91 protein-coding genes (1 of these 91 running past the window's edge) are annotated in these 115343 nt (G+C 52.8%); 51 read left to right on the plus strand and 40 right to left on the minus strand.

Features of this window, described 5'->3' with window-relative positions:
* Positions 1 to 1598 precede the first annotated feature (1598 nt).
* The 10 genes from Q31b_RS28720 (at position 1599) to Q31b_RS26240 (ending at position 14303) form a co-directional block, all read left to right on the plus strand.
* Entirely contained in the window at positions 1599 to 1862 is a 264-nt protein-coding gene (locus Q31b_RS28720; protein WP_197172412.1) for a hypothetical protein, read from the plus strand.
* 133 nt (positions 1863 to 1995) lie between these two features.
* On the plus strand, positions 1996 to 2481 hold the full coding sequence (locus tag Q31b_RS28725) for an FAD-dependent oxidoreductase (RefSeq protein ID WP_197172416.1): 486 nt from the start codon (positions 1996 to 1998) through the stop codon (positions 2479 to 2481).
* Between the two features lie 88 nt (positions 2482 to 2569).
* Positions 2570 to 4474, plus strand: a complete 1905-nt coding sequence (locus Q31b_RS26205; RefSeq protein WP_197172419.1) for a sulfatase-like hydrolase/transferase — start codon at positions 2570 to 2572, stop codon at positions 4472 to 4474.
* Positions 4475 to 4538: 64 nt separating this feature from the next.
* On the plus strand, positions 4539 to 4988 hold the full coding sequence (locus tag Q31b_RS26210) for a hypothetical protein (RefSeq protein ID WP_146602640.1): 450 nt from the start codon (positions 4539 to 4541) through the stop codon (positions 4986 to 4988).
* Positions 4989 to 5215: 227 nt separating this feature from the next.
* Positions 5216 to 6763, plus strand: coding sequence for a sulfatase-like hydrolase/transferase (locus tag Q31b_RS26215; protein WP_146602641.1), 1548 nt, complete (start codon positions 5216 to 5218; stop codon positions 6761 to 6763).
* 257 nt (positions 6764 to 7020) lie between these two features.
* The gene (locus tag Q31b_RS26220; protein WP_146602715.1) at positions 7021 to 8448 is read left to right on the plus strand and encodes a sulfatase family protein; all 1428 of its coding nucleotides are present in this window, start codon (positions 7021 to 7023) and stop codon (positions 8446 to 8448) included.
* A gap of 6 nt (positions 8449 to 8454) precedes the next feature.
* Positions 8455 to 10047, plus strand: a complete 1593-nt coding sequence (locus Q31b_RS26225; RefSeq protein WP_146602642.1) for a hypothetical protein — start codon at positions 8455 to 8457, stop codon at positions 10045 to 10047.
* 126 nt (positions 10048 to 10173) lie between these two features.
* Positions 10174 to 11679, plus strand: a complete 1506-nt coding sequence (locus tag Q31b_RS26230) for an alpha-L-fucosidase (RefSeq protein ID WP_146602643.1) — start codon at positions 10174 to 10176, stop codon at positions 11677 to 11679.
* A 141-nt stretch (positions 11680 to 11820) separates the two neighbouring features.
* Complete coding sequence (locus Q31b_RS26235) at positions 11821 to 12675, plus strand: alpha/beta hydrolase (protein WP_146602644.1); 855 nt, start codon at positions 11821 to 11823, stop codon at positions 12673 to 12675.
* Between the two features lie 71 nt (positions 12676 to 12746).
* Positions 12747 to 14303, plus strand: a complete 1557-nt coding sequence (locus Q31b_RS26240) for a sulfatase family protein (RefSeq protein ID WP_231617870.1) — start codon at positions 12747 to 12749, stop codon at positions 14301 to 14303.
* A gap of 493 nt (positions 14304 to 14796) precedes the next feature.
* On the opposite strand, the gene Q31b_RS26245 is transcribed toward Q31b_RS26240, so the two are convergent.
* The gene (locus Q31b_RS26245; RefSeq protein WP_146602646.1) at positions 14797 to 15012 is read right to left on the minus strand and encodes a hypothetical protein; all 216 of its coding nucleotides are present in this window, start codon (positions 15010 to 15012) and stop codon (positions 14797 to 14799) included.
* Between the two features lie 63 nt (positions 15013 to 15075).
* Positions 15076 to 16314 (minus strand): DUF1559 domain-containing protein, encoded by a 1239-nt coding sequence (locus tag Q31b_RS26250; RefSeq protein WP_146602647.1) that lies wholly within the window; start codon positions 16312 to 16314, stop codon positions 15076 to 15078.
* A 331-nt stretch (positions 16315 to 16645) separates the two neighbouring features.
* On the opposite strand from Q31b_RS26250, the gene Q31b_RS26255 reads away from it, so the two are divergent.
* The 4 genes from Q31b_RS26255 to Q31b_RS26270 all read left to right on the plus strand — a co-directional run bounded on the left by Q31b_RS26255 (position 16646) and on the right by Q31b_RS26270 (position 21394).
* Positions 16646 to 17179, plus strand: a complete 534-nt coding sequence (locus Q31b_RS26255) for a sigma-70 family RNA polymerase sigma factor (protein ID WP_146602648.1) — start codon at positions 16646 to 16648, stop codon at positions 17177 to 17179.
* A gap of 431 nt (positions 17180 to 17610) precedes the next feature.
* On the plus strand, positions 17611 to 18456 hold the full coding sequence (locus Q31b_RS26260) for a DUF2202 domain-containing protein (RefSeq protein ID WP_146602649.1): 846 nt from the start codon (positions 17611 to 17613) through the stop codon (positions 18454 to 18456).
* A gap of 206 nt (positions 18457 to 18662) precedes the next feature.
* Positions 18663 to 20045 (plus strand): sensor histidine kinase, encoded by a 1383-nt coding sequence (locus Q31b_RS26265; protein ID WP_146602650.1) that lies wholly within the window; start codon positions 18663 to 18665, stop codon positions 20043 to 20045.
* Positions 20042 to 21394, plus strand: coding sequence for a sigma-54-dependent transcriptional regulator (locus Q31b_RS26270; protein WP_146602651.1), 1353 nt, complete (start codon positions 20042 to 20044; stop codon positions 21392 to 21394). Before Q31b_RS26265 ends, Q31b_RS26270 begins: the two co-directional genes overlap by 4 nt.
* Positions 21395 to 21492: 98 nt before the next feature.
* Here the strand turns inward: Q31b_RS26270 and Q31b_RS26275 are convergent, their stop codons facing one another.
* The 11 genes from Q31b_RS26275 to ftsH form a co-directional block, all read right to left on the minus strand.
* A complete protein-coding gene (locus Q31b_RS26275; protein ID WP_146602652.1) occupies positions 21493 to 22716 on the minus strand; it encodes an MlaD family protein in 1224 nt (407 codons plus the stop codon).
* A 118-nt stretch (positions 22717 to 22834) separates the two neighbouring features.
* On the minus strand, positions 22835 to 23659 hold the full coding sequence (locus Q31b_RS26280; RefSeq protein WP_197172422.1) for an ABC transporter ATP-binding protein: 825 nt from the start codon (positions 23657 to 23659) through the stop codon (positions 22835 to 22837).
* Positions 23656 to 24468: an MlaE family ABC transporter permease gene (locus Q31b_RS26285; RefSeq protein ID WP_146602653.1), complete on the minus strand. Its 813-nt coding sequence runs from the start codon at positions 24466 to 24468 to the stop codon at positions 23656 to 23658. The genes Q31b_RS26280 and Q31b_RS26285 overlap by 4 nt, the downstream gene beginning before the upstream one ends.
* Before the next feature lie 297 nt (positions 24469 to 24765).
* Positions 24766 to 25752: an HTTM domain-containing protein gene (locus Q31b_RS26290; RefSeq protein ID WP_146602654.1), complete on the minus strand. Its 987-nt coding sequence runs from the start codon at positions 25750 to 25752 to the stop codon at positions 24766 to 24768.
* Positions 25749 to 26432 (minus strand): hypothetical protein, encoded by a 684-nt coding sequence (locus Q31b_RS26295; RefSeq protein WP_146602655.1) that lies wholly within the window; start codon positions 26430 to 26432, stop codon positions 25749 to 25751. Before Q31b_RS26295 ends, Q31b_RS26290 begins: the two co-directional genes overlap by 4 nt.
* 541 nt (positions 26433 to 26973) lie before the next feature.
* On the minus strand, positions 26974 to 27534 hold the full coding sequence (gene frr, locus Q31b_RS26300; protein ID WP_146602656.1) for a ribosome recycling factor: 561 nt from the start codon (positions 27532 to 27534) through the stop codon (positions 26974 to 26976).
* A gap of 134 nt (positions 27535 to 27668) precedes the next feature.
* Positions 27669 to 28421, minus strand: coding sequence for a UMP kinase (pyrH, locus tag Q31b_RS26305; RefSeq protein WP_146602657.1), 753 nt, complete (start codon positions 28419 to 28421; stop codon positions 27669 to 27671).
* 329 nt (positions 28422 to 28750) lie between these two features.
* Positions 28751 to 29140: a hypothetical protein gene (locus Q31b_RS26310; RefSeq protein ID WP_146602658.1), complete on the minus strand. Its 390-nt coding sequence runs from the start codon at positions 29138 to 29140 to the stop codon at positions 28751 to 28753.
* A 93-nt stretch (positions 29141 to 29233) separates the two neighbouring features.
* Complete coding sequence (locus tag Q31b_RS26315; RefSeq protein ID WP_146602659.1) at positions 29234 to 32008, minus strand: serine/threonine protein kinase; 2775 nt, start codon at positions 32006 to 32008, stop codon at positions 29234 to 29236.
* A gap of 42 nt (positions 32009 to 32050) precedes the next feature.
* A complete protein-coding gene (gene rsgA / locus Q31b_RS26320) occupies positions 32051 to 33307 on the minus strand; it encodes a ribosome small subunit-dependent GTPase A (protein ID WP_231617872.1) in 1257 nt (418 codons plus the stop codon).
* Positions 33307 to 35376, minus strand: coding sequence for an ATP-dependent zinc metalloprotease FtsH (gene ftsH, locus Q31b_RS26325; RefSeq protein WP_146602660.1), 2070 nt, complete (start codon positions 35374 to 35376; stop codon positions 33307 to 33309). Before ftsH ends, rsgA begins: the two co-directional genes overlap by 1 nt.
* Before the next feature lie 555 nt (positions 35377 to 35931).
* Between ftsH and hemL the strand changes: the two genes are divergently transcribed.
* A complete protein-coding gene (gene hemL / locus Q31b_RS26330; RefSeq protein ID WP_146602661.1) occupies positions 35932 to 37275 on the plus strand; it encodes a glutamate-1-semialdehyde 2,1-aminomutase in 1344 nt (447 codons plus the stop codon).
* 334 nt (positions 37276 to 37609) lie between these two features.
* Positions 37610 to 37789: a hypothetical protein gene (locus Q31b_RS26335; RefSeq protein ID WP_146602662.1), complete on the plus strand. Its 180-nt coding sequence runs from the start codon at positions 37610 to 37612 to the stop codon at positions 37787 to 37789.
* Here the strand turns inward: Q31b_RS26335 and Q31b_RS26340 are convergent.
* A complete protein-coding gene (locus tag Q31b_RS26340; protein ID WP_231617873.1) occupies positions 37786 to 38739 on the minus strand; it encodes a putative 2-dehydropantoate 2-reductase in 954 nt (317 codons plus the stop codon). The genes Q31b_RS26335 and Q31b_RS26340 overlap by 4 nt on opposite strands.
* Before the next feature lie 61 nt (positions 38740 to 38800).
* Positions 38801 to 39901, minus strand: coding sequence for an anti-sigma factor family protein (locus tag Q31b_RS26345; RefSeq protein WP_146602663.1), 1101 nt, complete (start codon positions 39899 to 39901; stop codon positions 38801 to 38803).
* An 802-nt stretch (positions 39902 to 40703) separates the two neighbouring features.
* Between Q31b_RS26345 and Q31b_RS26350 the strand changes: the two genes are divergently transcribed.
* From Q31b_RS26350 to ribD, 3 genes are all read left to right on the plus strand, one after another.
* Positions 40704 to 41372, plus strand: a complete 669-nt coding sequence (locus tag Q31b_RS26350; RefSeq protein WP_146602664.1) for a glycine zipper domain-containing protein — start codon at positions 40704 to 40706, stop codon at positions 41370 to 41372.
* 271 nt (positions 41373 to 41643) lie between these two features.
* Complete coding sequence (locus Q31b_RS26355) at positions 41644 to 43833, plus strand: tetratricopeptide repeat protein (protein WP_146602665.1); 2190 nt, start codon at positions 41644 to 41646, stop codon at positions 43831 to 43833.
* Between the two features lie 7 nt (positions 43834 to 43840).
* Complete coding sequence (ribD, locus tag Q31b_RS26360; RefSeq protein ID WP_231617874.1) at positions 43841 to 44989, plus strand: bifunctional diaminohydroxyphosphoribosylaminopyrimidine deaminase/5-amino-6-(5-phosphoribosylamino)uracil reductase RibD; 1149 nt, start codon at positions 43841 to 43843, stop codon at positions 44987 to 44989.
* Positions 44990 to 45156: 167 nt separating this feature from the next.
* On the opposite strand, the gene Q31b_RS26365 is transcribed toward ribD, so the two are convergent.
* Complete coding sequence (locus tag Q31b_RS26365; RefSeq protein ID WP_197172426.1) at positions 45157 to 47823, minus strand: M1 family aminopeptidase; 2667 nt, start codon at positions 47821 to 47823, stop codon at positions 45157 to 45159.
* A 438-nt stretch (positions 47824 to 48261) separates the two neighbouring features.
* Here Q31b_RS26365 and Q31b_RS26370 point away from each other — a divergent pair, with 438 nt between their 5' ends.
* The 12 genes from Q31b_RS26370 (at position 48262) to Q31b_RS26425 (ending at position 56855) form a co-directional block, all read left to right on the plus strand.
* Complete coding sequence (locus tag Q31b_RS26370) at positions 48262 to 49086, plus strand: DeoR/GlpR family DNA-binding transcription regulator (RefSeq protein WP_146602720.1); 825 nt, start codon at positions 48262 to 48264, stop codon at positions 49084 to 49086.
* A gap of 15 nt (positions 49087 to 49101) precedes the next feature.
* Entirely contained in the window at positions 49102 to 49848 is a 747-nt protein-coding gene (gene pduL, locus Q31b_RS26375) for a phosphate propanoyltransferase (protein ID WP_146602667.1), read from the plus strand.
* 66 nt (positions 49849 to 49914) lie between these two features.
* Positions 49915 to 50220, plus strand: coding sequence for a BMC domain-containing protein (locus tag Q31b_RS26380; protein ID WP_146602668.1), 306 nt, complete (start codon positions 49915 to 49917; stop codon positions 50218 to 50220).
* Between the two features lie 26 nt (positions 50221 to 50246).
* Positions 50247 to 50588, plus strand: a complete 342-nt coding sequence (locus Q31b_RS26385) for a BMC domain-containing protein (RefSeq protein ID WP_449289936.1) — start codon at positions 50247 to 50249, stop codon at positions 50586 to 50588.
* 65 nt (positions 50589 to 50653) lie between these two features.
* On the plus strand, positions 50654 to 51838 hold the full coding sequence (locus Q31b_RS26390) for an acetate/propionate family kinase (RefSeq protein ID WP_146602669.1): 1185 nt from the start codon (positions 50654 to 50656) through the stop codon (positions 51836 to 51838).
* A gap of 37 nt (positions 51839 to 51875) precedes the next feature.
* Positions 51876 to 52187, plus strand: coding sequence for a EutN/CcmL family microcompartment protein (locus Q31b_RS26395; RefSeq protein WP_146602670.1), 312 nt, complete (start codon positions 51876 to 51878; stop codon positions 52185 to 52187).
* A gap of 2 nt (positions 52188 to 52189) precedes the next feature.
* On the plus strand, positions 52190 to 53698 hold the full coding sequence (locus Q31b_RS26400) for an aldehyde dehydrogenase family protein (RefSeq protein ID WP_146602671.1): 1509 nt from the start codon (positions 52190 to 52192) through the stop codon (positions 53696 to 53698).
* Between the two features lie 3 nt (positions 53699 to 53701).
* Positions 53702 to 53959: a EutN/CcmL family microcompartment protein gene (locus Q31b_RS26405; protein WP_146602672.1), complete on the plus strand. Its 258-nt coding sequence runs from the start codon at positions 53702 to 53704 to the stop codon at positions 53957 to 53959.
* Entirely contained in the window at positions 53959 to 54615 is a 657-nt protein-coding gene (locus tag Q31b_RS26410; protein WP_146602673.1) for a hypothetical protein, read from the plus strand. Before Q31b_RS26405 ends, Q31b_RS26410 begins: the two co-directional genes overlap by 1 nt.
* 41 nt (positions 54616 to 54656) lie before the next feature.
* Positions 54657 to 54938 (plus strand): EutN/CcmL family microcompartment protein, encoded by a 282-nt coding sequence (locus Q31b_RS26415; RefSeq protein WP_146602674.1) that lies wholly within the window; start codon positions 54657 to 54659, stop codon positions 54936 to 54938.
* Positions 54939 to 54996: 58 nt separating this feature from the next.
* Entirely contained in the window at positions 54997 to 55866 is an 870-nt protein-coding gene (locus tag Q31b_RS26420; protein ID WP_146602675.1) for a class II aldolase/adducin family protein, read from the plus strand.
* Positions 55867 to 55913: 47 nt separating this feature from the next.
* Positions 55914 to 56855, plus strand: a complete 942-nt coding sequence (locus Q31b_RS26425; RefSeq protein WP_146602676.1) for a lactate/malate dehydrogenase family protein — start codon at positions 55914 to 55916, stop codon at positions 56853 to 56855.
* Here the strand turns inward: Q31b_RS26425 and Q31b_RS26430 are convergent.
* Positions 56852 to 57322, minus strand: a complete 471-nt coding sequence (locus tag Q31b_RS26430) for a hypothetical protein (protein WP_146602677.1) — start codon at positions 57320 to 57322, stop codon at positions 56852 to 56854. The two genes, Q31b_RS26425 and Q31b_RS26430, sit on opposite strands and share 4 nt — an antisense overlap.
* A gap of 252 nt (positions 57323 to 57574) precedes the next feature.
* Between Q31b_RS26430 and Q31b_RS26435 the strand changes: the two genes are divergently transcribed.
* On the plus strand, positions 57575 to 59833 hold the full coding sequence (locus Q31b_RS26435) for a serine/threonine protein kinase (protein ID WP_146602678.1): 2259 nt from the start codon (positions 57575 to 57577) through the stop codon (positions 59831 to 59833).
* A 17-nt stretch (positions 59834 to 59850) separates the two neighbouring features.
* On the opposite strand, the gene Q31b_RS26440 is transcribed toward Q31b_RS26435, so the two are convergent.
* The 4 genes from Q31b_RS26440 to Q31b_RS26455 form a co-directional block, all read right to left on the minus strand.
* A complete protein-coding gene (locus Q31b_RS26440; RefSeq protein WP_146602679.1) occupies positions 59851 to 61599 on the minus strand; it encodes a fatty acid CoA ligase family protein in 1749 nt (582 codons plus the stop codon).
* Complete coding sequence (locus Q31b_RS26445) at positions 61596 to 62552, minus strand: ATP-grasp domain-containing protein (protein ID WP_146602680.1); 957 nt, start codon at positions 62550 to 62552, stop codon at positions 61596 to 61598. The genes Q31b_RS26440 and Q31b_RS26445 overlap by 4 nt, the downstream gene beginning before the upstream one ends.
* Positions 62553 to 63539, minus strand: a complete 987-nt coding sequence (gene mch / locus Q31b_RS26450; RefSeq protein ID WP_231617875.1) for a methenyltetrahydromethanopterin cyclohydrolase — start codon at positions 63537 to 63539, stop codon at positions 62553 to 62555. It abuts the gene before it with no gap.
* A gap of 75 nt (positions 63540 to 63614) precedes the next feature.
* Entirely contained in the window at positions 63615 to 64988 is a 1374-nt protein-coding gene (locus tag Q31b_RS26455) for a POT family MFS transporter (protein WP_146602681.1), read from the minus strand.
* A 631-nt stretch (positions 64989 to 65619) separates the two neighbouring features.
* Here Q31b_RS26455 and Q31b_RS26460 point away from each other — a divergent pair.
* From Q31b_RS26460 to Q31b_RS26470, 3 genes are all read left to right on the plus strand, one after another.
* Positions 65620 to 66234 (plus strand): metallophosphoesterase family protein, encoded by a 615-nt coding sequence (locus Q31b_RS26460; protein ID WP_146602723.1) that lies wholly within the window; start codon positions 65620 to 65622, stop codon positions 66232 to 66234.
* Between the two features lie 331 nt (positions 66235 to 66565).
* Positions 66566 to 69310: a pyruvate dehydrogenase (acetyl-transferring), homodimeric type gene (gene aceE, locus Q31b_RS26465; protein WP_146602682.1), complete on the plus strand. Its 2745-nt coding sequence runs from the start codon at positions 66566 to 66568 to the stop codon at positions 69308 to 69310.
* Between the two features lie 126 nt (positions 69311 to 69436).
* Complete coding sequence (locus Q31b_RS26470) at positions 69437 to 70930, plus strand: 2-oxo acid dehydrogenase subunit E2 (RefSeq protein ID WP_146602683.1); 1494 nt, start codon at positions 69437 to 69439, stop codon at positions 70928 to 70930.
* A 96-nt stretch (positions 70931 to 71026) separates the two neighbouring features.
* Here Q31b_RS26470 and Q31b_RS26475 read toward each other — a convergent pair whose 3' ends face one another.
* The 8 genes from Q31b_RS26475 to Q31b_RS26510 form a co-directional block, all read right to left on the minus strand.
* On the minus strand, positions 71027 to 72160 hold the full coding sequence (locus Q31b_RS26475) for an ABC transporter permease (RefSeq protein ID WP_146602684.1): 1134 nt from the start codon (positions 72158 to 72160) through the stop codon (positions 71027 to 71029).
* A gap of 131 nt (positions 72161 to 72291) precedes the next feature.
* Positions 72292 to 73041: an ABC transporter ATP-binding protein gene (locus tag Q31b_RS26480; protein WP_146602685.1), complete on the minus strand. Its 750-nt coding sequence runs from the start codon at positions 73039 to 73041 to the stop codon at positions 72292 to 72294.
* On the minus strand, positions 73032 to 74600 hold the full coding sequence (locus tag Q31b_RS26485; RefSeq protein ID WP_146602686.1) for an efflux RND transporter periplasmic adaptor subunit: 1569 nt from the start codon (positions 74598 to 74600) through the stop codon (positions 73032 to 73034). Before Q31b_RS26485 ends, Q31b_RS26480 begins: the two co-directional genes overlap by 10 nt.
* 2 nt (positions 74601 to 74602) lie before the next feature.
* The gene (locus Q31b_RS26490) at positions 74603 to 75124 is read right to left on the minus strand and encodes a hypothetical protein (protein ID WP_146602687.1); all 522 of its coding nucleotides are present in this window, start codon (positions 75122 to 75124) and stop codon (positions 74603 to 74605) included.
* Between the two features lie 20 nt (positions 75125 to 75144).
* Complete coding sequence (locus tag Q31b_RS26495; RefSeq protein ID WP_146602688.1) at positions 75145 to 76299, minus strand: ABC transporter permease; 1155 nt, start codon at positions 76297 to 76299, stop codon at positions 75145 to 75147.
* 109 nt (positions 76300 to 76408) lie between these two features.
* Positions 76409 to 76831, minus strand: coding sequence for a hypothetical protein (locus tag Q31b_RS26500; RefSeq protein ID WP_146602689.1), 423 nt, complete (start codon positions 76829 to 76831; stop codon positions 76409 to 76411).
* A 175-nt stretch (positions 76832 to 77006) separates the two neighbouring features.
* Positions 77007 to 77870: an aminotransferase class IV gene (locus Q31b_RS26505; protein WP_146602690.1), complete on the minus strand. Its 864-nt coding sequence runs from the start codon at positions 77868 to 77870 to the stop codon at positions 77007 to 77009.
* A gap of 13 nt (positions 77871 to 77883) precedes the next feature.
* Entirely contained in the window at positions 77884 to 78915 is a 1032-nt protein-coding gene (locus Q31b_RS26510; protein WP_197172433.1) for an alpha/beta hydrolase, read from the minus strand.
* 167 nt (positions 78916 to 79082) lie between these two features.
* On the opposite strand from Q31b_RS26510, the gene Q31b_RS28730 reads away from it, so the two are divergent.
* Both Q31b_RS28730 and Q31b_RS26520 read left to right on the plus strand, forming a co-directional pair.
* Positions 79083 to 79796 (plus strand): hypothetical protein, encoded by a 714-nt coding sequence (locus Q31b_RS28730; RefSeq protein WP_197172437.1) that lies wholly within the window; start codon positions 79083 to 79085, stop codon positions 79794 to 79796.
* Between the two features lie 276 nt (positions 79797 to 80072).
* Positions 80073 to 81065: a transglutaminase-like domain-containing protein gene (locus Q31b_RS26520; protein WP_146602692.1), complete on the plus strand. Its 993-nt coding sequence runs from the start codon at positions 80073 to 80075 to the stop codon at positions 81063 to 81065.
* Position 81066: 1 nt separating this feature from the next.
* On the opposite strand, the gene Q31b_RS26525 is transcribed toward Q31b_RS26520, so the two are convergent.
* Both Q31b_RS26525 and Q31b_RS26530 read right to left on the minus strand, forming a co-directional pair.
* On the minus strand, positions 81067 to 81993 hold the full coding sequence (locus Q31b_RS26525; protein WP_146602693.1) for a sigma-70 family RNA polymerase sigma factor: 927 nt from the start codon (positions 81991 to 81993) through the stop codon (positions 81067 to 81069).
* Between the two features lie 250 nt (positions 81994 to 82243).
* The gene (locus Q31b_RS26530; protein WP_146602694.1) at positions 82244 to 83194 is read right to left on the minus strand and encodes a sensor histidine kinase; all 951 of its coding nucleotides are present in this window, start codon (positions 83192 to 83194) and stop codon (positions 82244 to 82246) included.
* Between the two features lie 474 nt (positions 83195 to 83668).
* Here Q31b_RS26530 and Q31b_RS26535 point away from each other — a divergent pair, with 474 nt between their 5' ends.
* From Q31b_RS26535 to Q31b_RS26570, 8 genes are all read left to right on the plus strand, one after another.
* Positions 83669 to 84112 (plus strand): hypothetical protein, encoded by a 444-nt coding sequence (locus tag Q31b_RS26535; RefSeq protein ID WP_146602695.1) that lies wholly within the window; start codon positions 83669 to 83671, stop codon positions 84110 to 84112.
* 34 nt (positions 84113 to 84146) lie between these two features.
* The gene (locus tag Q31b_RS26540; protein WP_146602696.1) at positions 84147 to 85202 is read left to right on the plus strand and encodes an ABC transporter ATP-binding protein; all 1056 of its coding nucleotides are present in this window, start codon (positions 84147 to 84149) and stop codon (positions 85200 to 85202) included.
* On the plus strand, positions 85199 to 87577 hold the full coding sequence (locus tag Q31b_RS26545; RefSeq protein ID WP_197172440.1) for an ABC transporter permease: 2379 nt from the start codon (positions 85199 to 85201) through the stop codon (positions 87575 to 87577). Before Q31b_RS26540 ends, Q31b_RS26545 begins: the two co-directional genes overlap by 4 nt.
* 206 nt (positions 87578 to 87783) lie before the next feature.
* A complete protein-coding gene (locus Q31b_RS26550; protein ID WP_146602698.1) occupies positions 87784 to 89763 on the plus strand; it encodes a fructose-bisphosphatase class III in 1980 nt (659 codons plus the stop codon).
* 147 nt (positions 89764 to 89910) lie between these two features.
* A complete protein-coding gene (locus tag Q31b_RS26555) occupies positions 89911 to 90579 on the plus strand; it encodes an NAD(P)H-hydrate epimerase (RefSeq protein ID WP_146602699.1) in 669 nt (222 codons plus the stop codon).
* Positions 90580 to 91027: 448 nt separating this feature from the next.
* Positions 91028 to 93490, plus strand: a complete 2463-nt coding sequence (locus Q31b_RS26560; RefSeq protein WP_146602700.1) for a diguanylate cyclase — start codon at positions 91028 to 91030, stop codon at positions 93488 to 93490.
* A gap of 442 nt (positions 93491 to 93932) precedes the next feature.
* The gene (locus Q31b_RS26565) at positions 93933 to 99965 is read left to right on the plus strand and encodes a dockerin type I domain-containing protein (protein WP_146602701.1); all 6033 of its coding nucleotides are present in this window, start codon (positions 93933 to 93935) and stop codon (positions 99963 to 99965) included.
* A gap of 302 nt (positions 99966 to 100267) precedes the next feature.
* Positions 100268 to 100768, plus strand: a complete 501-nt coding sequence (locus tag Q31b_RS26570; RefSeq protein WP_146602702.1) for a DUF1841 family protein — start codon at positions 100268 to 100270, stop codon at positions 100766 to 100768.
* A gap of 46 nt (positions 100769 to 100814) precedes the next feature.
* On the opposite strand, the gene Q31b_RS26575 is transcribed toward Q31b_RS26570, so the two are convergent.
* The 6 genes from Q31b_RS26575 to Q31b_RS26600 form a co-directional block, all read right to left on the minus strand.
* Complete coding sequence (locus Q31b_RS26575) at positions 100815 to 101936, minus strand: glycosyltransferase family 2 protein (RefSeq protein WP_231617876.1); 1122 nt, start codon at positions 101934 to 101936, stop codon at positions 100815 to 100817.
* Between the two features lie 5 nt (positions 101937 to 101941).
* Positions 101942 to 102748: a lysophospholipid acyltransferase family protein gene (locus Q31b_RS26580; protein ID WP_146602704.1), complete on the minus strand. Its 807-nt coding sequence runs from the start codon at positions 102746 to 102748 to the stop codon at positions 101942 to 101944.
* A gap of 10 nt (positions 102749 to 102758) precedes the next feature.
* Entirely contained in the window at positions 102759 to 104369 is a 1611-nt protein-coding gene (locus Q31b_RS26585; protein WP_146602724.1) for a phytoene desaturase family protein, read from the minus strand.
* A gap of 259 nt (positions 104370 to 104628) precedes the next feature.
* Positions 104629 to 105090, minus strand: a complete 462-nt coding sequence (locus Q31b_RS26590) for a hypothetical protein (protein WP_146602705.1) — start codon at positions 105088 to 105090, stop codon at positions 104629 to 104631.
* Entirely contained in the window at positions 105065 to 106330 is a 1266-nt protein-coding gene (locus tag Q31b_RS26595; protein ID WP_146602706.1) for an LL-diaminopimelate aminotransferase, read from the minus strand. Before Q31b_RS26595 ends, Q31b_RS26590 begins: the two co-directional genes overlap by 26 nt.
* Positions 106331 to 106591: 261 nt before the next feature.
* Entirely contained in the window at positions 106592 to 107458 is an 867-nt protein-coding gene (locus tag Q31b_RS26600; RefSeq protein ID WP_146602707.1) for a hypothetical protein, read from the minus strand.
* Positions 107459 to 107503: 45 nt separating this feature from the next.
* Here Q31b_RS26600 and Q31b_RS26605 point away from each other — a divergent pair, with 45 nt between their 5' ends.
* Positions 107504 to 108355, plus strand: coding sequence for a hypothetical protein (locus Q31b_RS26605; RefSeq protein ID WP_146602708.1), 852 nt, complete (start codon positions 107504 to 107506; stop codon positions 108353 to 108355).
* Here the strand turns inward: Q31b_RS26605 and Q31b_RS26610 are convergent.
* Complete coding sequence (locus Q31b_RS26610; RefSeq protein WP_146602709.1) at positions 108300 to 109109, minus strand: sirohydrochlorin chelatase; 810 nt, start codon at positions 109107 to 109109, stop codon at positions 108300 to 108302. The genes Q31b_RS26605 and Q31b_RS26610 overlap by 56 nt on opposite strands.
* A 255-nt stretch (positions 109110 to 109364) precedes the next feature.
* Entirely contained in the window at positions 109365 to 109745 is a 381-nt protein-coding gene (locus Q31b_RS26615) for a heavy-metal-associated domain-containing protein (RefSeq protein ID WP_146602710.1), read from the minus strand.
* A gap of 170 nt (positions 109746 to 109915) precedes the next feature.
* Here Q31b_RS26615 and Q31b_RS26620 point away from each other — a divergent pair, with 170 nt between their 5' ends.
* Entirely contained in the window at positions 109916 to 111937 is a 2022-nt protein-coding gene (locus Q31b_RS26620; RefSeq protein ID WP_197172446.1) for an NAD(+) synthase, read from the plus strand.
* Between the two features lie 35 nt (positions 111938 to 111972).
* Here the strand turns inward: Q31b_RS26620 and Q31b_RS26625 are convergent, their stop codons facing one another.
* Entirely contained in the window at positions 111973 to 112359 is a 387-nt protein-coding gene (locus Q31b_RS26625; RefSeq protein ID WP_146602712.1) for a hypothetical protein, read from the minus strand.
* Between the two features lie 362 nt (positions 112360 to 112721).
* Between Q31b_RS26625 and Q31b_RS26630 the strand changes: the two genes are divergently transcribed.
* From Q31b_RS26630 to Q31b_RS26645, 4 genes are all read left to right on the plus strand, one after another.
* Complete coding sequence (locus tag Q31b_RS26630) at positions 112722 to 112934, plus strand: hypothetical protein (RefSeq protein ID WP_146602713.1); 213 nt, start codon at positions 112722 to 112724, stop codon at positions 112932 to 112934.
* A 56-nt stretch (positions 112935 to 112990) separates the two neighbouring features.
* Positions 112991 to 113593 (plus strand): DUF2585 family protein, encoded by a 603-nt coding sequence (locus Q31b_RS26635; protein ID WP_231617877.1) that lies wholly within the window; start codon positions 112991 to 112993, stop codon positions 113591 to 113593.
* A 37-nt stretch (positions 113594 to 113630) separates the two neighbouring features.
* Entirely contained in the window at positions 113631 to 114500 is an 870-nt protein-coding gene (locus tag Q31b_RS26640; protein WP_146602714.1) for a kinase/pyrophosphorylase, read from the plus strand.
* 254 nt (positions 114501 to 114754) lie between these two features.
* Positions 114755 to 115343: part of a flagellin coding region (locus Q31b_RS26645; protein WP_390622357.1), annotated on the plus strand (this coding region is incomplete at its 3' end). Its footprint extends 166 nt past the window's final position; the window shows 589 of its 755 annotated nt.

A 115343-nucleotide genomic window follows, 5' to 3' on the forward strand; every position in this document is an offset into this window, starting at 1 on the left:
CAACGAGGCTAGCAATTTCGTCCGCCGAGGGACTGTTGGAGGCCGATTCCATGGCAATTTACCTAAAATGTGTTCTCTAAAACTCCCAGCCTTCCGGGCTGCACGTCTCCTATTGTAAATCCCATGTTAATTTGAGCCCAGGCCAATCTTCCCCACAAACCCGGTCATGCACCCTTGCTTTGTGAAGCCTTCGACTCGACATTTACGGGTTCGCATCTCGCATCTATTCTTGTGCATTTTCGTGTTTTTCGTGGCGATTCCCCATCCATTTTCTTTCTCCCCCAGCCCACTGAGTGACGTCGTGCTTGAAAGGGCCACGAAGCTGTACGTGAAAAAGTTTCTGATGACGAACGATTGTTGGCCACGAAAAACACGAGAAGACACAAAAAACTGGAATAGTGTTTTAGATCATTTTTAGCTTTGCTTTGTGAAGCCTTCGACTCGACATTTACTGGTTCGCATCTCGCATCCATTTTTGTGCATTTTCGTGTTTTTCGTGGCGATTCCTCATCCATTTTCTTTCTCCCCCAGCCCACTGAGTGACGTCGTGCTTGAAAGGGCCACGAAGCTGTACGTGAAAAAGTTTCTGATGACGAACGATTGTTGGCCACAAAAAACACGAGATGACACAAAAAACTGGAATCGTGTTTTAGATCATTTTTAGCTTTGCTTTGTGAAGCCTTCGACTCGACATTTACGGATTCGCATCTCACATCTATTCTTGTGCATTTTCGTGTTTTTCGTGGCGATTCCCCATCCATTTTCTTTCTCCCCCAGCCCACTGAGTGACGTCGTGCTTGAAAGGGCCACGAAGCTGTACGTGAAATAGTTTCTGATGACGATGGATGGATGCAGCATCCAAACGCTTGCGGCCCCAAATTTCCCTTTTGACATTATTGCTCGCCATCGCTGCGGTTGCTGTTTGGCTGGCTTGTTGGAAGATGGGTGTAGCAATCGAAAGCCTCAATCGTTAATTGCCGGGCATACGTACCGTTGCTCGTGAATTGCGAGTCGATGACCCTTTACGATTTGCTGTGGTCGCAAAGATTGACCAATGGTATGGCGAGAACAAATGCGAAGCGTATGTGCCAGTAGACCAGCCCTACCGGCTCTGTTTCGCCTTGGACGCGACCAGACCGTCATTGAAGAATCACGCCCCAAAGACTGGGAACCACGCCTGGGCAGCCGCGGAGGGATGCCATTCGGTCAAAGTAGACAGCACCCAACTGATCGTCCCCTCTTGTTATTCCGCCGCCGTTTCGACGTCCGTTCGGGACCGAACAAGGTTCTCGAACTATCCCAGTCGGGTGCAGGCATCCTGGTTTGGGCTGAGCCGGACGTGAGTGATGGACATTAGCCATACTTTACGCATTCGGCATGCATTTGCAGCGCTGACTGTGTATGCACAACGCCGAAATAGTACTTCGGTTCATAGTGACGAGGAAAAGTACGAATCATCAAATACAATTCGCGAACGGTGTCTACTGGGTTCGGAGAACGAGCGACAGCGATACCACGACTTCGGTGATGTATGTGTTTTAGTAAACCCAACCGTATGAGGACTCCATAGGATATGATGAATCCTTCTCGAGAGATCATTGAAAAACACCAACGCAAATCAGTCCAATCAAACGAACCGCCGCCGATTTATGGGTCGGGCAGGTGGCGCAGGATTGTTTATCCTGGCGGGGTCTCGATCATTCGCTGATGAGAATAATCGAGGCAGCGGCGAATTCGTATTCCTGGAAGCCGAGCAGTTTACTGAGCACGGTGGATGGGATTTGGATCAGCAGTCGATGGACAGATGGGATCGTCTTACCTGTTGGCGCATGGATTGGGGACTCCTGTCAAAGATGCGGTGACGGATGTCACGTTCCCTTCGGGCGGCACTTATCGGGTGTGGGTGCGCGCTCGTGACTGGGTCGCGCCCGGAACGCGCCTGACGCTCCGGGAAAATCCCAACTACTGATCAACGGAAAGCCGCTCGCCGAAACCTTGGGAACCAAAAACGCTGAATGGCATTGGCATGATGGCGATGTCGTGACGGTGGGGGATAAGGCAACGATTGCCTTGCATGACTTAACGGGTTTTGAAGGACGCTGCGAAGCGATCCTGTTTTGCAGGGACGTTGATTTTGAGCCTAGCAATGAAAGTGCGGCGCTGACTGCATTCCGCCGAAAGCTACTTGGTTTACCGGATTATCCTGATGATGGCGGGAACTTTGACCTCATTGTGGTCGGAGGCGGATTGGCCGGCACCTGTGCAGCACTCTCAGCGGCTCGTAACGGATTAACGGTGGCACTCGTACAAAATCGTCCCGTTCTGGGCGGAAATGGCAGCTCCGAAGTGCGTGTCTGGCCGGAAGGGAAAACTTGCGTGGACCCCTATCCACATGTCGGTAACATCGTGGAAGAGATTCTTCCGCAGCTCGGCAAGAAAGCATCTCGCACCAAACGCCCTCCGAATCGATTACAATCTTAGAGAGCAATAAGCAGCGTCCGGTTTGATGGCAGCGGATTGGTATGTCAGTTGAGACGGCTAATAAAACGATGCAGAACGAGTTAGGTTAATGATGAATAAATATGTATGCAGTATCTTGATCGCGAGTATGACATTGGGATTCAGTGGGCTGTATGCCGCTGAACCGTCGAAACCCAACATCATCTTTATCATGTGCGATGACCTGGGCTACGGCCAAATCGGCGCCTACGGCCAGAAGATGATCCAGACACCACGAATTGATCAGATGGCCCAGGAAGGCTTGTTACTAACGGACTACTATAGTGGCACGTCCGTCTGTGCCCCTTCGCGTGCGGCACTGATGACCGGGCACCATGTCGGGCATACCTTCATTCGTGGCAACCATGAAATCAGATCGGAAATCCCGCAAGAAAACGGGCAACTACCGATCCCTGATGCAACCATCACCGTCGCTGAAAAGATGAAAGAGGCGGGTTACGTCACCGCATTGGTGGGCAAGTGGGGATTGGGCTTTCCAGGCAGCGAGGGTGACCCCATGAAGCAGGGCTTTGATTTCTTTGCAGGATACAACTGCCAGCGTCACGCACACAACTATTACCCCGGCTGGGTATGGCGGAATAAGGAGGTGATCGAACTCGGCGCGAAAGGTACCGCAGAGGGCTACAGTCATTATTTTCTAACCCGCGAGGCACGGTCGTTCATTTCAGAAAATAGAGACAAACCGTTCTTTCTCTATCTGGCCTATACCATTCCGCACTCCCACCTCGAGATCCCAGCGGACGAACCATGTTACACGATGTACCAGGACAAAAACTGGCCACAGCCGCAGAAGATTCATGCCGGGATGATCTCGTTAATGGATAAAGATGTGGGCGGCATCATGGATCTGCTGAAAGAACTGGGAATTGATAAACGCACACTGGTGGTTTTCACCAGCGATAACGGGCCGCACCAAGAAGGAGGAGCGAAACCGAGCTTCTTTCAAGACAGTGGCCCGCTACGTGGCATCAAACGTGACATGTACGAGGGCGGCGTCCGCGTTCCCTTCGTGGCTTGGTGGCCAGGTGTGATTGAGCCTGGGCGACGCAGTGATCATATCGGCGCCCACTGGGATCTAATGCCGACCGCGTGCGAGCTTGCGAGTGTGCCTCCACCCCCGAACATCGATGGGATCAGCTATGTGCCGCTATTGAAGGGAAACGAAAATAGTCAACCCAAGCATCCGTATGTTTACTTCGAGCTTCATCGTCCTGATAAACGGGGCCTGCGTCGTGGCGACTGGGTAGCTTTGCAACCGGTGACTTCAAACGCAGATCCAGACATCGATCCCATTGAACTCTACAATCTCAAAGAAGATCTTGCGCAGAAGCAGAACCTAGCGAGTCAATACCCCGAGAAAGTTTCGGAGTTCAAAAAATGGATGATTGAAGCTCACACGCCATCGAAAGAATTTCCATTCAAAGCCGTCGTGCCGGGGGTGAAAAAGAACAAGGCGGGATCAGCGGCGAATACAATAAATAGCGAGACCGTTTTCTTCCATGATCGGAAACCGACTGGCAAACGACTCCCCAAACGAGGCTGGAAGGTTGTGACGGTCAGTAGTGAATCGGCTTTTAATGGCCGCACGGCGGCGACGACGATCGACGAGAACCCCGACACATGGTGGCACACGCAATTCAAACCGTCCACCGTTCCGCATCCCCACGAGTTGGTGATTGATCTCCAGCAAACCGCTCAAATCGATGGGTTAGGCTGTCGCGCCCGCAATGACGGCATCGGCACCGGTACTCTCTCTCAATTCGAGGTATATATTTCAAACGACTTGCAATCTTTCACCAAAGTGGCCGCAGTCGAGTTTGCCAGTCCGCCGGCACATTGCGTGGTTGCCTTCACACCCGTCAAGGCACGCTATGTGAAATTGAAAACTCTGGACAGCGGTAACGGAAGATTTGCCTGCGTCGCGGAAATCGATCTGTATGGATCGGAAAATTGATCGGGTACTCGTTATGAACCCTCCCCCTTCCTGAATGTCAATTCAATCCCTCCCAAAGAGCCGCATGCGAAACACATTTGTAATCTTTTGCCTAGCGATCGCTTCCACTTTGCATGCCGACGACGCATGGGTGATCGACAGCCAAAGAGATTGGCAGCAGGCAGTCGCCGATCAATCCAATCTCCAATTCGAAGATGGCTTTGCCACGCCAACGGCAAAGGAGGCAACGCTTCGAAGCACGATGAAATCCTTCGATGAAATGCGTTCTGCGAATTTGATCACGATCGACCAATCCTCTGCCTGGCTCAGCGGGAAGCCTGTGGGCCAGATCGGACCGAACAACGTCGCCGATGCGCCGGTGTTTCTGCGTAAGAGAGATAACGATTACTGGTTCTTCGGCCGTTACAAGCCCAGCGCAGACTCGGCCCCCGTTGCGCCCGCAGAATTGAACGGTTTCGATGTTCCGCTGATGACGAACCCGCATCCCTTCATGAAACCGCTTCCAGACATGTAGGCTCCTTTGGAGAAGGGAAAACAGGATGATGTGCCTATGTGTTGCGTAGGAAGAGCGCCGACGAGAACGCGAAGAGCCAAGGAGCTCTGGTCGGACTCGATCGTGTAACTTTAAACGTTCCCCCAAAATTGCCACAACGACAAACAAACTCTATTTCATTTCACACTGAATCAAAACACTGTATATTGAGTCCCTCCAACAATCCCCAACCAACGGATCGAAACACAATGAAATCCATCACACTATTCTTAGCGCTCACGTTCATCACGACCGCATCCGCTGCGGACCGTCCCAACATTCTGTTTATCATCGCCGACGATCAATCGCCCTTTGATCTGAAGGCCTATGAACCGAACTCAATCCTGAACACCCCCAATATCGACCGTCTCGCTGCCGAAGGAATGGTCTTTGATGCGGCGCATCAGATGGGTGCATGGTGCGGCGGTGTTTGTACTCCGTCAAGGCACATGGTCATGTCCGGTCGTACGCTTTGGCACATTCCCGACAAGACGACGCCGGGGCGGAGTCCTTTGTCGGCCGATCCCAAGTACGTGCCCACCGACTTGCCCAATCACACGATGGCAGCCGTCTTCAATCGCGCAGGCTACGACACGATGCGCACCTGCAAGAGAGGGAACAGCTACGCGGCAGCCAATAAGCAATTCACTGTCGTTCACGATGCGACCAAACGAGGCGGCACCGACGAAACCGGCAGCGCGTGGCACGCCGAGCAAGTGCTCGCGTATCTTGAAGATCGCCAAGGATCGACCGACAACAATCCATTCCTGATCTACTTCGGATTCTCTCATCCGCACGACACCCGCGACGGCAAACCCGAACTGCTCGAAAAATACGGCGCGGTGAACCACCGCGACAAGAATACTCTTCCCGCTGCGGATCCCAAACAACCGCCACTACCTGCAAACTACTTGCCAGTTCATCCGTTCAACAATACAGACATGAACGTACGAGATGAAGTAAGGGTTAGTGGCGTCTGGGATAAACGCGATGAGCGCACGATTCGCAATGAACTGGGACGTGAGTTTGCCTGTAGCGAGAACATCGACATTCAGATCGGGCGAGTGCTTGAGAAATTAGAGTCGATGGGCGAGCTCGACAACACCTACATCGTCTACACGTCCGACCACGGCATGGCGATCGGTCGCCACGGGCTGCAGGGCAAACAGAATCTTTACGAGCATACCTTCCGCGTCCCGCTGATTGTCAAAGGTCCAGGCATCAAGCCTGGTTCACGCGCGAAGGGTAACATCTACCTACTCGACGTCCTGGCGACGATCTGTGACCTCAGCGGTATCGAAGCTCCCGATACCTGCGAAGGTTCCAGTTTCAAACCGGTCCTCGAAGGCCAGACGGAAGCGGTCCGTGATGTGCTTTACGGAGCCTACTGCGGCGGCGACAAGCCTGGCATGCGCTGCGTCAAGAAGGGTGATTGGAAACTAATCAAGTACGAATCGACGAAGGACGGCGTGAAAATGACTCAGCTCTTCAATCTGGCTGAGAACCCGTACGAACTGTTGCCCGAGCACCACGTTTCCGATGTGATTGCGCTAACGAAAGCCACTCCGAAGCCCAACCAAACGAACCTCGCCACCGATCCAAGCTATAGCGAAAAACTAGCAGAGATGGAAGCACTGCTCTTGGCCCAAATGCGCAGCCACGACGATCCGTACCGCTTCTCAGACCAACCGGATGACGGGCGGAATAATCCCACCGGCTTTGACGACCCACGTGCGGCATCGACACTACCTCGCTAACAAAAATCTGAGAGTTCAAATCGATGAGGAAGCGATTCCAAGCCTGCTTGCCGCTGTTGATCCGTTTTCTTCTTCTGACTTCGACCGCTCGGTCAGAAACAAGTTCACCCAGGTTCGCCATTCTGTAATTGGGATTTATGAATCTCTCCCCCGGATTCTTCGGTGAAGCCACATTATCTAAGTAATACCAACAACGAAAGCCATTGAAAGCGTTAAGAATGACAAAACAAATTCAGACAATCATTTTGGGGGGGCTTATGGCACTTACCCTAACGACTGCTCAGGCGGAGAAGCCAAATATTGTGTTTGTTCTCTGCGATGACCTGGGGTACGGCGACATCCATTGCCTCAATCCCGAACGGGGAAAGATCCCCACACCGGGAGTGGATCGGCTCGCCAAAGAAGGCATGGTCTTCACCGATGCCCATTCCGGTTCATCCGTTTGCACGCCTACGCGTTACGGTCTGATGACCGGACGATACAGTTGGCGTACTCGTTTGCAAAGCGGTGTGGTTCAAGGCTTTGCGCCCTGTCTGATCGCGCCGGATCGTCCGACCGTGGCCAGCTTTCTGAAAGAGCAGGGATACCAGACTGCCATCATCGGGAAATGGCACCTCAATTTTCAGTATCAAGACCCTCAGTCCAGCGAGACGTTGACGAGGAAGGGAAACAGGGGGGGGCTACCTCCGGTTGGTAGCAAAATCCCGGACGGACCGCTCGCCCATGGCTTCGACTTCTACCATGGTTTTCATCACGCCGGTGACATGAAAGCCGTGATTGAGAACGACGAAGTGATTCTGCATGAGGACGAGATCAACATGCTGCCGCGTTTGACACGCGAAGCCGTTGGCTACATTGATGAGCGAGCCAAGACTCCCGGAACGCCGTTCTTTCTCTACGTACCCTTTGGTTCCCCTCACTCTCCGATCGTTCCGACGAAAGAATGGCAGGGGAGAAGCGGTCTCGGCAAATATGGTGACTTTGTGATGCAGACCGACGATGGGTTCGCTCAAATTCTGAGTGCACTTGATCGCAACGGTTTGACCGAGAACACGCTCGTTGTTTTCAGCACTGATAATGGATGCTCCAAAGCCGCGGGCATTCCGGCATTGCAAAAGCAAGGACATTTTCCCAGTGCGGATTTTCGTGGTTCAAAGGCGGACATTTGGGACGGCGGACATCATGTTCCATTTGTTGTCCGCTGGCCGGGCAAGGTCGCTGCTGGTTCCACTTGCGATCAAACACTTTGCCTGACGGATCTGTTTGCGACCTGCGCGGAATTGACCGAGCAGCCACTTCCGGCTGGGGCGGCGGAAGATAGCGTCAGCTTCCTGCCAGCGCTCAAGGGTGAGCCGATTGTTTCCACTCGCAGCGGAGTGATCCATCACTCTATAAGCGGGCACTTCGCCTATCGTATGGGAAAATGGAAGCTCTGTTTGGCCAAGGCTTCCGGTGGTTGGACGGCACCGAAAGAAAAGCATGCGCCGGAAGGCAGCCCTGTCGCCCAGCTCTACGACATGGAAGCGGATCCCGGTGAAACCAACAATCTCTATACGGCTCATCCCGAAGTGGCTCAGCGTCTACTCAAGCAAATGGAGATGGATATCGAACGCGGACGCAGTACTGCTGGCACCGATCTAAAAAATGACGTCGACAACATCATTCTATGGAAGAGTGGGAAATAAAAAGCCATGATAAAAAAACAATATGTCGTTCGACTCACGGGCATCCTTGTTTGTCTACAAATCGTGGTATTCACACTGCGTGCAGAAGGACTGCCGGAAGATCCTGGGAAGTCAAACTCGCAGAGAACAGGCCAGTGGTATCGAGCGGACCCGGCATCTCAGCCAGTCAATCTGCGGCGGAATGATCTGACCACCATCGTCGCCGCACGCGCTGCTTTGCAAGGATCGATATTCGAGGGAAAGGGGCTGACCGGCCAGCATGCAGTGGCAGGTTTCTATTCACCAGATGCGAAACTGACTTTCTATGTCAATGCACCAGAAACGGATGATTACAGCCTAAGCATTATTTTCGCCTCACCCGACGTCCAAACAATGGAATTCCAATGTGGTGATTCCTTGATAACAACGCCTTCGTTGGAGAAGAGTTGGAAAGATTCACCGAGGAATTGGCGGCAGCAAATTCCTGGATTGCTTCACCTTCAAAAGGGAGTGAATCAGGTCACGTTTCGGCTGCCAGAGTCGACCGTCAAACCATCGAATAAGAATTTGCAGTTGCAGACCCACCTTGATCAGGGACAGTTCATGCTCTATTCGATCGAGTTGGGAACTCCAGCGGCTCGTCAGGCACAGCTGGAGCGTGCCAAAGAAATTCGTGGTGATTCGACCTGGATGGTCGAGGGGAAATACGGACTCTTCGTCCATTTCTCAGCCAACATGCATGGCTGGACGGGTAGTACAACAAGATCCGAATGGTTTCAAGAGTCGGTCGAGATGTTTGATGTCCAGCATTTCGCCGATCAGGTCGAACGCACGGGTGCAGCATGGGTGAACTTCACGGTCACCCATCAAGGTTTCTACTGGCCAGGACCGAGCAATGCAGTCGATGCGGTGATGCCGGGACGCACGACAGAGCGTGATCTGCTGATGGAGATTATCGACGAACTTGACCAGCGCGGTATCGCGACGCTGTTCTATCTGCATAGTGGATATAACGGGGTGCGAGCGAGCGAATGGCGTGAAGCATTGGGTGCGGATTACGGGGCGGCCGATGTCTCTCGTTTCAACGACAATATGGTCGCCATTCTGCGTGAATGCAGCTTGCGTTACGGAAAAAAGGTCAAGGGATTCGGCTATATAGACGGATGTCTGATGCATGATTATCCCTTGGACCCGCACTGGGAAAGTTGGGCACGCGCCATCAAAGCGGGCAATCCGGATGCGGTCATTGGGTTCAGTTCAAATCAGGGACCGTCGGTTAGCCCATTCAGTGACCTCTCCACCCGAGACGGCGGAGCGACGCTCGCTGAGGCGAATCCAGATCAGATGGGGCCAGGTAAACAATATGGTGATGTCGACCCGGCTTGGTGGTGCTTCGTCGATACATGGTATCCACGCAAACCGATGAACGGGAAATGGACCGGAGGGCCACGGAAACCGACGCAAGCTTATGTGGACTATTTCAAGCAGATGGCAGAAAAGGGAGTTCCTGTCACCATCAACCTCGCCATGACGGCTGATGTTACCGACGACCACCCAATCTTTCATCCGAAATGTATGGCGGTGATGGAAGAAGTTCGTAAAGCGGTCCGTGGTAAATGATTCGTCACAAGATTTAGTTTTAGGGTAGTGGACCCTAATTCTTAGTCGTGACCTAAAAAGAAAAAGTGCCGAAAAAGCCACGTGGGATTAAATTAACAAATTGATAATCAAAATTGGAGTGAATTCGTGCATCTAAGAATCATTGGTTTCGTGGCGGGATTGTTTTTCGCTGTGAGTTGTTCCTTTGCGGACGAGTCGATCAAAATCCCGGCGGACTATGCACCGAGCGAATCGCCTTCGGGGCAACAGACCTATGCCAATCTTCCGATCAATCCGGCGGGGATCAACGTCGTGTCGGGTAACCTCGGCAACGATGGGTCCCACTTCCGCAATGAATTCAGGAACCACATGAACCTGTGGATGACGGCAAAAGGACCTGGTCCTCATTCGATCGAGTGGAAACTGCAAGTTCCTGAGGATGGAGATTATGAAGTCAGCGCCTTGGTGTCGGGGAAGGGAGCTCGTTTGGCATGGACGTGCAATGGAGAAAAACAGGATTCCGCAGCGTTAAATGCCATCATGTCTCAGGGCTGGGATCGGGTCAACCTTGGAACACTTCGCTTAAAAGCCGGCGAAAATTCACTTCGATTGATGGTTGAGAATGCCAATGGGTTTAAGTTCGACGCACTCGAATTGGTTCAACCTGTGGTCAAAGCCGACCTGCTCAAAGAAGCGTTGGCGATGCGGCAGAAACCCGATTGGTTCAAGAATGCCGGCTATGGATTAATGTTTCAGTGGACGAACCGGGCGACGCCGCCCAAGGGATCGATCAAGCCGTGGGAAGAAAAGGTCAATGACTTCGACCTCGAAGGCTTCGTTGATATGGTTGAGGAAACAGGCGCAGCGTACGTGCTTTGGTCGATCACTTGGGGACAACAATACATCTCGGCTCCAATCCAATCGTTGGATGCGATCATCGCGGGACGTACGACGAAGCGGGATTTGCTCGGCGAAATGGCGGACGCCCTGCAAGCGCGGGGCATCAAGCTAATCTTCTACTATCATTACGGCTATGACTGCAATCACAGCATCGATGCCGATTGGATGAAAGCCTCGGGTGGTTACGAAGCGGACAAAACCGAGCTTTATCAGAATTGGATGTCGATCGTATCGGAGATCGGTGACCGTTACGGAGAGAAGCTCCACGGGTGGTGGTTTGATGGCGGCCAGCGCTATTACAACTGCCACTTCGACAACACGCCGGGCGATCAGGGAATTCTATCGGCACCGTTCAAGGAACTGACTCAAGCAGCCAAGAAAGGTAATCCTGAGCGAGTCGTCGCCTATAACTCCTGGGTCAAACCCCGCTTGACGGAATACCAGGACTACTATGCAGGTGAAGGGGCGCATGTATCGGGAAGCTTGGACGAGGGAACTTTTCCTTCTGGCCCCCAACAAGGATTGTTAGCCCATGGTTGTTTTATTTTCGAGAAGAGATGGGGGCACATTGAGCCGGATACCATCATTACAAAACCCAAATTCACCTTGCCAAAACTGACGGCGATGATCAAGAACGCACAAAAAGAGCAATTCCCGCTGTCGATCAATCTAGAGATGTATGAGGACGGTTCGGTCTCTCCGGATTCCGTTGCTTTGCTAAAGCAACTCAAAGACGCAGTCCGTAGACCGTGACGAAAGACGGGATGTACTATCGCCGCGGAATTGAAGTCTATTTAACAACGCATGGGATGAAACGATTTCTGTGGAATGGTATCCGAATATAGAGTACAGAACAAAGAGTAAATCTGGGCGAAAAGACAATAGGAAAATGGGATGAAACGATTGCTGATGCTGTTCATCTGTGCTGCGTTGCAGGTTGCGACGAACGCAGATGAATTGAGACCAGACCGCGAGCTTCTTTACAAAACGGTTGACGAGGTTGGTCTGAAATTACATGTGTTTGAACCTGCGGATCTAAAGCCGTCGGATCAACGATCTGCAATCGTTTTCTTTTTCGGAGGCGGCTGGAGCGGCGGTGACCCCAAACAGTTTTATCAGCATGCTCGTGAGCTGGCCGACCAAGGGATGGTAGCCTTTTCCGCAGAGTACCGTGTGAAGAGCCGGAATCAGACCTCGCCGTTTGAATGTGTGAAGGACGGAAAGTCAGCGATCCGTTGGGTGCGAGAACATGCCGCCGAATTGGGTGTTGACCCAAACCGTATTGTAGCGTCAGGCGGTTCGGCTGGCGGCCATGTGGCAATCTGTACCGGTGTGATTGAAGGCTGCGAGGAAGCGGGCGAAAATCTTGAAGTCCATTCGCGTCCCAACCTGATGATCGCATTCAATCCGGTGCTCGATACCACCGCGAAAGGCTTTGGCGTTCAGAGGTTCAAACCCGAACAGCAAACCGATTTATCGCCCTGCCATCATGTCCACAAAGGCATCGCCCCGACGATCTTGTTCCACGGAACGAAAGACACCACGGTGCCGTTTGAAAATGCGGAACGGTTCGCTAAGCTGATGAACGACGCGGGCAACGTGTGTGTGCTTGTACCCTTCGAGGGAAAATCCCACGGTTTTTTCAATGGGGCGTTCTTCCGCGCAAGCAATGGAGACGACGACTATGACCTGACCATGAAACACAGCCGCGAATTTCTGACCAAGCACGGTTTTCTTGGCGAGAAATGAAAGAAGGCTTGTTGACCAAATTCTTCCCCCCTAACACGCAGATTTTTATCACGAGAGAAACGAACATGAAGATGAAATACCTCCTCCTTGCCGTATGCTTTTGCTCATTCCTATCGGCGGTAGCCAGGGCACAATCCGCCCGACCCAACGTGATCGTGATCTTCACGGATGACCAAGGCTATGGCGATGTCAGTGCATTGAATCCTGACGCAAAATTCGAGACGCCAAACATGGATCGTCTCGCCAGGGAAGGGATCATCTTCAGTAACGGGCATAGCGCCGATTCGGTCTGCACGCCAAGTCGCTATAGCTTACTGACCGGTCGCTATCCGTGGCGAACGACTCGCAAGCAGGGCGTGCTGGGGGCGGAAGCGAAATGCATGATTGTGGATGGCCGCGCCACGTTGGCGACGTTGTTTAAGGAGAACGGTTACCATACGGGGATGGTCGGCAAGTGGCATCTGGGTATGGATTTTCCAGGCACGGAAAAGGACCGGGACTGGTCAAAGCCGATCCAGGACATGCCGCTCGATAAAGGCTTTGACTATTTCTACGGCGTTCCCGCGTCGCTCAACTATGGAGTCCTGGCCTGGTTTGAGGGGCGATATGCCAAGGTGCCGCCGACGGTTTATACGAATAAGAAGAAAAATCCTCGGCATATGGATTACCGAATCATGCCTCCTTACGAAACAGAGCCGGGCATCTCGAACGATCCAACCCGTACCGTGAAACGGAACTTCGAGGTTGCACCGGACTTCATTGACAACCAATGCTTGACCCGCTTCACCGATAAAGCGATTGAGTGGATGGGCGGAAAGGTGGCCGACGCAAAAGATGGTAAACCATTCTTTCTCTATCTGCCGTTCACTTCACCGCACTATCCCGTTTGCCCGCTGCCCGAATTTCACGGTAAAGGCGATGCAGGTGCGTACGGTGAATTCGTGATCGAAACGGACTATCATATCGGTCGAGTTCTTGAGTTCTTGAAGACATCGGGGATCGATGAAAACACGCTCGTCGTATTCTCCAGCGACAACGGTCCGGAAAAATCGTGGACACAGCGTCTCAAAGACTTTGGTCACGACAGTCGTGGCGGTTTACGTGAGGGGAAACGTTCCGTCTATGAGGGTGGTCAACGGGTGCCGTTCATCGTGCGTTGGCCTGCGGGGATCAAACAACCAGGGCGGCGCTGGGAGAAAGTCGTCTGCCAAACCGATCTGCTGGCAACATTTGCCGAGTTGCTCGGTGCGAACCTTCCGGACAACGCGGGTGAAGACAGCCATAGTTTCGCTCCCGTCCTGCTAGACCCTAATGCGGACTACCAGCGAGTCCCTTTTGTTAGCCACGACAGCAGCGACTTCCGGTATGCGATCACGGAGGGAAATTGGAAGCTCATCCTACCATCTGGCAGAAAGTCTGCCGAGTTGTATGACTTGGCGTCCGATCGCGCCGAAACGACGAACGTGGCGTCTAGCCATCCCGAAAAGGTTCAGGAACTGACGAAAAAGATGAACGTTCTCATCGCCTCCGGCCGGAGCACCATCGGTGCTGCCCAACCGAACGACACGGGCTACTGGAAGGACCTGACCTGGATGACGCAACAGGAATACGACGAGCTTGCGAATTGAACGATTGCAGTAAGACGTCATGCATTTCGTTGCCTTCGCGAAGAACGTTGTTGTTCCTCGCTTTAGACAAAAGGCTCTTCAACTTTCATGAGCGTCCATTCGCGGGCAACCCACTAACAGAATGCTGGACAAAGAGCTTTGTCCGCCAATCACGCGAATGGACGTGAATGAAAGCTCAGGTTATTTGGTGTGCCCGTGTAGCAACTCAAAACCGCTAATCGACGCTTAGGAACGCTAATCAAGCATCGGTGGTCTGCTTCGAATGGTTTGATCAGCGTCGATTAGCGTGCATTAGCGGTTCGTCTTTGCCGCCGACATTCAAGAGGGGGACGAATACGAATCAGTGTCCCTACGCCATCGGCAACCGACTTTCGTCCCTAACCGAACGGGCCCCACCACCAGACGCGAACAGGGACATCCGAAAATCGGGGCGAAACTTCGGAAAATGGACCCTCGCGTCCGGCTGCGTTTGCATCGGATGAAACACTTCTAGCTATTCATCCTTGTCCATTCTCCGCTGCATCTCCTCCTCATCTGCTTTCGCTTGCAAATCTGCCATCTTCCTTTCGTAGTCAGCGATTTCGTCCTTAGTGACCTCAGGAACGCTATTCCCTGAATTTCCACAGCCAACCGTTGAGGCGAAAGAAAACAACAAACAGCCAAGAAGGATAGACAACAAGCTAGAGCGATTAACGAGTTTCATGATCATGAAAAGAGTACTCAAAAAGGGAGTCGATGAATTAACGGAAGGGTTGATTGAAATGCGAAACACCTAAAAGTTTTCGTCAATGACTTCTCTGGAAGCCCGAGTACCGAGAGCTCCCCAAAGCCCATAGGGGCTCTTGGAACCGGGAGCATAGAGGCCGGTACCACCTGCGGAGACCATTCGAGCGTTTCGATTACCCGCTTGGATCGAGTCCGTGATAAACTTCACAGCACCGTCGCCCATCAAAACGTGGGCACCGCCTTGGTGCCTACTCGTAGCTGTGCCTAAAGTGCTGCTCGTGCCGCTGATTCCACAGGTTTCCGAATTCGGTGGCAATACCGTGTAGAAGCAACCAAAGTTTGGCAGATAATCTGCCCAGCGGAAACCGCGGCCTTGAACGTCCTCATAAAGCCCATCTCCGTAGCTATACGAATCCTCCCAGAATAGCGGGCGTTGCGGATCGGTGTCGTCCAAACAGTAAGACGGATTGTTTCGGACGCTGTAGGCATTACCCTTTTTACGCGCGATTGTTCGTGTGTCACGGTCACCCAAGTCCGTCGCGATTTCACCCGCCGCGATCGTGTTAGAGAGACCATCTTTCACGCCTCGAAACCTCGTCACGTTATGGGGCTGGAACATCCCACGGTCCTTGGCGCCGGACGCTTCGGCAAAATCTGTCGTTTCACTGTAGGGATTTGTCCCACCACTTCGAACATAAAGAGCTCCGTCGCGTCCATTAAAAGAGGAATCGCCCAAGCAGGCTACATAATTGGTGCGTCCCAACGCTGGCAAACCAACGCCGGGGTCACTCGGACAGCGCAGTGTTTGGACATTGGTGAACCACGGGATGTAATTGATTTCTTCGGGAGTCGGCCCCATTGCAGGCCACGGGTTTCCTACAACACCGCGAACTGCCGATGTATCTCCATCCGTGCGTACGATGCTCGGATTGGAAATCTGCTCCCAAAGCGCCTGCTGCTCCATAAATGGCGTGAGCCCCACGAGGAAGCTTAGGCGGCGATTCGACGAAGAGTTCCGATCTACCCAGATATTTGCTGTGCCGGATTGGGTTCCAGCCCCATGGATCGGAAGTTGTTTGTATGCAGAGTGATAGTTGTGGATTGCCAAACCGATCTGCTTGAAGTTGTTGCTGCAGCTCATTCGCCTCGCCGCTTCTCGCGCCGCCTGAACCGCAGGCAAAAGCAACCCGACCAATACACCAATGATTGCAATGACAACGAGTAGTTCCACCAGCGTGAAACCGTACGACTTGCCTCGACGTCGCCTCTTTAGAATAGATCGCATGATATGTTCCTCAAAAAAATGGATGAAACGGATGCAAATGACAAGAACGGTTCAATCCGCCAGAAAAGACTAATGGGGGGGGTAGTATATTACGTCTCCCCTAGACGCTTTCCGCGTTCCTTAAGAGGGATAGGGCTCACCCCAAGCGGTTTGGACAAACTTTCCGCAAAAATTGAAAGGATTTTATTTTCCCATTTTTGAGCGACCCAGAATCTGTCTATAATCTAGGTAGCCTCCTGCTTGGATTGGAATATGCCCTCGCGGTTCCCGACTCCAATTGGCTCCGCAATGCCACCACGCCCACACTCTGTCCCGGTTTTCACCACATACTATGTCGCTCGACAACGAACATTCGGAATTCGCTCGACTCATCGCTCAACATCAAAAGGCAGTGCAGAGTTACATTCTTGCCAATGTTCCTCGCTGGGGAGACGCGGACGAGATTTGGCAGGAGACGAGCGTCCGGCTATGGCTCGAGTTCGACAAGTTTCAACGGGGTTCCAATTTCTCGGCATGGGCGATCCGAGTGGCTCATTTTGAAATTCTGACCTGGCGAAAGAAGGTTGGTCGTAGCCGCTTGATTTTCGGAAGCGAGTTCCTCGAATGCTTGGAGGGCGAACAGGATCAGTTCACGTCGAAACAATCGCAAGATCGTATCAAAGCACTGGATCAATGTCTGGAAAATAGCACCGATAAACAACGCGAACTCCTCTCGCGTTTTTACGAACCCAATCGCCAAGTGGGACAGATTGCCGAGGCGATGAAGTGTAGCCGGGACGCGGTCTACAAGTCCGTCCAGCGGATTCGTAAAATGCTTCGGAAATGCATCGAACGACGGCTTCAAAACACGGAATTGACTCCGTGAATTCAACCCCCGAACCTTTCTAACGATTCAACCGCGTTCACGAAATCCGCAACCGGTCATTTCGTCGGTTCGCGGTCATACCGGTTCGCGGTCATACCGGGGATGGCCAACCGAAAAGCAGGTGCGGCATTGCCGCGGTCGCGGAATAGGAAACGCTACAGAACCATGCGTTGGTATCGTCGAATGGAATTTCCGCGGACGGCGGCGAAACCGCAACTGAGAAAATTCTTCACACCGATTTCCAACGATAGTGTGAAACGGTTTCACAGTTTGTTTGCGTTGCTCTCCACTTTGGTTTGACAAACAAAGCAATTTGCCGACGTTTGTCGGATTCTCTCTATTTGCGTCGTTGTGGCACTCGATTCGCTTTAGTCTCCTTCCGTTTTAGAAATGGGTTCAATCCAATCAACCGTTCGAATGAGGTAAACAAGATGAAAGTCACATCAATGTTCTGTGCAGGTCTAATCGTCGTCGTCAGCACGAGTGGGCTACATGCCCAATCACGCATGATTGGTTGCAGAGGATGTCGCGCGATCACCGGAGCAAGCACGTCTGCCGCTCAACCGCTGAGTCAAGCAGAGCAGGATCTTTTGATCGGAATGCTCGCGGAAGAAAAACTCGCCCACGATGTCTACGTCTCGCTCGCAGAAACAACGTCACAGCCAATCTTTACGAATATCTCCAACGCGGAATCGCGTCACCAGAACGCACTTCGGCAAGTGGCAATCCGCTATGCGATCAATGTCCCCTCCAACAACGAACAAGTTGGCGTTTTTCAGGACCCCAAATTCCAAACGCTTTTTGATAACTTAGTGGAACAGGGAAGACAGTCGGCACTCGAAGCTGCAAAAGTGGGAGCAAAAATCGAAGAAATGGATATCGCTGATCTTCAAGAAGCGATTGATGCCTCGACCCACGAAAATGTTCAGTTCGTCTACCGTAACCTTGAACGCGCTTCGCGAAACCATCTCCGCGCTTTTGCTAACTCCATTAAGATGCTTGGAGGAACCTACACGTCCGAATACCTTTCGCAGGACGAATTCGATCGTATCGCAGATTCAACGATGGAAACCGGCGGGAACGGTGCTGCAATGAGAGTAGGAGCTGGAAACGGAATGGGACGCCGAAACGGAACAGGAGCTGGAAACGGAATGGGACGCGGAAACGGAACAGGAGCTGGAAACGGAATGGGACGCCGAAACGGAGCAGGAGCTGGAAACGGAATGGGACGCGGAAACGCCATGGGACGCGGATTGGGTCAATGGCAGTCGTTTTAGGCGCCGCAGCCGAAACGCCCTTGTGAAACCGCGAGTCCAACGGGCCTCGCGTATGCATTGTGACTGCGTGCCTCACCGATCGCACGCAGTCAAAACGAAAGACGTTTAGCTCTATCGTTTTGGCAGCCGATTACGATTAAAATCAGGATAATTTACAGATCTTTCGGATCGATATTCCTGCAACACGAACCTTTGACGCCGGGCCAATGATGAAACGTTCTGGGCTAATCGCTGCCGGATTTGGCATCTTGGCGTGGCTTCTTTTTGGTGCCTGGCAATGGCGAGAAACGACTCGCCAAAACGAGTTGATTCGCGGCAACTTGGTTAGCCAGGCTGAATCGATTCTCGATTGCTTGGTAGCGACCGTTCAATCGCATCGCTGGATCAGTCCCTACTTTCAAAGTCAGTTGCCGACGATGTTGGAGGAGATCGCGAATTCGCCGAACGTCCTAGCGGTATCCATCCAGCTTCGTGACAACGCTTTGGATTCCGACGATACGACGATCGAGCACTACCGCGCAGGGAACCAAAACCTGATCAAGATGCCCGGTCCACTTTCAAATCATTGGCAACCGGAAGGCTATTACGCCGTTCGTGAATTCGAACTTCGCAGTGATCCTCCGATGGGGCCTCCATCGGGCCGAGGAGGAGGAGGAGGAGGAGGCATGGGATTGGGTCGAAAACTGAGGCAAAGCATTGATGCCAACGACGAATCAACGGACGAACACAAGCTGACCGTGATGCTGGTTCTCGATCGACATGGCGTCGGCCGTCAAATTCAGCGGGAAGCTCGAAATCGTTGGCTGTTGGTTCTACTGGGGGGACTTTTAATTTTTGTCACGGGCTGGACCTGGCGAACGACCGTGCGATTGGCAGAATCGCAAGGGCACGCGGGTATTTTGCGGGCGGAAGCTCACCACTTCGCTCAGCTAAGCCATGCGGCAGCAGGTTTGGCGCACGAAACACGTAACCCGCTAGGCTTGATCCGTGGTTGGGCCCAGCGTCTTGTTCAACAGCAAATGCCATCGGAGGAGCAGCAACAGCAGGCGGAAGCCATTGTCGAAGAATGTGACCGTGTAACCGCTCGTATCAATGAGTTCCTATCGTTCGCTCGACCTGTCGAACCACAGCTTGCACCGGTGCCACTCCGAGATCTCGTCGAGCAACTGCGGACGCTACTCGAATCCGACTTGGCGATCAAACAGGTCCAGTTTGATGTCGAGGGTATCCCGAAAGACTTAAGAATTCTTGCGGCTGCTGAATCGCTTCGTCAAGCGATCTTCAATCTTGTTCAGAATGCCGTCTCCTTTGCAAAGTACGCAGGATGTGTCACGATCCGAGCGAACCAAACGCGAAATGGTGTCTGGTGCATTGAAGTGCTTGACGACGGCGAGGGTGTCGAATCGAAGAATATCGAATCGCTGTTCGAACCCTACTTTACGACTCGCTCAAGCGGCACCGGTCTAGGGCTTGCCATTGTCCAGCGAATCGCGATCGCCCACCACTGGATCGCCCGCTACAAACCAAATCCAAGTGGCGGGGCCATTTTTCAAATCGACGAGATTGAAGAAGCAAACCGGAATCCATGACCGAACCGAAGCATACCCTATTGATCGTTGATGATGAGCCCTCTCAACGCAAGTTGCTTGGCGGGTACTTTACGTCGCTCGGCTATGCGGTGACCGAAGCACCGTCGGCGGAAAAGATGTTGGCGATACTTGACAAGGCAACACCCGACTTGATTTTGCTTGACGTTCGCTTGCCAGGCATGTCAGGTATTGAATCATTGCCACGGATTCGTGAACGTGCGGTATCGGTTCCGGTTTTGCTAATCACGGCGTATGCGGATATTCGACAAGCCGTCGTGGCTGTCAAAGCAGGAGCGACCGATTACTTATCGAAGCCGCTCGATCTACAAGAGCTAAACGTGGCGGTCGAGGATGCGCTCAATATCCAATCCGCAATGTCCACGTACGAAAATGAGCCTCTCCCCGAATTGCCTCGCGATTTCATCGTTGCCAGTCGTACGATGCGACAAGTGCTGCATACGGCCGCGATTCTCGCTCCATCCGACGCCCCCGTGCTGATCCTCGGGCCGAGTGGGTCGGGCAAGGAGGGGATCGCAAAACTTATCCATCAATGGAGCCCACGCCTCGATCAACCTTTCTTAGCCACCAATTGTGGTGCAATGCCGGAAAATTTGGTTGAAAGCGAACTGTTTGGGCACGTCAAAGGGGCGTTCACGGGGGCTTCGGAAAACCGCGTTGGCTTATTCCGATCCGCATCGGGTGGCACCCTCTTTTTGGATGAAATTGGCGAGTTGCCACTGACCCTGCAACCGAAGTTACTTCGTGCTTTGGAAACCCAGCAAATCACTCCGGTGGGTACCGACAAGCCGATCACGGTCGATGTACGATTGGTTGCAGCCACCAATCGCGATTTAGCAAACGATGTGGAAATCGGACGGTTTCGAGAAGACTTGTATTATCGAATCAATGTCATTGAATTAGAGATTCCATCGTTGGCCAACCGGCGAGAAGACGTTCTGCCATTGGCGAAGTATTTTGCGACCCAGTATGCCGGGCGGGCCGTTCGTTTATCGCCTCAAGCGTCTCAACAGCTGCTCGGCGGCCAGTGGCCAGGGAACGTCCGCGAACTTCGCAATGTGATTCAACGAGCCTGCCTGTTGTGCCGAGGTGATGTGATCTTGCCCGAACATCTCGGCCCGTTGGCAGCGAACATGACGGGGCAAAGCCACTCAAACTCGACTGGCACCGATTGGTCGGATACAAACCGATTGTCGCAAGTCGAACGGGCGACCATTGTAGCCACGCTCGATGAGTGCGGCGGCAATCGAACTCATGCGGCACAGAAACTTGGAATCAGCCGCCGCACGCTGCTTAATAAATTGAAGGAAATGGAATCGGAGAATGGCTGATTTTTATCGCTCAGCTCTCCCATTAAATAGCGGCTGTCTCACCAAACACCCGAAGCAGGAATGAACGATGGCAGGGTGAGGGTCTCCCCAGGTCGCATCTATTTCAGACCTAGGCCTGACGCTCGTTGTGATATCGCACCTCGAACACCTAGTTCCCTGGGGTCACGAGCGATTTTGTCGCTAAAGATTCGGATATCATCGAGAATAGGACGAATGCGTGCGGAAGCCTCCTCAATATTGCCTATCGTTCGCTTGATATCGTAGTAGATATCATCGTCTTCCAAAAACCTGCGGAACGAACCATTCGAGTTGTTGAAGGCTTTGCCAAACGTTTCGACTTCGATCAGCGTCCGATCGACACTGGCTAGACTTCGCAGGACCTGATCGACCAATTCTCCTCCGCGTTCGGCCAACGGCTGAGTGAACATTTCGACATTGCGAACCGTTCGATCAACACTGTCAACTGTTTTTCGCGCCGACGCAACGGTCAATTCGGCCTCGGCACCGACTCGCTCAAATCGATCACTGACCCTTTGCAACCCCTCAAAAGTCGACTGAGTGCTTTCAAGTGTCTTCTGGGCATCATTGAGCAAATTTGGCAGCAACGCAATCGAATCTTGCAATCCATCTCGCAGGGCAGGGTTTCCTACCAACTCACGAACTTCTCGCATCGCGCCTTGAAACTCTTCGAGAGCGATGACAGCTTCTTCGGAAATTCGATCGATCTTCTCGTCGGCTTGCCCGACCGTCCCTTGAACGTCAACGGCCAACTGATTCACATTCGAGCCGGCACGCGAAACCGATTCGCCAGCGTTGCGTATCGACTCGAGGGTATCGGCCATTTGCTGTTCCATATTGACGATAGCACTATAGGGATTTAACTTTCTTTCACCATAGTCGAGATAATCGCCGTCGCCGTAAGGAACCTCGACGATGGTGGTGTCTTGGGGGAAAATCTCAGCCAATTTCGCTGGATCCGCCCGTACGAATTCGACCGTTGATTCGCCGGTAACCAATGATCCGTTTCCGATCACAGGGATATAGCGATGTTCGAGTTTTTGCGCCGGGTCCATCGATAGACTGACTAAAACGCCCCCTTCCGGTAACAAATTGATATCTTCGATGCGTCCAATTCGTACCCCATCGCGTAGTACGGGCGTGTTCGGGCCAACCCCTTCGGCCGATGGGAACTTTACTGACAACTTGTAGTCTTGGCTCAACACGTCGGGAAACGCACCAAACAGGAACGTCAAAATGATGCCGATCCCGATCGAGGAAATGACAAGCACGCCGACGCCGAACCTAAGTTTATTATCGTCCATGGTTTTGTCTTTTTTGCGCCTTTCCGAGAAGGGGTCTGACCCTTTGAAGGCAAGTCGATTATAAGACGTTTTGGCCTTGCCGGAGAGGGTCAGACCCCTTTTCGGATAGGCCCTTCACTCAAAGGGAAAGGCTAGAAGACTCGAGCGAGATCTCTTTGAGTCGCTCGCCAGCTTCCCCGCGTACAAATTGCCGAACGCGCCGATCCTCTGCGTTCTCTAAATCACTTGGCGAACCATCAAAAAGAATTTGAGGTTCGCCTGCTTCCAAACGGCGGCGTGGATAAAACATCAAAACACGATCTGCCACCTTTCGAGCCGTATGCATGTCATGCGTCACAACAACACTTGTCACCGGGTACCGTCGCCTCGTTTCCAAAATCAATTCGTTAATGACGTCGCTCATAATCGGATCGAGTCCTGTCGTCGGTTCATCGTAGACGATCAATTCAGGGCGTAAAATGAGAGCTCGAGCCAGACCGACACGCTTCCTCATCCCGCCTGACAATGCCGATGGATACTTCTTGGCAACTTCCGTCGGCAACCCAACCTCCGATAATAACTGCATTACCCGCTGTTGGACCTCTGATTCCGAGGCGATCTCGTTTTGCCTAATCGGAAATGCGATATTCTCAAAAATGGACATGCTATCGAAGAGGGCAGCATTCTGAAACACAAACCCAAACCGTTTTCGAGTCTGTGTGAGCTCAGGCAATGTCATATCGTTGAGCGCGCGACCATCGAAGCTAACGGTGCCCTTGGTCGGTTTGACTAAGCCCACGATGGTTTTCATAAAGACCGTCTTGCCACAACCGCTTTCACCGATCACGGCGACCGTTTGGCCCCGCAGGATCGAAACGTCAATCTCACGCAAAATCGTGTGATGATCGAAGACCATCGTCACGCCCTCGCAACGTACGAGTTCATCCGACATCGTTTCACTCATAGGATCGAGGGGCCTGGAGGAAAGAAGCTAAAGTATAGGGAATCGAGCAAGATGTTGAGCACCAAGTCAATCGCCAATATCAAGACAAACGAATAAACGAAAGCAGCCGTCGCGGCTTTGCCCACTCCTTCCGCTCCCGCTTCACAATGAAATCCACGATAACAACTGACAATTGCAATCACGCCACCAAAGAAAAAACTCTTAAAGATGCCGCTGAATAGATCGTACCCCATCACGTTGTCACGCGAATGATTGAGGTAGGCAGCATGGTCGATCCCGAAGATCACAACACTGTAAAAATAACCGCCGACGATTCCCATAAAGTCAGCCATGACTGTCAAAGCGGGGATCAAACAGATACACGCTAGAAACCGAGGTACAACCAAATAGTGGATCGGGTCCGCGCCCATCGTCGTCAATGCATCGATCTGCTCGGTCACTCGCATCGTTCCGAGTACCGCCGCCATCGCGCTGCCGACTCGGCCCGCCAACATCGTGGCTGCCAAAACCGGCCCAAGCTCGCGAACGAGCGATTTGTTGATGACGACTCCGAGCCGCGATTCTAAACCTAATATGTCAAATTGTTGGTAGCTGTTGACGGCCAATACCATGCCGATAAATGTGCCCGTTAGCGCGACGACCGGTAAACTCAGCACACCCACTTGATAAAAATTAATAAGCATCGTCCCCCGTCTTGGCAGTCGCGTGAACAACCACTGGAACATCTGCCAAGCGAACAACGTAATGTCGCCCACCATGGTCACCCCATCGACGACAGCGGATCCCCATTCGGTGACCCAGCGAGTCATCGGACCGTCCGTCGAAAACCGCGAAACTGCTTTGGATCCTTCCGACACGTTTTACGTTACTCACCTAAGCGGACTCGAAGTTCACAGACTTCCTTCTTTATCGGCTAGGTAGACTTTGAGGATTAGTAAAATTTTAAGGACCTCCGTTTCGAACTTGGGTGAGAACCTTTACCCACACCCTCGGGCTTCACTCTGAGCGCTTTGAACCACCATGATGTGAGTATCGCCTTCGTTTCGACTCCGTTTTTCCACGAAGCGGTTTCAGCAATTCGCCATCGGTACCGAATTCCGTCGTGCTCATTCATCCGACGGGCTTGCTAGCAACCAATGAGGCTCGATGAAGACCAAATTGGCGATAATCATCATCGTACCAAACGTAACCATTCCCATGCATATTGCGATTCCACCATGAACCGCCAACGCAATGAGTAAAACAATCGGTCGGGTCAGGCGAGGCCAAATCAAGGCCGCATACGATATTTCCCAAAACAGCGTGACGTGAGTTAGCGACGAAAAAATTCGCGGATACTCACCAATCCAAGTCATATCGAGCGATTGGTACTCGTAATTGGCGACCGCAAACCACGTGGCCGTCCCATCCCACCAAAGTTCACCTCTTGCTTTTGATAAGCCACCAAACAAGTAGATCACGCACAGATGAATCTGAAACAATCGTGTGCCTACGTTTGCAGCGACACTCGGGGTGGCTTCGGGGAACAACCAAGCGAGTTTTCGGCGAGACGAACACTTGTCCGCGAACGTTCGCCGCAACCACGCGTCGACGCTATAACAGCTTCCCGCCGGTGTTAACATCAAGTACATCGTTAGATAGGTCACAATTTGATCAAGCCCGAATAATGCACCGGTCAGTCGATGCAGATACATGAGCTGCAGAAACCAAGCTGCCGGTGCCGTGAGACGGGTAACCATTCCGGCCGCAAAAGCAGCGGTGATGAGGATCGTTACAACGTGATGGGCCACCAATACCGTGGGACTCTCGATATACCACAGATAACTCCAACCCGCATCCGCTACGCCGAACGAGCCATCATGCAATTGAACCGCAGTCGCATTGTTGATCCAGGCATGATCGCCTAAAAAACGAAACAGCTCGCTGGCCAGTACACAGTGGCAATAGAGCAGCATCAGGCCGGTCGCAATCCGCAGGATACCGAGGACTTGCGGATATCGAGGCGAAAACCAAAATCGATCCCAGGCGGCCACACTATCTCGAAGCCAATCCGTCGTTCCCTTCTTCACAGCCGCGCTCAAGACTTGAATCATTGCAAGCTCTCCTCCGATCGATCATCCTCAAAGAGCTGTATCGAATTGCGTTCTTTCGGGAGAAGGTTTGGATTCGGAAGTGGGGCGACATCTTCCGTATTCTCGCCGGATGCGAACGCCGGATCGGCCAAAATGCGGTACAGTTGCGGATCATCCAATTCGATCGGGTGGTTGATCATTTCCACAAAACTGGGAAGCCGATGTTCAAGCCTACGAATGCGAACTCGCTTACCAGGATTTTCATGTTCGAGGTGTTTTATGATCGAATTGCGAACGGCGACATAGCGTGCCCGCGATTGTTGCCATCGGCTAGCTTCCTCCAGATTTTGTTCGACAAGCGAAGACGGCGGTCCTTGAGGATGATAGATCTCATTGAGAAACTCAGCCAACATAAAATGGCGGTGATATGACAGCCGAGGCCACTGGTCCTTGAGGTCCGGAATCATCCTCTCCGTCATCGGAGCGTCCGCTACGCTGCTATTTTCACCGTCGTCCATTGCAGCCTGAATCAAATGACTTGGTCCAGGATCGGGGGCGAAGAAAGCGTAGCCACGGTCGATGTATAAGAACTGCGAATAGCGACGGACGGGTGCGATGAGCGTTTCTATCGAAGGCGAGCTTCCGATGGGACCACGGGTTTGAAACGCAAGCGGAGGCACGAAGACGGCCGTCAAATGCATGAGAATACCAGCGTTGATTAACCAGCGAAAACGAAACCCATTTCGTCGAGTTGGCTTTGCCGTAGCTGACCTTGATTTGCGCGACATCGTTTTATGTTAGCCTTCGGATGGTCGGTAGCGGACGAGGTAACGAGTCCCCTTCCAATGCCGCGCCGAAGGCACTCGAAGAACTCGTTAGAAGGCTTCCGCCTTGTAACGGGAGGCTTGGAGGCTCGCGTCTCCTCAGCTTGGAAGTTGCCGAGAAAGTCATGTTTTTTTTAGGGCGGAGGCTAGTTTGCTGATCCATTCTCAGCGGCCTCCCCCCATCGTGTTCCCAGGCTTCCGCCGGGGAACCCCTGTTTATCCGCACGAGTGGTGCGTCAAGGTCTAGTTGTCGCGTAGTGGACGACAACCCTCATTTTTAATATTGACGCAGCGCTAGGGCTTTGTCCCGATTTTACTTTAGGGCGCCGAATAACGTGACTGGGCCTTCCAGCCCCCGTTCTGCGGCTGGAAGCCACAGACAAAAACAACAACCCGAAAGTTATATTTTGACGAAGCGTTAGGCCTCGAGTACTTCGGTTTCACGAGCCTTGGCCAGCTCCGTCGCCTTTGCTTCAAATTTCTTGGTCAATTCTTGCACGTCGCCCTTAAGAGAATCACGATCGTCTTCCGAAATCTCTTTTTCTTTTTCTGAATTGTCGAGAGCTTTGTTCGCATCGCGGCGAATGTTTCGCACAGCAATTTTCGCGTCCTCCGCCAACTCTTTAATTCTTGAAACCATCTTCTTGCGGACGTCCGTCGACAAAGGTGGGACGTTCAGACGAATGATACGGCCATCGTTTTGTGGGTTCAAACCCAAATCGCCAGCAACGATTGCCTTTTCGATCTCTTTGATCGTTGAGGTATCGTAGGGACGAATCACGATTTGCTGAGGTTCTGGGGTACCGACCGAAGCGAGTTGCTTCAACGGAGTTGCCGACCCGTAGACATCCACCTTGATCGAATCGACAAGCCCGGGGTTGGCCCGTCCCGTTCGAATTCCGGACAAGTTATTACTTAGTACCGAAATCGCTTTTTCCATTCGCTCTTCGGTATCGACTAGAATATCATCGCTGGGCATCTTGAATCCTTTTTTATGTGCAGTGGAAGGGAAAGGGGATGCGCATTCAAAGTGAGGTTTCACTGAGAGTCCGTATCCCGTTAGGCCAATTTTAATCGCAATCCGGTTTCGAAGCGAGATACCGTTGACACGACCTATTTCTTCGGCTCACCAATCCAAGTGCCGACCATATCACCCGAAATCGCTCGCACGATATTCCCATCTCGTTTGAAGTTGAAAACAAGAATTGGCTTGCTATGTTCGCTACACAACGCAATCGCAGTAGCGTCCATGACGCGAAGTTTCTTCTCGATCACCTGGGTGTAGGTTAGGGTATCGTACAGGACCGCATGAGGGTTCTTTTCAGGATCGTCGCTATAGACACCGTCAACCCGCGTCGCCTTCAAAACCACGTCCGCTTCAAGCTCGAGAGCCCGCTGGGCCGCGGCCGTGTCGGTTGTCACAAAAGGATTGCCAATCCCCGCCGCTAAAATCACGATTCGGCCTTTTTCCAAATGTCGAATCGCTCGTCGGCGAATAAAGGTTTCGGCAATTTTTTCAGTTGGAATTGCCGACATCACTCGCGTTTGCAAACCGTGCGATTCGAGCGCATCTTGCATCGCAAGTGAGTTAATCGTTGTCGCTAACATGCCCATGTAGTGAGCGGTTGCTTCATGGACAAGCGCGTTAGAACCAGAGAACTGGGCACCACGAAGGATATTCCCACCGCCGATGACGATGGCGATCTGGCAGCCCGTATCGTGAGCTTGCTTGATTTGTCGAGCGATTTCACCCGCTTCGTGTGCGCTAATTCCTCGGCCACCCGCGTCGGCCAGACTCTCGCCACTAAGCTTCAGGACAACACGGTTGAAATGCAAGGAAGACTTTGCGGAGGAATCAGCAGACATGGCTCAATGGGGCTTTTCAGGTAAGTCGGATATGTAATTCGAAGCGTTCGCTCCAAAGTATACAGAAAAACTTCCGTCTGTCGCACCACTTGACCAAAACAATCGCTAAGCGAATGCCTAGCCAGGGAAGAAATTACGGTGCCGGTAGCGGATCCATTGTGAACGATCCACGACGGCTTTGTCACGACGAAGAATGAGGGTAAGCCTCTTTCGTGGCTCTGGCTTCCAGCCGCAGCTTCCTGGGGCAAGATGCCCCAGCCACTCGGGTGCCAAGCCTAAAATCAAGCGGTGACAAAGCACGCCCCTAAGATTCTGTGCTGTTAACCGGGCTACAACTTGGCGTCGGTCGCCGGAAGTTCGTTCGCTTTGATTTTGTCACCGAAGGCTTTTCCGTCCGAACTTTTTAGCTCATTTGCTTTTTTGATCCCTTCAAGAATTTTCTTTTTTGCTTCCTCGGGATTTGCCTTTACGTAATCTTTCGAAAAGTCCTCTGCATCCAAAAACTGGCTAACTGCCTTGCCATATTCGTTACGAACCTCTTTCTTTTCCGATTTGACGTGGCATACGTAGCATCCAGCGCGCCGCACGGTTTTGACAAACTCCTCATCGGCTTTGTCACCGGCATACTCCGCCTTCCATTGCTTACTGAATTCGTTAATGGCTGCGGCAGGCGAAACAAAGAGGCACAAGAGACCGAACGAGATGACAAATCGCTTCATGGATTTCTCCGAGGACAGTTTTTGTTAACAGGTGGGTAAAATTGGAGGGAGACACCACCAACGGACAATATCGTAGCGTAAGATTGCTGAAAATCAACTTGGATCCCGCTGCGAATCAGCGGATTGCGGGCTTAAAATGGAGAGCGAGTTTTCGCGAAATCCACTAATGATCGCTCCGAATTGGCGGAAATCACTTGTTGAAAGTTCGTGATCGTCTTGGAATTCAGAATGCTCCGATGCCCAATCGACTGCCCACCGAGACGAACGTTCTTGCGCCCATGACGGCGTTGCGCTGCGCAGAAGCGACATGGGGAATTGTCGGCGATCTCCCTGTTCGTCGACAATTCGCAGCATAACATCCGACAAATCGGACTGCGTATCATAGGCGTTTGCTTCGCCACGAAGGACCAACAAAGGTGGCGTGTTGTCTAGCGTGGGTGTCCCGACCACCTCCACAGCCGGAACATTCGGTGTGGAGATGAAGACGCAGTTCTTCGCTTCGCGATCGATTTGTAGTGGATAAGGGGTTTGATCGCTCAATCGCATTCGCACAAACCCCTGGGGGGCTTTCAAGATGACTTGTTCCAGCAATAGTTGGATTGGACGGGCTGAGGGGAGTGGCTTTATAGCGGCCCCAGCGGTGTCGATCATTCGTCCACTGATTGCCATCAAACCGTTATCCCAGCGGAGTTGCAGCTCGGCTGCGGCGTCCATCGTGACCATCGTGAGTTGCCCACGAATGCAAACGTTCGACAACTCCATCGAAACCAGCGGCAACGCAGCTTGGCGATTCGCCGATTCAGACCGGGTGCCGATCCGAAACGCAACGATATCGTCGTGTCGCGTTTGATTGTCGATGGTAATACTTCCATCGCGAAAGCGGACCAAGCGGTTCGAATTTACGGACAGAATACAACCACCGCCCATCAAATCCGCGGGCACGGTCCAGTGCAAATGGATGCCCTCAAATTCAATTCGATTTGAACCGACGTCGATCCACTCGTCAGGTCGAGTCAAGCTTTCTTGATCGTCCTCCAAGATGACTACCGTTCCACCTACCACCGAAGAGATCACGAGCCCGTCGCGTTCAATGACCAACGGACCGCAGCGAATCTGCTTTTCGGCTAACTCGATTCGGTTCACGTCCAATTCATTTGCCATCTCAATCGCCTCTTCAAGCGATGCTGCAATCGCAATCTGATTCGATTCGATCGCATCGCTCGGTCCGCGAGGCTCCAAATGGTCTTGCGTCTGTTCGACACGAATCAGGAGCGCTTTCACATCCTCAGCCTTCGGCTGTATCGGTGCTGGCAACGGATTATTTGCAGGAAAGCTGAGTCGGCTAAGCTCTTCAGGAATGGGTAGGTCACGAAACCGAGGTGGATCGGATACCGACCGTGAATCGATAGGTGAAGGACGAAGCGGACCTAAATTCGGCGTTAACAAAGCATTTTCATTGTCGGCTGAAACGAGTGGCGAGCCGAGATTGCCGTCCAAGTCGTTCAGACCAAACTCGAGCGTGGGCGGTAGAGCTGAACGGGCGTTTGGAATTTGGGGGTTTAGAGGGGGCGGCGTCGATTGCGAATCCGCAGCAAGACTCAATACACTCGTTCGTGCCGGCACCGAGATTGGAAACTTCTCTCTTGCCAACTCGCTCGATAGTGACAATCCTCCGGAAACCACGATCAAAATGCTCACAGCGACAAGCCAAGGTGCATGTTTTTGTAGCCATAGAGCCAACTCGTTCGATGAAGCGGCTGGCACCGATGCAATCGCTTGAACCCGTTGCAAATCTTCTCGGTAAGCGACCTCATGCAAATCGGCAATGAGGTCCTCCGCTTGTTGGTAGCGATCATCCGGTTGCTTGGCCAGCATCCGCTGAATGACGGCAGCCAAGTCGTCACTGACCTCATCGCGAGTCAAGCGGATGTCGGGTGGCGGGGTCTTGCCGTGATGCATTAGCTTTTGCAGCATCGTGCCACCCGGATAAGGCGGTTCGCCTGCCAACATGAAATACAACGTACAACCGAGGGAGTAGAGATCGCTTCGCACATCGGCGTCGCGAGGATCGTTCGCTTGCTCGGGTGAAATGTAATCAAACGTTCCAAGCGTCACGCCGCTCGCGGTCATGTCCTCGGTTAAATCGAGGTTGTCCGAACGCGCCAAACCCATATCAACAAGTTTGATGCAATCGCCTTCACCAATCAACACATTGGAGGGCTTGATATCGCGATGAACAATCCCCCGATGGGACGCATGATTGATCGCCTCGGCTAACTGACACGTATAGAAAACAGCGTCCTCAATCGAAAGCACGCCATCGCGAGTGACCAAGTCGCGGATATTGATCCCTTCGATATATTCGAAAACGATATAGTGCCAATCCTCATCCGTTCCAACATCGAAGACCTTCGCGATTCTTGGATGATCCAATTTCGCAGCACTTTGCGCCTCATTGCGAAAGCGTCGTTTCAGATCGGCATCGTTGCCAACAAACGGAATGACCTTGATCGCAACGATGCGGTCGAGTTGCTCATCGCGAGCCCGGAAGACTGCCCCCATCCCGCCGCCACCAATGAAATCCTCTAGCAAAAAATGATTCAACCGCTGACCCAATAGCACTCCTGCAACCGATGCGGGCGTGCGATTCGAACGTGTCCATTTCGAATCGTTTGTCGGCGGTGCGTCCGAGAGAGGAGAACGCCGAATGATCGTTTTCGCTTCTTCAATCTCGCTAAGATTGGATTCCGCTTTTGGAAGATCCGGACCAGACGCCGATTCAGCCTCGACAGCACTCCCCCGTTGAGGGTCACTCATGCCGCGATGTATTGTCGATGCATCGGTTCGTATGGGGTCACCAGAATTCATGACGTTATCCTAATCGGAACCCCCGATATGGTCAACGAAAAGCTACCGACGCGACTCCTCTTCGATCATCAATTCCTCAATCAAATGACAATAAGAGTCGTAGCGTCGAGCGTCGATCCGCGAATCCGCGACCGCATTTTTTACTGTACATCCATCTTCGTTCAGGTGCAAACAATCGGGATAGCGGCATCCACTTACATAGGGACGCAAATCGGGCATCAAACCCGCCACCTCATTCGACGCGATGTCCCAAAGTTGGAATTGACGAATTCCAGGCGTGTCAAATACCGAACCACCACTGGAAAGCGGAATCAGCGTCGTCGCTGTGGTCGTGTGCCGCCCTTTTTCATTGTCCAAGCTTACCTGCGAAACGGCTAACCCTAACCCAGGCTCCATGGCGTTGAGCAAACTACTTTTCCCCACTCCACTTTGGCCGGCAAGCGCCGTCTGTTTGCCTGACATTAACTCCTTAAGGTACTCGATGTTGACCCCCGTTTCGGCGCTGGTCAGCAAGACCCGGTATCCGAGGGATGCCAACACGCCGATGATTGGTTGCAACGGCACAGGGTCGACCAAATCGACTTTATTGATGACGATGACCGGTTCGACTCCACAATGTTCTGCGGTGAGCAGGAATCGGTCGATCAGGGCGGGCTTGATACCTGGCTGGGCGGCCGAGGTGATGATCAGTAGGTAATCGACGTTGGCCGCGATGACATGTTGACGTCCCTTACTGGTGCGACTAATCACGCCACTTCGTGGTTCGATACTTTCGATCATCCCATCCACCGCCGAATCGGCGCGAAAGCGAACGCGGTCGCCGGCGACGATGACGTTCCGTTGCTCAATATTAAGCGACTTGAGGACTTGACGAACCGCACACTCGTAGAATTCACCGTCGTCGCCAAGCACCTTGCTTTTCAACCCATGGACGCTGATGACGCGTCCAGCGTTTAGCGAATCAGCGTTTGGCGAGTTAGCGTTTAGCGAGTTAGCGTTTAGCGAGTTAGCGTTTAGCGAGTTAGCGTTTAGCGAGTTAGCGTTTGGCGAATCAGCGTTTGGCGAGTTAGCGTTTGGCGAATCGTGGCTTGGGACATCGCTTTTTTCGAGAGTTTGTGACATGACGGTTCGCTTTCTCGTCAAATCACCTTTGCCGCTAACCCGCTCTTGGTTGACCAAATCGGCAATATCGTTTGGATCGCCCATGCGGAACGCCCGCGTCATGTCGCCTTGACGGACACGGCCTTGATGCTTTTTGCGAAAGTCGGTTCGCTGCTTCTCGCGTTTTTTCTTTGCCATCAAGTTACAGCAGACGGCTCCTCGCCGTCCGATGACTTGGATTGGCCACCGACGGCAGACCCAGGCCGGTGTGCGGCGTCGCTTTCAGGTGCAATCGTTTGCCCTGGAGCCGGTGGATCACCTTTTTTATGGTTCTTCGACTGGATCGACGGCCCTATCAAATTGGTCAACTCGGCTTCGCCAAGCTCTTCTTCTTCAAGCAGAGCGCGAGTGATCGTTTCGAGTTCGCTGCGATACTCACGCAACAACTGCTCCGCTTTCAAATCGGCTTCGAGCAAGATCTTTGCAACCTCTTCGTCGATCATCTCTTGCGTATGTTCGCTGAAGTTTCGCTGTTGATGAATTTCGCGGCCCAAAAACGGATCCTCGTCGGAGGTCTTGTAGCTAACCGGCCCAAGTTTTGCGCTCATCCCCCAATGGGTGACCATTCTCCTCGCAATACTGGTGGCTCGTTCCAAATCGTTTTCTGCACCAACACACGTTTCGTTGTAGATAATTTTCTCTGCCGCGCGGCCACCGAGCAGCACGATCAATTGGTGATCGAGTTCTTTTTTACTGATACTCAAGCGATCTTCGCTCGGCACATACTGAGTCGCGCCAAGCGCTCGGCCCCGCGGAATGATCGTCACTTTGTGAACGACGTGGGCACCTTCCAAGTGCCAGGCGGTCAAGGTGTGTCCCGCTTCGTGATAAGCGGTCTTCTCCTTTTCGCTTTCCTGCAAGATTTCTTCCCGCTTGGCCCCCATCAAGATCTTATCGCGGGCGTATTCAAAGTCTTCCATCTCGACAAGTTTTTTGTCGTTGCGAGCCGCCCACAGGGCGGCTTCATTGACCATGTTTCGAATATCAGCGCCGGTCAACCCAACGGTTCCGGCCGCCAGACGCTTGAGGTTGACATCGTCGCCGAGCGGTACATCGCGAACGTGCACCTTGAAAATCTCTTCGCGGCCCTTCATCGTCGGCCGGCCGACCGTGATGTGTCGATCAAAACGACCGGGACGCAGTAGAGCTGGATCGAGCACGTCGGGGCGGTTCGTCGCGGCGACCACAATAACCGCTTGATTGGACGAAAATCCATCCATTTCGCCCAAAATTTGGTTTAGTGTTTGTTCGCGTTCGTCGTTACCGCCACCCAATCCAGCACCACGTTGACGACCGACCGCATCGATTTCGTCAATAAAGATAATCGCTGGACTATTGTCTTTTGCTGTGCGGAACAGATCTCGAACGCGGCTGGCCCCCACCCCGACAAACATCTGGATGAATTCACTGCCATTGACCGAGAAAAACGGCACCCCCGCCTCCCCAGCCACCGCCCGCGCGAGCAGCGTCTTCCCGGTCCCCGGAGGACCATTGAGGAGCACGCCTTTGGGAACGAAGCCGCCAAGACGTTGGAATTTCTCGGGTGTTTTCAAATAGTCGACGATTTCCTGCAGATCGGCTTTGACGCCCTCGAGACCAGCGACCTCGTTAAAGGTGATCATTTTCTCGTTAGCTTCAAACCGTTTCGCCGGACTTTTGCTAAATCCCGACAAAAAGCCGCCCCCCATCATGTCGCTGCGAGTACGACGAAGCATCATGAACAAGAAAAACAGAATGGCCAGCGGCAAGCCGATAAAAGCAATCGCACTGATGATTTGCTGTGTGTTATCGGGCGGCAAGATTCTGTAGGGCACGTCGGCGGCGTCTAGCTTTTCCTGCAACCGCAGCGATGCACCGGCATCGGAAGACTGGACAAACATGAACTTCTTGTCCAATTTAATCGGCTTGCCATTCTCGTCGGTCGGCTTGACTCGCTTCCCGTCCTTGTAAATCTCGGGGGCATCTGGTGCGATCCCAAACGTCCCGTAAACATTTCGATCCGAGATCTCAACCGTTTCGATGTTGTTTTTCGCCAATTGGTCAAGAAAAAAGCTAATCGGGATTTCTTGAGGATCGGAGCCGCGATTCAAGAACAGCATCGCAATCAGGGCAGCGACGACCACCGCAATCAAGAATGAATTGTTCCCTCGCTTCGGCTCGGTTGAATCGGTTTTTCCTGGCTCTTTCTGGTCGGACCTATTATCCATTACGTTCCTTTTTCCGTTGTCTGTTTTAGAGTTGTCTGGTACAGACAAACTGGCTTTTCAATCGTTTGGCGGTAGTTTTATTTGGCAGTAGTTTTAGCGGTATTCGTGTTTGGTCGCGAGCGGATGAAGACCGCTTAAATCATGCCAAACGCGAATCTGCGAGTCAGCAATTCATCCTCTCAGCAGTAGTTTAGCCAATTAGCAAGCGATTCGTCACGCCCAAGAAATCGGTCGCAGTGAAAGATTGTATCGGTAAAGTGGGGAAATGCCTAACCGGCAGGACCGAGGAGTTTTCGTAGAAGGGTGGTGTTCGCAAGATTAACGCTCGACCTGGCCGACGTGACAACCTGATACCTTCCCCTAAAAGGATGGAATTCGGGCTGCTCGAAACAAGACTCTTCGCTGTGACCCTTCGCTGTGGTAAGCGGCTATCGAGGAGCTCGACTTCCCCTTTACGCCGCCGAACGCCTGGCCACGTTGCCGTTTTTGCAATTTGCCTTAAACTGCTTCGGAACGATTTCGATATTTTTTGCACAAATTTTGGATACCCACGTTTTGTCAACTCCATCGACACATCAAGTAAATGACAGCTCAGCGATTTTACGTTCGGCGGGAAACCGTAGTAGGGAAGCCTTTGAGCGCGCGTGCCGTTTAATGCCTGGCGGGGTTAACAGCCCTGCGCGGGCATTTGGTGCCGTCGGAGGTTCGCCGCTGTTCATCGAACATGCAAAAGGCCCCTACTTGTTCGATATCGATGGCCGCCGCTACATCGACTACATCGGCTCTTGGGGGCCGATGATTCTCGGCCATGCTCATGCAGAAGTGATCGATGCGATCACCAAAGCAGCGGAAAAAGGAACAAGCTATGGTGCCCCGACGGAAGCCGAATCGAGGTTGGCAGAACAGATTATCGAGGCGGTTCCCAGTATCGAACGGGTGCGATTGGTCAACAGCGGAACCGAAGCGACGATGAGTGCGATTCGTGTCGCGCGAGGCGCAACGGGCCGCGAAAAGATTATCAAATTCTCAGGAAATTACCACGGTCATGTCGACAGTCTCCTGGTGGCCGCTGGAAGTGCCGCGGCAACCCTCGGAGCCCCCGATTCACCGGGTGTGACCAAAGGCGCCGTACACGATACGATCGTTTTGTCGTACAACAACGTTGATGAATTACGAGCCGCATTCGACCAGTACGATCGCGAAATCGCGGCGGTCATCTTGGAACCAGTGGTCGGAAACATGGGCTGTGTGCCCGCGAGTAAAGAGTTCTTGGTCTCGCTGCGCGAGCTCACGGAAAAGTCGGGAACCGTTTTGATTTTTGACGAAGTGATGACCGGTTTCCGCTTGGCTTATGGAGGTGCTCAAGAACGATTTGGAATCACTCCCGACATGACCACGCTTGGAAAAATCGTCGGTGGCGGCATGCCGCTCGGTGCCTATGGTGGTCGTGCATCGATTATGGAGCAAGTCTTGCCGGCTGGAAAGATTTTCCAGGCAGGAACCTTGAGCGGCAACCCTGTTGCCGTTGCCGCCGGTAGCGCGACGCTCAAAATCCTGAAAGAGAATCCGCCCTATGAGCAATTGGAGCAACGGGGCGAGCAATTGGCGACGGGGTTGGCGAAAGCAGCCACCGATGCTGGCGTCACTCACCAAGTACAACGGGTCGGCAGCATGATGACGCTGTTCTTCCATTCCCAGCCGGTCCGGTGCTGGGCTGACGCCGACCAATCGAACCGCGAACAGTTTGCCAACTATTTCTGGGGGATGATGGGCAAGGGCGTCTACATGCCGTGTAGCCAATTCGAAGCTTTGTTCTTCAGCCAAACTCACACCAAAGCATTGATCCAAGAAACGATCGATGCAGCATGCGAAGTGCTTAAGCACCCCTGCTTTCAATGAATCGGCGCTTCCAATATTCCGCATTCCACGCTGTTGACGAGACGATCTCTAACACAATCGATCTCTAACACAATCGATCTCTAACACAATCGACCTCTAACACAATCGACACGACCGGATCCAACTTCTCGGAAGCCCCCTGCCCCCCTAAACCTCACCTGAACGGTCGATGCGGAATAATCGGCAATCTTTGCCAACTTTGCCGGACGGGAACAACCGGACCGGGGCTACGGCAGCTGCCTGCACGAAGTCGATGAATCGCCCATGAACACCGATCGACCAATTGAAATTGGTTCGATCACGTCATTGGCCCATCTTACTAGACCGTTTGAATATGTCGCCTACTCCGACTTCGAATGTCGAAACGCTTGAACCTGGACAACTTCTTCTCGATTTGGAACGTCGGCAGGATGACGTACTACTACAACTCGACGCACTCGATGCCCAACTAAACGAAGTGCTAAAAGGGCTTGGGGTGACGATGGAAGAGGAAGTCGACCAAGACTTGGCTTAGAGGTTTGCGTTGCAGGCATCGAGATACTTGAGCTGCTGATACAGCATTTCGACACGTGGCATTTCGTGCCCGAAAGTTTGGGCGACCCTTAGCGGATTGCCTAAGATCGCCTCGACTTCCATTGGCCGCTTGTTCAGATAGTCAAGCCTCATGCTACTATCGTAAGGTTTCATTTTCCGCGTGTTCTCGAGCGTGATTTCGATTGCCGCATCGGGTACTTCGACACCGCACGCTGCGGCAGCGGCATGCACTTCGCGGATGATCGCATCCGACAATTGGCACGCTTCGACATTATCCATCAAACTCTTGGTCGACGCATTCAGGACAACGGACAGACCGTTGAACGGAATGTTCCACATTAGTTTGCGCCAACGGACGACGGCTAAATCGTCCGCGAATTGAGCGTCGACCTCGGCGGCGTTCAGTTCGGCACAAATCCGTTTGCCCTTATCGGTCATGACATCGCTAATTTCTCCATATTGGCCGAAGACGATTTTTCCAAAATCGATATGTCGTATGTGCCCTGGGCCGATCTTGTTACTGCATAGAAAGCAACAACCGCCAAAAACTCTTTCCTTGCCGACAACCTCAACGGATTGTTGTTCGACATCGAGACCGTTTTGCAGAACGAAAACAACGCCCCCTTCACGAGTGGGAGGCGGCAGCAAATCGACCAGCAAATGATTCTGGGTCGTTTTCAAGGCAACGATCGTCACATCAACGGGCGGAATGGTATCGGCGGACGGATGAGCCAAGACGTTTGGTAGATGGAAATCGCCCCAAATACTTTCAATCGTCAAACCCTGAGTCGAAACGTGCCCATAATCGCGATGCAGCAAAAAATGGACGTCGTGACCGGCACGAGCCAACATTGCACCATAGAGCCCGCCTAATGCTCCGGAACCGATGACGGCATAGGTTTGTTTTTTCATGGATTTAAAGAGTGACATGAGGTTTGACCATTGCGTTCCCTGTAGGGGGCATCGCAACCATTGTGGGTTTTGCAACCAGCTATCGCTGACGCACGTTGGCGAATGGTGGTCGCCAACTCGGAGCCAAGGAAGCGTCGTCAATGTTCACGCCCGCTTCGACGTCACCTCGATAGTTGAACCATGGATGATCTGGGATGCTGCCAAGTGAACTTAGCGAAACAAATTGGACACGTCCATCTTCATACAAGATATTCACACCCAACCTGCCATGCGACGCACTGCTTGTCGGCCCCTGGCTTCCTATGAATTGGTTACCTGGCGAGTCCGACATCACGGCAAAAGAGGAGCGTGATTCGAATTTTGGTGATCCAAAATCGTTCCCGTCGACGACACCGAGGGTGTAAGCATAATGACCACCGGCTAATTGCTGGAGCTCACGAAGCGTGTCATGGTCGGCGTGATGGAGTTCGTCGATCGTTGCGACGTGATCGATCGAACTTTTCGAGAAGGCGTTTGCGGTAGGCCGACCAAGTGATGGGCACCAGCGTGATAACATGTAATGCTCGCTGCTTGAATCTCTGGTGGTCGGGCCACTTGAAACGTCGCCCAATAGCCCCGCTTCATTAAGACGCACAGCATAGATTCCCGCAAAAGCTTCAGGCCCCTCTTTGGCCACGGCAGGCAGACGCGACTGTTCGTCACGATTGACGAACTGGGTGAGGGCTGTGCCGAATTGACGAAGTTGATCCTGGCAAGCGGCGCGCCGCGATTCAAACCGCCCTTCCGCAAGCGATGGGAGAATGAGAGCGAGCAGAACTGCTGCGCTGAGCGCACTGGCCATCCAATCGGCCCAGCCAGAACCGCTGCGGGCGGGTGTCTCGACGCCGTCATTCATCGCGGCCACAGGAAAACCCGCCAAGGCATCCTCCGGCAGCGGAAAATCGCTCGACTCCGAGTTCGCTGGGATTGGTAGCGGCGGCAACGCCGACATGGTCTTGGAAACCAAATCTGGAGGGGGGCTCAGAGGTGGCTGATAGTGATCCTCCAAAGGACGCAGCGCCCGCTCAAGCTTCTCTAGCTCGATTCTCATTTCGGCGTCGTCTCGGAGCAATTCAGCCACACGCTGCATTTCGTGTGGCTCCAAAGCGCCGAGCAAATATCCGAGCAAGTCTTCGTGCATAACAAAAACGCAATTCCGTGTAAACGAAAGCCGACGTACAACCGATGTTCCGACGTCCGCATTATGACGTCCGCATTATGAGGTTCTACGCGCTCAATTGTTAAAGTGTTCAATAATCGGCGACATTGATCTCCAATATTGCCCTCCAATGACATCCACTCGTCGCCGACCTTCCGCCGGGGAACACGGGCAGCAGGAGATCCCCGCCTTCCCAGTGGCTGAAAAAACAGGAACGATTCGCATAACAACATGCTACGAAAAGACTTAAAAGCTGCTGGCCTCGCCGAGACGCAAGGCGGCGAAAACAGTGCATTTCCAGACAAGAAGACCACTTTTTCGAACGCATCTTCCCTGCCATGGTTTCTCTTCGTCAAGCATTTACCCCGGAACCGGACGGAGGGTAGTGCGTGGGCTGGACTTTCCCCACGGCACTGCCGTGGGACGCCCCCCGGTGGCGGCAATGAACGAGACCTATTTGATTTTTTTCCGAAATATCCAGGTTTTCTGATCGGAGCCATTCGGATTGCTATGGGCCAAACCAGGAGAATTTCCGATACTCCTTTTCGTCCCGTCTAACACGGAAAATGGTCTCAGAGGACGCGACCGCCCATTTGCTAGGCGACCAATTGCTAGGCGGCTGCCTGGAAAATCAATGAATGGCCCAGGCTGATGCCTGCCGAGGCATCGCAAGCGAGGCGTGAGCCTCATCTGCAGTCGGTTCCCAGGCGTGAGCCTGAGAACGAGCTTATCGTCGATTACGATCGAAAACGGTCAAAACGTACTTCCAAGGATGGAATAGAAGATGTTTGCGAACAATCTACCCAACAATGCGTTTCGGTGCCTTGTCATCGCGGTTTGTGCCGTTACGGCGACACCGTCGAGTCATGCTCAAACCGGACAGCAGCGAGGAGCCACACTCGGCGGATTGGCTGGCGCGGTCGCGGGTGGTCTGATCGGTGACCACAATGGAGAAGCAGGTGCTGGAGCGGCGATTGGCGGTGTTGTCGGGGCCGTCACGGGCGGTCTTCTTGGTAACGCAAACGATAAAGAGCGTGCCTATCGCGAACAACAATACTACAAACAAGCTCAGCAATCCGCCGCCGTGGCTACTCAAAGTGCCGTTTCCGTCGCCGACGTTGCCAACATGAGCCGAAGTGGTTTGAGTGATTCGGTCATTGTCAATCAAATCAATCAACGCGGGGTCCAGCAAACGTTGTCCGTTGCAGATATTATCGCACTCCATCAGGCTGGGGTCCGAGAAACCGTGATCACAGCGATGCAGCAAGCACCCACCGGGATCCAACGGTCGGCTCCCGCCGCTCAACCGATTGTCCAACAACCGGTAATCCAGCCTGCTCCGGTTTATATCCAAGAACGTGTCGTCGTGCCGACTTACGTCCCCCATTCCTATTACCACCATCGACCTCCGTACCGTCCCAGCAGTCGCTCGCGAATCAAAATCCGGTTTTAAAGCGACGGGCAAAACCCAAAAAGCCATAAAAGCCTTGCCGAATCGCTCCGAGCGGAAAAACACAGCTCGAAAAGAGACTCGAAAAAGTATCGAAACGTCGAATTTTTCGACAATTCATGCTCTTTGCCTCTTTTGGCAGGCTCGAACCAGGGTCAGGGGGTTCAGGGACGAGGGTGAATCATGGTAAATTCTGGCTCTCGTTGAAGGGCGTACTCTGTTATTTGCCCCTCTCTAACACCTCCATGTCTTCCTCGACTAAGCAATTTACCTAATGTCCGTTGACCAATACGCGAACTGCCCCTGCGGTAGTGGAAAAAAAATCAAGTTCTGCAAGTGCAAGGAATCCGTCGGCGAGCTTGATCGAGTTCTCAAGATGGTGGACGGAGGTCAAGTTGTTCCAGCTCTTGATCGACTCTCGAAAATTCTCGAAGAGCACCCCGACGCGGCCTGGGCTTTGGCGATCCGCGGACGCCTATTGCTCGATCTTCGCGAATACCGTTCGCTTGCGGATAACGCAGATCGTTTCATCCGTCTGCAGCCAAGCAATCCATTGGCGTTGACCCAGCGATCTGCTGCCGAGGTATTTACCGGCGACGTCAAAGCGGCAACCCATTCGATGCTTGAAGCTTTGACCGAGAGCGGACGCGAAGTCGATGCCTTCGTACTTGATGTGTCATCGGTGGTTGCCTTCTTCTTGGCCCAAAAAGGTGTGTTCTTGACCGCTCGGGTCTACGCAAGTCTATCGATGATGGCGACAGGTTACGAAGGCAGTCAAATGTCGTCGCAGCTACTTCGAGAGCTCAACGGCACCGCCACCCTCAACCAGTTGCTCAAATCGGTCCCCAAAGCAATTGCACGCCCGAAGGATGCGGAGTGGGGCGAACGCTACGACGAAGCGGCAACCCTACTGCGTAGCAACAAGGTGTTACTAGCCCAATCGAAACTCGAGTCGCTGCGCCGCAGCTATGCGTTTGAGCCAGCCATCTTGTCAGGACTACTAACCTGTGCGATCTGGCGTGGCGATACCGCCGCACAGAGCAAGTTCTGCAAGAAGCTATCCGAATGCGAGTCGCTCGACTTTGCCGAACGCGTCGACTATCGCGCACTTTCCTCACTCGTCAATCCTGAAGACCAAGATTTGGCGACGGAAAACTACAAGCTAACTGTCGAAGTTGAAAAACTCGATGAGATCGAAATTGCGATGACGGCGCACAACCGCTTCACATCGCTGCCCGCTGAAATGTTGACACAAATGCGAGAATCCGAAGAGGACGTTGCGCCACGTACCGGATTCCAAATTCTTGACCGCGAGCGCCCCGAATCGCTCGAGGGTTTGCCGCCGATCAGCGAGATTCCGGAATCGATTGCAATCGTTCCCTGCTTTGGTCGCCAAACCGATCGTGCGGCTCGCGTCGAGGTATTGGAAGTGAGTGGCTCGGATCTCGAAACCGTCACCAGCTTCCTTCAAGAAATTGTTGGTGATTCAGCGGAAATCAAGACAGAGGCGGTTGCCCCCTTGCCGTTTTTAATGGCGGTCCAGCCACAAATTGCGATGATCCGATTCAAGGCCATGCCCGATGAAGCAGAGAAGATGCAGCATGACTTGGTTCAGCAACGAATGCCGCAAAAAATCGCTTCAGCGAAATTGGGGATTCTCGGAAACGCATCGCTAATCGATACGGCCGATGATGAGTCGAAGATGCTTGAGCGGAGCGTCGTTATCCGCGTTGCTCAACAATATGACGTGATCGTGTCCAAGGGCGATAACATCATGCCCGAAGCCTACGCACTTGCCAAACTGCAACCACCACCGATGCTCAAACTTAGCGATGACGATATCGAGTCGGTTGCCAATTCCGATTTGAACCGAATTGATGCGAGTGACCTGAGTGACGAATCGTGCTTGTATTTGCTTCAGCGCGCTCAGCAGATTTCGGCAACGCCAGCAATTCGTTGCTTTGCAAAACGGATTATTGAGGCTGATTTGCCAGAAGACATGAAGATGGCGAAGATGCTGGCGTATCAAACGTTGATCAACGCTGCTCGCGGCAACAGCGAAGCGATTGCGGTCCTTGATGAGGCCAAGGCATTCGGCGATGCAAACGGACTTCCGATCGCCAATCTGCTCCTCAGCGAAGTGGGGCTAAGGTTGCAAGCAGGCGATGGCCAAGGATTCCAGAACACGATCGCTACATTGACAACCAAGTACAGCGGCGATCCTGAGGTAATGGCACAACTCCAACAAATGCTAATCTCCTATGGGCTCATCCGGCCGGACGGGACTCCGCGACAAGCGCCTCCGGGTGCGGGTGCGGGCGGCGCTCCAATCCCCGCAGCGCCTGGACAAGCTGCAGCGGCAGGCGGCGGCGGGCTATGGACCCCCGACAATCCAACCGCAGCCCCCCAAGATTCCGCTGGCGACGGTGGCGGGAGCAAGCTATGGGTTCCAGGAATGGATTAGGTTGATCGTGACATCTGACGAAACCCACATGCGGCAAGCGCTAAACCTTGCCCGACAAGGCCTTGGTTTTGTCGAGCCGAACCCGATGGTTGGTTGCTTGCTGGTTCGCGACGGTGCGGTGATCGGTCAAGGCTACCATGAATCCTATGGTGGCCCGCACGCCGAAGTGAACGCGCTCGAGTCGTGCCGCCGTGCTAACCACGATCCGAACGGTGCGACGGCTTATGTCACGCTCGAACCGTGTTGCCACTTTGGAAAAACACCTCCTTGCACCCGAGCGTTGATCGAAGCGGGTGTGGCTCGAGTCGTCGTCGCGATGGCGGACCCGTTCAGCGAAGTCAACGGTGGCGGATTGGCCGAACTCAATGCTGCAGGGATCGAAACAGCGACGGGCATCTTGGAAGATCAGGCACGTGAACTCAATGCGGCCTATCTCAAGCGGGTTACCGCAAAAAAACCATGGTGTATTGCCAAATGGGCGATGACCGTTGATGGGCGAATTGCCACAACACTTGGGCAGAGCCAATGGATCACAGGAGAAACATCGCGAGCCGATGTTCATCGTCTTCGCGCCCGATGCGATGCAATCGTCGTTGGTATGCAAACCGTCATTGCCGATGATCCGCTTTTAACCGCACGCTTGGCGACCAACAATACAAAAGCCCAAAGGACTGCCACGCGAATCGTCTTTTGTACACAACGGTTGCCGCCGATCGAATCGAAACTCGTCCAATCCGCAAAGCAAATCCCGCTGTTGTTGATTGTTTCCATGGCGATTGAAAACGCGAGACTCGAGCAGCTCGAAACCCTCGGTGCGACCGTCTATCGCTGTCATTCTTCTGATCGTTTGCAAATGGTATCCGAAGCAATGGAATACCTCGGTTCGCTCGGCATGACCAACGTGATGCTCGAAGGGGGCGGCGAATTGATCAGCAGTTTCGTCAACTCAGGCGAAGTCGACGAGTACCACGTCTATATCGGTGCGAAGGTGTTTGGGGGCCGAACCGCTCCAGGACCGATTGGTGGAACTGGCTTTCCCACGCTCGACGAAGCCGCAGCCGTCCAGCTGATTAGCCTTGACCGTATGGATCAAGATGTCAAGCTTGTTTATCGGAAGAGCCGCCAGGAAGCCCCCACCGACAAAAGGTCCCAATGAACGAAACCGCTCACCGAGCGAGAGCATGCGACCTTCGTCGTCGCTCTGCGCGGCGCTTCCCATCAGCAGACTTGCTAGTCGAGTCATCCACGCTCGTGGTGCGTCAAGGTCTCGTTTTAGGGTAGTGGACGCAGCACGTATACTCCCAATTCCATTCGCCCCCGGCCTCATCCCTCCGAATCCGCTGCGACGGGTTCTGAAGAATCATTTGAACCGGAATTCGAAGCGGAATAGCGTTTTTGAAACGCTTCGAAATCCTTCTTCATCTCTTTCGTTTCCTTCTGCAGGTCCTGTAGAGATTTCCTCAACTCGATCACTTCTTGGGGGACGGTCGCCGCTTGCTCATTCAACTTATTCATTGCCTGTTCGGCAGCCCGTTTCATTCGCTCATCATTCGAATCGAGATAGGCAGCGATAATCGACTTCGATCGACGGTCGCCTAAATCACCAAGTGCCGCGATGGCAGCTGTTTGAATCTTGGTTTTGGGATGATCCAGCGTCGAAACGATCCATTCGAATGCGATCGATTGCTGATCGCTGTCCTTGGCGATTTCCCCAACGGTTTCGATCGCCTTGGCCAAATTTCGGGAACTCATCTTGGACGCACGACGGTCAAGCATCTGCAAAAGCGCTGGAGCAAAACTGGGGTCGTTTTGTTTCCGAATCGCTTCTATCGAAGCAGCCGCTAATTCGTCCCGAAACGATTCCGAATCCAATAATTCAATCAACTTTGATCGTGCCGGCTCGCCATAGTACTTGCCCATCGCCTTGATGGCGACCGCACGAATCGCCGGGTTCTTTTCATGATCGACCACCGACAAAATCGATCTCAAATCGTCCATTTGAAAACGCTTGAACATCGCTTCGGCGACAGCAAGCCGAACTCTGGCATCGGTCTGGCCACGAAAGGATTCGTTTAAAACTCGGATTGCCTTGTCCGAGTGATGCCTGGCAAGTGCCTTTGCAGCAGCAATACGAACGCCGAAAAACGGATCCTCGTTAAGTCGTGTTTTCAACAGCTGAACCGATGCATCCGTCTTCCGGCTGCCGAGAGCTTCACAGGCGATCAAACGCCCAATCATGTCTTCTTCATTTGCAATTTGGGCAGCCAGCAAATCGTTTGACTTGTCAAAGTCAACGCTCGCCAATACGGAATAGGCAGGATCAAATCGGACGATCGATGGTTGACTTTCAAGCGGCACGTAAAAATCTTCTTCCACATCCTTTACGGTAATGTCACGGTCGATCACTTGATTGCCGACAACAAATCGCAACTGGGTTGGGAACTCATAGAGCAGAACATCATCGCTGATCGTTTGTGTTTGTCGAATCGTGACTTTGGCCATTTTTGATTTGGGCAGCCACTGGTAAGTAATCTTCAAATCAGGATGCCGCGGATGGTAAACCCATTGGTCGAAAAAACGATCCATCGGTCGCCCGGTATGCTCTTCAATCACTTGCCGCAAATCATCCGTCACCACATTAGACAGTGCATGCTTTTTTAGGTAAGCCAAAATACACTCGCGATACAAATCGTCGCCGAGCTGGCTGCGTAACATGTGCAACACCCAGCTCCCCTTGGGATAAGCTCGAAAATCGAACTGCTCACCAGGGTTTTTGTACTCGTTGTAGACGATAGGCCGCATATCTTTGGCTTGAACCAAGACTTTTTGGGAAGCATCGAGATACATGCGATACAACAATGCATCGCGGCCAAATTTGTGTCCTTCGTAAAGAGTCGCATAGTAGGTCGCAAAACCTTCGTTAAGCCACAAATGGCTCCAATCTTTGCAAGTGACATAGTCGCCAAACCATTGATGCGCCAACTCGTGCGCATCCAAACTCCGAGTCGATCGGATATTCTCGGTCTCACTTGAAAACACCGTTTGGTCCGTCAATGTTGTTATCGACGTGTTCTCCATCCCACCAGCGACAAAATCGGCAATCGTCACTTGGTCATACTTCGCCCAGGGAAAAGGCATCCCAATGTCGCTTTCAAAGAATGCCATGATGTCCGGCGTATCGAGAAACGAGTTCGCAGCGTGCTCTATCAACGTCGGTTGGGTGTAGAATCCCAATTCGAGATCACGATGGCGTTTTTCGAGCTTCTCGAATTTTCCTGCAACCAAACAAATCAAGTAATTTGCGTGCGGCTTTTTTTGTAGCCATCGCACCGCCTTCAAGCCAGAATCATCCGTCGTCTCCCCCATCCGCCTCCCATTACTGAGCACCGTCATCTCACTGGGCACATGGCAAATGATCTCGGTCGAGGATCGTTCGTTAGGATAGTCGAAACAGGGGAACCAATGACGTGCTTCGTGCGTCTCGCCTTGCGTCCAAATGTGAGTGTCCGCCTCGGGGTACCCCATGTCCGCCGTGCGGAAATACAACCCCTGTGTCGGCTGAGCCGAATACTCAATCTCGACTCGAAATTCTTTGCCGACCGGCAAGGGTTCCGCAAAGGCAATTTCCAAGCGATCTCGCATCGATAAAAAATCGGCGACCTCGCCCTCTGCCAAGCGAACCTCTTGAACGTGAATATCGACGGCATCGAGCCGCAACACTTCGACCGGTTGAGAGATCGGGATTGCCGTGATCGAAACGGTTCCTGAGACCGTCTTGGCTTCGAAGTTAGGGGTCACATCTAGCTTGATGTGCTGCACATCGACTTGCCGAACCGGAGCGTATTGAAATCGTCCTGAATGAGAATGTGTCGCCCCGAATGGCGAATCGTCACGATTGCAATACCGACAAATGATCTCCTCCGCATGCCCTGGCGATCCAGCACTGAGTAAAAACAGCAAAAACAAAAGACCACTTTGGAGACGACTCATCAATAAGATCCTTAGGGACAGCAAAAGACTCAAGTCAAGTTCGTGGAAACAAACCAACCCGCAAAACACCCGCCTCCACACTTTAGTTTGTCCCTGGACCGTTGTCATTCGGCATTTCCGGCTGGCACGGCCAACGGGAGTCTTTTCCCCCACAACTTATGGACAACGACGGCATCTCGACATCCAGCCGCGTCTCAATCACCACTGACACCTTGTTACCCAGTCTACGTATCCATCCAACTCCATGCAGCAGATGACAGCAAGTAACGAACGACAAGCGGCAAATCTCCCCCATTCAAAACTATTTGGGAGATTCTTTCCGAAATTAGAAGTTTGGTGATTGATTTCTTTCATAAATGATAGAAAACTATCATTATCGAAACTTGAGAGGATTAGGCAAGTGAAATAAGCGTTGTTTAAGGGTTGAAATCAACAATGGTGAAAACCAAATCACGACGCGAAAAGCTTCGCAGCCTAGTCCAGGCACGCGGATTTGCCGCACTTGGCGAATTGGCCGATGCCCTAGGTGTCAGCGAGTCAACGATTCGTCGGGATCTTGAGCAGTTGGAACAAATGGGTGCTGCTCGGCGCACGCATGGTGGTGTTTTTTGGACGGGCGACCCATCAACGATGCGTGTCTTCGGCAACCGCCGCGACACGATGTGGAAAGCGAAAAGCTCGATTGGGCGGATCGCAGCCGAATTGGTTGAAGACTACGACACGATTTTGCTCGACGGTGGCAGCACGACCTACGAATTGGCTCGTCACTTGGTCAAGCGACCGTTGCAGGTAGTGACCAATAGTTTGCCCGTTGCACATTTATTGAGTTCGAGTGAGTCGATTGATTTGATCATGATTGGCGGCAGCATACGTGGGCGGACGGCGGTGGCGATTGGTCCGATCGCCGACACGATGCTTCATTCGCTCAATGTTACGAAGGTATTTTTGTCGGTTGCGGGAATCACCGAACGCGGTTTTTTCAACAGCGACTTGATGTTGGTCGAAAGTGAAAAAGCGATGATCGCCGCCGCCGATCAGGTTTTTGTGGTGACCGATAGTAGTAAGTTTGGCAAGGTAAGTTTGAGTCGGATTTGCGGGCTAGGCGATGTGCGAGCCGTCATTACTGACTCAGAAATCGAAAACTGTTGGAAAAAACGTTTTGAGACCGCAGGAGTTGGATTAGTCTTAGCTTCGATGGCTAAGGTTTCGAGCTCGGACGAAGCGAGTCACAAATCCCATCTTCATCCCGATCAAGCAGAATAAGAGCACAGAAAAACAATGACACAAACCATTGATCGCGTCCGAATTGAAACGCTTGTACGAGAAGCGATTCGGGGATCCTTAAAAAGCGCGGCTAGCGCATCGGCAGCGGCAGGCCAAAGCAATGCGATGTCGGCCTTTTCGCCGCCCGGCTGGGTGGACGGCAAGCCGAACTTGCGAGTCAGTATTTCGGCACGTCACGTCCATTTGACCGACGAGCACGTCGAAGTTTTGTTCGGTGCCGGCAGCACGCTCGAACCAGACAAAGCCCTTTATCAAGACGGTTTTTATGCAGCCAAGCAAACGGTGATGGTGGTGGGTCCCCGTCGTCGAATGTTGCCAAACGTCCGGGTACTTGGTCCGACTCGTGATTTCAGTCAAGTCGAATTGGCGCTCACCGACTCAATCTCACTCGGTATCGACGCACCGATACGTCACAGTGGCCACATTCACGGGTCACCAGGATGTGTCCTCGTCGGCCCCAAGGGCACGGTGCAACTCGACCAAGGCGTGATTCGCGCAGCGCGTCACGTCCACATGAATTTCGCCGACGCTGATTATTATGGCGTCAAGAATAGCGACAAGATGCAATTGGTCGTTCGAAGCAAGGAATGCAACGTCGTTTTTGAAGACGTATTGGTTCGCGCGGATGAGAAAGCGAAGTTGGAAGTCCACATCGATACGGACGAAGGCAACGCATGCAACTTGGAAGCCGCCAGCGAGATTATTCTTCGCAAAAACGAATGCAATTGTAAAGATCACTGATCTTAGTACTCAGTTTAACCTCTTTTGAAACTCTCCTTTTTCCTCTTTCCCTAAGGCAAAGCTCCTATGGCAAAAGTAAGTGAAGCGCTCGGTATGATTGAAACGAAGGGCTTCATCGCTCTCGTCGAAGCAAGCGACGCAATGATGAAGGCTGCGAACGTCCAATTCCTCGGTTGGGATAAGGTCGGCAGCGGTTTGGTAAGTGCCTTCGTGACGGGCGATGTTGCAGCGGTCAAAGCAGCTACCGACGCGGGTGCAGCAGCAGCAGGACGCATTGGCGAAGTCGTCACGGTCCAGGTGATCCCACGACCTCACGATGACTTGAGCAAGGTCCTCAAGACGATGGGCGCTCCAACAAAAGCGAAAGCGTAAGGACGCCTGACGCTTAGGACACTAACATGGGTTCACTCATCCAAGTGAACTTTATTCGCGATAACAAAAATCAATTTTTACTTGAAGAGAATCTTAATATGAACGATGCAATTGGTTTGATTGAAACCAAAGGATTGTTGGCTCTGATCGAAGCAACCGATGCGATGGCAAAGGCTGCGAACGTTCAAATCGTCAAGCGAGTCGATATCGGCGGTGCTTTCGTGACAACGATTGTTAGCGGAGATGTCGGTAGCGTTCGTGCGGCAGTCGAGGCGGGTGCCAATGCAGCCGCTCAAGTCGGTGAATTGGTCGGAAGCCATATCATCGCACGCCCTTCGGAGGGTCTCACGGGTGCTTTTTTGGGCTAGAGCCTAAGTCGACGGTACAACCGACGACTCATGTTTCACCACTCCCACAAAGGGCGTTTTCAGACGTGCTTGTTCTCGTAGCAAATTTGGGTTCCACTTCGTTCAAGTATCGTTTATACGATATGGCTGATGAACGCTGCCTCGCTCGCGGTGCGGTCGATCGAATTGGGGAACAAAAAAGTAAATGTACGGCGACGATCGGCGATTGGTCCGACGAGCGAACGATGGCAATTCCCGATCATGGGGTCGCCGTCGAAGCATGCTTGGCCCAATTGACCGACCCCGAGCATGGGGCGATCAAAGAGGCTTCCGAGGTAGCAGCAATCGGCTTTAAAGCGGTACACGGCGGACGATTGTCAGGTGTGTTTCGAATTGACGACGATGTGCTTGATGCGATGGCGGAAATGAATGCAGCCGCGCCGGCGCATAACCCTCCTTACATCGCTGCGATGAAGGCGATGCGAGCTCGTTTTGATTTGCCACTCGTCGCTGCTTTTGAAACCAACTTTCACCAAACCATTCCAACCGCCCGGAAGGAATACGCAATACCGCGGAAGTTGGCGGATGAGTTACATATTCGCAAATGGGGATTCCATGGTGCCAGCCACCGTTTTATCGCCACGCGAAGCGCGGAACTGCTAGGACGAAGCGATGCGCGAGTGATTTCCTGTCATCTCGGCGGTAGCAGTTCTTTGACAGCCATCAAGGATGGTCAAAGTGTGATGACGACGATGGGGATGACGCCACAAACCGGATTGCCTCAAAACAACCGTGTTGGTGACTTCGATCCATTCGCTCTGCCACTGATTATTGAGCAAACCGGAATGACGCTCGATGAAACGTTGGCCTATTTGGCTAGCCAAGGTGGACTGCTCGGACTGAGCGGACGCAGTGGCGATATTCGCGATCTGCGTGAAGCAGCCGCGCAAGGCGACGAGAATTGCAAAATGGCACTCGATGTGTTTGTCGAAGAAATTCGAAGACATCTCGGCGGCATGATGGTCGCACTTGGTGGCGTCGATGCCATCGTCTTCACAGCAGGCATTGGCGAGAATGATGACGAGATCCGGTCCGCCGTCTGTGCGAACTTGGAGGAGTTTGGCATTGTCGTCGATACCGAAGCCAATGCAAACCTTCGTGGTGAAGCATGTTTCCATGCCACGAACAGTGGCACACAATTATGGGTGATCCCAACGAATGAAGAAATTGTCGTTGCTCGCCAAACCGTCGCTGTCCTCCAACAGAATTAGCGTTTCGTAATCGTTCCTCCGAACAAGTTTTCAACCCATGTTTATCGCTCGAGTTACCGGATCGGTCGTCAGCACTCAAAAGGTGCAAACGATGACTGGCCACAAGCTTCTCATTGTCGAGCCCTATCGGCTTGAGAGTGAAAAGCGTCAATCGCTTGAAACGACAGGACGAACATTTGTTGCGGTCGACACGATCGGGGCGGGAGAAGGCGAATTTGTGCTAATCACCCAAGGCAGTAGTGCTCGGCTCACTCCTGAGACCAAGACTTTACCAATCGACGCGGTCATTATTGGCATCGTCGACAATGTTCATATCGACAAAACCAGCGTCTACAACCGAAATAATTAATCATGCAATTCGATGAATCTATAATCCGCAGCGTCGTCGCTCAAGTCTTAGCAGAAGTGGGCCCACCGCCGACGACTGCCGGGGTCGACCCAAGTTGTGGTTGCCCTCTTTCCAACGGAGCCGCCCCGAATGGAGCCGCCCTGAACGGAGCCGCCCTGAATGGTGGTGGTGGCAATAGCGACGAGGGCAAATACGGGATCTTCTACGATGCCGATTCCGCCGTCGCCGCGGCACGCAAAGCGTACGAGCAATTACGCGAGCGTCCAATTGCGGATCGAAAGAAGATTATTTCGATTATTCGCCGCATCGCGATCGCGGACTGCGAAGAGCTTGGCTTGATGGAGATGGCGGAAACCAAGATTGGTCGCCCCCTCCACAAGATCGAGAAGCTAAAAACGCTTGGCGAACTTTCTCCTGGTGTCGAGTTTTTAGAGTCACTTTGTTTCAGTGGCGATCACGGACTAGCGGTTATCGAACGTGCTCCGTTCGGCGTCATTGCTGCGATTACCCCCTCGACACATAGTTTGCCAACCTTGACCGGTAACTCGGTTAGCATGATCGCGGGCGGCAACGCTGTTGTTTGTAATCCACACCCTTCGGGAAAGAAGGTCGCTGCGGAGGGGGTTCGACGCTACAACAAGGCGATTCTTGAAGAGGTCGGTATCGATAACCTGATGTGCGTGATTGCGGAACCGACACTCGAAAGTGCGGGCAAACTCTTCTCCAACCGAGACGTCGCGCTGATCTGCGTGACAGGCGGCCCGGCAGTTGGTCGAGCGGCACTCAATAGTGGCAAACGCGCCGTCGTCGCGGGCCCCGGCAACCCACCGGTGGTCGTTGATGAGACCGCTGATTTGGATAACGCCGCTCGTTGTATCATTCAAGGTGCTGCCTACGACAACAACCTGCTTTGCATCGCCGAGAAAGAGGTGTTTGTGGTCGAAAGTGTTTTCGATGACATGATGAAAGCGATGAAACGAGCCGGGGCGGTCCAGCTCAACAGCGAACAAATCGCGGCATTAACCAGCAAAGCAATCACCCAAGCGGGTGATGACAATCATGATGTCGCTGCGAAAGAATTTATCGGAAAAGATGCCAAGGTGATTGCCGCTGCGGCAGGCGTGAGCGTTCCCGACGACTGCGAGTTAATCTTTGGTGAAACCAACTTCGAGCACCCGTTCGTTGGCGTCGAACAAATGATGCCTTTCGTTCCATTCGTTCGAGCGAAGTGTGTCGATACAGCGATCGCGATGGCCAAGGAAGCCGAGCACGGTTTCCGACACACCGCAATTATCCATTCTCGCAACGTTCGCAATATGACCAAGATGGGTCGAGAATTGGACACGACTTTGTATGTCAAGAATGGCCCCTGCATGGCGGGGCTTGGGCTTGGCGGGGAGGGATATGTCTCCTTTTCCATCGCGGGGCCGACAGGTGAAGGAGTCACGTCGCCAACCACCTTTACTCGTGAACGTCGCTGCACCATGGTCGACGAATTGCGAGTGGTTTAGAAGATGCAACCAGCAATCGTTCTCGGGTCGGCTCGCGCCACAATCAAACACCAAAGCTTAGAAGGGCGTCGGCTTGTGGTGCTGCAACCGACCGGAGTCGATGACGCCCCGGATGGTCCTCCGCTACTCGCGATTGATGGCGTTGGATGCCGAAAAGGGGACCGCGTGATCGCAACGAGCGATGGCTCGTTCGCCCGAGAATTAACGAAACACGAAAACACACCGGCTCGCTGGAGCGTTGTCGGAATTATTGATAACTGATGAAATCCATTCACGACACCACCAAGATGATCGCCATCGATTCGATTGACGCCGTATGGCTCAAGGCGATCGTTCGCCAGGTCGTGTCGAAAGTGGAGGTGCAGAAGGCGGCTCTGGCAGCAAAACCCGCTCCGTCACCCGAAACGTTCAGCGGAAAATTGGTCTCGCTCGAAACGATTGAACAATGGGCTCGATCGCGAAAGTCCGAAATCAAAATTGGATCGAAGACAATCGTGACACCCGCTGCGATCGATGAAGCGAAGCGGCATGGAATCACGATTTCACGCGGTGAGATTTCACGCGGTGAATCGTGTAGCAAGTCGTCGCAGCCGAGTACTGTTGGCGGTTCAATTGGGAAGGATTCAACCGAATACGATATTAGCGATAGCCAAGATCCGCATCGGGCTGTGCTGATCTCGGAGCAACTGCGGCGTCGTCATGCAAAGGGGTCGGCGGTGATCGTATGTAGCGATACGCCGGCAGTGGATGTTTTTCGCCTGTGCAGCGAAAATCGACGAACCGTCATGATTTCGGATTTCGCCTCCGTCGAACGGTTTGAGAACGAATTATCCCCCGACGTGTGGGTGTTAGATATGAAGAAACTAAACTTAATCGCAGCGGTCAATGCTGCCCAGAAAATACTTGAGCTACGCTAGTTTGAAAGTCGTAGCAGAACTGCACAAACAAAAAGTCACCAATGAAGATTGCTCGTACGATCGGCACCGTTACGCTTGCTCGCTTCCATCCTTCCCTGGGTGCAGCGAACTTGCGATATGTGGAGGTCGTTGATTCGATCGATCGAATCGACGTAGAACCACTCGGCGGGGATTGTATTGTCGCATGGGATCTCTGCGGATGTGCGGCAGGTGATCTCGTCGCCTTGGCGGAGGGCCCCGAAGCGGCTCAGCCGTTTAAGCCCGATGTGAAAGCGATCGATGCCTCGATCGTGGCACTGCTCGACAACGTGAACTTACAATAATCAATTTGGCGAACTAACAAACCGACGAAACCTTTTTACTCTTCAGGAAATAGGAATTATGCAAAACCTACACAAGATCAAGCAAGACATGTGCGACATTGGTCGTCGTATCTACAACCGTCAATTCGCCGCGGCCAACGATGGGAACATTACGGTTCGCGTTAGCGAAAATGAATTGCTTTGTACGCCGACGCTACACTGCAAAGGTTACTTGAAGCCTGAAGACATCTCGCTTGTCGATATGACGGGCAAACAACTCGCGGGCAGCAAGCCACGAAGTAGCGAAGCGCTGCTCCATATCGAAATCTACAAGCAGCGTGCCGACGTGAAGAGCGTCGTGCATTGCCACCCGCCACATGCGACCGCCTTCGCGATTGCTCGCGAGCCCATTCCTCAGTGCGTTTTGCCTGAGGTCGAAGTTTTCCTTGGTGACGTTCCGATCACGAAATACGAAACACCTGGCGGGCAAGCGTTTGCGGATACCATTTTGCCATTCGTTGATAAGACGAACGTTATGATCTTGGCCAATCACGGAACGGTTAGCTATGGCGAATCGGTTGAAAAAGCTTATTGGTGGACCGAGATTCTCGATGCTTATTGCCGCATGTTGATGTTGGCGAAGCAGCTAGGCAACGTTTCCTACTTGGGCAATGAGAAGGCACAAGAGCTCTTGGATCTCAAGGACAAGTGGGGATACAAGGATCCACGCAATACGCCCGAGTACAAGAATTGCGACATTTGTGCGAACGATATTTTCCGAAACTCATGGGCTGATTCGGATGTCGATCGTCGCGCGTTCCCCGCCCCCGCACCAGCGGCTCCAGCACCCGCTGCAAGCAGTTCCAACGGTTCGGCAAGCGGTAGCGTCAACGAAGAGCAGTTGGTGAAGTTGATCACCGACGAAGTGCTTCGGCAAATGCAGAAATAGTAACGCGGGCATGAACTAAAGACTCCTTATTGAAGATATCCTGATCTATGAAAGTTTCTATTATCGGTGGTGGCGGACTCGTTGGTTCGTGTGCTGCTTACGCGCTACAATGTGGCGGGCTCGTTCGAGAAATTGCTTTGCTAGACGTCAACCAAGAGCTGGCGGTTGGGCAAGCGTTGGATTTGCAACACGGCGGACCGAGCATCGCGGACCAAACGATCCAAGGCGGCAGCTACGAGCACATTCCCGACAGCGACATTATCTGTATCACCGCAGGTCTTCGCCGCAAGCCGGACGAATCGCGTTTGGACCTGATTAACCGTAACACCGACCTGTTTGTGCAAATTCTTCGCGACGTGAAGGCCGCAGGCATCAAGTCGACCGCCATCGTGTTGGTCGTTAGCAATCCAGTCGACATTTTAACATACGTCGCGGCACAGACACTCGGTTTGCCAATCAATCAGGTGATTGGGCTAGGAACCCAGCTTGATACGATTCGTTTTTGCTCTTTGATCGCGGAAGAATTGAACGCTCCTCCGACGCAAACCAAGGCTCTGATCTTGGGCGAGCACGGTGAATCGATGGTGCCTATCTGGAGCAGTGCAACGATCGGTGGACTGCCGCTCGATAAGTTCTCTGGCTGGGATCATGGTGTCGCTTCCAAGGTGTTCACTCGTACTCGCGGAAGCGGGGCCGAAGTGATCAAACGGAAAGGTGGGGCTGGATTTGCAGTCGGTATTGCAATTCGAGATTGCATTGACGCAATTGCGCTCGATCGAAGATGTATTCTGCCGGTGAGCTCTGTACAAGACGGATGTTACGGCATCCGCGATGTCGCGTTGTCGGTTCCTACGGTCGTTGGACGTACTGGCGTGATGCGACGAATCGAACTCGATTTATGGCCAAAAGAAATTCAAGGCATTCGGGCCAGCGGTACGGCGTTAAGAAGTACGCTCAGCGCAGTGATGCCTCGGGTGGGAAGCCTTTAATTCACTTCAACGTCAGCAAACATGTTTTTGCAATCGCGACGAAACCAAGCGTAACCGATACCGATGGTGAGAACGCAGTACGTTGCGATCCAGACGGGATGAACATTCGCATCAAGCATGCGAGGTGTGTCGAGAAATCGGTCGCCCATCCACCAGGCGAGCGCGAGGTACACACCGTTCGCCAAAAGGCAAAAATCGGCGATGAACCAAACGGTCCAATGGCGAACGACAGCGGCAACCGTGAGTGGCAGGATGACACCCAGCAGCGGGCCTGCCCACAGCGTTAGCTGCGGATGGGGATCCGGCGAATGGAGCGAATAGGGCAACCGCCAAGGTGCCAAATCAAATTCGCGAAGCGCCGCACCGCCAAGCTTTCCGCCAATCAAGTGACCCACTTCATGCGTCAACGTCATGACCGTCCAAGACGCGACCAGCAGCATAATGAACTGCAATAGTCGTTTTAACATGCTTGGTCTCTCTGCGGTTTGTTGACAGCATCAGCGGTGCAGGTCCGAAAGTGGTCATTGTTACCGAATCCTCGATACAATGTTCGTCGCCTTTCGCTCCGCGAATATTCGCACCCCCAACGTTCTTTCGGGGAGCCAACCGCGACGATGTTTCGCCGAACGGGGGTCCATGGATTGTTTCTTCGCTACAATACGGTCAAATAATACCATAATGGATTCCGATGCGATAAAACAAACGTTTGCGAGGAACGGGTGAGCGACCAAGCCAATCAACAAACAGAATTCCAAACGCAAGGTGCTCAATCGACGAGTAAGAAGCTCTCTCTCGAATCGACGACGCCTCCTGCGAAGGTTCCTGGATATCGTCTACAGCGGTTTCTTGGCGCTGGGGCGTTTGGGCAAGTCTGGGTTGGCCAAAATCTAAATACGGGTCGGGGCGTTGCCGTTAAATTTTATTTGCATCGCGGCGGAGTCAACTGGTCGCTATTGAGCCGCGAAGTCAAGAATCTTGTTCAATTGTCCGCTGATCGGCATGTCGTGCAAGTGCTTGAAGTTGGTTGGGATGCCACACCGCCCTATTATGTCATGGAATTGATTCAAGGCGGGTCACTCGAAGACCGTTTGCAACGGGTAGGGCGTCTAAGCGTCACCGAATCCGTTGCAATGTTTCGCGAGATTTTGATCGGATTGAATCATTGTCATGGGAAAGGGGTTTTGCATTGCGATTTAAAACCTGCCAACATCTTGCTCGGCGAAGAGAACGAGCCTCGATTGGCTGATTTCGGTCAAAGCCGAATGTCGCATGACCAAACACCAGCTCTCGGAACTCTGTTTTACATGGCACCCGAGCAAGCCGATTTGACATCGACCCCCGATGCCCGCTGGGACGTCTACGCGGCCGGTGCAATATTGTTTCGCTTGCTTACCGGTGAGCCACCCTATCGCAATGCCTCTCTGCTAGAACAAATCGACACCGCCGATTCGCTGCCCGTGCGGTTACAGCATTATCGGACGGCCATCCAATCGAGCGAGATTCCGACCGCTCATTCAAAAATCAAAGGTGTCGATCGATCTTTAGGTCGTATCGTCAACCGATGTTTAGAAGTCGACCCGGCGGACCGCTACGAGAACGTCCAGCAAATCCTACAAGACTTGGACGCACGGGATCGAACGCTTGCCAAGCGTCCACTCATGCTACTTGGCATCGTCGGTCCACTACTTGTCCTTCTGGCAACCTGTTTATTCGCCGTGCGAAGTATTGAACATGCAACCGAGAGCACTCAATCGGCACTGCGTACCGAAGCATCGAGCAGCAATCAGCTGGCGGCGAAATTTGCGGCACGGACACTCGAAAGTGAACTGGAGCGATACTTCGATGCTGCTCAACGTGAGGCTCGTTCGAAAAGTTTCCGAATGCTCCTGCAACAAACGATCGAAGATCCGAGCATTGTTCCGCTGAGGGAAATCATTGCCTCGGCCGATGCCAGTGCCGCGGAGAAGGAATCCGCCAGAGAGCAATTGCTTGATTCCCCCGTTCGCTTGGAACTACGTCAACAGTTGATTGAGCGGCTCCTTCACTTTAGCGCCACCGATGCGGCGGGCCGACGTCCGCGTTTCGCCACGATGTTTGTTACCGACAGCACCGGCACGATGATCGCCATCGCGTATGACAAACCAGTGGAACGAGATCAAAACAGTGCTGGACGTAACTTTGCATTCCGAACCTACTTTCATGGCGGCAGCGATGATCTTGATGAATCGATTCAAATCGACTCGATTCGCCCCCTTCGTCGCACGCATCTATCGTCAGCTTTCCAAAGTACGGCGACAGGGTTGTGGAAGGTCGCCGTCAGCACTCCGATCTACTTTACCGAACAACGCGATGAACCGGACGCGGTCTTGGTGGCTACCATCAACCTTGGCGATTTCCAGCTTTTACAAAGTGAAGAGGGAGCGAACCAAGTTGCCGTGTTGGTCGAAGCGAGAACGGGCGCTCGGCGCGGGACGGTCCTACAACATCCCTTAATGGATACACGACGAGAAGCGGGTGAGACGCTGGCGGATGAGAAATTCCAAATTGATGGCGACTTGGTCAACGAGATCCTGCGCGGAGGGGATGTCAATTACAATGATCCGGTGGCAACATCCCCCGACGGAGCTCTGTACGATGGAGAATGGATCGTCGCGATGCAACCGGTTGAATTACCGCGAAACGTTTATGACAGCCAAAGTGAACCGAGCGAAGAACCATTTACAGCCGATCAAAGTATCGAGACCGATTTGTTGGTCATGGTTCAATACCGCTTGGCAAAGGTGATGGCCCCGGTGGGAAAAATGCGGCGTGACCTGTTTTCTGAAGGAGCCCTAGCCGTGCTGTCATTGTTGGCCGTCACCATAAGCCTTTGGTTCGTTGTCCGTCGAATCAGCGAATCGGACCTTTCGATGCACTCATCGGAACACGACGCGATTCCGGAAAGCACCGGAAATACCGAAACCATCGCCGTCAAGTAACCAAGCAGGCTGGCGTGCTACTTGTTGAGTTCTTCGCCCAATCGTTCTCGAAAAATCTTGCTGTTATGGCGAATGTCAACCGGCAACGGTTTATCACGAATAATGATCGTCTCGATCCGACGTGTCAGAGGGTTGCGTTTCCCTAAATCGATCAATTCCTCCATCAACACACGCGACTCTTTTTCGCTCTTGGGCTGATACTGTGGGTAGGTTTCGACCAGCACCACCGGCGTCTGGTCGGGAAGATCCCCCTTCCCGACGAGGGCGCTTCGGTAGACTTTAGAATGAGCGTTAAAAACCGCTTCGCAAGGAACGGTGAATAGCGTCCGTTCCCCTGATACAACGCGATGGGCTTTGCGACCGCAAAACCAGAAACGATCTTTTGAATCCAAATAGCCGACATCTCCCATGCGATGCCAAACACGGTCGCCATCACGAACCTTGTGCATTGCGTTCTGATCGGAGCGGACGACATATTCGGTCGTCACCATCGGACCGGCCACCATGAGCTCGCCGATTTTCCCAATGGGCAGTTCGCTGGTTTCTCCGATCTCAGCAACGGGGCCATCATCGATCTTCACCACTCGCCACTCTACCCCCTCGAACCGAGAACCAACACAAACCCCTTTTCCCTTGGCTGCCGCCGGCCCGGTTTCTGCAATCACTTCTCGCGATTCGATCGATGCGATGGGAAGCGCCTCGGTTGCTCCATAAGGGGTCACAATCATTGCGTCGGGCGCGACGAGCGTACGCAGTTTTTCAAGCGTTGCTGCCGGAACCGGTGCACCAGCGGACAGGACTCGCCGCAGCGTTGGAAAGGGGCGCTCGACTCCCTGCTGTTCACACCAACGAACGACCGTATTCCAAAGCGCAGGCGACCCGAAAGCCTGATCGACGTCCCATTGATTGGCTGCTTCGATCAAACGCTGGGGGTTCACCTCAGCAGGCCGGGTCGGATCCATATCGGGAATAATCGTCGTGACCCCCATCACCGCATCGAATAAGCCAAACAGAGGGAAACAAGCCAAGTCGCGCGAACCGCGGTGAATGTCGTAGCGGAGGCGGATGCGGTCCACTTGGGCATGAAACGTTCCATGCGTGTACAACACGCCCTTCGGTGGCCCCGTACTACCCGTGGTAAAAATGATCGAAGCTGGAGTATCAAGCCCGACTTTCGGCAAGACATCCTCGTCGGTACTGCGCCCCAATTCGGCAATCTGGTCAAGCGATTTCCCGCCCCAGAGAATGCGTCCTGAGGACATCACCCGCGAAGCAACGTTGCGCTCGGCAACCGTGACATTAAACTTCGCACTGGCGAAACGTTTTCGCATAAGGCTGCGAATGAGCTGAGCTTTGGGAATCCCCACGAATCCGTCGACCTTCGATTCGCGTAAACAGTTCACCAAATGTTTTCGCCCAATGCCTGGATCGATCAGAACCGCAACGACTCCCGCTTTCAATAAGGAGAAAACAATCTCAATGAACGGGGCACCGAACGGGACGAGCATCGCCAGCCGCATCCCTGGCTTCACCCCCCAGCGGAGCAGCCCTTTGGCGATTTCGTCGCTACGCCGGTCAAGTTGCTCAAACGTCGTCAATCGGTAATGCCGAAGAGAATCACCACGAACCGGCCCATCAGGTTCAGCAATCGCCAGGGCGGTCGGCGTCAAATTTCGTATGACCTTCAAGCGAGCCGCAATGTTTAGATCCTTGGGGATACCTTCTTGGGACTGCGGTTCTTCGTGATCGCATGAATGCTTACTCATGGCTCCGATACCTTCCGTTCGTTCTTGGCGACATTCATTTGTTCAGAAATTGTTTGAATGATCCCTGCAGCAATGTTCGTTTCACATACTTGCTGAATTCCCTTCCAACCTGGCACTGCGTTGACTTCCAACACCTTAGGCGAGCCATCCAGCGAATCAATCATGTCGACGGCGGCGATCGTCAACCCCATCGAGGTGGTTAATCGCTTCGCCATCTCCGTTTGCTCGCGTGTGGGCTCGACCAACCGCGTCTTTGCTCCGTGAGCATGATTGGTACGAAAATCGTCTTTGTTTTCGCGGCTAGCGGCAATCACATGATCGCCGATGACAAGCAGTCGCGTGTCATGGCCGCCCGGCGGGACGAAAGCTTGAATGTAAAATACCGCGTCCATTTGATCGAGTGACGAAAAAACCGTCCACGCTAATTCGCGATCTCGGATACGCATCACGCCGCGTCCCTCACCACCAAAGATTGGCTTCACGACACAATCGCCACCGAGATGGTCAAAGCATGTCATCGCTTCCGCACGAGACTGCACGACCAGCGTTTCCGGAGTATCGTAACCGAGCCTTTCCGCATAGGCGAGTGTACTAAACTTGTCGATCGCCAATTCAAGACCGCGAGGTGAATTGATCACAGGAACCGACACAGCGGCCAAAGCGTGTAGAACCGATAGCCGTAGTGTTATCTTTTCGAGTGAACCAGCTGGCATCGTTCTCGCCAAGACAGCATCGAATGAATCAAGCGGCAATGCTGACGGTGAGTAAGAATTGCAACCTAAACTCATGCGCGCCGATCGTCCGACGCTGGCAAACAGCGACTCGTATTGGCAAAAGGTCAGTTCGTACCGACGATCCATAGCTACAGCCGCTTTCAATTGGTTCGAATGCCAGCCGTCACCCGCTCCGAGAACGAGAATGCGTCGTCGATCATCGACCATGAGAATGCTCATTCATAGAAACGATTTTCGCAAAATATCCGTCTCTATTTTCCCCGAAGTCCAAGTTCGCCCCGTACGCAAATTAGAGAACGTCACCAATGCAGGGCTAAAAAGAAGCGGATCCACTTTATAGAAGTCAAAATCATAACCCTCAAAGATGGCCGCAAAGGGACGCCCATGGTCAGCGGAACTGGGGCTCGGAACCTTCTCGGCAATCGCCTCAACCGCCTCGTCGTCGCAGTCAACCCACAACGTCACTTCCCCTCCATAAAGAATCGCGTCGTTGGTACGCCCGATGCCTCGAACCGTATCGCCGGTTTTAGCAACAGGAGCGATTGGCGCGTTTCCCGTCGCCGAGACGACGCGCGTTACATCAAACCCCAGCGAATAAAGTTTGTGCATGGCGGTTTCAATCGAACGAGCAACCACTTGGATCGTCCCGGCGATCGAGGTGCTCGGGGCGATCGCAATCCGAATTTGATCCGCCGCAACGCGACACTGCTCGGCAATCGAACGAATCGCCGAAACCGTCGGCAATTTTTCAGCCTCCAACACACCGACGACCACGGACGCTGTTTCGGCCAATCCGAGATCGTGTAACATCTCTTCCTTCCCCCGGACCAAACGCATCGGTCCGCTACCCATTGCAAAGAAGTCGTCCGTTGAAACGGGCCAACCTGCGTACTGGCTCGCTAGGCAGGCCTCGACCGGTCGATCCGTACGGACAAAAACACTGTTCGAAACAACATGCGTCGCCCGATCACAGGGCACGATCGCGACGTCCGCTAGGTCGGCAAGGCAAAGTCGGGCCAGAGCGATCCCACCAGCAAGCGATCCACGGTGGTGAACACCAGCATCGAGGATTTTGGCTCCTTCGATGACCGATGCCCTCAACGATGCCCTCAACGACGCATCGTGACCTGCCGCCACGCCGTTTTGATCGATCAATTGGTCGAAAAGCGAGCACATACGCTCGTTGACTGAGTTTGGAACTAACATAACTAAATGGTTGCCGAGACGAGCACTTTTGTCCATACGGGGTACCGCCCTTGCCCGCCAGGACCACAATTGACGTCACTTGTGAATCGATTCGCCTTCGTCTTGAATATGAACTTTTCCTCGGTAGCGTAACGCTACAAACATAAACACGATTGCCGCCAACAACATCATGATCGTGAAGAACCAATAATAGGACGCCCCGGGCAACTTCGACGTTCCATCATCATTGGCAATCACACCGTTGACGACCGCCGTGATCAAATTGCCCAACGATACCGACAACAAGTACAAACTCATGATGATACTCTTGATGCTGTTGGGCGCCTGCGTATAGCTAAACTCCAAACAGGTGATCGACACCATTACTTCGGCGGCGGTCAAAATCAGATACGCTAACGCTTGCCATGAAATGCAAGGGCGGCCACCGTTTTGAATCGACGTTTCAATCAGCGCACTCACCGCAAACGAGGCAACCGTCAAAAACATCCCAATGCTGATTTTGCGAAGCGGGGTCAGCGGAAAGACACGATGGATCGCGGGATAGAGCACGTAGCTGAACAATGGCACGAGAAACAAAATCAAGAGCGGATTGATTGCCTGTACCTGACTTGCCAGTAATTCAACCCCCATCACCGTTCGGTCCATCCCCTCGGCTTGCAAAACCCAAGCACTCGCCGTCTGATCAAACAAACTCCAAAAGACAGCAACCAACAAGTAAACCGGGACAAGCCCCCAAATCGCCTTGAGACTTTCGCTACTGAACAGATCCTTAAACAAGGCACTACCACGTGGCGGGATATGAATGAATCGATTGCGTCCCATCCAAAACAACAACGTCGCCAAGGCCATCAATATCCCGGGCACTCCGAATGCGACTCGTGGTCCATAGCGGTCAAGTAGCCATGGCGTCAGCAAGGTTGAGATGACCGACCCCATGTTGATCGAGATATAAAACCAACCAAAGACCTTTCCAAGCAGATGTGAATTCTGTTTTCCAAATTGGTCTCCGACATGAGCGGACACACATGGCTTGATCGCTCCGGTGCCGATTGCGATGAGACCAAGTCCTATGGCCAGACCGTAGCGGGTCTCATCGAGAGCAAGAGCCAAGTGACCGAAACAGTAGAGAATCGACAGATAAAGAATGGTTCGATACTTGCCAAACAACCAATCGGCAAACAAGGCACCGATCAGCGGCATGAAGTAAGCTGCCATGACAAAAAGATGAACCCAAAACTTGGCGTCCTCGCCGCTCATCGGGGAAACGGTTCCGTTGGTGTCGAGCAGGTAGGTCGTCATAAAGACCGTCAGGATTGCCTTCATACCGTAGAAACTAAATCGTTCGGCTGCTTCATTGCCAATGATGAAGGGGATGCCGGGCGGCATCGCTGACGTCGCGATCGGCTTCGTATTGTATTTTGGAGACGTCGTGGCAGCTGGCTCAGTCATGGCGAAGGATATCTCTTGGTAAGAGCAAGACAGGTTATCGATCCTGAGAAGTTCGTCGATGATAGCGGGTGGTCGATCGCAGCAACACCGCATACGCATCCACTTTTGGATTACCTACAGTGCCCGCCTCTTGATTTTACGATAGCTTCGCAGTGGATTGCGAAGGCTAACGTCCAGCAGGCGATCGCGAAAACGCTCAATTTCAGAGGTGAATCCAATGTAAAAAATCATTGCTTTTGCCGCCCTTCGCTATTGTCTCGCCAACTTGATTCCAAGCCAACTTGATCCCAAGCCAACTTGATCCCAAGAAGGGGGAAACCGAAGACCGATTCAATCCGTGTATCCGATCAAAAATGAAACGGGGATATTTTCTCAAAACCGAAAGACGTCTGTGGGCCTGAGCGGGTGAAACCGACGGACGGTCGTCTGTTGATTTCCGTCAAGAATCTGCATTTCTTCGATGACGCAACTGCGGTGCATGAACCGCACTACGACCGCCAAGTATTATGTAACCAATCGCTTCGTCCTCCCATCGAAACGCACCGACCAAATTGGTAATTTGCTAAAATGGATCACTGGCCAATTGGCCGTTCCACCCCCCTTTCCATTTTTGAAGGACCCCATATCAACCATGAAATTCCTATGTTTTAGCGACTTGCATTGCGATCAAGATGCGGCACGTCGTTTGGTTTCTCGTTCAGCCGAAGCAGACGTCGTCATCGGAGCGGGCGACTTTGCCAATCGTCATCAAGGCATCCACGATACCATCGACATTTTGTCAGCAATCGATAAGCCGACCCTCTTGGTTCCTGGCAACGGCGAAACGTTTGAAGAATTATCCGCAGCGGCATCGGACTGGAGATCGGCGACGGTGCTACACGGTAGCGGTTGCCAAATCGAAGGCGTTGAGTTTTGGGGTGTAGGCGGCGGGATACCGGTGACACCGTTCGGGGATTGGAGCTACGACTTTGACGAGATGAAGGCAAAAGAACTCTTAGCCGGCTGTCCCATTGGCGGCGTTCTCGTCGTCCACTCGCCAGCGTTGGACACCGTCGACCACGATACGAGTGGACGGATTCGCGGCAGCCAAGCGATCCGAGAAACGGTTGTGCAAAAGCAGCCTCAGCTGGTCGTCTGTGGACACATCCACAGCGATTGGGGGAAACAGGTCAAACTAGGTCCCTCTCAAATTCTTAACGCTGGCCCCCAAGGGGTATTCGTTAGCCTTTTGGATAGCGCATCCTGATCGGATCCCGGATCGACTCGTCGGCTCGGCAATGATTCCATTGATGGAGATTCCATTGGTGGAGATTCCATTGGTGGAGATTCCATTGATGGGTCGTGCAAAGGTCCACCATTTTGCGTACAATAAGCGGGGCGGTTTGCTGAGAATTCCCCACTAGCAATCCCTGGCTTTCACCGTGATGCCTTCAACTGGCCCTTACAGGCCTTTACGGTCGCATTCCACCCCGAAGGACCCTATTGGTTAGATCGCATTGCTTCCCTTGGTGGAACCATTGTAGAAGGCAGATAATTAAACAATCAGCAGCTTCAGAATTACGAAGAGAAAACAGATAATGTCAGATTCAAAAACGGTCGCTCAAGAAGTCGCTCAAGAGGAAGTCAAACAGAATCTTGGGGAGCTTACACCTCACGAAGTCGAAGTGGATCTCGATACAGCGGAAACTCAAGAATGGTTGTCGTCACTCGACTACGTTCTCAAGAGCAAAGGCGCTGACCGGGTTCGATTCCTGCTCGAACAACTTCGTGATCGTGCTGCCGAAGAGGGCATTCAATCGGCGGAGGACACCAGCACACCTTATGTCAATACCATTCCGGTTGATGAGCAGCCAGCCTTTCCTGGCAACCGTGAACTCGAGCGACGCATCAAATCGATCGTCCGCTGGAATGCAATGGCGATGGTCGTGCGAGCCAACAAACGCGAGGGCGGCGTCGGCGGCCACATCAGTACCTTTGCTTCGAGTGCGACTTTATACGAAATTGCATTCAATCACTTTTTTAAGGGCCGAGGCGAAGACGGCTACTCGGGCGATTCAATCTATTTCCAAGGGCATGCGTCGCCTGGCATGTACAGTCGAGCTTATTTGGAAGGCCGACTAACAGAAACTCATCTCGAGAATTTCCGACGTGAACTTGAACCCTCCCCTGGGTTGAGCAGCTACCCACACCCGTGGTTGATGCCCGGATTCTGGGAGTACCCCACCGTTTCGATGGGTCTGGGGCCAATCATGGCGATCTACCAGGCTCGCTTCAACGAATACCTCCGCGATCGAGGACTGAAGGACACCGCTGGACAACATGTCTGGGCTTTCCTCGGTGACGGCGAATGTGACGAGCCAGAAACACTTGGTGCGATTGGCTTAGCGGCTCGTGAAAAACTCGACAATCTGATTTTCGTGGTCAACTGCAATCTGCAACGACTCGACGGCCCGGTTCGCGGGAACAGCAAGATCATTCAGGAGTTGGAATCGATTTTCCGCGGTGCTGGATGGAACGTCATCAAGGTGGTCTGGGGCGACGATTGGGACAACCTGCTTGCTAAGGACACGACAGGATTGCTCGTCAAACGAATGAACGAGGTTGTCGACGGGCAATACCAAAAGTACACCGGGATGCCAGGCAGCTATATTCGCGAACATTTCTTCGGCAAGTACCCCGAACTGCTAAAGTTGGTGGAAAACTACAGTGACGAACGTCTGGAGAAGATGCGCCGCGGTGGCCATGACCCCGAGAAAGTATACGCTGCCTACAAGCAAGCAACGGAAATGAAGAACGGACGACCGACTGTCATTTTAGCGAAGACCGTCAAAGGTTACGGCCTTGGCGAAGCGGGCGAAGGACGCAACGTCGCTCACAACCAAAAGAAAATGAACGAAGAGGAATTGCTTGAATTCCGAACTCGTTTTGGCATCCCGATCAGTGATGAAGAGGTCGGCAAGGCACCGTTTTACAAACCGCCTGCGAACAGCCAAGAGATCAAGTATTTGAAAGAGCGTCGTCAATTGCTTGGTGGCAGCGTACCGAGCCGTCCTGAAAAGCATCCGACAATCGAAGTGCCCTCGATTGATGATTACCGCAAAGTCATCAAGAAGATGGAAAATAAAAACATCAGTACCACGTTTGCGGTGGTGCAAACTTTAATCGCACTTTGCCGTGACAAAAAAATCGGCAAGTATGTCGTGCCAATCGTGCCTGACGAATCTCGGACCTTCGGGATGGAAGGTATGTTCCGCCAATTCGGTATCTATGCTCATGCTGGACAGCTATATGAGCCCGTCGACTCGGAACAGATTACCTACTACAAGGAAGCACGCGACGGCCAGATCCTCGAAGAGGGAATCACCGAAGCGGGGTCGATGAGCAGCTTCAACGCCGCAGGAACGGCCTACAGTTGCCATGGCATCAATATGATCCCCTTCTTCATCTACTACAGCATGTTCGGTTTCCAACGGATCGGAGATTTGGTCTGGGCCGCGGCGGACATGCGAGCCAAGGGATTCATGATCGGCGGAACAGCGGGCCGAACGACACTTAACGGCGAAGGGCTACAGCACCAAGATGGGCATAGTTTGCTCAACGCGATCGCATTCCCAAATGTGCGAGCCTACGACCCCGCGTTCGCGTATGAAGCGGTCGTGATCATCATGGAAGGCATGAAACGGATGTACCAAGATGGTGAAACGTGTATCTATTACTTGACGGTTGAAAACGATCCTTATGATCATCCTGTAATGCCAACCGGTTGCGAAGAAGGCATTATCAAGGGAATGTACAAGTATCGCAGTCGTGAAGTGGAGAATGCAAAAGCGCGAGTCCAATTGTTCGGTAGCGGAGCTATCTTAAACGGCGTCTTGGCGGCTCAAGAATTATTGGCAGACCAATATGGTATTGCCAGTGACGTGTGGAGTGTGACGAGCTACACTCAGTTGCGCCGCGAGGCTGCGGATTGCAGTAGGTGGAACATGCTTCATCCGACGGAAAAACCTCGCCGCAGCTACCTTGAAGAAGTGCTCGAGGGAGTCGAGGGCCCGTTCATTTCGGCCAGTGATTATGTTCGAGCATTAGGAGAACAGTTGCAACCGTGGATCCCAGGTGACTACTATGTCTTGGGAACGGACGGCATGGGACGAAGCGCCACCCGAGAATCACTGCGTCGGCACTTCGAAGTCGATAAAGAATCGATCATCATTGCGACCCTTAGCCGGCTTTGCAATGCGGGCTTGTTCACGGCTGCCGAAGTCGCTGACGCAATCAAGGATCTCGGCTACGACGCCGACAAACCCAACCCGTACTTTGCCTAAACGTGGGATAGGCTTCCAGCCTGTCGTTCTGCGGCTGAGTCGAAATCGACAGAAGCCTAAACTCCAACGAGAAGTTTAATCTACTGGCTCCCCTCAAAACACTTGAAACGAAGAAACGAAGAATCTATGGCTACTGAAGTAAAGCTACCCGAGTTAGGTGACGGCATCGAATCGGGCGACGTATTGGAACTTTTTGTGTCGGTCGGTGACGTGATCAGCGAAGGGCAAGACATCGTCGAGATGGAAACCGACAAGGCGACCGTCCCGGTGCCTTCATCCGTTGGCGGCAAGGTCACCAAGATCTTGGTCAGCGAAGGCGACACGGTCGGTATCGGTGGTGTCATCTTGGAAGTCGAGGCCTCGTCGGACGTGACCACCGATACGCAACCTGCTGAACCGGAATCGAAAACAGAGCCTGAGCCTAAAGCAGAAGCGCCCAAGCAGGCCGAACCCGCACCCAAGCCAACTCCCGCCGAACCCGCACCCACCCAACCCGCTGCAGCAGAGACTCCAGCAGCCGTGACGCCGCCAGCCGCACCGGCGCCTCCAGCCGCACCGGCGTCTCCAGTCGCACCGGCGCCGCCAGCCGCACCGGCGTCTCCAGTCGCACCGGCGCCTCCAGCATCGACGGAATCAACGTCGTCAGCGGGCGGAGACGCCATCCCGGCGGGACCAGCGATCCGCCGCTTTGCTCGCGAAGTCGGCGTCGACTTGAGTTCCGTACGTGGCACAGGCGAGTCAGGCCGAATCACTCGCGAAGACATACTCAGTGTTGTTCGTCAGGCCAACCAAGCGGCGGCACGAACAACCGCAGGCACCGGATCGGTCGCCTCGGTCCCCGACGCCTCCAACCCCAGCATCGTACGCGGTCCCAGCGCCGTCGACGGAGCGGGAGCACCGGCAGTTGACGATTACGGCACCATCCGCGTTGAGCGAATGAGCAAAATCCGTAAAACGATAGCCAACCAGATGCACGCCAGTTGGTCGGCGGTCCCGCGTGTGACGAACTTTGACGATGCCGACATCACCGATCTTGAACGACTCCGCAAATCGAGTAAGGAAGATTATGCCGCTCAAGGTCTCAAATTGACGTCGATGCCGTTCCTGATCAAAGCCGTTGCAACCGCCCTTAAGCATCATCCTGGGATCAATGCTGCAATCGACCAAGAGAACGAGCAAATCATCTACAAGGATTATGTGAACGTCGGAATCGCCGTGGATACCGATCGTGGTTTGGTCGTCCCCGTCATGCATAATGCAGATCGCATGGGCGTCCCCGAGGTCACTCGGTCGCTAGCAGAAATGTCTAGCAAAGTCAGGGGGGGACAATTTGCGGTCAGTGATTTGCGTGGGGGCACGTTTACGATCAGTAATCTTGGTGCGATTGGCGGAACGTACTCAACGCCAATCGTGAACGTTCCCGAGGTCGCCATCTTGCTCGTTGGACGCAGCCGAAAATTGCCAGTCGTGATGCCTGATGACTCAATCCAGCCGCGATTGATGATGCCGTTAAGCTTGTCATACGATCATCGTCTCGTCGACGGAGGCACGGCGGCGCGGTTCCTGAATGACGTCATCGGCTACCTTGAAGCCCCCAGCCGATTACTGCTGGCGCTGTAAACGCTCTCGTCCAACAGCGAACCCGCCCACGAATGCTTTGTCAGGGATGCGGCCCTCATGCGGAAGGATCTTTCACAAGGTCCACTACCCTAAGAGTTAGGCCTGTCGCAATGAGTGCACGATTGGTACCGTTGCGGCTTGTACCGCTGGCGCCAATCCTGCGATCAAACCCACGATCAGAGACACGGTGGCTCCTGAGATTGCTAACCCCAGTGACGGTCGAAACGCGATCATCGCTCCCTCGGCTCCAATCGCAAAACCGCCAACCCCGAGTGCCATGAGCGCGAAGAGTGTCCCTGCGATTCCGCCAACGAGACACAAGATGGTGCTTTCGGCGAGAACCAAGCGCATCGCTCGCATCGGTCGCACGCCGATCGTTTGCAGCACCGCGTATTCCTTGATCCGATCTTGCACACTCATCAATGTCGTCGTTGCGACAAGCGACAATACCAAGCCGACGCAGGCGTATCCAAGCCAATGAGCAAAACCGATCAGATCGACTAAGTCCGAAAGCGTGCTGGCCTGAAATGCACCTTTGCGGCGAGTCTTCGTCGCGACCGAACCGGCTCGCAGCGTCGCATCAATCTCGCTGGCCACATGATCCGGGTCGGCGTCGGGCGTCAAAAGCACTTCATGCTGCGTGACAAGTCCTGCCGCATCAAGACCACGTGTGTATTGCAGAAACGCGAGACTGGTGTAGATCAAGTTTTCTTCCGATGGCACCGTTGACTCGAAGATACCCGCGACCATGACCGAGATGTCACCGATCGAAAACTGATCACCGACACTTAGTCCCCGCCGTTGTGCCACGTTGCGGCCGACAATCGCAGCATCACGTTGCGAAGCAAACCGCTCCCAACTACCGCTGGTCAACTTGATCGGACGTGTTTGCTGGATCTGTTCAGGGTCCGCTCCATTGAATACCACAATATCCAAACTGGCGCGACAATTGTTCGTCCAAACTTGAATCGGCATCACCTCACGGACTCCAGCAACCTCTCTGATCTTACCAGCATAGTCTTCCGGCAAGCGGCTGGTCGTTGGACAGAAACGGTTTTCCTGAAACACGATGAGGCTACGGTCAGCATCCGATCCGGTCGTTAACCGATTCAAGCCTTCCTGGACCGAACCGACAAAACAAAAGACAAACATCGCCACCGCAGCGCCCGTTACCGTAAGCACCGTTCGAGTGCGATGACGCCATAGTGTTTTCAAGACGTAGGTGAACATAGTTGGGAGTTGGGAGTTGGGAGTTGGGGGTTGGGGGTTGGGAGTTGGGAGTTGGGAGTTGGGAGTTGGGGGTTGGGAGTTGGGAGTTGGGAGCTGGGAGTTGGGGGTTGGGAGTCGGGGGGGGGGGACGATCAAATTTTTGATTCTTCGATCTGCCGTGCTGCTTTCAGACGACGCCTCTCCTGCTGCCTCTCTCTCGTCTCCTCCTCCGTTTCCAAAAACTTGCCTCGGTCGAGAACCAATTGCCGCGATGCGATTCGCGCAACATCGCTGTCGTGAGTAACCATTAGCATCGTGATGTTGAGTTCTTGATTGAGTCGCTGCAATAAGAGCTGGATCTGCTCACCGGTTTCCACATCAAGACTGCCCGTTGGCTCATCCGCAACAACGATTTTCGGGTGCGCGACAATTGCTCGAGCAATGCCAACCCGTTGCTCTTGGCCGCCGGAAAGCTGTCTCGGATAATGATCGGCACGATCACTCAGTCCGACGGCTTCCAAAGCTAAATCGACCCGTTGTTGGCGCTGGCGAGAAGACAACTTTAAGAGCAACGTCGGAAGCTCCACATTTTCATAGGCAGTGAGAACTGGAATCAAATTATGGGTTTGAAATATGTACCCGAGGTTGATTGCCCGCCAATCCGCCAATTTGCTGCGAGAGAGCTTTGTCACCTCGGTACCATCGACGGTGATCGTCCCCGAGTCGGGACGGTCAATACCGCTAACCAAATTCAGAAGCGTGCTCTTCCCCGTACCACTTGGCCCCATCAGCGATACAAATTCCCCCGCTTCGATGTCCAAGTCGACCGAATCGAGCGGCGTGATCGTTTCGTCACCCTTACGAAAGCTTTTACAAACGCCACGTAGTTCTACTAATGCCATTGATTTATCCCAAAAGTTTGATCGTCGCCTGTTACAACAACGAGACTGCCCTGCTTCAATTGCTCAACGCCAGCAACGACCAGTTTGTCGGTCAAATTCAGTCCCGAAATAATTTCCACCAACCCGCCGTCGCTGCGACTTCCCACATCCACGGTGCGTCGTTGGGCCGCGTTATTCTCATCCACGATCCAAACGAACGTGCCGGATTCCCCCGTCTGAACGAGTTGGTCGGGAATGAACTTGCGTTCGGTTGCCGTGGATTCCCCCCCAGATTCGCCGATGATCGGGGCTAAGAAGCTTGCCGTAACCAGCATTTCAGGCCTAACGTTTTCCGGCGGGTCGATCAATTCCACTTTCACTTCTAGCGTATTCTTTTGAATGTTGGCCGTACTTGTCATTCGCAGCACGCGGCCTTGGATCACACCTGGAGTTGACGCGGTTTCAATTTCAACGGTTTGACCACGCATGACCATCGGAACGTCCTCCAACCGAACGTCGGCGCGAACTTGGAGTCGGTTCGGATCATACATCTCGATCACCGTACTGGAGCTCTGTCCGGCCGTTGGGTCCAGTCCCATCACGCGAGTTCCTGGAGACGCGATCCGCCGTAGCACTCGGCCGCTGATTGGGGCGCGGACCACGTTGCGTTGAAGAACCAATTCAGCTTGGCGCAATCGCAATTTGGCCTCTTCACGCATCCCCTCCGCTGATTGCAGCTCGGCCTTCGCTGCCTCGAATTGCCGAGTTTCTTCGACCAACAATTTCAATTGCTGCCTCACCGCGTTCACTTTATCGGTCAACGCATCGACCTCGCGTTGCAAGTTTGGTCTTCGACTGCGTAGTTCATGAAGCTCGGCATCAGCCGTAGCATGTTCGCTCTCAGAACGAGCAATGACTCGGCCAGAGATCGCTCCTCTTGCCAAGCGTTTTCCTTCCATGCTGTCGTGCGCATATTCCGCATTGGCTTCGGCGGCCGCGACCAAAAACGGCAACTTGGCAAGCTCGGTTTGTGTTTTTGCCAGAGCGCTTTGAGCGTCCGCCAATTGAACATGAAGATGCACCGGATTCTCGACACGAATTTTTGCCGCGTCGAGTTCGGCTCTCGCCCGGTTGACCTCGGCGTCGCGGATCGCGAGCGTATTCCTTGCCCGCTCGACGTCCATTTCGGCGTCGATAGAAATCAACCGGGCAATTGCTTCACCCTTCTCAACCTGCTGTCCCTCGACAACCGACAACTCTTCGATCACGCCGGGTGCAAGCGCTGCGACACTGATCGCGGTGGGGCGGGGCTCGATCCAACCCGGTGCCTGAAACAGCGTCGTTCCGGTCGGTTGCAACTCGGCTCGCTTCACCATCACAGGCACGACCGTTACCCGCGTCGATGGCAACAACTGTCGTCCCGCAGCGGCACCGAGCAAGGCAACGAATCCTAGGAAGATGCACAAAGGCAACATATATCGCGAGAACCATCGCTTGCGACGCGGATTTAACGCAGCCGATTCGCTCGGAGGCGAGCGATCGAGAGCGAGTCGGCTAAGGTCAATCGGAGAGTTCGCCATGATTATTGTCCAGGACGAACGAAGACTTGATGCGTCGAAACGGTCAAGTTTCCTTGATCATCACGCTTCGCTTTTCCCATGACGACAACGGTCGACAATTCCTTGACCCCCAACAACGCACGAGCACCATGAAGGACCGGTTGGCCGGCTTCATCAACAACCTTGACCGTCGCAATATTGTCTTTCACTTGGTCTTGCGTACAGCAGTAGTCCCATGGAGTCGGGCAACCTTCGTCGGCAGCACAGCATGGCACTTTCGGATCCACGATCGTGAACGCAGCCAGTCCGTCCACAAACGGATCGCTCGAACCACCAATCCGTCCCACCAACGTTACTTCCGCACCATCGTCGGTTGATTCACGTGCTTCTCCCACCGGAATTGCCCCGTCAGGTTCACGATCGACCACATATTCTGATTCTGCTGCGGAATACCCTTCGTTTTGATCGCTCGGCACTTCGGACGATTCACAACCTACGACCAAGAAGCTCAAACCCATCAACATCAAACGGAAACAAATCTTCATTTCTAATCTCCTCGAGAAAACTAAACTGCCTTTAAACCTGTTGCGATCTCAGCTCGCAACGCTTTCAGCGCCGGGGGTAACGCACCCACGACGCCCAACAACAATCCAACGCTACAACCGATCAGGATTGCAACGCTGTCGATCCGTAACGTGAACGCACCCATCGTAAAGCGGACTGCAACACCGTTAAGCATTGTCAGGGCGATCACGCCTGATAGCAGCGACCCCGCTGCCGCCAAGAGAACCCCTTCCTGAATGAAACTGATCAAGATCGCGCGTCGCCGATATCCGATCGCCTGCAACGTCGCAATTTCGCGATTTCGCCCTGCAACCGCGCCATACATCATGTTCAAGCCTGCGAAAACCCCCGCACCGGACACCAACAATACAACAAACCACGCCAATAGCCGCACCGGTTTGTAATGCTGCTGCAATGATGCGTAGTAGTCTGTTTCCAAAATCGCCCGCAGTTCCAGGTCGTTGCGCTCTTTGCAAAACAATTGGACTTCTGCAGCGGAGCGACCTGGCGACATTAACATGGCAACCAAACTCAGATCTTGTCGCTTTGTGCTCGATTGAAAATCGACAAGCTTGCACCAAATTTCGGAATCATAAGCTGCTCCGCCGGCCGCAAAGTGGCCGCTGATCTTCCATTTCTGTCCTTCAAATTGAATCTCATTTCCGACCATCAGCGAGTCGTCGGAAGCACCAAGTTTCGCGGCTACTAACCGTCCAACCATCACCTCTCCGTCACCAGGCCATTTGCCATCAACCAACTTGATCGATCTGCGGACAAGGGGGGCGGAGATCGTGACGCCGCGAACAAGTCCCAACCCTCCCTCACCTCCCTCTGTCTTCACCCGCGTGCCTAAATACAACTCGGGCGAAACATGAGTGATCCCAAACCGTCTCACCGCGGTGTCCAAACTTGCTGTTAGTAACGCGGGCGTTCGCGCAGGAATCGATGAGTTTTCAATGTTCTCTTCAGAGTTCACCGAATAGACCAATACCACCGACTCATCGCCACTAACAACGAGTGATTGTTCGAGTCCACGGATGAATCCGACGACGACAAACACTAGCATCACAACCGTCGCTAATGCGACAAGCGTGAGTGCCGTTCGCAACGGCCGGCGGGCCAAATTGCGAACCCCGTATTCCCAAGGAAGAAGCATGGTTCGTTTTGATTGAAAAGCCTAAGCAACGCACAATAGCGCAGCAAACAAACGGACGGAGTCAATAAAAGAGATCTGACTCCTTAAAACGATCAATGAATAGGCTGATTCAAATCAGAAAAGATTGGTGCGCAATGCAAGCATCGCGACCACTTAGATACCGACATACAAGTCGCAAGTCGTGGTGCCGGTCAAGATAGACAGACGCGATGCCCAACAACCGAACCTCGATTGGGGCCAGAAAAGAACAAAAATCGATGTCTACCGCCGAAACCTCTTGGGCATCACTTTGCATGATCGCCCCGTTGCAGATGCAAGCTTGACAATCGCAACCGTCGTCTGGACAACCGTTACCTGGACAATCATTCGGTATTTTGCTTACGCTTGACTCGGCGCCCCCTGCATCACAGCAGCAGCAAACCACCGTCACCTCACTATTTTCCGCTGATGAAATCGCCGCATGCGCAGAACAACGCACAGGGCAAACCAGCAAACTGGCGATCAGCATTAGGTGGAAAATGGCATGGAACATGAGAACATTCTACCGAACAACTCGAATCGAAGCAAGGAACAATATTTAGGGGCTTGAGGACGCGTGGCCCCAAAGTAGCGAAAGCCGCCGAGAATATCGGCTTTCGGGCGTTTTGCTGACCTCCGACGTCGCTCCATAGCGTCAGCAACCCATCCGAAGCCTCGGAGCGACGGAGTTACCGTTGCTCGTCGAACATTTTTCGAAGACGTAGGAATACTTCGCCGGGTACGCGTGGGCGTTCGGTACCGTGATTCACCACTTCACCGAACCAAATGCCACCGTCTGTCCCCATACAAAGAATCTCTGCTGCTTTTCGGAAACGCTCTCTTGAAATGCGATCTTTCTTCCATTCGATCGAAAGCGATTGAGCGATCCGTTCGGCTACTTGTTGAGTGATGCCACCGAGCACTTGGTGATCCAGAGGCGAAACGATCACGCCTGATTCAACGATCGCCAAATTGGCAATCGAAGTCTCCGTAATCGTTTGATCCGCATCAACAAGCACACCGGCTGCGTCTGGATCGCAATCGCGAGCGGCTTGATCGGCAAGATAATAGTGAATTCGCGAGCGAACCTTGATCGAGCGGGGCCAAGTCGAATCGTGTTGCTGGATGACATTGGTGATGACCAAGGGTTGGCCCCTTTTCCGACGTTGCTCGATCCGATCGTGGTCGAGCCAGTTGAGGTGCATCGCAAACGTTGGGACCAATCCGCCAACCACTCCAGGCGTTGCGAGGATCGTAATACCGACGTCGCCTGCATCTTCTAGCAACGAATCATTGAGGTGAAGTAGCTCCGCAATCAAATCAACCATGGAAGCTTCGCTTGGCAGTCCATCGATTTGCAAAATCTTTGTCGTGAGCTTCCAACGCTGCAAATGGGCCCCAAGCATAAAAACGTTTTTCTGATACGTCCGCAGTCTTTCAACAGCCGTCACTCCTTGGCGAAGACCTAGATCGTCGACCGACAACCGCAATTCGGATTGATCGAGCCATTTTCCGTTCAGATACGCAATTCGATTTCGATTTGTCGGTTGCAATGCAGGGGACGTTTCAATTTTGGGTTGTCGTATCCGAGATCATCCTAGCCATGTCGTTGCCAGCGTTACAGCGGCGCTGGTAATAGTCGACTTCATCGTGGGCGATCCCTATCCACCGCGAGCAATCTCGTGCTCTCAGGTCGACCTCGCTGCCGTCACCACGTGGCGTCAAAGATGGCAACCGTCCGAACCCCAACGCGACCGCACCGCGAACTTTCGAAAGTAGCCAATAGCGTTTTAGAACGGCGTCGCGTTGATTGTAGAGCAATAAAAACGAATCGATGTTCGACGGTGCCAAACCGTGATATCCGCCCATCGATAACCAATTTTGCCCGATCGCAGGCGCGACCAATCCGACATCAATATCGGCGTGCTTGATCAATTCACCCGGCAAATTTCGTCCGCCAATCATCCCTCCTGCTAAAGCGTGCAATGATCCGGTAACGACTCGCCCCCCCAAACTATAGCCAATCAGTTTTGTCTTGATCGATCGGTTTAATTGCTCGCGAAGCAACCAAGCAAGGTAAAGAGCTTGCGTGTCGGAATACTTCGCCTTCTCCCTCACATCATGAGTGATAAATCCATCTTGCTCGCTCGGCCAACTAAAGATGACCCAATCGACCGGAGAGCCACAGTTCCGAGCAGCGATTTCACGATGGATCAATAATCCACGACGTAATGCGTCGCATTGATTGAAACGGTAGCCATGAACGTAGACAACCACCGGTCGATCATGACCAATCTCGCTCAGGTATTCATGGGTCGATGATGGCGATGTCCTGCCGTTGTTTTCTAAACGACTCACTTTGAAATTCGGTTGCTCCAAATTCGCATAGTAGGTGCACGTTGTCATTGACCGAGTGTTAATCAACCACAATCGATCGCCACATACCGGATGCGCATTGAACGGCTGCGAAATGACATCTTGCTCTACTGTTATCTGCGTTCTTTCCGCGCTAGCAACAAAGCCGGAGCCCAACGTGAAGGCAGCAACGGCAATGGCAATGAAACAATAACTTCGGATCATAAAGGTTGCTTGTGACATTGGAGGGATAAAAAGAGAAAACGAATGCGAATCGTAATGACCACATCGGAATTGTTGCAGAAAAAAAACGATGATGCGTTTGCACATCATTGTTTGCGACCTAGTTTTAGATAGTTCCCCGCTGGAGAACTCCGAATAAGCTCACTATGCATGTCAATGGAAAAAAAATGAATACTCGCATTTTGTCGTTTGTGGCGTCTGCTACATTAATGGTCCTAAGCACGGGCTGCGGTGCCAGTCTCAAACAGTTTTGGTTTGGACGCGGTGCCCGATGTGGCAGTTGTGCAAACACCTACAATCCGCTTCTCACTCAACCGCCCGCCGTCGCATCCCCTCCGACGCAAACGCCTGCTGCCCCTTACGGCCCGGTCGTGGCAGCACCTCAGTACGCACCGGCACCCCAGTACGCACCGGCGCCTCAGTACGCACCGCAATCTTTGGTCCCGATCACTCCGCAACCCCGTTGTGGTTTGTTCAATCGCCTCCTTCCAAACCGAACTCCGATGACCGCCGCGCCGACTGGCCAGGTCTACGGACCTGCGATGGCCGATTGTTGCCCACCCTGCGTCGATTCGTGTGGTAGCTGTTATAGCGGATGCCACGTTGATTGTGGCGGATACTATTCGGGAATGAGCGGTTGTGATTGCGGCAATTGCGGGTCGGGAATCCACGATCCATATATGTCGGGCAACGTCATTCACGAGGGAATCGTTCCTTATGACGGACAAATCATTGGCAGCGAAGTGATCGGAGGACAAGTATATCAAGGCGGAACCACCTATGGGGGGTCCACTTCGATGCAGGATGATTTTGACGCACGAGGGGACCGAATTTTGAATACCGATCCACTGCCTCCCGGTGCCCAATTGCTGCCGCAATGATCAAGGCAATGCCGCCGAAATACCGTAGCCTAGGCTTCCCAGCCTGGGACCACGACAATCCCCAGCCCGGAGGCCTCGGCTGCCGCCAAGTCATCGCAAGCCAAGTTCTAACGCAGCGATACAGCGAAGCCGCTTAAAGTAACTATAATTGAATTGTGAAAAATTGAATTGTGAGTAGCGACCGAAGTGGAGCGAAGGCGTATGCCGATGCGTCACTTCGGTCGTTTCGGTTTTCTACTTTGAATCGATTATTAACACCGAACCATAAGTCAGCCCATGTGCCATCGTCGACAATTTATCGCCACTTCCCTGTTCGGATTTGGAGCCTCGCTCGCACCATCCTTTGCATTGGCTCAAAATAGCGGATCGCCATTGGGAACCGAACCGGAAACGGAGACATCCGCCGCTCGCATTGAATACGCGTCGCCGCAAATCCAGAATTGGCGAATCGGTTTGCTGCTCGAACCGCCGGTGACGTGCACCGATGTGTTTGCAACCTTTCCGATACCCGTTGATTGGCCTGAACAAAAGGTGACCCTGACAAACCAAGTCGTTGACCCTCTGGTCACGGCATGGCAAGCGAAAGACTTGGCGGGAGGGGCAAAGCAGATTGTCTTGCAAATGCGGCGAGTGCCTGCCGGAGCATCCGCATCACTTATCCTGACCTTTCAAGTGGAACGTTCGCGGATCTTGGCTCCAAATCGAACCGACGACTTGGTGATTCCGATGCGACCCGACCGCGAAATGCGAATGTATTTGGGGACCAGTCCGTACATTGATTCGGGACATTCGTCCATTCGAGCCGCTTCGCGCGAATTAGCAAAGATGGAAGCCGAGAATGATTGGCAACGTGTCGAACAGATCTACGATTTTGTTCGCGAAAAAGTCCAATACGTCGAAGGCCCGATCAAAAATGCGTCCGACGCTCTTCGAGAAGGTAAGGGCGACTGCGAGGAGATGACCAGCTTGTTCGTGGCCTTATGCCGGAACGCGAAAATCCCAGCTCGTATGGTTTGGATTCCCGACCACGCTTATCCCGAGTTCTATCTCGAAGACGGCGAAGGCAATGGATATTGGTTCCCCTGCCAAGCAGCTGGAACGCGACAATTCGGAAAGATGGACGAGTATCGTCCCGTCCTACAAAAAGGTGATAGCTTTAAGGTACCCGAGAAACGAGCACGTGTCCGTTATGTTTCCGAGTTCTTTCGATGCAACAAAGCGGGAAAGGGGAATCCAAATCCGGTATTCATTCGAGAACAAATGGAGTAGCTCAACCAAACATGCGCTCGTGGGGATCGGTCAATCCATCCGCAAGCCGGCGAAGGGCTTCGGTCTCGATTTGACGAACACGTTCGCGAGTCAAATTGAGTTCCGCACCTATCTCTTTGAGTGTCTTTGGCTCGCAGCCACCAAGTCCAAAACGTAGTTTTAGCACCGTCGCTTCGCGATCTTCAAGATGCCCTACAAGCTCCATCGCATGCCGCAAAATATCGTGATCGAGCATCTCCTCATCCGGAGCTTTCAAACGCTCGTCTTGCACCATATCACTCAACGACCACCCCGCTTCGGTTTGATCACTTTGAGGAGTGCTATTGCTAATCCGAATGGCTTTTCGAATAATCGGTAGCTTCTTTTTCGGCAGCCCCAAAAGCCGTGCAATCTCCTCGTTGGAAGGGGTGCGGCCAAGCTCTTCATTGAGCCGAGCGGTCGCCCGACGCCACTTGCTTAACAGTTCGACCATGTATGCCGGAATGCGAATCGTTTTTGCACTGTTGATTAACGCACGCTTAATCGATTGCTTGATCCAATAGCTGGCGTAGGTACTAAAACGTGTCCCAACGCTGGGATCAAAACCCTCAACCGCCCGTAGCAACCCGAGGTTTCCCTCTTCGATCAAGTCTTGCAAACCAAGACCTTTCCCGGTGTAACCGCGTGAAATGTTGACAACTAACCGCAAGTTTGCGCGGACCATGCGGTCCCGTGCCAATGCATCGCCTTGCGCAATACGCTCGGCTAACTCAAGCTCATCATCAGCGGACAATAACGCCGTTTCGTTGATCTCACGAAGGTAGGTTTCTAACGGGGACTGAGCCGCGTTGCCTCGAGTCGTCCGGCGACCGGTACGCACACGGGACTCGGCAAGTTCAAGGCTCGTTTCGGTGTCATTTTCTATGGACAAAAGATCGGATTTAGACATGGATATCTCGGCACGCGAACCGCCGGATTGTTCGGACTCACAGACCTTCGGTCCTACTTGGCTCTCGGTTGGAGGTGCAGCCGATTGGAGGCGGACTGCGGAAAGCCAGCAAGGATGGGAGGGGGAACGCCAGTGAGCCGAACACTCGGCAAGGATTGGGATCAGGGTATAATGCTAGCATCGTCTAGCTGCCTGCCGGATATCCAAGGTGTGTGAAAAGAAGCGGGTTGATCCGGTTGTAGTGATCACGCTATTGATGAGATGACGGCTCGCGACTCGATGAACTCTCAACACCGCCAAGGGTGACGCTGAATTCAGTCCCCGGTTGTTCGGCACGATCGAGCACCCGCACACTGCCTCCGAGCGCTCGAGTGACATTTCGGACGAGATACAAGCCGAGTCCCGTTCCGGTTCGACTTCGTTCCAACTCGTTCCCCAAGCGAACAAATCGTCCGAAAACCTTCCGTTTCTGGTTCGCCGGAATACCATTGCCATTATCGATAACCGAAATGACAACCTGATCTTTTTCCAAAGTGTTCACCTTCACCATCACTTCCGGTGGCGTACCTCCATACTTAATCGCATTGTCGATTAGGTTGCGAAACAAAATCTCCATCTGCACCCCTTGACTGTTCATCTTCAGGCCAGCTGGGCAATCGAGTGTCACCGTTTCCTCAGCGACTCCGTGCCGTAAACACGCCGATCGGCTACATTCTCCCAACAGGTTATCAAGTTCAATGAGCTCTTTTTCTTCGGCTTGGTGATTGCGTTCGATCCGAGCGGCATCGAGCAAATGGTTGATCAGCGAATCGAGCCTCTCGACGTCTTCGAGCATGAAACGATGAAAATCCTTCTGTTGCTGCTCATCAACGGTCAAGCGGCCAAGCGTTTGCAAGTAGAGTTTTAGCGACGCTATCGGGCTTTTTAGCTCGTGGGTAACCGCATCAATAAAATTGGATTGGCGCCGATTCAGATTAAACGCCTTGACCGTTAGCGTCAGGTAGGCAATCACGCCTGCCAACATTGCAGCGAGAATCACGGAGCCGGTTGCCAAAATGGTCATAAAGACCGAAGGGGACGCCCGTTCACCCTGCACGCTCAACCAGTTTCCCACGACCCATACGATCGTCAAAATGACGACAAGCAGAATCATGACGACCCCAAGGGTGATTGGAGCGGTCAAGGATCGGCGTTCAAACATCTCGGTGGCCTTTTGATAAATATTTTTACCGCGTACCCAGCGGGCCGCGTCGATGAACTGCGAATAAAACTCGCGCCTAGGCTCCTGCCTAGAGACGCACTGCGCTGGAGTGTTTTGCCTAGTGCTGCGTCAAGGTCTCGTTTTTAAGGTAGTGGACGAGGTGGCGAGTCCTTTTGGACCCTTTTGGAGCCTTTTGAACCGCTGTGCCGTAAGGGACTCGTCGCCTCGTCCCCTACGACAACCCTCATTTTTAATCTGGACGCAGCACGAGAAACCAGTCGCAGGCGGGAGTCTGAGAACCAGAACAAGTAGTTTAGGAAAACAAAGCCACTTAAAACGACAAAATCGTTAGAATTCCTACCTCAAAGCCAAATATTTTGCTTTTCTCCCGGTGACTTTATTTGACGAACCAGCAATAATACTTTTCGACACACTGTCAATTTATTTCCTTGGCGGCAAGTGGAGTAGTAGCCAATGGGCGCAGAAACCAGGACAAAGCAGTTTTCCGAGCGAACGATTCGCCAAGTGCGTCTCGATTGCGAACGCGCGATGACCCGCGCCCGGTTCTGCCCCGAACAAAGCGAAGTACTGCAAATGCGCTGCGTTGATGAACGGGTAGAGACCGAGTCTACATTCGGCAATCAATTATGGTACTTCGAAGGAATTGCGGTTGACGGCGAACAGCGATCCCACAGCATTTTCGGCGTTGTCGAGTACTCGATTCAATTTGGGTTGTACGAATTGGTCGATGACGGCGTCTTTGATTCGGAGCATCAACGTGAGCGATTTCGCCATTTGTACGAAAAGGAATTTCACCCACCTTCGTGGCGGCAACCTGCGCACCGAATCTTGGCCTTCGGACTTTTGTTCGTCGCTATCCTTTGGCTGCTGTATCTGGTTTCGAGAGACATTGTCTAGTTAATTCGTAGCGGAACTCGGCAAGGCCGACCTCATGCAAAAACGAGACCCACAACGACAAAGTGTGGTCGACGTACGGAATTTAACGAAAGCCTACCACGCCCGGTCGCTGCGAGGCCGTACGGTCGTCGAAGCGCTACGGGGCGTTTCGCTACATGCTGATCGGGGCGAGGTTTTTGGACTTCTCGGTCCAAATGGTGCTGGAAAAACGACGCTGATCAAAATTCTGTTAGGCGTCGTTCGAAGCACGACTGGCTCTGCCTCGCTATTTGGACAACCTGCAGGGAGTTCCGCTGCTCGAATGCGTGTGGGCTACCTACCTGAATCTCTGCGCGTCGACCGACACCATTCCGCCCGAACCGCTCTTCGCTACTATGGCCGCATGAGCCGCATGTCGAGAGCCGACATTCTTCGCCGCAGTGATGAGTTACTCGAATTGGTCGGGCTTCGTGACCGTGATCGCGAATCGGTTCGCCAATTCAGTAAAGGAATGTATCAGCGTTTGGGTTTGGCCCAGGCTCTCATGCACGATCCCGACCTGTTGGTGCTTGACGAGCCGACCGATGGACTCGATCCCGTTGGCCGCAATGAAGTGCGGATGGTCATCGATCGACTGCGTGAATCGGGTAAAACGATTTTTCTCAACAGCCATATCCTGCAGGAAGTGGAATTGATCTGTTCTCGAGTGGCGATCATGGCCAAGGGCAAAATCTGTGCGGTTGGCCGGATTGATGAACTGACTCAATCGGATCGTATTGAAGAGGTCCAATTTCAAGTCGCGTTGCCAATGGTTTCTATCGATATTCTGCGGGCCAAACTTGGCGAGCTATTCCCCGCCGCGGTGGTGGCGGAACCATCCCAACCGGAGAATGGCGGCGGTGAAATCATCGCGATCGAATTCCACTTGCCGCTCTCTTCACAATCAGAGGTCGATTCGGCAGTCGATCGAATTCGCAGCGCGGGCTTATCGCTACGGCGGCTAGTCGTCCGTCGTCAAACATTGGAAGAAACCTTCATGAAAGCCGTCCGCTTGGGCGAGTCATCCAATGCCGAAACACCTTCCCATGCTGCCCAAGAGGTGCTTCCGTGAGACGATGGCTACCCTATGTTGCAGTCATAGCGGACTCGTTTCGTGCCGCCTTGTCTTCACGCGTATTGTGGATTGCTTTTGTAGCGATTTGGATTTTGATAGGGGCCTTGTCGCCGATCGGTTACCGCGAAGATTACAATACTCGTTTTATCGACCACGATCTGGAGAACGCGTCGCGTTTGAAAGCGATGCTAGCTCAAGGACTTGTCGATCCCGAACAAGCAGAGGCACCCGTGGGCCGGATTGCGGCTGCATTGCCGAATGATTTGAAGCGTTCGCTCGAACAAGTTGGGCAAGGTGAAGACGTTCGGATTTGGTTTAGCACGCTGTCGGACGGACTAAACAAATTGTTCGCAGACGATTCCTGGTACGACGCCGAAGCGTGGTCGTCGACCGTCCGGTTGCGTGAACTCCGCCGCCTTGATTCGATGGCGTCAACGGATCTTTCCGAATCCCTTCGTGAGCGGCGTACGAGGCTGCGGATTGAAGCAGCACTCCCCGGAGTGTTCCGCGTACGTTCTGCTCGCTCGATTCTATTGACCTATTTTGGCGTTGACTTTCCCGCTCGCCTAGCGATCGACAAAGCTCAATTCCTGATCGTCTTGAATCAATTTGTGATTCCAACCATTATTCAGTGGCTGCTCGGATACATTCTGGTGTTTCTCGGCATTCTGGTCACCGCATCGATCATACCTGACATGCTACAACCTGGATCGCTTCACCTGTTACTAAGTAAACCTGTGTCGCGTTCGATGCTGCTGCTTAGCAAGTATGTTGGTGGCTGTGCCTTTATGTTTCTATGCGTTGTCCAGTTGGTTGTCGGCCTCTATTTGGTGGCCGGATTCCGTTTGGATGTTTGGAATGCGCGGATCCTGCTTTGTATTCCCGTTTCCGTTTTCGTCTTTGCCGTTTTCTACAGTGTGTCGGTATTGGCGGGACTAAGATGGCGATCACCAATTTTGGCAATCGGCGTGACATGCATGTTTGGTGCGTTCTGTATCGTCGTCGGAGTTTTTGGCGGACTTTTTGATGCTTTCGTGAAGCGTCCTGATACGATCAAAGCCGTCGCGATCTCGGGTGATCCTACAACTATCGAGGCAGGGAAAAGCAATCCACAGATACTCGCTGCGACACGAGGCGGCGGGTTGCTACGATTTGACAACAACACGTTGCATTGGGACGAGATTTACGAATCGGAGGCGATCGGTGCCGATCGAATGGTTCCGCCTGTAACACTCATCGATGGCTCGATCGCGACCGCGCACGTTCCGGGCGGGCGAATGAGCGTGTTCGGAATGGGCGCGTTCGATCTACTACTACTCAATGATTCAACCAATTGGCGTCCGCAACCAAGTCTGCGATTGCCAACCGCCACAACCGAACTGCTGATTGCCGGCGACGAATTGCTTGCCGTGAATACCAATGGTGTCTTTGTGACGAGTCAACAAGGTTTGCTCGATGCAATCGAATTGGAAAAGAGTAACGAGACAAACGAGGCGGCCATGAGCGAGCCGACATCGGCTCCTCAGCCCAATTGGATGGCGAAGTTGGCCAGCATGATGGGAGTGCCAACGGATGGTTTCGAGAACATTTTGCCCTCTGACATGTCATTCTTGCCGCCCCGAAGCCTAGCAGTTGACCAAAGCGGAAAAACGTTGGCCTTGTTCAGCGGCAACGAGTTGGTTTGCATCGAAAAATCAGAACAGGAAGCATGGGAGGTGACTCGGAAGGAAACGATCGATGGCGATGTGCCGCGTTTCGCCAACGTCGCCATCAGCGGACCATTCATGCTGTTAGCAACCGACCAACCCGAACTCCAGTTGTTTGCGAAGGGTTCCTCGAAGCGAATCGCTTCGTTTGCACTTCCCAATCAACTGACAGCGACGATGGTGGTCTCCCTTGGCGACGAAGGTCGTTTTGCCATTTTGACCAGTGATCAACGAATCCGAATACTGGATACTCCGGAAAAAGTTCTGCATTTGACGGAGCCGATTTGGATCGAAGACGTCGAGGCAATCTCGTACGACCAGGCGACAGACCAATTCATTGTCGCTCATTCAATCGATCGAATTGCTCTGCTCGATCCCCATGATTTTAGTAGCCGCCGTACGATTCGCCCCATGCTCTCGACATGGCGAAACGTCGATCGTTGGTTGATGACACCGCTACGAACGCTGACGCCGCAAACCGGCGAACTTGGGGGGATGGTCGCCAGAATCATAAGCGGTGAGACGGCCATTCAGATGTCCAGCGAAACGACGGGCCCCATCGAAACGATTCGCTATCGAGTGTTCGGGCCGCTTTTGAGCTGTGCCATTTTTATCGTTGTTATGCTAACGCTAAGCTGCCTCTACTTTGCTCGCAGCGACTTCTAGCCCCTGAATAATCCGGGTTGAGTGTCAAGAGCAGGCACTCGGTGGTGATGCTTCCGCAATCCACGTGGGCCACGATCAACAAACCTTTGCACTCGCATCACAGGGGACCCAACCATGTTCCAATCTGCTAGACTGGGTCGAATGATTCCGAGCGATCGAGGAATGTTCGTTCCACTTACCATGACTCTGAGTTTAACGCTGCAACCATGTTGAATCCCTCGCTGTCCTTCAAGCGTCCTGAAGCAGACCTAAGCATATTGGAGCTATTGTCCCAGGACTTTCCCAACGTCGACGCTGCAATAGCGGAGCTCGCGCGACTGGCTGCGGTACAAACCTTACCACGAAGTGCTGTCCACGTGATCAGTGACATTCACGGAGAGGACAAGAAGCTACAGCATGTGATTAACAACGCCTCGGGCACTTTACGGCCACTGGTCGAAGAGATGTTTGCGGACAGAATGACCGACGATGAGATGTCCGAATTCTTGACGTTGACATTCTATCCTGCCGAAGTGACCCGACGTTTGCAACAAACACTGAGGCAACCTGAGGAGGTCAGAGCGTACGCATACCGAATGCTACAACCGCAGCTAGAACTGCTTCGCGACCTGGTCTCAAACTTTAGCTTGCAGTTAGCAACCAAGTTGTTTCCCGTCGAGTACAGCGAGCTGTTATTGGAAATGCTGCATGCACCGTCGATCGAGCGGGGCCCCGAGTTTATTGACGCGATGTTGGACGAACTCGTGCATCGCGGTCGTGCTTTGCACCTCATCCATTTGTTGGGACGTACCATTCGAAATCTGGCCGTCGACGAATTGATTATCGGCGGAGATTGTTGGGACCGTGGGCCGAGAGGTGATCTCGTCGTCGACTATCTTCGTCTGCAACCCAACGTTGCCTTTATTTGGGGCAACCATGATATGCTCTGGCTAGGGGCTTCCCTTGGAAATGAGGCCTTGATCTGCACCGTGCTACGAGTGTCGCTGCGTTATCGACGCTTGGGTCAATTGGATGAAGGCTATAGTGTTCCGCTCACGCCGCTCGAACATCTCGCACGTACCGTTTACGCGGACGATCCGGCGGAATTCTTTATGCCAAAGCGGAGTGGCATGAGACCCGTCGAAGTCGTTGCACGAATGCAAAAAGCCGCTGCGGTGATGCAGTTCAAGTTGGAGGGACAATTGATCGAGCGAAACCCGCAATGGGACCTTGATCATCGCCGTCTGCTTCACCGAATCAACCATCAACACGGAACGATCGAAATCGATGGACAAATTTTTGATCTTCGCGACAAACGATTTCCGACGGTTGATCCAGAGAATCCGTATGAACTGACAGAGGAGGAATCCGCATGTCTCGCTCGTTTGAAACACTCGTTTTTGAGTAGTCAAAAGCTACAAGAGCAAATGCGTTTTATGGTCGGCCACGGATCCATGTACCTGCGGCGTGACGAATGTTTGATTTTCCACGGCTGTGTGCCAGTCGATGCCAACGGCAACTTTTTGCCGCTAACCGTTGATGGAAAACCAATTGCGGGTCGCGAATTATTTGAAGGAATTGAAACGGTGGTTCGCCGAGCGGTCGAGCGATCGGAAGAAGATGATCTCGATTTCCTCTGGTACCTCTGGAGTGGGCCTCGTTCACCGCTTTTTGGCAAAGACCGAATTGCGACTTTCGAGCGTGATTTCATCGAAGACAAGACACCCCATCGCGAAACAAAAGACCCATACTTTTCACTCATTCATACCGTCGAGTTTTGCGATCGCGTGCTGGAGGAGTTCGCGGTGGAATCCAGCGATGGCTTAATCGTGAATGGCCACGTGCCTGTGAAAGTGGAGGCAGGTGAATCGCCGCTAAAACGTAGCGGTAAAGCGATTACGATTGACGGTGCCTTTTCGGAAGCGTACGGTGATTATGGATACACGCTCGTCCTCGAACCCAGTCGAATCGTCTTAGCCGAACATCATCATTTTGAGTCGGTTGATGCAGCGATTCGAGATGGAATCGACATCGTCCCGAAAGTGCAGGAGATTCGCATCTTCAACCAACTTCGGCGAACGCGTGATACCGAGCGAGGCCAGCGGATCCGATACCAGATTGAAATGCTTGAGCGATTAATTGATGCTTATCTAACCAATCGGCTTCATGAACGCTCGGCAAATGTATCCAAGCCGTACCATCGATAAACACCACTGCGACCTCGATGCTACCATCGCCCGCCCATTCCTGGAGCCCATTCCTGGAGCCCATTCCTGGAGCCCATTCCTGGAGCCCTTGTCGGGGCCTAGACAAGACGGCTAAAACCACTCTATCACATTCCGAGGAGACACTCAATGAATCGAACCCGTTTGACGTCGGACCAAGTGCGTGCGGTTGATCGCCGAGCTATCGAGGATTATGGGATGAGCGGCCTCGTCTTGATGGAAAATGCGGGCCGCGGTGCTGCCGAAGTGATTCACCGAATCACTTCGGCGGATAAGCCGATTGCGATTCTTTGCGGGAAGGGCAACAATGCGGGCGACGGTTATGTCATCGCCAGACATCTGGAGTTGCTTGGCCACCTCGTTCGCGTCGTCTCGATTGTCGACATCGAATCGCTATCCGCTGACGCTGCTGTGAATGCCAACATCGCAATCAAGTCTCACTTACCGATCCGTGTCGCACGCGACCTTGAGACACTTACTCGGCAGATCGCTGACGCAGCAGTACTCGTGGATTGTGTCCTGGGGACGGGCGCCAAGGGAGCGCCGCGAGGTTTTTTCGGCGAAGCGATTCGAGCGGCCAACGATGTTGATGCCATTCGTGTTGCGATCGACGTGCCGAGCGGCCTAGATGCCGACACTGGCGAGCCGTCCGATCCCACCTTTCGCGCCAACCTTACCTTAACCTTCGTCGCCGAAAAGATTGGTTTTGGAAACGAAACCGCGAAACCCTTTATCGGCAATGTCGAAGTGATCCCCATCGGTGTACCTCAAAAATTGCTCTTGGAAGTTCTTCCGTAGTGCAATGTCAGAAATGAACATGGACGCTGTGGGATGCATTGTTTCGGAAACGGCTTAGGGCGTCAAAAACAGTAAATTCCGCAATCGACCATCGATCAAGACAACTGGTAGGGCGGCTCGATCCTGCAGCGATGGAATGATACGGCGATTGCGGAGACTGCGTTTTGATCGCCGCGAAAGAGCCTCCCTGTCGACATCGAGCAAGCTCATAAGATTTGGATCTAGCACGACTTAACGACTCGTTCTCTTAGAAACGGCGCGGCCCACTGGGGACGCGGTTGTGCGAGCAATGTCGATTCAATCGATGCGACCGGATTAACCAGAGAATAGCGGTCAGGTTTCCGCACGCTCGCATTTTATCCAATTGAATCTGTTTACGTTCGCTTAGTGGTAAACAACACTTCAGCGTAGTCTCTATCCGTAGTAGAGATACCCACACAATGCACCATTGAACGTACTGTTAGTTGTCTTGATCCAAGAGTTCATCGCATCGTTTCGCTTAGCCGTCGCATTGGTTTGCGTTGGCGTTAGCTTAATATTGGGTGGGCAATGGCTTGGTTTTGTGCCCAATGCGGAATTGGTCGAAGCAAAAGGGCGGCAGGCACTTTGTGAATCGATCGCCATCAATGCTTCGGGACATTTGCGTCACAAGCAATGGGTCGACCTGAAAACAATGATGCGCACTCAAGTCGAGCGGAATGACCAATTGTTGTCGATCGGATTGCGTAGCGACATGGGCACGCTGCGTTTAGACACCGGGCACCATGCTGAAATGTGGCCAAAGAGTGACGATGAAGCAACGCGGGTATTGGCGATCCGCGTTCCAATAACGCTCAACCGACGTCCTTGGGGGGATGTCGAGTTTTGCTTCCGCCAATCGGCAACCTCCGCCTTCTCACCACTTTCAGAGAACTCGGTCTATCGGTTGGTTGCATTTTTTGCACTGGCCGGACTTGGATCCTATACGCTGTTTGTTGCTCGTATTATGGGCGTTTTCAGTCGGACGCAGGTTGTTCCTGATCGTGTCCGCCAAGCGCTCGACACACTAGCCGAAGGTTTGTTGGTTCTCGATGAAGAGGGAAGAATCATTTTGGCAAACCGCGCCTTTGCAACCACGGTTGGAATGGACAATGAAGAGTTAACCTTCAAAACCGCAGCCGATTTGGCATGGTCTTTCCCATCGACGGATAGGACCGACCCTGTTTATCCCTGGGTCGGTGCAATTGCCGGAGGTGAATTGCAAAGCGATTGTATTTTGCATTATCGATTGCCGGATGGACGCAACCGCATCTTTTCAGTCAACGCTGCACCGCTTGGTGGCGATGAGAAATCACGTGGTGCCTTGGCAACCTTTCGTGATGTAACCCACGTTGAAGAACACCGTGAAGAATTGGAGAAGATGCTCGGGCTACTCCGAAATAGTCGGGATGAAATTGAAAAGAAGAATGGGGAACTCGAAATCTTGGCAACCCAAGACGCGTTAACCGGTTGCCTCAATCGTCGAGCGTTCTTCGAGCGTTTTGAAACGTTGTGGGCGGATGCAAAAGCGAACAAGACGACCCTTTCTTGCATCATGATCGACAACGACCATTTTAAAAATGTCAATGATACTTACGGTCACCATATCGGGGATGAAGTCTTGCGCCGCGTCTCGGCGCTAATCCGCAAACGACATCAACATCATGGGTTGGTTTGCCGCTATGGTGGCGAAGAGTTCTGTGTTGTGCTACCGAATCTAAGTTTGCGGGAAGCGATTAACGAAGCAGAGCAAACGCGTGAAGCTATAAGCCAAATCGTATTTGATGATCCTGCGGAGCTGACATTAACGGCCAGCTTGGGGGTATCCGAATTACGCTTCAATCCATCCGATACGCAGGAACTAATCAACCAAGCGGATTGCTGCCTGTACGTGGCCAAACGCGAAGGGCGTAACCGGGTCATCTGTTACAACAATACGATGCAACAGGAATCTGAAGAAGCCGCCAAACCGTTAGAGCGAGTGAAAGCGAAACAGCTAAACGTTTCTTATCAAGCGGTCACCGGGCTGATGTCGGCGTTGTCTTACCGTGACGCTAAAACCGCCGAACATGGTCGCCGTGTCGCCGACCTTTGTTCCCGTGTGGCTGATCAGATTCTCGATCCTGCACATACGTATTTGATTGAAGTTGCAGCTCTACTACATGAAATCGGTAAAATCGGCGTGCCTGACTCTCTTCTACTAAAATCAGATAAATGGTCTGCGAGCGATTTGCAAATCCTTGACCGGCACAATCACAACGGACTTGAGATTATCGCCGGTGCATTCAATTGCAAAGAATTGACGGCCTTGATCAGAGCCTATTATCAATATCAACGCAGGGGAATGGAGGCAGACGCCGAATTGGCGAAGGATCCTCATCTTGACGAACGGATACGTTGGTCCGCAAAACTTTTGGTCATTGCCGACAACTACGACTCGATGGTTTCAGGTACGGGCAGTCTTCGAGACAAATCACACGCCGAAGCAATGGCATATCTCCGCCGTGATACAGGGAACAAGTACGATGCCGCCGTCGTCGCCCATTTCATCGATGCAATGGAAAATCGCGTGCCGACGCTCGCGGCGGGGGCGTTTTCGATCGGAAAACAAGCGGCGATTCAAATCGGCATGGATGTTGAACGATTAACCATGGCGATCACGAAACAGGACCTCGGCGAATTGAAACTTTACGTCGATTCGCTAGCCACCACGGCGGATCAGATTGGCGTTGATTCAATCGCGTTCGCCGCTCGGCAAATTGACATGAACACAGAAGAGGACGAAAGGTTGCTAATCGATATCCACACACTACTCGACATTGCTCGCAATGCTCAAACCGAGTTTTTGCGAGAATCTCTAGAACTAAAAAGTCAACTAACGGCCGAGACTTAGTCGAACCGTCGATTCGTCGTTAGCCTTCTTTCCCGCCTAAAGAGTCTCCGCTCGAAACATATCTTTGTGGTACGCGAGTGAACCGACCAACAAATTGGCTCGTGGCGTCGTCGCAAATCAAAGACGGATGGGTCGGCTAACACGCGTCTTTTCTAAAGTCAGTGAATTCTCAGGGACGCGTCTAAAAACCTCCTGAGTTTCGCAACAAAATCCTCGATCGTTTTTTACGAAGGTCTACGTACCGACTCAAAACCTTGACGACTTTCGCTACTAAAATTTCATAGCCTATCCGGCCTAAGAACGCATCCACTACGACCGATACAATCGGGAGCATCGGCTTTTTTTCGTAAACCAGTACTAGGTTAACGCCCCCCGCTCGATTATTGTAAAAGACCCCCTAAACACCCTAGATTGTTTTTGCATTTTGCCGAGGACTGCAGCGATGGCCTTTCCTAGTCGCCGAAAATTCCGATCCATTCGCCAATCCTTCTTTGGCTCTGCAAAAATCGAGGAGCAGAAATCGTCAAAACGTCGAAGTTTTCGTGCGCGATTGGAACAGCTCGAAGATCGCCGACTGTTGGCTGTGGGTGCACTTCCCTTGCCCGCCGCGCCACAGGTTACCGATACGACTAACATCGCGATCGTCGCAGGACTGCTTCAAGTCAGCGACACCGGTGATGCCAGCGATGATGACTTTTTGATCAGCTACGCAGGGGGTGTGTACACGATCACCGACAACAATGGTGCGGAGATCAAGACCAGCATCGCTGGAGCAACAGGTGATGGAACCGATAGAGTGACCATCCCAGACACGGGTATCACCGGTATTGAATTCAACACGCTCGGTGGAAATGACACGCTACGAATTGATCAGACCGGCGGCAATTTGGCTGTCCCGCTAGCGTTTCTTGGTGGCGATGATGATGATGAGTTGATACTGGTTGGCGGGACGGCGACCGATGTGACATTTTCCTATGATACCGAGAATGATGGCAACATCGAAATCGACGGGCAATTCATCAGTTATACCGGTTTAGAACCGATCACGTCGACGATCGACGCCGTCAATATTGTCTTGAACTATGGTGCCGCAGAGGAAACAATTACGGTTTCAGCCGCGGGAGTAGGGCAAACGAACGTTGATTCCGATGTCGGTGGTGAAACGACAACCTTCAACAATCCGAGCGGATCACTAACAATCAATCCCCAAGCCGAAGACGAAGAGGGTGGGGATCGAATCATTCTCGGCGCTGTCGGAAGCGATTTCGATGCTGACTTGAGTATCCATGCCGGCCCCGACGATGCGATCACGATTGAGTCTCCCGTAGCAGACGTTGGTAGCGGCAATGTCGTTCTCACCGCTGGCAACATCCAGTTTACGGAGGGAACAATCCGGACGAGCGGTACGGTGATGATTTCGTCACCAAACATCGAACTTACTGGTACGCAATTCGATGACGTTTTAGCCATTACGGCGACTTCGGAGGACTCAGGTTCCTTTCAACTCGAAAGCAATGGGTTAGCAGGACCAAGCGTTGAATTTATTGCTGCAAGTCGTCTTTCGTTCTCAGGGCTCGATGGTGATGACATCCTGCGGATTTCCAATCCCACCGAAGGGCTGTTTCGTCCCGATGGCGGGATCACGTTTAACGGTGGCGATCAAACCAATGCGGACACGCTTGAAGTGTATGGTGGAATTGCAGACCATGTCGAGCATGTTTTCGCGAATGACAGCGACGGCACGATAGCGTATGACGGTGGAACCGAGCCAACCATCCTTTACGATGGTTTGGAACCCGTCATCGATACCATCACCGCGTCCACTCGGACGTTCACCTTCACCGGCGGTGCCGAAACGATCACGCTCGGCGATGGGGCTGCCAAAGCAGACGGATTGAACCAAATTGACTCGACCCTTGGCGAAAGTGTCCTGTTTCAAAGCCCCACGTTAACGCTACAAGTCAATGCGGGAACGGGCGATGATACGATCGATGTTACCGCTCTCGATTCTCTCTATACCGCATCCACCATTCTGTCCGGTGGTTCCGAAATCGATACGCTGACAATCACCGGCGCGACTTTCAAAACAAACGATCAAGGGCGCGGCCTCGAATTGCGAGAAATGGAAACCGCAACGATCACGACGACAACGATCAACGATAACACGGTGGATGGCCCCGGTGCGGGGCTGCTCGTCGATGCCGGGGATGTAACGATTACGGACTCAAGCATCACCGGAAATGTGACCACCGGCGGGTTTGATGGCGGCGGGATTCATCAGGCTGCAGGCACGTTGTCGCTTGATGGAACAACCATTGCCGAAAATACCGCAGCCGGAGATGGTGGTGGTATCTTTGCGACCGTAGAGACATTGACCGTTGATACATCAACGATTCAAAGCAATGGGGCTGATGGTTTTTCAGGTAGTGGTGGCGGAATCTACCTGGGCTCGGGAACCCTGTCGATAGCCGATACATCGATCAGCGAAAATAGAGCCAACCGTGCCGGTGGTGGTATCGAAGTGGTATCGGCAACAACGACGACATTGAGCAATGTTGATTTCCTTCGCAATAACGCCGGTGTTCTGCCAGCGGTTGGAAATCCTGGCAACGGGGGTGCTTTGCATGTCACCGGCAACGGCAATGTGACTATCGTGGATGGTTCAGCAGAAGAGAACACAGCCGCTAGTGAAGGAGGCGCGTTCTGGAATGGCAGCGGGACGATGTCGATCGATGGAACAACAATCAGCTCGAATACCGCCAGCGGAAATGCGGGGGACGAGGGCGGCGGCGGTGTGTTCAATCATGCTGGAACACTGACGATTGAAAACGCGACATTTTCTGGAAATCAAGCCGATGGAATCGCGGGTAGTGGCGGATCCATCTTTTCTTTAGCGGGTACAGTCACGATCGATGATTCGAGCATTGGTACGAGCTCGGCTAATCGTGCGGGCGGTGGGATCGAAGTCGTTGTAGGCGACGTCACACTGACTAACGTTGATCTTTTCAGCAACGATGTCGCTGGACTCGGGACGACAGCAATCGCCCCCAATCCTGGAAACGGTGGCGGATTGCACATTTCCTCTAATGCCACCGTGACCCTCGTCGGCGGACTTGTGCGAAACAACACGGCACGGGACGAAGGCGGTGGATTGTGGAACAGTGCTACCGGTACGATGACGCTAACGGGTACTACCGTTACGTTGAACACGGCTACCGGATCCAACGCGGCTAACGCGGCTCAGGGCGGTGGCGGGCTGTTCAACGATGGCGGTCTCCTAACCATTCAAGCGGGCTCGATCATAACGGAGAATTCCGCACTCGATCCCGACGGTCCGACGACCAATGATGACGGCGGTGGTGGAGTCTTCAATAACGGCGGAATGCTGACAATCACCGGCGGAACGACTCGTATCACGGGTAACTTGGCGACCGATGGCGCCGGTAACGGTGGGGGCTTGTTGACGATTGGCGGTGTTGTCGTCATCACCGACGCGACCGTTTCTGCGAATTCGGCGGCACGAGCTGGTGGCGGTATCGAAAACAATGCGGCGAATTTGACATTGACCAACGTGATTGTCGGTGGTGGCAATCTGGTAGATGGAAACTTAGCTGGCGTCAATGGTGGCGGACTTCACGCCAGTGGTTTGGCCGTAACGCAAGTCGATGGCGGAACGTTCACAAACAATCAAGCGGGTGAAGAAGGCGGTGGATTGTGGAATGGTGCCGGCACGATGATGGTCTCCGGAACCATGATCGATGGCAACACCGCGTCTGGGACGGCGGCGGCTCAAGCGGGTGGAGGTGCCTTCAATAGCATCGGAACACTCACGCTAGATGGCGTCACGCTAACCAACAACATTGCCAATTCAGACGCTGCGTCGGGCGGCGGCGCCTTCAATGACCAAGGAACCATGCATGTATTGAACTCCACCATTCACGGCAACGATTTGTGTGCCCTCGCCTATCTGCGTCCGAGTGGCTCGATCGTCGACAACGATTTTGGCGTGAACGTGGGCGGCAATCTCTGTCCGCTGCTCGGAACCGACAACGATGACATCATCCGAGTAACAAACAAGACGATAACGATCAACGCCGATTCGTTGTTCTACGATGACGACACGCTCGGCAGGATCGCGATCGAAGCGGGACTTGGCAACGATCAATTCGAAATTCGCTCGACGGATGCCGACAATCCGATCACGGCCGACGCGGGAGCGGGTGACGATATCGTTCATATCTCGTCGGATGCACCGGCCGACGCTGGAACTCTCGATGGCATTTTGGGCGATATTGATGTGATCGGTGGAAGTCATGAGTCGACCGATGAAGTCACTGAGACCGTCACGAGCCGCCGATCTCCGAGTGAAAATGCGTCGGTATCAACGACCACGGCGATCGGTGATGTCATGCTTATCAGCGACGATTCCGATGCTGGAAACAACGCCTATACCTTGACTTCCAACACGTTCCAGCGAACGGGTCCAGCGGCAACGGGAGTGATTTCCTATCTGACGACCGAAACAATCGACATTGAAACAGGCAATGGGAACGACGTTCTTTCCATTGCATCGACGGCCGCAGAAAGTCAAGCAACGATTAGAACGAGCGAAGGAGATGATGACGTACATGTCGTTCGCACGGGAACGGATAGCATTCTTCGGCTCGTGACGGAAAACGGCGCAGATCACCTAACGGTTGAAACGACCGGCCTTCGTAGTGTGATCGACATCGACTTGGGCAATCAAAACGATGCGTTGACCCTACTCGATCGCGGCACCGGGTCGGGCATCAACGCTTCGACAGGAGCGGGATCGGATACGATCGTTGTCGGTGGTGCCGTTGCCTCCGCGCCAATCGTGACCCACTCCACGGCTGTCATCGCGATTCAAAGTGCGGCTGGCGAAGACATGTTTGACGTCAACGAAGTCTTCTTTGAAACGGTCGTCGAACTAAGTGGTGGTGATGACAATGACACGTTCAACTTGAACGCCAAAGGTACCGATGCGGCCGGCTTTTTAGGCCGAATCAATGACGACCCGATCGGTAGTGGCGGACAGGACGCGCAAGCGAAGACACGCGAGTTGTTGATTGACGGAGGTGAAAACGGTAACGCGACGCAAACGTATATTGAAGGAGTCATTGTCACTCCCGACGACATCGCTTCGGAAACGCAAGTGCCCAATCAAGATGTTGGGGATACAATCAACGTCAATGCTCAAAGTGCGGCAGCGTCGCTTGATTTGCGTTATGCGATTACGGGTGCGTCGCAAGGCGTCTTGGCAACGACGGTGCCAAATGCCGTTCAAGCGAATCGTGAAACGATCGGAAACGAGGTTGTCGATTCCTTGTTCGTCGAAAACATCAATATCCATTCCGGATCGGCTGATGATATTCTCACTGTCACAAGTAGTATCCCGTACGGAATTGAACAAAGTCATCAAGCCATCCGTTTTGATGGGGACAATGGTGACAGCGATCGATTGGAAGTATTGGGTACCGACCAAGCGGATCGCGTCACCGTCGGTTTTATCAATGGGGATGCAACGAACGAACCTATCGAAATACACGGCGTGGAATACCTTCGTGTCGACGGCTTGGACGATAACGACCAGATCTCGAATCAAACCGATGCCATTAGCGTCCTCAACGGTGGCGAAGGAATGGACACAATGCTAGGGGGTAGCGCGGCGGATGCGCTCACCGGTGGTCCAGGCGTCGACAATTTGTTCGGGCGCAACGGCAATGACGTCCTGTTCTCGGAACGCGATTATGGATCAGATCAGAATTATATTACCAATGGTGAATTGCTTGATGGTGGCGGGCAAGACAATCTCAATCCAGGCGATGTATGCGTTCAAATCGGGCTCGACCTGGTTCGAAATTGCGAAGTACTGGCTGATGGAGGAGCGGAAAAGGATGTACTGACTTGGCTGCGTGCAAGACTCATTCCCGGCGACTCGATCTCGTTTGCGGGGGATAGCGACCAACTTGAGCCCTTCGGCCCCATCCAATTTCCTGCGTCTGAGCTAGAGGCAACCACGGAACCGAGTTCGCTGTCCGACGCAGCGCCTTCAATCTCAAATGCAAACCCAATCCTGGCTCAAGGCGAGCGCATTTATGATGTGAATCGTGACGGGCTTGTTACGCCGCTCGACGCCGTTATCGTCATCAATCGGATGAACGACCTGGAAACCAAGGGAGCGAATGCGGAAACAGAACTCTCGATAAGTGAGCGACTGCGAGAAGATGTGGATGGCGATGGCAAGGTATCGGCTCTTGATGCCTTGTTGGTCATCAACATGTTAAACGAAGCTGCGGAACCAATGAGGTCGGCGGTAGAGAGTGAATCGACATCCGTTGCGAATGCGTCGAACCACTGGGCAGCTTCCGTCGATCAAGCGTTCGAGAGTGCCAACGATTGGAGCGACGATGACGATGCCAATGATCCCTTAGGTGTCGGGTTGTTATTCTAGCCCCTAACGTCGATTGCCGCTCCGAGGTCCGATTCGGAAAGCCTCTTCCGCAGGGCAGCGATAGTTGGACTTGACCATCGGCGGCCGCTGCCCCAACCGGAGAAATAGAGGATTGCAAATTACAAATGGAACAGAGCAAAATCAATAATGTCTATCGAAAGCCGCACTTATCCTATATGTTCGTCATCATTCCGAGCGATAGTCAGCCGTCGAATTTCCGGTAAGATACATCGTCGTTGAGCGAACGGCGTCCTGCGAACGACCGCTCGCCTCCTTTAGGCCCCCACAATCGAGGCAGAGTCATGGCAAGAAATAAGAAACCTCGGCTGCGTCGTCGAGGATCGTCACAACGGGCACGGACTCCCCGACGTGATGTCTACGTTGAGTCGGATTTACAATTTCCGGCCGCTGATGCAGGAACCGAGGGTGAACTAACAGAAGACGAGGCGTACGAGGTCGCGTTGACGATGCATCCTGATCTCTTTGAAATGCAACAACAATCCGTTTTGCCGGAGGAATTCACAGATTCGGGTGGAAATGTCTGGAGCCCGGAAATGCACTTGCAAATGCATGCGTTGATTGAACGTCAATTGTCAATGAATGAGCCAGCAGGAATTCGAGATCGAGCCGCTGAATTGGAACAGCGTGATGAGTTGCATCCTCACGAGATTCGTCACGTGTTCGCCGCCGCAATGGCCACGATGATCTGGGAGATGACTCAGGAGGAAATCGCATTCGACGATCAACGCTATTTTGAGCTTATCAAAGAACATTACGAAGAATTCTTGGCGACGTTGTTGTAGCAAATTCGGTCCGCGGCGGTGGTCGATCGTGCCTTCGACGCAACATCTACGACACGCGGCCACGCCAAGCCGTTCTTCTTCCAATCAACTGCTGAGCCAAGGCAATCCACTGGATCGCAATAAAGATAACGATCGACAAGCTATGCAAAACGACACCGATCCACGGTTGCTTCAGTGATCGTGCTGCCATCACCCTTGGCAGTAAAGAAACAAAGACAGCCGCGGTTGCGACGACGATCCCTAGCGTCGACTTTGCAATGATTGCCAACACGAGCGCAACGATTGGTACGACATTCGCGCCGATGAACAGCATACTAAATGGAACGATCAAAACGGGACTGGCGATTCCCTCGGTAGCGTTTTTCAGCAGTCCCCGAATGACCTCTCCGCCGCTTCGGTACATTCGGCATCGAGCCAAATCGCTTCCATCAATGACATCCGTCGCCAAATTGGCTTTGCGGTAAATCCGCGGCAGTTTTAAGCCATCGTGGCGCGACGAGCGAATCGCCTCGTGAGTTCCGGCACTCTTGTAATCCCCCTTCTTCGTTAAAAACAGTTGGCCGCAACCAGCCGCGTACGCTGGCGATTTGCTCATCCGCATCCGCGCAAAAGGAAGAAATCCTAACAGTACATAGTGCATCAGTGGGATCAAGAGTTTTTCGAGGATCGTTCCTGTCTCTTGATGTGGGAACGAACTTAACAGAGCGACGTTCGTGCGCTGCATTCGCTGAACGAGATTTGATACCGCTGTATCAGACAGGCGAACGTCCGCATCTAAGAATAGCAACCAGTGGAAGCCAGCTTCGGCAGCCAACTGATAACAGGCATATTGTTTCCCATTCCAATTTTCTGGAAGTGGCTTCCCGTTCACGCAGCGGACTCGCGAATCCGACGCCGCGATCTCTGCAACGCGATCCGCTGTTGCATCAGCGCTATGATCATCGAGAACAACAACTTCAATTTCGACGTTTCGACTCTTTAGTACCGATTCGACGCACTCAGTAATCGACTCTTCTTCGTTTCGAGCCGGTATCAGAACCGACACTTTTACATTGCCTGCATGATTTGCCTTGCACGGTTGGAACAAAAACAAGGGCAGATTGCGAAGAAACGTCGCGGCAGGAATCGCAGACAAGAGCAAGCCCATGATCGCCAAGAGGGTGCTCATTGACATTATTCGAACTGTTTTCCATGTGACGCCTTCAAGCGTTTTCCCGCCAGCAGGGCGCGGATCCGGCGCATCGTATCGTACATTGGACCGCTGCCCTTTTTACCCGATAGCAGATTTCGAAAGGGCTTTGAGTCACGCGAGATGACTAAAGCTGCCAAATCGGCTTGCGTTTTTCGTAGTTCACCCGTCAATCGAATCTGCCATTCGCTCTTTGTCATCTGACCCGACTTAGCAACGTCGATGAATGCACCCATTTTGCAGAGCACTTCGGGCAAACGTTCTTCCCAGAACGCATACTCGAGAGACATTGGGACGACGAAACCATGGTCGAGACCACTGCAAAGATGGGCAAGGCCGGGCATGAAGGGAGCACTCCGGTCACGAACATCCGAAAAACGCCCCTCTGGCGTAATCCAAAGCACGGTATTGGAAGCAGAAATAATCGCTCGACTCTGTTCTAAAAAGACGCTCGCTCCTCTAAGCGAGTTTAAGGAAACGCCATAAAAGCCAAGCTTCTTGAAGACTTGATACTGTTCGAGTGCGTCGGCATCGATCGGAGCGTAAAATTGTCGCTTTGGGAATCGGGTTTCATTAAAAAAATGAACTAAAAGCGGGTCCCACCACGAGGGATGATTGCAATAGAAAATCAAAGGCTGATCTTCGGGGAAAACAAAATTCCACACATCATTATCGACAACGGCAATGCTATGGAAGTGCCGACGAAGGTAGCCGCGGATGAAGGAGCGGAAACCGCTTTGTAGCCAAAGGGAAACCGGCGGAGGTTCTTGGCGGATGGCAGAGTGTTGCATGTTTGACGCCTTAGAACGTTGTCGAATCTTGGTCTAAGGAATCGGCCGCAATCCATCCACTCATCAAGACCATCGGCATTCCGGGGCCTGGGTGGGCCGCCCCCCCGGCCAAGTAAAGCCCTGCGAAATCGGTCCGCCGATTCGCTGGTTTGAATGCTCCCACAAATCGCCCATGACTGGCCAAACCGTAGATCGCGCCGTCCAGTACGCGATAGCGATGGTGAATGTCTTCAGGCGTCAACGCCGATTCGTAGACAATCGCATCGCGAATGTTTTCCAATCCACCCGTTCGCTCTAATTTGTTGAGAATCACCTCTCGGTAGCCAGGAAGCATTTGTTTCCAATCGTGATTGCTCCGCAGATAAGGGGTGTGGACCAGCACGTAAAGGGCTTCGCCATCGGCTGGTGCTACCTCTGGTTCGCTAATCGCCGGAGCGCATACGTAGGCACTTGGATCGGGAGCTGGTTCGCCTTTGTTGTAAATGAAGTCAAACTCTACTTCGGGATCTCGAGAAAAGACAAAGTTATGGTGCAACAAATGTTTGTAGCGGCGATTGAGTCCTAGGTACAATACGACTCCGCTGCAAGCGGCTTCGTAATGATTCTTGCGTTCGAATTTTTCGGATTGAGGCGTTCCGTCAAGTAGTTCGCGATAAGTCCGAACAGCATCACAATTACTGACGACCGCCGTAGCACGAATGCTTTCGTTATTGGCCGTGACGACGCCTGTCACACGTCCATTCTCAGAAGTGATCCGCATCACGTCGGTGCCACACCGCATCGTGACACCAAGATCGAGTGCCAGTTTCGTCAGTGCTTCCGGGACCGCTCGCGTACCACCAACGGGATACCAAATACCTTCCTCCGTTTGCATATGAGCGATTCCACAAAGAACAGCAGGCGATGCATACGGGGACGATCCGACGTATTGGGTGAAGTGGTCCACCATCTGGGCAACCCGTTTGTCGGGAACGTGGGAACGAACGACCGATGCAACACTCTTGCCCATCTTCAGCGACATCACATCCTTCAAAACAGCTGCTGAAAACGCCCCCCCTACATCGATGGTATCGCGGATACCGCCGATTGATTTCCAGAAGTAGAATCGATCGGAAACACCGTGGAGTTGTTCGCTCATCTTTAGAAAGCGACGATAGCCATCGGCGTCTTTCTGCGAAGACGTGAATTTGAAGATGTTTTGCGCCATCGAATCAACGTCGGCAACCAAATCGAGCACATTGGCCTGCTCGTCAAACCTGCTGTCACCCGAACGGTCACTATCGCTCTCGAAAAAACATCGCCACTGGGGGTCCAAGCGGATCAGCTCGAGGTAATCGTCCAGATCGCGGTCAGCTTCCGAAAAAACTCGCCTCAACACGCTCGGCAGCGTCAAAATGGTTGGCCCCATGTCAAAGCGATAACCGTCTGCATTGAGCACGGCTGCTTTGCCCCCAAACCAATCATTCTTTTCGAGAACCGTTACCGCGTGTCCGCGCGCTGCTAAAACACAAGCGGAAGCCAATCCTGCCAAACCGCTGCCGATTACAATCACCTGCTGGGTCCGACTCGATCGCTTCTTTTCACCCTCGACTCCATACTCAGGGATATATTTTTCGTCCATCATCATGGGATTCTTGTATTTGCAAAAAAAGAGAGACTCACCACAATGACCTTAGCAAGCAGCACCCCCGTAGCCAAGTCTCGCCCAGACTCGGACTTTCCAGCACCCCCGTAGCCGAGTCTCGCCGAGACTCGAACTTTCCAGCACCCCCGTAGCCGAGTCTCTCCGAGACTCGGACGATCCAGCACCCCCGTAGCCGAGTCTCGCCGAGACTCGAACTTTCCAGCACCCCCGTAGCCGAGTCTCGCCGAGACTCGAACTATCCAGCACCCCCGTAGCCGAGTCTCTCCGAGACTCGAACTTTCCAGCCCCCCCGTAGCCGAGTCTCGCCGAGACTCGAACTTTCCAGCCCCACCGTAGCCGAGTCTCGCCGAGACTCGAACTTTCCAGCCCCACCGTAGCCGAGTCTCGCCCAGACTCGAACTTTCCAGCACCCCCGTAGCCGAGTCTCTCCGAGACTCGAACTTTCCAGCCCCACCGTAGCCGAGTCTCTCCGAGACTCGAACTTTCCAGCACCCCCGTAGCCGAGTCTCTCCGAGACTCGAACTTTCCAGCACCCCCGTAGCCGAGTCTCGCCGAGACTCGAACTTTCCAGCACCCCCGTAGCCGAGTCTCGCCGAGACTCGGACTTTCCAGCACCCCCGTAGCCGAGTCTCTCCGAGACTCGGAATTTCCAGCGTCTCGGCGAGACGCTGCTACTTATTCCAAACCAAACCAGCATCGCCTAGGCGTTTTTCGGTTTCTTGCATCAAGGCGTCCTCTTCCGCTTCGGTATCGGCCACGTAGGTGACACTGAATCGCAAGAACGATCCCGCATCATCCCAAGGCACGGTCACGATGCCAAATTGCTCGATCAGATGTCGAGTCGCGTCTTCTGCTTTTGCAAATGTTTCCCCACCCTCGGTTCCCGAAGGTGACTTTGCGTATAGAAAATAGGTACCACCAGGCACATTGCAATCGAACCCGCACCGTTTGAGCGAAGCGACCAATTTTTCCAACCGTCGCTTGTACTTCGCTTGAATTCGAGTCGGAATCGAATCGTCATCGAGAGCGGCAGCGGCCGCTTTTTGAATAGCCATAAATTGGCCACTATCACTGTTGTCCTTGACATCAGCGAAAGCGGACACAATCCGTTCATGTCCACAAACAAAGCCCATCCGCCAACCAATCATATCATAACCCTTACTCATCGAATGGACTTCGACGCCGACATCGATCGCTCCAGGGGTTTGCAGAAAGCTGAGCGGCGGGCCGTCAAACGACAACATGATGTGAGCCGCATCCTGTACGACGATAAACTGTTTTGCTTTCGCCAGAGCCACGACCTTTTCGTAGAATTCGCGTGTCGCCGTTGCACCGGTGGGCGAGTTAGGGTAATTCAAAACCAACATCTTCGTGCGGCGATAGATGTCGTCCGGCACGGAATCAAGATCGGGTAAGAAGCCATTCTCCGCCAACAGCGGCAACTTAAATACCTCACCGCCATAGTAACGCGTGTGAGTGCCAGCGACGGGGTAGCCGGGCACGGTCATCATCGTCACGTCGCCTGGATTGATGAAGCAGGCAGGCAGCATCGCGTAGGCTGGCTTGCTGCCGATCGAGTGGTTGATTTGAGTGGCGGGGTCGAGCGACACATCGAAATGTCGTTTCATGAACCGCGCCGCCGCCTCCTTATATTCCGCGATGCCGTTATCGGCGTACCCACGGTTTTCCGTTTTGTTGACTTCTTGGTTCATGACCTCGCGAACCCGCGAATCGGCCATCGAATCGTTCTCGCCGATACCAAAATCGAGCAATTTTCGCCCAGGATGGTCGCTAAGCGCTTTGCGTTTCGCCCGTTTGATCTTCTCGAATTTATAGATCTCAGTGTCCTTACCGTAGCTTGCACCCCCGATGCGGTCCGCAAACAAGGCTTGGAAATATGGATCAACGTTGTTTTTTTCAGAAGTTTCAGTCGACATACTAATAGAAAGTTGCAGAACACGAGTGATTGGAATGGAATTCTTGGACTCAAAGTTTAGCGTTTTCTAGCAGATTGCGAACGGCTCTGAAAACAATTTTCTCAGGCAGCCAATCGGCCCCATCGCCATCAGCATTGCTGTTTCGTCCAAAGCAGCGGAACGAGATGAAAGCTCCGCCGTGATGAGGATCTTCAACAAATACCCAGAAGACGATCGGCACCTGATACGCCAACATGCAACGCCGACGAGACGACAGGAAACTCACACGGCCATGTATTCTTCCATCGCATCTTGAATCACCTCGATCGGCGGACATTCTCCAAGCCACTGATTGATACATTTACTCAGTACGCCAGCGTAGCATTGTTGCGAGGTGACAACGTTGCGACCCGACTCCAATAATCGATCGAGCGTATCGTAGCCATCGGTGAAGTCAAACACCAACGAGGACTCGGGGCTGACCAACCAATCGTCCCAATCGAGCAAGTTTGCGTCGGGCTTTTGATTTCCGATCAGAAAAACACTCGAACCTGCAATCGAGTCGGCACAAAACTGCTCGGACTCGTCTCTCAACTGAACGATTTTCACATCCGATCGTTTTTCGCTCATCCATTTTCCGATATGGAGTGTCGTTTCACCAATAAGGCACACTTGAGGAGGTATGCCGGAATCGTGCTCATCGAAATAGGCTTCGATTTGCTCGGCGAGCCAGTCTGACTGGGCGTCGGTGGCAAGGAGCGTTGCCACATTCGTCTCTTGAACAGCCCGGTAGAAACAGTCGATACGCGTTGACTGCGAAACTTGCTGTTCAGCGGTTTGCTTCGCAGAGGTACTCTCCCGTGTTTGCTCGTTAAACCAACGCGCCGCATGTTCGGCCAATTCGGTTCCCAACAAAATGCCATTGATGCCGAGCACATCCAAGCCTGACAATGCGACATGCAAATCATCGGGTTCGACGTCAAACGAAATCACTCGCCAATCGCGTTGAAGCGATTCAAATGCACGTTCGAGCGCGAATTGTGATGGATTCCCGGCAATTGGATGTCCGAGTACCGCAATCAGCGGTTCCGTTACGACCGTTTCCGGCTCGCTCGGTTTGGGGGTTCTTGATTTAATGGTAACATCCATGATCTCAGGGTGCCTGCTTTCAATTTTTCATCGATCGTACACAACATGACTGGTCCAAACTACTGCACACTCGCGTTAAACCGAAAGACGCTTGGGTTGCTTTTTTTGGGGGGTATCGTGCTGAGTGCCGGCTTGGGAATTTGGCAGAGCGGGGCATGGCCCAGACACGTCTTGTATTCAACGCCCCTCTTTTTTATCCATTGTTGTTTTGTCGGCTCCCTCTTTGGATCGTTATCTGCGGTCTGCTGGATTGCCACTGCGATAAATCGTCAATGGATTCGTTACTCAATCCAAGGTGGGGCCGCCCTCTTGTTGTCGGCGGTATTGTCTGCGCTGATTTCGTATGAATCCTGGCCGTTTTCGCTCGCAAATTGTGCTGGCTTCATTCTAAGCCACAATCTGCTATTTGGTTGGATGAATATTCCTTTCTTCAACGAAGCCGATCGGACGGTGTGTCAGACGAAGAGGCAGTTTTCCATTGGTGGCATCCTTATCTTCACCACCACCGCCGCCCTGTTGATGGTATTCGCTCGCTGGTTTGATGAACCCACTCGGGCTGATCAGTATTGGTTTGTCTTGATCGGGCTTTGGTTCTTTATGCCACTGACCGGCGGTGTGGTGGCCAAAGCCGTGCTCAACAAACATTTCCATAGCTCGTTGGGATGGTTCGGTTTAGCGATCCTAATGATCGTCATCGGTCCGATCGGATTGGATTATGCAGAATGTTCATTTTCGCAGATGTTAAATGGCGATGGTAGCCTAGCGATCAAGGACAAAAAGCATTTCGATTACATTCTTTTTTACCTAGCCATTTTTCTAAGCTATGCCACCTCGATCGGCCTTACCGCGTTAGCGGGAGCGATGGGGTGTGCACAGCAAGATCAAGCGCCGACTTGACTCGATCCGCCATCGCTTGGGCAACCAACTTGTCGGCTCCTAGATAGGACGACAAATGGATTGGAATTTCTGGATGCCGATCTCGGAACTCGTTGACCTGCCTTTGGATCGCTTGATAGAGCCGCCCATCAAACAGTAGGTGTGGGTGAACTAAGATCGAATTCGTGCTTCCACCTGGGCGCAAACGCGCGATCAGATCGAGCACATCGGGAAGCTTTGGTTCAGCCATCGCATAAAACGCATTGTGGTGATCGCCTACTGACAATTTAGACGCCACGATCGATCCAAGCACTCGCATATCGGCCTGAGCACATGGATCGTAACTGCCTCGGCCAACGGTAACGAGAGTCACTGCATCGGCCGACCATTGCTGTTTATCCATTGCGTGACGAAGGTGCGCACACGCCAGTTCGATCATTGCCGATTGTCGAGAAATCGGGCGAGCCTGAGTCACTTCGACGTCGGGTGTTCGATCGTGCAACTCCATCACGATCTCAGGAATATCTTGCTTCGCATGGCCCGCAGCAAACAGGAGCAGCGGAGCGACACAGATTCTCTTAATGTCGCGTTCGAGCAACCGATCCCAGGCGTCGGGGATCGTCGGCGATTGAAACTCTAGCAAACAGGGTTCGACGCAAAATCCCGTCAACTCCATCTTGAGCAGCTCGCCCAAATCGAAGAACTGCTTCGTTCCTTGAGCGTCGCGGGTTCCATGACCAACCAACAGAACTCCTTGATACTTGTCATTTGTCATTTGTCATTTTCTATTGCGTTAGACTACCGGCTCGTCGTCGGACCGTGTTTTCGCCTCTAACAATAACAATTTCCGAATAACAATTATCGAATAACAAATTCTCTCCCTGCTATCCTCCACCTAGATTGGGCTACGCTACGGAACGCCTTTGACGTAGAGAGGAATAGCTGGAACAAAAACTGCGTAACTTCATTTTTACGTAAACAGCAAGTCATGAGCAGCCTATGCCCAGCCTAGCGATTGATCCAGCCTACGTTACTCGACGGGTGAACTCGTGTAGCCGCTCTGCTTCAGACTGGCGATTGCAGCAGAGACTTCGAAGCCGGGCTTGTAATGGACAACGACTTGGCGATTGTCAATGATCCCCTCCTCTTTCTGCGTATCCAATTCGACGGATTCGACGCCTTCGGTGGACTCGAGTGCCTTCTTGACCTTCGGATAGCAGGACATAACGCAACTCATCTCAGGAACGGCCAATGTCAAATCACCCTCCGTTTCCATCACCTCGTTACTAACCAATCCAACAATCGAACCCGTTTGTGAACCACCGTCTGGGGGTTGATATGGCATTCGAGCGATGGCCACAATAATCCCAACTGCAGCAATGGCTGCGATTGCATAAGCAAAAGATCGCATGATTTTTCTCTTCTTTTTAACTCAGTTCGAGGGGTCTAAACAGATCTGGTGTAGTATATCGTTTGGTCGCCCCGTCGGGAAGTCTGTCGGGGTATTCGCTAGAATTCCAAAGGGGCGGGAATTCTGGCGAATCCCAATCCATCAATGGTTACTACCAACTTCACCCTTTAATTTTTAGGCCAAACGTTTTGACACGGCACGGTTTTTTTCGAATCTCAGCAGCTTCGCCTGCCGTCTCGGTTGCTAATCCCGAGGCGAATGGTCGTGCGACGATGCAATTGATCGACAAGCTTGACTCCGATTTGGTACTATTTCCCGAGCTGGGATTGACCGGATACACCTGTGGTGATTTGTTCGCGGCCGATTCGTTGATCGATGCCACGATGGTTGAACTGGTTCGGATTGCCGAATCCAGCGCGTCACACAATCAAATCATCGTCGTCGGTTTGCCGTTTCGCATCGACGATTCATTGATGAACGTGGCCGCAGTCCTTCACGCAGGGCGGATCAAAGGGATCGTTCCGAAGTCATATCTTCCCACTTATCGCGAGTTCTACGAAGGGCGGCATTTTCGTCCCGCATCACGACATGATCCTCCGCACGTGATCGTTGACGGTCAAGCCATTCCATTTGGCACCGACTTGCTGTTTGCGTTTGGTGACGCCGTGATTGCCGTTGAGATATGCGAGGACCTTTGGACACCAATCCCTCCCTCAAGCCGAGCCGCGTTAGCCGGAGCCAATGTGTTGGTCAACTTATCGGCTAGCAACGATACGATTGGCAAGGCAGCTTGGCGACGCGATCTGCTTCGAAGCCAATCAGGTCGCTGTATCGCCGCTTATGCCTACGCTTCCGCCGGTCCCGGCGAATCGAGTAGCGACCTGGTATTCGGTGGTCATTGTTTGATTGCCGAGGATGGCGTTTTGTTGGACGAAGCGAGATCGCTGCTGGCTGAGCGTCCGACGAGTCAAACCGAGACGGTCGTCACGTGCGATGTTGATCTGCAAAAACTCGCTCACGATCGCCAGGTCATCGGATCATTCGATGACGGCAAACAATCGCTGCAAACCGAGTATCGACGCGTCGACTTATCGAGAGGTCCGTTGCGAAGCAACCGAGAGGATCTACAGCCGAGAGCCACACTGCTGCGAAAAGTGGACGCCCATCCGTTCGTCCCGAAACAGTCGGCGGAACTCGAATCCCGCTGCGAAGAAATTTTCGCGATGCAGACCGTTGCCCTAACAAAACGTTTGGCGCGATTACCCGAGACAACTCCGCTTGCGATTGGTATCAGCGGTGGTCTCGACAGCACGTTGGCCCTATTGGTCGCGCTACGTGCATGCGATGCGATGCAGCGTCCCCGTCGTTCCATTATCGGCTTGACAATGCCTGGATTTGGAACGACGGAGCATACGAAAACGAGTGCGAATGATTTAATCAAACTGACGGGGATTACGGGCGAAACGATTGATATCCGCGATCTGTGCTTGAATACCTTTTTAGCGATTCGGCATAAACCACTTGGAATATCGATTGATTCGTCAACCACCGCCGAATCGCTGCAAGAATCGCTTCGCGATGTCCCATCGGACCGAGGAGATTTGACGTTTGAAAACGTCCAAGCCAGGATTCGCACCATGCTGCTAATGAGTCGAGGTTTTGTACTCGGAACGGGCGATATGAGTGAGCAGGCGCTCGGGTGGTGCACTTACAATGCGGACCATATTTCGATGTACAACGTCAACACATCGATTCCCAAAACACTCGTTCGCTTCCTCGTCCGGTTTGCTGCCGATCATTACCATGAAGACCCGACAACCGAGCTACTGCATCGCGTTGCCGACACACCGATTTCACCCGAGCTTTTGCCACCCGCAGCCGATGGATCGATCCGCCAAGAAACGGAAGCATCAATCGGCGCCTACGAGTTGCACGATTTTTTTCTGTACCAGTTTGTTCGGTACGGCTTTCGCCGAGAAAAGATCTTGTTTTTGGCAAAGCAAGCAAGCTTTAGTCAACCGTTTGAAAATTCGTTGATCGAAAAAACGCTAGCTGTTTTCTTCGACCGTTTCTTCAAAAACCAATTCAAACGAAATTGCGTCCCGGATGGCCCCAAAGTAGGCTCGGTCAGTTTGTCGCCGCGAGGTGATTGGCGTATGCCGAGTGACGCTGACTCCGACGCGTTTCTATAATTTGGTTCCATGCGCAAGTTGTTTCTTTGCCGCCCTTAATGGTAGACATAGACCGGAACGTAGATAATCGATCGACCATAGCGGCTCGACGTCATTGGGTTAGCGTTCCAGGTTGGCCTTAATGGTTCGTAGCCGTTCCATGCGCGATATTCGAGTCGAGCAATTCGCTGCTCTTTCCGATAGATCGCTCTCGCCATTCGCATTTCTGCCGGCGTCATCGCTGTACGAGATCGGTCGGACGGGCTGGTTGGCAAGGAGTAATAATCCTCCACACGATGCACCGACACCTCATCCCCAGAAGACTGGAAATCAAACAATTCGTCGGTAATTCGATCGGGTTGTTGTGCAGGAGCTTCAAGCGGGGCGCTCAGCGAAAGCGAGCCAACGAGAAGTGCGATTGCAAAGCGAATGTTAACTTTCATCGGTTCTCTGTATCATTTAGGCGAAAGGGTGCGTCAAAATATCGCATCCGTCACAACCGTTTCGAGACGATGAAGGTCGCTACAATTGGTTAGGATGTCTAATGGGAGGAGATCGGAAAATAGGCGGGTATCCATTATTCTCAGGTGCAAACTATTACGACATTCCCGGTGTTAAACGCGGAAATTAAGGATTATTGGGGTTCCCCCCTTCAAATTTCACGTAAACTGTCGCCACAATGGATGGAGGAGGTGTTGTCAACGACGCTTTGTTGTGTTCAAAATAACGCTTGCTTCGACCAACTGGTTCAAGATCGTTTCTATCCGAAGCGATCATTCAACACTTTACACCTGAGGATTTTTCGATGAAAATGTTTCAAACAACACTGACGGCTTTCGCTGCAATTGGCATGTTGACTTTCGCGATTGGCTGCCAACCACCAGCAACCGATGAGATCGATGTCACAATTGGCACCGAAGAAGTGGATGAGATCGATTCCAACACAACGATGGGTGTCGAGACTCCGGACAGCAATACGACTCTCGGTGCCGAGACGCCCGATAGCGAAACTCCGTAAGACTGCCGCTCAGGAAGACGGTTATCTCCAACCGTGCGACGATAGACGCCGGATACATGAAATTTCGTCATGACCGCTTTAACCATCTCGTAGTGGTGCTTTCGGGCATCGCTACGGCAATGGTTGTTTTATTGGCCTTGATGGGTCGAATATGGTGGTGTGAAGCGGGTGACCTTTCGCTTTGGTCTTGGGATGTCTGGTCCCGTCATAATTCACAGCACCTGCTAGATCCCTATTCGCTATCCCATCTTGAGCATGGATTGGCACTGTGGGTCATTTTCTCTTTAGCGTTTCGCGGCAAGATTAGCCGCTCCTCTATCTTCATCTTAATAGCTACGATCGAAGCGGTTTGGGAAGTAGCCGAAAATACGCCCTTGATGATCAATCGTTATCGTGAAGCAACGATATCGCTTGATTATACAGGCGACAGTATTTTGAATTCTTTAAGCGACTATCTAATGTGTTTGATCGGTGCAATCGCGGCAGCGTCGTTTCGGCTTCGGGCCAGCATCGTTACCGTTTCCATCCTTGAAGTGGTTTGCCTCTTCTGGATTCGGGATTCTCTAATCGTTAACATGATCATGTTAATTTATCCAATCGATGCGATCCGAATTTGGCAATCGGAATCGATACCAGCCATTGCGTTGATTGCCAAGTGATGTTTATAGGACAAAAGTTCAGCAACCGGATTAGCGGATGAAGAAATCAACAAAAGCAAATCAATCGAACGGTAAAAAATCGGTCACGCTGCACCTAATCTCTGCAGCTACTGGTAGCTTGGCAAATCAGGTAATCTATTCGGCGATTGCTCAATTCCCCCATTTAACCACTAAGATTGTCACGCATACGTTTATTGATTCCGCAGAACAAATCGATGCGATTCTGAAGAAAGCGAGCGGCAGCGATTGTTGGATTTTTCACGCACTGCTCAACCCAGAGTTGACGCAGTTGGTCCGGGTTCGTTGCCAAGACCGCGGAATACCCGAATACAGTTTAACGGATACGGTCATCCGTTTTGTTGCGGATGCTTCGAATTGTGAACCAGCGTTTGAGCCAGCAAACCGGTTGGACGAAGAGTACTTTCGCAGACTCGATACGTTGGAGTTTACGCTTCAACACGACGACTCGCGGCGACTTGAAACCGTCGGCGAAGCTGACATTATCCTTATCGGTCTTAGCCGAGTTAGTAAAACACCTACATCGATTGTGCTCGGTGAACTCGGGTTTAAGGTGGCAAACGTTTCGATCGCGATCGAGTCGGGCATTCCTGAAGAGATCAAGAAGAGTTATCGCGATAAGACCGTTGCATTGACAATACAACCGAAGCGGCTTTACGAGATCCGGTCTCGCCGAATGTCGATCAATAAGTTCGACAAGGCAATTCGAAAAGCAAGTCCGGTGGAGCACCGCTATACCGATTTGAAGAGCATTATCCGCGAAGTCATGGAAGCTGAACAAATATACCGACAGCGGAAATACAAAATGGTCGACATCACCGACCAACCGATCGAAGCAACGGTCGTGCGTGTCCTGGAAGCTTTGGGTTTAGATCGTCCCAAGGGCTGAGGACGACGTTTAGTTATGCAGCCTCTAACGGATCAGCGAGCCTTGCGGCCACGATTCGACTTCTTTTTGACAACGTCCTTGATTGTCCGCTAGCATTCTCGCCGATCCACAGTAACGGCGATGAAAACGAACGCCCCTGACTCGGCACTAAATAGCCTCAAATGTCAATGCTTGGGTTCGGGCTAATCGTACAGCCATACCGGCCAAGCGATTTATTTAAACCATTTCAGGGATGACGATAGCAGGGCACGACCATGACCAGAATCAACACCAACGTTTCATCACTTGTGGCTCAGAACCGTTTAATGCGCAGCAACGACGACTTGCAAGAAGCAATGACTCGGTTGAGTACGGGCCTTCGCATTAACAGCGGTAAAGACGATCCGGCTGGTTTGATTGCCAGTGAAGCGTTGCGAAGTGAAATCACCAGCTTCAACAAAGCGATTAGCAATACGAACCGTGCGAATCAAATCATTACAACCGCCGATTCTGCCCTTGGACAGGTCAGTTCACTCTTGAGCGACGTGCGCGGTTTGGTTGTTGAAGCGGCTAACACAGGTGCATTAAGCGATAATGAAATCGCAGCGAACCAACTGCAAATCGACAGCTCCCTCGAGGCAATAAACCGAATCGCCCAAACGACCACCTTCCAAGGCCGAAAACTACTCGACGGTGGCTTGGACTTCTTGAGCAAAGCGGGCACCAACTTCGACAAAGTCACAAACTTGCAAATCGATCAAGCCAACCTTGGTCCGACTGGCTCCCTCAAAGTTTCCGTACAAGTCACCGCTGCTGCGGAGCAAGCAAATGTCACGATTGCCGATATCCCAGCCGCGACGGATG

The sequence above is a fragment of the Novipirellula aureliae genome (assembly GCF_007860185.1).
GTDB classification, from domain to species: Bacteria; Planctomycetota; Planctomycetia; order Pirellulales; family Pirellulaceae; genus Novipirellula_A; species Novipirellula_A aureliae.

Coding starts and splice junctions, on each gene's coding strand:
- Q31b_RS26570 (WP_146602702.1), top strand. CDS start 100,268: ATGGCAAGAAATAAGAAACCTCGGCTGCGTCGTCGAGGATCGTCACAA.
- Q31b_RS26590 (WP_146602705.1), bottom strand. CDS start 105,090: ATGCTGGTTTGGTTTGGAATAAGTAGCAGCGTCTCGCCGAGACGCTGG.
- Q31b_RS26585 (WP_146602724.1), bottom strand. CDS start 104,369: ATGGACGAAAAATATATCCCTGAGTATGGAGTCGAGGGTGAAAAGAAG.
- Q31b_RS26275 (WP_146602652.1), bottom strand. CDS start 22,716: ATGGACGATAATAAACTTAGGTTCGGCGTCGGCGTGCTTGTCATTTCC.
- Q31b_RS26285 (WP_146602653.1), bottom strand. CDS start 24,468: ATGACTCGCTGGGTCACCGAATGGGGATCCGCTGTCGTCGATGGGGTG.
- Q31b_RS26415 (WP_146602674.1), top strand. CDS start 54,657: ATGAAGATTGCTCGTACGATCGGCACCGTTACGCTTGCTCGCTTCCAT.
- Q31b_RS26235 (WP_146602644.1), top strand. CDS start 11,821: ATGAAACGATTGCTGATGCTGTTCATCTGTGCTGCGTTGCAGGTTGCG.
- Q31b_RS26250 (WP_146602647.1), bottom strand. CDS start 16,314: ATGCGATCTATTCTAAAGAGGCGACGTCGAGGCAAGTCGTACGGTTTC.
- mch (WP_231617875.1), bottom strand. CDS start 63,539: ATGTTAGTTCCAAACTCAGTCAACGAGCGTATGTGCTCGCTTTTCGAC.
- Q31b_RS26430 (WP_146602677.1), bottom strand. CDS start 57,322: ATGTTAAAACGACTATTGCAGTTCATTATGCTGCTGGTCGCGTCTTGG.
- Q31b_RS26385 (WP_449289936.1), top strand. CDS start 50,247: ATGGGTTCACTCATCCAAGTGAACTTTATTCGCGATAACAAAAATCAA.
- Q31b_RS26345 (WP_146602663.1), bottom strand. CDS start 39,901: ATGCACGAAGACTTGCTCGGATATTTGCTCGGCGCTTTGGAGCCACAC.
- Q31b_RS26600 (WP_146602707.1), bottom strand. CDS start 107,458: ATGGATGTTACCATTAAATCAAGAACCCCCAAACCGAGCGAGCCGGAA.
- Q31b_RS26575 (WP_231617876.1), bottom strand. CDS start 101,936: ATGAGCACCCTCTTGGCGATCATGGGCTTGCTCTTGTCTGCGATTCCT.
- Q31b_RS26470 (WP_146602683.1), top strand. CDS start 69,437: ATGGCTACTGAAGTAAAGCTACCCGAGTTAGGTGACGGCATCGAATCG.
- Q31b_RS26365 (WP_197172426.1), bottom strand. CDS start 47,823: ATGAGTCGTCTCCAAAGTGGTCTTTTGTTTTTGCTGTTTTTACTCAGT.
- Q31b_RS26625 (WP_146602712.1), bottom strand. CDS start 112,359: ATGAAAGTTAACATTCGCTTTGCAATCGCACTTCTCGTTGGCTCGCTT.
- Q31b_RS26310 (WP_146602658.1), bottom strand. CDS start 29,140: ATGAAGCGATTTGTCATCTCGTTCGGTCTCTTGTGCCTCTTTGTTTCG.
- Q31b_RS26215 (WP_146602641.1), top strand. CDS start 5,216: ATGAAATCCATCACACTATTCTTAGCGCTCACGTTCATCACGACCGCA.
- Q31b_RS26395 (WP_146602670.1), top strand. CDS start 51,876: ATGTTTATCGCTCGAGTTACCGGATCGGTCGTCAGCACTCAAAAGGTG.
- Q31b_RS26440 (WP_146602679.1), bottom strand. CDS start 61,599: ATGAGTAAGCATTCATGCGATCACGAAGAACCGCAGTCCCAAGAAGGT.
- pduL (WP_146602667.1), top strand. CDS start 49,102: ATGACACAAACCATTGATCGCGTCCGAATTGAAACGCTTGTACGAGAA.
- Q31b_RS26525 (WP_146602693.1), bottom strand. CDS start 81,993: ATGTCTAAATCCGATCTTTTGTCCATAGAAAATGACACCGAAACGAGC.
- Q31b_RS26555 (WP_146602699.1), top strand. CDS start 89,911: ATGAATCGAACCCGTTTGACGTCGGACCAAGTGCGTGCGGTTGATCGC.
- Q31b_RS26240 (WP_231617870.1), top strand. CDS start 12,747: ATGAAATACCTCCTCCTTGCCGTATGCTTTTGCTCATTCCTATCGGCG.
- Q31b_RS26490 (WP_146602687.1), bottom strand. CDS start 75,124: ATGAAGATTTGTTTCCGTTTGATGTTGATGGGTTTGAGCTTCTTGGTC.
- Q31b_RS26400 (WP_146602671.1), top strand. CDS start 52,190: ATGCAATTCGATGAATCTATAATCCGCAGCGTCGTCGCTCAAGTCTTA.
- pyrH (WP_146602657.1), bottom strand. CDS start 28,421: ATGTCTGCTGATTCCTCCGCAAAGTCTTCCTTGCATTTCAACCGTGTT.
- Q31b_RS26565 (WP_146602701.1), top strand. CDS start 93,933: ATGGCCTTTCCTAGTCGCCGAAAATTCCGATCCATTCGCCAATCCTTC.
- Q31b_RS26245 (WP_146602646.1), bottom strand. CDS start 15,012: ATGATCATGAAACTCGTTAATCGCTCTAGCTTGTTGTCTATCCTTCTT.
- Q31b_RS26595 (WP_146602706.1), bottom strand. CDS start 106,330: ATGTCGACTGAAACTTCTGAAAAAAACAACGTTGATCCATATTTCCAA.
- Q31b_RS26420 (WP_146602675.1), top strand. CDS start 54,997: ATGCAAAACCTACACAAGATCAAGCAAGACATGTGCGACATTGGTCGT.
- Q31b_RS26635 (WP_231617877.1), top strand. CDS start 112,991: ATGAAATTTCGTCATGACCGCTTTAACCATCTCGTAGTGGTGCTTTCG.
- aceE (WP_146602682.1), top strand. CDS start 66,566: ATGTCAGATTCAAAAACGGTCGCTCAAGAAGTCGCTCAAGAGGAAGTC.
- Q31b_RS26530 (WP_146602694.1), bottom strand. CDS start 83,194: ATGTTTGAACGCCGATCCTTGACCGCTCCAATCACCCTTGGGGTCGTC.
- Q31b_RS26425 (WP_146602676.1), top strand. CDS start 55,914: ATGAAAGTTTCTATTATCGGTGGTGGCGGACTCGTTGGTTCGTGTGCT.
- Q31b_RS26475 (WP_146602684.1), bottom strand. CDS start 72,160: ATGTTCACCTACGTCTTGAAAACACTATGGCGTCATCGCACTCGAACG.
- Q31b_RS26460 (WP_146602723.1), top strand. CDS start 65,620: ATGAAATTCCTATGTTTTAGCGACTTGCATTGCGATCAAGATGCGGCA.
- Q31b_RS26480 (WP_146602685.1), bottom strand. CDS start 73,041: ATGGCATTAGTAGAACTACGTGGCGTTTGTAAAAGCTTTCGTAAGGGT.
- frr (WP_146602656.1), bottom strand. CDS start 27,534: ATGCCCAGCGATGATATTCTAGTCGATACCGAAGAGCGAATGGAAAAA.
- Q31b_RS26220 (WP_146602715.1), top strand. CDS start 7,021: ATGGCACTTACCCTAACGACTGCTCAGGCGGAGAAGCCAAATATTGTG.
- Q31b_RS26265 (WP_146602650.1), top strand. CDS start 18,663: ATGATGAAACGTTCTGGGCTAATCGCTGCCGGATTTGGCATCTTGGCG.
- Q31b_RS26520 (WP_146602692.1), top strand. CDS start 80,073: ATGTGCCATCGTCGACAATTTATCGCCACTTCCCTGTTCGGATTTGGA.
- Q31b_RS26225 (WP_146602642.1), top strand. CDS start 8,455: ATGATAAAAAAACAATATGTCGTTCGACTCACGGGCATCCTTGTTTGT.
- Q31b_RS26535 (WP_146602695.1), top strand. CDS start 83,669: ATGGGCGCAGAAACCAGGACAAAGCAGTTTTCCGAGCGAACGATTCGC.
- Q31b_RS26500 (WP_146602689.1), bottom strand. CDS start 76,831: ATGTTCCATGCCATTTTCCACCTAATGCTGATCGCCAGTTTGCTGGTT.
- rsgA (WP_231617872.1), bottom strand. CDS start 33,307: ATGGCAAAGAAAAAACGCGAGAAGCAGCGAACCGACTTTCGCAAAAAG.
- Q31b_RS26260 (WP_146602649.1), top strand. CDS start 17,611: ATGAAAGTCACATCAATGTTCTGTGCAGGTCTAATCGTCGTCGTCAGC.
- Q31b_RS26455 (WP_146602681.1), bottom strand. CDS start 64,988: ATGACTGAGCCAGCTGCCACGACGTCTCCAAAATACAATACGAAGCCG.
- Q31b_RS26615 (WP_146602710.1), bottom strand. CDS start 109,745: ATGCGATCTTTTGCTTATGCAATCGCAGCCATTGCTGCAGTTGGGATT.
- Q31b_RS26255 (WP_146602648.1), top strand. CDS start 16,646: ATGTCGCTCGACAACGAACATTCGGAATTCGCTCGACTCATCGCTCAA.
- Q31b_RS26630 (WP_146602713.1), top strand. CDS start 112,722: ATGAAAATGTTTCAAACAACACTGACGGCTTTCGCTGCAATTGGCATG.
- Q31b_RS26380 (WP_146602668.1), top strand. CDS start 49,915: ATGGCAAAAGTAAGTGAAGCGCTCGGTATGATTGAAACGAAGGGCTTC.
- Q31b_RS26405 (WP_146602672.1), top strand. CDS start 53,702: ATGCAACCAGCAATCGTTCTCGGGTCGGCTCGCGCCACAATCAAACAC.
- Q31b_RS26315 (WP_146602659.1), bottom strand. CDS start 32,008: ATGAATTCTGGTGACCCCATACGAACCGATGCATCGACAATACATCGC.
- Q31b_RS26210 (WP_146602640.1), top strand. CDS start 4,539: ATGCGAAACACATTTGTAATCTTTTGCCTAGCGATCGCTTCCACTTTG.
- Q31b_RS26640 (WP_146602714.1), top strand. CDS start 113,631: ATGAAGAAATCAACAAAAGCAAATCAATCGAACGGTAAAAAATCGGTC.
- Q31b_RS26290 (WP_146602654.1), bottom strand. CDS start 25,752: ATGATTCAAGTCTTGAGCGCGGCTGTGAAGAAGGGAACGACGGATTGG.
- Q31b_RS26550 (WP_146602698.1), top strand. CDS start 87,784: ATGTTGAATCCCTCGCTGTCCTTCAAGCGTCCTGAAGCAGACCTAAGC.
- Q31b_RS26445 (WP_146602680.1), bottom strand. CDS start 62,552: ATGAGCATTCTCATGGTCGATGATCGACGACGCATTCTCGTTCTCGGA.
- Q31b_RS26280 (WP_197172422.1), bottom strand. CDS start 23,659: ATGAGTGAAACGATGTCGGATGAACTCGTACGTTGCGAGGGCGTGACG.
- Q31b_RS26485 (WP_146602686.1), bottom strand. CDS start 74,600: ATGGCGAACTCTCCGATTGACCTTAGCCGACTCGCTCTCGATCGCTCG.
- Q31b_RS26295 (WP_146602655.1), bottom strand. CDS start 26,432: ATGCATTTGACGGCCGTCTTCGTGCCTCCGCTTGCGTTTCAAACCCGT.
- Q31b_RS28730 (WP_197172437.1), top strand. CDS start 79,083: ATGAATACTCGCATTTTGTCGTTTGTGGCGTCTGCTACATTAATGGTC.
- Q31b_RS26205 (WP_197172419.1), top strand. CDS start 2,570: ATGATGAATAAATATGTATGCAGTATCTTGATCGCGAGTATGACATTG.
- Q31b_RS26410 (WP_146602673.1), top strand. CDS start 53,959: ATGAAATCCATTCACGACACCACCAAGATGATCGCCATCGATTCGATT.
- Q31b_RS26510 (WP_197172433.1), bottom strand. CDS start 78,915: ATGTCACAAGCAACCTTTATGATCCGAAGTTATTGTTTCATTGCCATT.
- Q31b_RS26340 (WP_231617873.1), bottom strand. CDS start 38,739: ATGTCACTCTTTAAATCCATGAAAAAACAAACCTATGCCGTCATCGGT.
- Q31b_RS26350 (WP_146602664.1), top strand. CDS start 40,704: ATGTTTGCGAACAATCTACCCAACAATGCGTTTCGGTGCCTTGTCATC.
- Q31b_RS26495 (WP_146602688.1), bottom strand. CDS start 76,299: ATGCTTCTTCCTTGGGAATACGGGGTTCGCAATTTGGCCCGCCGGCCG.
- ftsH (WP_146602660.1), bottom strand. CDS start 35,376: ATGGATAATAGGTCCGACCAGAAAGAGCCAGGAAAAACCGATTCAACC.
- Q31b_RS26580 (WP_146602704.1), bottom strand. CDS start 102,748: ATGCAACACTCTGCCATCCGCCAAGAACCTCCGCCGGTTTCCCTTTGG.
- Q31b_RS26270 (WP_146602651.1), top strand. CDS start 20,042: ATGACCGAACCGAAGCATACCCTATTGATCGTTGATGATGAGCCCTCT.
- Q31b_RS26610 (WP_146602709.1), bottom strand. CDS start 109,109: ATGACAAATGACAAGTATCAAGGAGTTCTGTTGGTTGGTCATGGAACC.
- Q31b_RS26335 (WP_146602662.1), top strand. CDS start 37,610: ATGTCGCCTACTCCGACTTCGAATGTCGAAACGCTTGAACCTGGACAA.
- Q31b_RS26605 (WP_146602708.1), top strand. CDS start 107,504: ATGACTGGTCCAAACTACTGCACACTCGCGTTAAACCGAAAGACGCTT.
- Q31b_RS26355 (WP_146602665.1), top strand. CDS start 41,644: ATGTCCGTTGACCAATACGCGAACTGCCCCTGCGGTAGTGGAAAAAAA.
- Q31b_RS26540 (WP_146602696.1), top strand. CDS start 84,147: ATGCAAAAACGAGACCCACAACGACAAAGTGTGGTCGACGTACGGAAT.